We start from the raw sequence: 113,223 nt of genomic DNA on the forward strand, positions 1-113,223 counted from the left end.
TAGGGGCGGCCCCACTCGTCAAACAGGTGATGTTTCCAACCGCGTACCAGCATCACCGGGTCTGAATAGGTCAGGCTGAGGTTGCCGCCGAAATGCGCGCGGCGGTCGTCCAGCACCTGCGCTTTGTCGGTCGGCTGATAGCAGACGTGGTCGTCCGGCAGGTTCAGAAGCGCTGCCGGGTTGGGGCAGATCGCACGCCACATGTACATCTCGTCCGGGTCGCCAACGCCGGGCCAGTCGGCCTCGATCCCGTCGGTGGTGAGGGCCAGTTGGAAATGCACATGCGGGGCCCATCCACCATTCTGGTTGGCATCTCCCAGCTGGCAGAAGGCAGCACCTTTTTCGATCACATCGCCGGGTTTCAGGCGGTCCATGAACTCGGGATTCAGATGGCCGTAGAGGGTATAGAACGCATCGCCCTCGGGTGTTTCATGCGACAGGATGATCACCCCGCCATAGTCCAAATGTCCGGTGCGGTTTTCGGCAATAAAGACGGTGCCGTCACAAGGCGCATGAAGCAGCGTGCCGGCGGGCGCGAAGGCATCTACGGCCAAATGCACGGTGCGCCGGTCGCTGGCTTTCCACGGGCCTTTGCGAAAGGCGGGTTCAGCATAGATCAGGCGGGGCTCGTGATAGTAGCCCAGCCAGATGCGCCCGTTGTCTTCGAACTCTTCCCCCACGCGGGCAGCTTCGGACAAGGGCATGTGAAAGGGGTTCTGCGGCCATGTGCTGTGCTCGACAGACAAAGATCCCAAGGGCGCATCGCTCAGGTCTTCACCCATCACCGGCGCGAAATTCCCGCGTTCCTGATCCAACCATGCCATGGCCCTGTGGGCCCCATCCACGACGGGCAACCCGCAGGCCGCGCGCAGGCGGGCGGACAGAAGGCCGGGGTGCAGGTCGTGGGTCTCAAGGAACCGCCATGCAGGGGCTTGGCTGATCGTGACATAGGGGTCGTCCGGGTTGTCCGCAGCCATCAGGGTCGAGTTGACGACGCTGACCGCCAGACGCGTGCGTAGCAGGGGCCAAATCAGGTCGATCTCGGAGGCGGTCAGCGGATACGCGGCGTGATAGCCAGACACGAATGCGGCCAATGCAGCTTCGGGATTCGAGTGGTCTAGCACAAGATAGGCTGCCGCCACCGCCACATCGCAAATCCGGGGTGCGGCGCACATATCGCCGAAGTCGATTAGGCCCGAGAGAGAGCGGTTAAGAAGCCCTCCGTCCACGAGAATGTTATAGTCGTTGGCGTCATTATGAATGGCCTGTTTCGGCAGGCTGTCGAGAACGTGTTTGACGGTCTCGAATTCGGCATGGATGGTTTCAAGAAGCGCCCGGCGATCTGGCTGCGTGACGCAGGGCAGCTCGTCCCTGATCCATCCGGCTTGCATCAAATCCCACTTGAAATCCCGCTGAAGCGCGTCGTGCTGGAAATCCTGAAGCGCCTTGGCGGTCTGGCCCAAAGCCTCGCCGATCTGGTGGATCAACGCGTCGGTTTTGGGCGCGGCTTTGGCATAGCACTGGCCCGGCAGACGTTCGATCAGCCAGACCAGACGCTGTGCGCCTGACTCGTCGGCAAGATGCAGAAAACGCGCGCCCTTCGAAGTCGCGATGATGCGTGGAATCAACGCGTTGGGGGCCTTGTCCTGAATGTGATCCATCGCCTTGATTTGCAGGTCAACCAGCCAGTCTTCGCAACCCGGTCGCATCGCCTTCAGGACATATCCGTCACCCGTATCGGTCTCGGCCAGAAAGTTCAAATCATACTCGCCGTCCAACCGGCGAAGCTGGGCGTCGATGCCCCAATGCGTCAACAGAACGTGTTTCCAGTGGTCCATGTGCTGTCCTTTTCAAAGGGGCGGATTCGGCCCGGGCAAGTTGCGGCGATTGTTGCGCATTTTTGGATCCAATTTGCAACCAATTGGCAGAGTTTGATCAAAAAACCTACGAACTGTTTTGGGGGTTGCATCGCGAAAACTCCTGTGGCCTACATAGCTGACCGGCGGTCATTAAGGTGCGTCAGGTTGACGTTACGTGAGTTGCCACCAGTCAAAGGACCAACGCGATGAAGCTTACAGTGAACGGTGTTGCCCATGATGTGGATGTCGAAGAGGACATGCCGCTTTTGTGGGTTCTGAGGGACGAGTTGAAACTGGATGGCCCGAAATACGGCTGCGGTGTCGCGGCCTGCGGGGCGTGTACGGTGCATGTTGGTGGCGTGGCCGTGCGGTCGTGCCAAACTCTGGTCGGCGATGTGGATGGGCCGGTGACCACGATTGAGGGTCTGGGCAACCCAGATGAAATGCACGCGGTGCAGGCGGCTTGGTTGAAACATCAAGTGGCGCAATGCGGCTATTGCCAAGGCGGACAGATGATGCAGGCTGCGGATTTGCTGTCCAACAATCCCAACCCGACCGACGAAGACATTGACGATGCGATGTCCGGAAACTTGTGCCGCTGTGGCACCTATCCCCGTATTCGCGACGCGGTGAAATCCGCCGCTAAAAATCTGCAAGTGAGCTAAGACATGGGACGTATCGGAACAATCGCACGACGCAGTTTTCTTGTCGGCTCGGCGGCCCTTCTGGGTGGCGTGGCCTTTGGGTATTACATGTACAAACAACCCGTGGACAATCCGTTGGACGACGATCTGGCGCAGGGTGAAGCGGCGCTGACACCCTATGTGCTGATCAACGCGGATGGGGTCACGCTGATTACGCCGCGTGCAGACATGGGGCAGGGGGCCTATTCGGTTCAGGCGGCCCTAATCGCCGAGGAACTAGATATCGAGCTGGACCAGATCAACGTTGATCCCGGCCCGCCCTCGGCGGCCTATTGGAACACGGCCATTGCGGATGAGGGCGTACCCTTCCCCTCGACCGACCGAGGTATGGCGGCCGAAACCATGCGCGGCTTCATGGGCGCGGTCATCAAGCTGATGGGCATGCAGATCACAGGTGGCTCGACCACCGTGCCAGATGGGTTTGAAAAGCTGCGTGTGGCGGGGGCCGTCGCGCGTGAGACCTTAAAGGCGGCAGCGGCAGAGATGTCGAACCTTACTATCACGCAATTGAAAACAGAACGCGGCGCGGTGGTTTTGCCCGATGGCAAGCGCATTCCATACGAAGCGCTGGCAGCGAAAGCGGCCGAGATCGAACCCGTGACAGACGTGGCCCCGCGCCCTTCGACCCAGTGGCGTTTGGTGGGCAAGCCCATGCAGCGCGTAGACATGGTGTCGAAATCAACCGGCACGCAGAGCTATGGCATCGACATGCGGATGGAGGGCATGGTCCATGCCGCTGTTCGCGTGAACCCCCGGAAGGGTGGCGAGGTGATCTCGTTCGATGCGACTGACGCCGAGGTCATGCGCGGGGTGCAGAAGGTGATCCCGGTGGCGGGTGGCGTGGGAGCCATTGCCGACAACACCTGGCGCGCGTTTCAGGCCGTTGATGCGATTGAAGTCGAGTGGGGCGCGGCCCCGTACCCTGCCGAGCAATCGGAGCACTGGCAGGTGTTGGCCGACACAATCGACGCGGGCGACGCAGATGCAACGCCCCGCGATGACGGAGACGTGGACGGCCTTGCGACAACGGTCGAGGTCGAATTCCGCGCGCCTTATCTGGCCCACGCACCGCTGGAACCGATGAACGCCACCGTTCTGGTCACCGACGACCGCGTTGACGTCTGGACCGGAAACCAGATCCCCCGCATGACACAATCCAGCGTTGCCAAGATGACGGGCGTCGATGTGGATGACGTGCATGTCCACATCCTGATGATGGGCGGCAGTTTCGGGCACCGTCTTGAAGACGAGGTGGTGAAACGCGCGACCGAACTGGCAATGGCCATGAAGGGCACGCCGGTCAAACTGACCTATAAGCGCGAGGAAGATACGCTTCAGGACTTCACCCGTCCGCTGGCGCTGATGCGCGGACGCGGGGCTGTGGCGGATGGCAAAGTCACGGCGATGGAGATCAAGGTCGCCTCGCCTTCGATCATGGACAGCCAGATGGTGGAACGGCAGGGCTTCCCGGTGCCGGGCCCCGACACCACGATCACGCAGGCCCTGTGGGATCAGCCCTATGCGATCCCGAATTACCGCGTGACGGGATACCGCGCGCCGAAGCTTGGCCCGGTCAGCTCGTGGCGCTCGGTCGGGGCGTCACAGAACGGGTTCTTCCATGAGAACTTCCTGAACACGCTGATCCACGCCGCCGGTGCCGACCCGGTCGAGGAACGCTTGCGCCTGATGACAGACGACCCGTCGCGCAAGACCTTGGAAGCCGTGGCCGAGATGTCCGGCTGGGGTGGCGAACTTGCCGCGAATAAAGCCCGCGGCGTGGCCTTCTGCCTGTCCTTCGGCACGCCATGTGCACAGATCATCGAGATCACGAATGGTGAGGACGGTATCAAGCTGGACAAGGTCTGGGTCGCTGCCGAAGTGGGCAAAGTCGTGGACCCGGTGAACTTCGAGAACCTCGTCGCAGGCGGCGTGATCTGGGGCCTTGGCCACGCGATCAATAGCCAGATCACCTATGCCGACGGCAGGACCGAGCAAGAGAACTTCTGGGATTTCGAAGGGCTGCGGAACTATCAAACGCCCGAGATCATCGTGCGCGGGCTGGAGAACCGGGACTACGTGACCGGCGTTGGTGAGCCCCCCGTGCCGCCAGCCGCACCAGCGCTGGCCGAGGCGATATTTAGGGCGACGGGCGAGCGGCCCACGGAGATGCCGTTTGGCGAGAGGTTTGGGTTTGTTTGAGTAAGTTCGGGCTCTGGTTTTGGAGTAATCACCCTTTAGCTCTATTCATGGTGGAGTTAAGGTGGTTCAATACCAATAATCCAAAGTACCAAAATGAATTATACATTCTATGTCGATGAGAGCGGTCAAGCTGGAATCAAGAAAATTAGGACCAAAGGATCTGGCGGGGCGTCACCCTATTTGACACTTGGTGGGGTACTGGTGCCCGAGAGTGAAAAGGACAACTTGACAGAACTCGTTCTTTCGCTTGCGAAGGAGTTCGGTAAGCCTAGTCTCCATTGTAGTAAGCTGAACCACAACCAAATCGTGCGCTTCTCAAAATAGCTCGCACAGGCGCGTGTGAAATTGTTTGGCGTCATTTCTCTCAAGGCAACTTTGGGAGGCTACGCTAAGGAGATCAATCACAGCGACAAGGCGTTCTACAACAAGAATGCCCAGTACTTGCTTGAACGATTAGCTCACTTCTTAGAGTTGAAAGGTATTGAAGATAAATCAGTTTCCATAATTTTCGAAGAAGGGAATTTTGATTATCAAAAACTGAAAGCGCTGATTGGAAAGTGCGTTCGCTCACCTCAGAAAGCTGCGACAAAGCGGCTTCAGGGCCGCATTAACCCCTCTTCAATTAAGGCGGTCCCTAAGGATGATGACCCTCTCTTACAGTTGGCGGATTTGGCGGCACATGCTTTGTATCGACTAGTCGATGACTCGCCTTCAACCTACGGCGTGCAAGAAGTGCGTTATGTTAGTGAGCTTCGCAGCAAGTTCTTCTCTGACCCTGATACTGGGCTGGTTTGTGGGGCCGGCATTTTTCCGGTTCACAGATTGACGCAGATAAAGGCAGAAAAAGTGGTTGAGACGTTCTTGTCCGAACTCTCGTCTACGTAGCTCTACCTCTTCTTCCCACGCCCAGCCCGCTGTCCCGGCTTCCCAGCCGTTGACCGCCCCTTCGCCTTCTGCGCGGCCTCGCCAGCTGCCTCAATCGCGGATTGCCGCGCTAGTGGATCGTCGGCGACGGCCAGTTCCACAGCCTCCAACCGATGTACCTCGTCACGCAGGCGGGCGGCTTCTTCGAACTCGAGGTTCTCGGCCGCTTTGCGCATCTCGGCTTTCAGGACTTCCAGATGGGCCAGAAGGTTGTCGCCGACCATGGGTTTGTCGATGGTCGCCGTGACGCGGGACATGTCGGTGTCGCCGTCGTAAAGCCCAGCCAGAACGTCATCGACATTCTTTTTCACCGTCTCGGGCGTGATGCCGTGTTCGACGTTATAGGCATGTTGTTTCTCACGCCGCCGTTCGGTTTCCTTCAGTGCCCGCTCCATCGAGCCGGTGATGCGGTCGGCATACATGATGACGCGGCCCTCGGCGTTCCGTGCGGCGCGGCCGATGGTTTGGATCAGCGAGGTTTCCGAGCGCAAGAAGCCTTCCTTATCCGCGTCCAGAATGGCGACCAGCCCGCATTCCGGGATGTCCAAGCCTTCGCGCAATAGGTTGATGCCGACAAGCACGTCGAACGCGCCAAGGCGCAGGTCGCGCAGAATCTCGATCCGTTCGATCGTGTCGATATCCGAGTGCATATAGCGCACGCGGATGCCCTGTTCGTGCAGGTATTCGGTCAAATCCTCGGCCATGCGTTTGGTCAGCGTCGTGACCAGCGTGCGCATGTTGTTGGCGGCGACTTTGCGGACCTCGTCCAACAGATCGTCGACCTGCATCTCAACGGGCCGAATTTCGACCTCGGGATCCAGAAGCCCGGTGGGGCGGATGACCTGTTCAGCGAAGACACCGCCGGTCTGTTCCAACTCCCAATTCGAGGGCGTGGCGGACACGAAGACCGATTGCGGGCGCATGGCGTCCCATTCCTCGAACTTCAGGGGGCGGTTGTCCATGCAGCTGGGCAGGCGGAACCCGTGTTCGGCCAGTGTGAATTTACGCCGATAGTCGCCGCGATACATGCCGCCGATTTGGGGCACCGAGACATGGCTTTCATCGGCAAATACAATCGCGTTGTCTGGGATGTATTCAAACAGGGTGGGGGGCGGTTCGCCCGGTGCGCGGCCGGTCAGATAGCGCGAGTAGTTTTCGATGCCGTTGCAGAACCCGGCGGCTTCCAGCATTTCCAAATCGAACTTGGTGCGTTGCTCAAGGCGCTGGGCTTCCAGCAGTTTACCCTCGTCTTCGAACTGCTTCAGACGCAAGGCAAGCTCTTGCTTGATGCTTTGAATGGCCTGTTTCAGGGTCGGGGTGGGCGTCACGTAGTGCGAGTTCGCGTAGATGCGTACCTTCTCTAAGGTGTCGGTCTTGGCGCCGGTCAGCGTGTCGAACTCGGTGATGCTTTCAAGTTCCTCGCCAAAGAAAGAGAACCGCCAGCCGCGGTCTTCAAGGTGGCTGGGCCAGACCTCGAGGCTATCGCCACGCACGCGGAACGATCCGCGCTGAAACGCGTTGTCATTGCGCTTGTACTGCTGGGCGACCAGATCGCGCATCATCGCGCGCTGGTCGTATTCCTCGCCCACGGTGATGTCTTGGGTCATGGCCGTGTAGGTCTCGGGCGAGCCGATGCCATAGATACAGGACACAGAGGCCACGATGATCACGTCATCGCGCTCCAGAAGTGCCCGCGTGGCCGAGTGGCGCATCCGGTCGATCTGTTCGTTGATCTGGCTTTCCTTCTCGATGAAGGTGTCCGAGCGCGCGACATAGGCTTCGGGTTGGTAGTAGTCATAGTAGCTGACGAAATACTCGACCGAGTTTTCAGGGAAGAACCCCTTCATCTCGCCATACAGCTGGGCGGCGAGGGTTTTGTTCGGTGCAAGGATAATCGCAGGGCGCTGGGTTTCCTCGATGATCTTGGCCATCGTGAAGGTTTTACCGGTGCCAGTCGCGCCCAGCAGCACCTGATCCCGCTCGCCATTTTCAATGCCGCTTTTCAGTTCGGCAATCGCCGTGGGCTGATCGCCCGCCGGCTTAAACGGCGTGTGCATCACGAACCGTTTGCCGCCTTCCAGCTTGGGGCGGGCGACAGGGGCCATTGTCGGGTTGGTCAGCGGGCTGTGTGGGGTCTGGTCATGGGGCATGCGAATCTCTCCGTTCCCCAAGAATGGTCACTTTTTGTTCTTCTTCAAGGGGTGCCTGGCGCCAGATTAACAAGAATCTCCCCATAATTGGTGAGTTGCCGTGTTGACCTTTTTTTTAGAGGTTAGGGATATACCCGAAATGTGTCCAAAAACACATTCAAAATACACAATCAATGAGAGTATCTCTTGATTGTGTTTGGGTACATGCGGAAAACCCAAAAAATAGGATAACTAGTTGTAAATAAATGATGAATCATCATCATTATTTCAGCAATAATGCAATTGGAGGTGTATTTTTTCCTTGCCGTACCCCCTTCTCTGCGATAGCGTCAAGAGGCAAGCAGCAGAACGGACTGCCGGTGTCGGCGAAACACCCACCCCACCCCTCGCTCCCTCGTCGACTACCGGCAGTCTCCCTGCTTCTCCTCCACTGCCACACTCACGGACATCTATCGGAATGAGATCCTTGCAGAGTGTACGTTCAGCTGCTGCACCCCCCTGATTCCGCCTTGAATTGCCGGGCCGCATGACGGATAACCGTCCTAGTTTTGGAAGGAGATACCGAATGCGTGCTCGTATCTATCAGCCCGCCCGCAATGCAATGTCGTCGGGCATGGGAAAGACCAAGGTTTGGGTTTTGGAATATGCAGCCGATGCGGCGCGTGAACTTGACCCCCTGATGGGATGGACCGGATCGTCGGACACGCAAAGTCAGGTACGCCTGAAATTTCAAAGCAAAGAGGCCGCGCTGGACTATGCCAAGGAACACGGCATCGAGGCGACGGTGACTGAACCGCATAAGCGCAAACCGAATATCCGCCTGGGCGGATACGGCGAGAACTTTGCCACCAACCGTCGCGGTCCTTGGACGCACTAAAACGCGCCAGATGATCCTAAGAAACCCCGCCACGCTGCGGGGTTTTGTCTTTTCCAGACTAGAGATTCAGGAAGCTGCGCGCCGCCGCTTCGAATTCGCGCGGTTTTTCCGCGTGAAGCCAGTGGCCTGCGCCGGGGATCTTGGCCTGTTTGGCAACAGGGAACAGCGCTTTGATCGTGGGGCGGTGTTCGGGTAGGACATAGTCCGAGTTTGCCCCCGCCAGAAACAGCGCAGGTCCATCAAAAGAACCCGAAACATCCGGGAAGCCGACAATCTTGGCCATCTCGGTTTGCAGGATATCCAGATTAAGCCGCCACTTCCGGTCTTTCACGTTCAGGGACTGCAACAGAAACGCCCGGACGGAAGCGTCATCCAGCACTTGCGCCAGCTGGCGATCCGCATCTCCGCGCGTTTTCACAAGGTCCAGATTGATCACGCGCATCGCTTCGATCATGGACTGCTGGCTGTGGCTGTAGGCGATGGGGGCGATATCCGCGACCAGAAGCTTGTTCACCAGCGCCGCGTCCTGCAGCGCCAGAATCATCGAGGCTTTCCCGCCCATCGAATGCCCGATCACGTCGGCCTCTCCACCAATATGACGGATCACCTGCGCAAGGTCGTCCGCCATGTCGTGATAGCTTTGCGTGTCATACCACGGGCTTTCGCCATGATTGCGCATATCTACGGACACCACGCGCCGTTCATTTGACAGGCGTTTGGCAATGACGTTCCAATTGCGCCCCGAGCCAAAAAGCCCGTGCACGATCAGGATTGGCGGGCGGGAGGTGTCGTCCCCGAATGTCTGCATCGTAAGCATACGTTCTGATAGCCTGACGGGCGCTTGGATTGAACCCGGAATTGACGATAGGCCGGTTTGGGCTTCCGAATACCCCTTGGTTGAAGCTATGGTTGTGACAGTGGCGACCGGAAATATCGAGGATTAAGTTGGATATCGTGGCGCGTACAGATCGGCTGGCCCAACTGCTTGAAGAGCGGCTGGACGTTCGCGGCAAGGGGTTTGACGCGAAGCTGCGCAGGGCAGGGCGCCTTCTGCCGCGCCATTTGCGCATGAAAGGGCAAATGCTGGTCGATGCCACCACCCGCGCCGATCATCCCCGACTACTGCGCCAGTTGGACGAAGCCGCGCTGGATTTGGCGGCGGCGGATTTGGAACGCTATCTGCTGAGCATCGACCCGTGGGAGCGCCGCAAGGGGATTGCGGTCAATCTGAGTGCAGGGCTGATGTTCAACCTTCTGGTTTTGGTATCTCTGGTTGTCGGCTTTTTGATGTGGCGCGGATTTCTGTGACATCGCAATAAAAAACGCCCCCGTTTCCGGGGGCGCTTGATCAGTTCAACTCTGTTCCCTGTGAGATTACAGGTTCGGGTACAGCGGGAAACGGGCGCAGAGCGCGGCCACTTTTTCGCGCACCGAAGCTTCCACTTCGGCGTTGCTGTCCGGGCCGTTGGCGGCCAGACCGTCTACGACTTCGATGATCAGGTCAGCGATCTCGCGGAACTCGGCTTCGCCGAAGCCACGGGTGGTGCCGGCAGGCGTACCCAGACGGATGCCCGAGGTCACGGTGGGCTTTTCCGGGTCAAACGGGATGCCGTTCTTGTTGGTGGTGATGTGGGCACGGCCCAGGGCGGCGTCCACGATGTTGCCGGTCACGCCTTTGGGGCGCAGGTCCACCAGCAGAACGTGGGTGTCGGTGCCGCCGGTGACGATATCCAGACCACCTTTGATCAGCTGATCGGCCAAGGCCACGGCGTTTGCACGCACGGCTTTCTGGTAGGCTTTGAACTCGGGGCGCAGCGCTTCTCCGAAGGCAGCTGCCTTACCGGCGATCACGTGCATCAGAGGACCACCTTGGATGCCCGGGAAGATGGCCGAGTTCACCTTTTTCGCGATATCCGCGTCGTTGGTGACGATCATACCACCGCGCGGACCGCGCAGGGTCTTGTGGGTGGTGGTGGTGGCCACGTGGGCGTGTGGGAACGGCGAGGGATGCTCGCCAGCTGCGATCAGGCCTGCGATGTGGGCCATGTCGACCATCAGGTAAGCGCCAACCGAATCTGCGATCTCGCGGAAGCGGGCAAAGTCAATCTGACGCGGGATGGCCGAGCCACCAGCGATGATCAGGGCGGGCTTGTGCTCGGTCGCCAGTTCTTGGATCTGGTCATAGTCGATGCGGCTGTCTTCGCGCTTCACACCATAGTGGATCGCATTGAACCACTTGCCCGACTGGTTCGGACGGGCGCCGTGGGTCAGGTGACCACCAGCCGACAGGTCCATACCCAGAATGGTGTCGCCGGGCTTGATCAGCGCTTGGAACACACCTTGGTTCGCCTGCGAACCCGAGTTCGGCTGAACGTTGGCAAACTCACAGCCGAACAATTCCTTGGCGCGGTCGATGGCCAGGTTTTCGGCCACGTCTACGTATTGGCAACCGCCGTAGTAACGACGTCCGGGATAACCTTCAGCGTATTTGTTGGTCAGAACCGAGCCCTGAGCCTCCATCACGGCGGCGGAAACGATGTTCTCCGATGCAATCAGCTCGATCTCGTCGCGCTGACGGCCCAGTTCATTGGTGATCGAGCCCCACAGCTCGGGGTCGCGAGTCGCGAGGGATTCGGTAAAGAAACCTTGGTCACGGGTGGCAGTCATGCGCGTTTTCCTTCAATTAAGGTCCGATTTCTCGATTTCCTATCGGAAACATTACCCGTCGCAAAGACCAGAAAGCGACGCGGCGACGGAAAGACGCGGCATTATCTGGTGATTTGTGGAAACATGTGATTGTTTCGGAAACGAAGACCGCCAATCGGGACATTTAGCATGAGTCGAAAAATCGCGTTCCTTGCCAGTGATACGACCATCGCGCAGGCAGCACTTGACGAACTGGTGTCGCGCTATGGGAATGTCGCCGAGGATCAGGCCGACATTATTGTCGCACTTGGCGGCGACGGGTTCATGCTGCACACGCTCCACAATACGCAGCATCTTCCGGCGCCCGTTTATGGCATGAACTGCGGCACTGTTGGTTTCTTGATGAACGAATACGCGCCTGATGGGCTGATCGACCGTCTGATTGTCGCGGAAGAAGAGGTGATCAACCCGCTGTCGATGCGCGCGGAAAGCGCCGACGGCCAGGTGCACGAGGCGCTGGCGATCAATGAGGTCAGCCTGCTGCGTGCCGGCCCCCAAGCCGCGAAGCTTCAGATCAGCGTCGATGGGCGTGTGCGTTTGGATGAACTGGTCTGCGATGGGGCGCTTCTGTGTACGCCCGCTGGATCAACCGCCTATAACTATTCCGCCCACGGGCCGATTCTGCCAATTGGGTCGGACGTGCTGGCGCTGACAGCCATGGCAGCGTTCCGCCCGCGCCGCTGGCGTGGGGCGCTTCTGCCGAAAAATGCCGTGGTGCGCTTTGATGTGCTGCAGCCCGACAAACGCCCCGTGATGGCCGATGCGGACAGCCGGTCCGTGCCGAACGTCGTCTCGGTTGAAATCCGGTCCTGCGGGGATATCGCACATCGGATCTTGTTTGATCCCGGACATGGGCTTGAGGAACGCCTGATCCGCGAACAGTTCGTCTAATAAAAAAACGCCCCCGAAATCGGGGGCGTTTCTTTTTATCAGGCCTGACTTAGTAGCCGAGCGAGGCCAGCGCGTCCTTGATTTCGTCCAGAATGGCCGGATCGTCGATGGTTGCAGGCATCTTGTATTCCTTGCCGTCCGCAATCGACACCATAGTCGCGCGCAGGATCTTGCCCGAGCGCGTCTTGGGCAGGCGATCCACGACAACGCACAGCTTGAAGGCAGCAACCGGGCCGATTTTCTCGCGCACCAGCTTGACGCATTCGGCGGTGATCTCTTCATCCGGGCGATCAGTGCCAGCGTTCAGGCAGACCATGCCAAGCGGCAGCTGGCCTTTCAGCTGGTCGGTCACGCCGATCACGGCACATTCGGCCACGTCAGGGTGCGAGGCCAGAACCTCTTCCATCGCGCCGGTCGACAGGCGGTGGCCTGCCACGTTGATCACGTCATCGGTGCGCGCCATGATGTAGACATAGCCGTCTTCATCAATGTAACCCGCGTCGCCAGTTTCGTAATAGCCGGGGAAGGTGTTCAGATAGCTTTTCTTAAAGCGCTCTTCCGCGTTCCAAAGGGTCGGCAGCGTGCCCGGGGGCAGGGGAAGCTTGATGGCAATCGCGCCCAGCTCGCCAGCCGGCATCGGGTGTCCGCCTTCGTCAAGGATCTGCACGTCAAAGCCGGGCATCGGAACCGAGGGCGAGCCCAGTTTGATCGGCAGTTCTTCGATACCAATCGGGTTGGCGGCAATGGCGAAGCCGGTTTCGGTCTGCCACCAATGGTCCACGACGGGCACCTTCAGCTGATCCTGCGCCCAGACGATGGTGTCGGGATCGGCGCGTTCGCCAGCCAGATAAACCTGCTTCAGGCAGCTCAGGTCGTATTTCTTCACGAACTCGCCTTTGGGATCTTCGCGCTTCACGGCGCGGAAGGCAGTGGGGGCAGTGAAGAAGGACTTCACGTTGTGCTCGCTGATCACACGCCAGAAGGTGCCGGCGTCGGGCGTGCCCACGGGTTTACCTTCAAAGACGATGGTCGTGTTGCCGTGTACCAGCGGACCATAGGTAATGTACGAGTGGCCAACGACCCAACCCACGTCGGATGCAGCCCAGAACACATCGCCGGGATCGACGTTATACAGGTTCTTCATGGTCCAGTTCAGGGCCACAAGATGTCCGCCGGTGTGGCGGATGACGCCCTTCGGCTGACCCGTGGTGCCCGAAGTGTACAGGATATAGGCAGGGTGGTTGCCCTCGACCGGTACACAGGCTGCAGGGGCGGCGTTGGCTTCCATCTCGGCCCAATCGAAATCACGACCGTCGATCAGCTCGGCAGGATGCTCTTCACGCTGGAAGATCAGGGTGAAGTCGGGCTTGTGCTCGGCCAGATCAATGGCGCCATCCAGCAGCGGCTTATAGGCAACCACGCGACCGGGCTCTAGCCCGCAGGACGCAGCAATAATGGCTTTGGGCTTGGCATCGTTGATGCGCACGGCCAGTTCGTTCGAGGCAAAACCGCCAAACACGACCGAGTGCACCGCGCCAATACGGGTGACAGCCAGCATGGCGATCAGGGCTTCGGTGACCATCGGCATATAGATGATGACGCGGTCGCCTTTGGTGACACCTTTTTCGACCAGAGCACCGGCGACTTTCTCGACCCGCGATTTCAGTTCGGCATAAGTGGTTTTCGACTGACGGCCGGTGATCGGGCTGTCATAGATGATGGCTACCTGATCAGCGCGCCCATTTTCAACGTGGCGGTCTACTGCGTTGTAGCAGGTGTTGACCATCCCGTCCGAGAACCACTCATAAATCGGGGCGTTTCCGTCAAAGAGCGCCTTGGTGGGGGCCTTGTCCCAGCTGATGGCTTGGGCTGCGTCCATCCAGAACTGTTCTGGGTTCGCTTGCCACGCCGCGTAAACGTCTTTGTATGCCATAGTGCACATCCTCCAGTTTCCCTTGTAGAATGTGTTACGCCCCTACGACCTATCCGGGCAAGAACCGTGTTGAACGTAGCGTCACAATATCGCGGAAAATTTGCAGGGTGGTGGAAAATCGCCTGCAAATTTTTGCAAACCCCTGTCTTTTTAGGGGTCTGAGTTTGAAAAAGGCAAGATTTGCAAAATTGCAAACCTCGCCTTGCAAAGTTTTCGCAGGGAATCGTTTAGCCGTAATGTGCTACCGGTGTCCCGGCGATGGCCGACATGTTCAAAAGTCCGCGTGCGGTGATTGAGGGCGTTACGATATGGGCACGGTTGCCCATGCCCATCAGGATCGGGCCAACCTCAAGCCCGCCACCTTTCACTTTCAGCGTGTTGCGTACCGCACTGGCTGCATCCGCGTTGGCAAAGACCAATACGTTCGCTGGGCCATCAAAACGGGCGGCTGGGAACAGGCGGCGACGCACCTCGGGATCAAGGGCCGCGTCCACGTGCATTTCGCCTTCATAGGCAAAGTCGCGCGGGGCAGCGTCGAGGATGCTAAGTGCACCACGCGCACGCGCGCCGCTGTCTCCGCCGTGATTGCCGAATTGCGAATACGAACACACTGCGATTTTCGGCTCGACACCAAATCGGCGCACATGTCGCGCTGCGGCGCAAACGGTTTCGGCGATCTGTTCGGCGCTGGGCGTGTTGTGCACATGGGTGTCAGCAATGAACAGCGGACCGTCCTGCAGGATCATCAGGCTCAGCGCACCGACGGGGTGCAGTTCGTTATTGCCCAAGATTTGCTGGATATAATTCAGGTGCCACAAATACTGTCCGAACGTACCCGCAATCAAGCTGTCTGCATGACCCAGATGCACCATGATGCCACCGATAGCGGTGGTGTTCGTGCGCATGATCGCCTTGGCCAGATCAGGCGTCACGCCCTTGCGGGCCATCAGCTCGTGATAAGCGCCCCAATACTCGCGATACCGTTTGTCGCGCTCGGGGTTTACGACCTCGAAATCGCGTCCCGGAATTATGGATAGGCCAGCACGTTCAGCGCGGCGGGCGATCACGTCCGGGCGGCCAATCAGGATCGGCGCGTCGGTGGTTTCCTCGATCATCGCGTTGGCGGCGCGCAACACGCGCTCGTCCTCGCCCTCGGCAAAGACGATGCGGCGTTCCGCGGTGGCGGCGGCTTCGAAAACCGGGCGCATGATCAGCGCAGATTTGAAGACCGAGCCATCCAGTTTCGCCTTATAGGCATCCAGATCCTCGACCGGGCGCGTGGCCACGCCACTGTCCATCGCGGCCTTGGCAACGGCGCTGGCGACAACGCCCATAAGGCGTGGGTCGAATGGTTTGGGAATCAGATAGTCTTCGCCAAAGGTCAGCTGTTCGCCCTTATAGGCCGCGGCGGCTTCAGCCGATGTCGTAGCACGGGCAAGGGCCGCGATCCCTTCGATGCAACCCAGCTGCATGGCGTCGTTGATCTCGGTTGCGCCAACATCCAAAGCCCCCCGGAAGATGAAGGGGAAGCAGAGTACGTTGTTGACCTGGTTGGGGAAATCCGAGCGGCCGGTGGCGATGATCGCATTCGGAGCAACCTTGCGCACCTCGTCCGGCATGATTTCCGGCGTAGGGTTGGCAAGGGCGAAAACGATCGGGCGGTCGGCCATCTTGGCCACCATTTCGGGCTTCAGAACGCCGGGACCGGACAGGCCAAGGAACAGGTCCGCGCCTGCAATCACATCATCCAGGCTTGCTGGGCTGCCGCCCTGCGCGTACGCGGCCTTCTGGGGTGTCATCTCTTTCACGCGACCTTCATAGACGAGGCCTTCGATATCGCAGAGCCAGACGTTCTCGCGCTTGACGCCGAGCTTCAGAAGCATGTTCAGGCAGGCAATGCCTGCTGCCCCGCCACCGGTCGAGACGACCTTGATATCCTCGAAGGATTTCCCTGTCACCTTCAGCGCATTGGTGGCTGCGGCCCCCACCACGATGGCGGTTCCGTGCTGATCGTCGTGAAAGACTGGAATGTTCATCCGCTCGCGACAAATTTGTTCAACGATGAAACAATCGGGTGCTTTAATGTCTTCTAAGTTGATCGCGCCAAAGCTTGGCTCCATCGCACAGACGATGTCGGCCAGCTTTTCCGGATCAGATTCGTTCAGCTCGATATCGAAGCAATCGATGTTGGCGAACTTCTTAAAGAGAACCGCCTTGCCTTCCATCACGGGCTTCGAGGCCAACGCCCCGATATTGCCCAACCCCAATACGGCGGACCCGTTCGAGACCACAGCAACCAGATTGCCGCGCGCCGTATAACGACTTGCTACGGAAGGATCTTTTGCGATCTCGACGCAGGCTTCAGCCACGCCTGGTGAGTAAGCAAGGCTTAGGTCGCGCCCGTTCGCCATCGGCTTGGTTGCGCGGATTTCAAGCTTTCCGGGCTGTGGAAATTCGTGATAATCCAGCGCGCGTTTGCGCAGATAGCTGTCTTCGGACATCGAGGCCTCCCAAGGTTTAGTGTGGATAGTTTAACTTTAAACTACCTTCCCTTCGACACTCCGATACACCAGTGACGCAAGGGCAATCAAGTCTGCATTGCGTAGATTAGCATGGCAATCCCTTGCGACCAGCCCCTTGATGCACGGATTGCGCTTGCATCCGAGAATGTGGAGGTTCAGGGTTGCTGGATAGATTTTTTTGCAGGAGCGGATCATGTCGCTGTTGGAAGCTGCCAAGGCCGTGCGCGAAAATGCGCATGCCCCATATTCGAACTTCAAGGTCGGCGCTGCCCTACGCACAAGCGCGGGCGTGGTGCATGTCGGATGCAATGTCGAGAATATCGCCTATCCGGAAGGAACCTGTGCAGAAGCGGGCGCAATTGCTGCCATGTGTGCAGCGGGAGAGCGCGAGATCGCTGAAGCTTTGGTGATCGCGGACGCGCCTTTGCCGGTGACGCCATGCGGTGGGTGTCGTCAGAAACTGGCCGAGTTCTCGGGGCCGGATGTGAAAATCACCATGATGACCACGGGCGGCGAAAGCCTGACCATGACCATGGCTGAACTTCTACCCGGTGCCTTTGGTGCCGCGCATATGGAGAACACATGACCCGCGCCTTTCTGATTGTGCTGGACAGCGTCGGCTGCGGCGGTGCCCTCGACGCGCATAAGTTCTTCAACGACAAGACCGTGCCGGACACGGGTGCCAACACCTTGGCCCATATCGCGCAAGCCTGCGCCGAAGGACGCGCAGAAGAGGGGCGCTCGGGACCGCTTTCCTTGCCAAATCTGGATGCTCTGGGGTTGGGGGCGGCGGTTCGTCTGGCCTCGGGCGACGACACTCCTGGACTTGAGGCCACACCCTCTGGGCTGTGGGGCGCAGCGCAGGAGGTGTCGCCGGGCAAGGATACCCCCACCGGGCATTGGGAAATTGCGGGCGTACCGCTGCCGTGGGACTGGGGCTATTTCCCGGACGCCATACCAACCTTCCCTGCAAACCTGACCGCCGCCATCTGTGAAGCAGCGGATGTAGACGGCATTCTGGGCGACAAACATGCGTCGGGTACGGCGGTGCTGGATGAACTAGGGGCCGAGCACATCCGCACGGGGCGCCCAATCGTCTATACTTCGGTCGATAGTGTCGTTCAGATCGCGGCACATGAAGAGCATTTCGGTCTGGAGCGTCTCTATGCGCTGTGTCAGGCGGTTGCGCCAATGGTGCATGACATGCGCGTCGGCCGTGTCATCGCGCGCCCCTTTGTGGGATCGGAAGCCGAAGGGTTCACCCGCACCACCAACCGTCGCGACTATGCGATGACCCCGCCAAAGCCGACCCTGTGTGACTGGGTGACGGATGCGGGCGGAAAGGTACATGCCATTGGAAAGATCGGCGATATCTTTGCTCATCGCGGGATCACCTCTGTTCATAAAGGGGCGGATGCGGACCTGATGGAGCATCTGGTGACCTCGTTCGACAATGCGCAGGACGGCGATCTGGTTTTCGCTAATTTCGTCGAGTTTGACGCGATCTATGGTCACCGTCGCGATATCTCGGGCTATGCGCGTGCACTGGAATGGTTCGACACTCAGGTGCCCCGTCTGATGGACATGATGCGCGACGGAGATCTGGTTCTGTTCACCGCGGATCACGGCAACGATCCTAGCTGGGTCGGCACTGATCACACCCGTGAACGCGTGCCAGTCGTTGCCGCTGGGTTTGGCACGCGCGAAATTGGGCTTGTCGGGTTTTCGGATATTGGTGCATCGGTCGCGGCCCATCTTGGGCTGGACACGCGCGGGGCAGGAGGGTCGTTTCTATGAGTTTCAATGAACTGAAAAAGGTCGAACTGCACCTGCATATCGAGGGTGCAGCGCCGCCCGCGTTTATCCGGTCCCTTGCAAAGGAAAAGTCCGTCGATCTGTCGGGGATCTTCACCGAAGATGGCGGCTATGCCTATCGCGATTTCGGGCATTTCCTTGAAGTATACGAGGCCGCGACCTCGGTCTTGACGGGCCCCGAGGAGTTCCACCGCCTGACCAAGGCCGTCTTGGAAGCCTGTGCCGAAAAGGGCGTGGTCTATGCCGAAACCTTCCTGTCTCCGGATTTCTGCGGTGGGCGGGATGTGGTGGCGTGGAAGGATTACCTTGCCGCCATTCAAGACGCCGCCGACGAGGCAGAACGCGACATGGGCATCACCCTGCGCGGGATTGCCACCTGCATCCGCCATTTCGGCCCGGAATTCGCCCGCGAAACCGCGCTTTGTGCTCAGGAAACGGCCGGTGGTTTTCTGACGGGCTTTGGAATGGGCGGGGACGAAAAATCTGGCAGTCAGGGCGACTTTGCCTATGCCTATGACATGGCACGCGAGGCGGGGTTGCGTCTGACCACCCATGCGGGCGAGTGGAATGGACCCGAGGAGGTGCGCGCCGCTCTGGATGACCTGAAAGTTGAACGCATTGGTCACGGCGTGCGTGCGATCGAGGATCTGGCGCTGGTGGATCGGTTGGCCGAAGACGGTGTAACGCTTGAAGTCTGCCCCGGTTCGAACGTGTTTCTGGGCGTGTATTCAAATCTTTCCGCCCATCCCATCGCAAAGCTGCGCGAACGCGGGGTGAATGTCACCGTATCGACCGACGACCCTCCGTTCTTCCGGACGGATATGAACAAGGAATACGAAGACCTATCGCGTCAGTTCGGCTGGACGGAAGAGGACTTTCGCGACCTGAACGTGGTTGCCATTGACGCGGCTTTCTGCGACGAGGCGACCCGCACCCGCATCCGCAAAGAATTGGAGACGCAAGATGTATGATCACCTGACCATTGTTGATCACCCCCTGATTCAGCACAAGCTGACCTTGATGCGGGATGAAGCCACGCCCACCAGCCTGTTCCGCCAACTTCTGCGCGAGATCAGCCAGCTTCTTGCATACGAGATCACGCGCGAACTGCCGATGACGACGAAAACCATCACCACGCCGATGCAAGAGATGGACGCGCCGACCCTGGCGGGCCGCAAGCTGGCGCTGGTGTCGATCCTGCGCGCTGGTAACGGTCTTCTGGACGGTGTGCTGGAGCTGATCCCCTCGGCGCGCGTGGGCTTTGTTGGCCTGTACCGTGATGAGGAAACGCTGGAGCCGGTCGAATATTACTTCAAGGTGCCCGAGCATATGGACGAGCGTCTGGTGATCGCAGTGGACCCGATGCTGGCCACGGGCAACAGCTCGGTTGCGGCGATTGATATGCTGAAAAAATCGGGTGCGAAGAACATTCGCTTCCTGTGCCTGTTGGCCGCCCCGGAAGGTGTTGCGCGCATGAAAGAGGCACACCCCGATGTGCCGATCATCACGGCCTCGCTGGATGAGAAGCTGAACGAAAAGGGCTATATCGTGCCGGGTCTGGGTGACGCGGGCGACCGGATGTTCGGCACCAAGTAAAACACGCGGCGATCGCTGTGTACCGGACGCCCGTCTTGCAATCAGACGGGCGTTTTTTTATTCGCCGCAGACGCCCTGCAATCTGACCCAATCGTCATCGGATAGAAGGGGCTGGGCGCTGCCTTCGGGTACCGGATCTGCCTCGATCAGCTCGAGCGTTGTTTCGCCTGTCAGGTCCAAAGCATAGGCATAGGGCGTTGCACTGACGCCTTGTGCATTGAAGCGCTCAAGAAGCGCTGTGGCTGGCACCTCGGATTGCGGCGTGGTCAGAAGATCTTCTGCATATTGATCTATCGCTTCCGCGGGTAGGTGCCCGGTCGTCAAAAGCTGCACCGTTCCGCGCAGGCCAACATGGTCCAGAAGCGGCAATATCGGATCTGTGCTATCGCGACGCAGTTCCTCGGCCATCAGGAACCCCACCAGTACGTCTGGATGTTCGAAATCTTCAATTAGGGCGCGGTTCAGAAGTGTGATATTTCCCGGCAAATGCTGGGTTGTCTGCACGGCGCCGGACAGCACGACAACGCGCAGGTCTGAATTGCCGGTCGTTGTTCGGGCCAGCCGGGTCAACACCGCACGTCCCTCGCGCCCACGGCATTCCTGCCCGGTGATGCGTCCGATCCGGGTCAAGATCTGCTGCCCAATCGCGGCGCGTGTGGGTTCGGGCACAACCGAGACCGTATAGCTGCGCAGCGCACCGGGCAGCCAGAAGACCGCGAGCAGCAGCAATGAAGCCAGCACACCGGCCGTCACCCAGTGCCGCAGCCGACCGGGATGGGGACGACGACGCTCGATCAGTTTGCGCACCTTTTCAAGCGCGCGGATCATGTCTTCGTCTTCGGTCTCCAGCTCTTCGGTGGCATCATGGCCGGGACGGAAAATCGCGGGACGCTCGCCGGGATTGACGCGCTGGATCGCGGGTAGGGACCAGTGGTTCAGAACGTTCTCGCGCATGTCCGAGATCGTCAGCGTCGCATTCCCAAGAGACAACAGGACATCCACCCTTTGCGCCCCTTCTTCGGGACGCCAAAGGGCCGTGGCCTCAAGCCGGTCATATTTGGTCAGGGCCGTCATAATGGGACGGGGCTTTCTGCTCGTTTTTGATTGCGCACAGAATAGCGCCAACCGTCCGGCCCGGCAATCGGAACCGCCTTAGTCGCCCGAGCGCGCCCAATCGCGAAGCTGGAACTTTTGGATTTTTCCCGTCGAGGTTTTGGGAAGCTCACAGAACTCAATCCGCTTTGGCGTCTTGAACCCGGCCAGACGTTCGCGGGCGAAGGCGATCAGGTCCGCCTCACTGACATCGCTACCATCCTTCAGCTCGACATAAGCGCAGGGGATTTCGCCCCATTTGTCATCGGGCTTGGCGACCACGGCACACAGACTGACCGCAGGGTGGTGCATCAACACGCCCTCGACCTCGACCGAACTGACGTTCTCGCCGCCCGAAATGATGATGTCTTTCGAGCGGTCGGTGATCTTGATGTACCCGTCCGGCGTCTGATAGGCGACGTCGCCCGAGTGGAAATAGCCACCCTGAAACGCCTCGGCCGTGGCCTCGGGGTTCTTCAGATAACCTTTCATGACCGAGTTGCCGCGGATCATGATCTCGCCCGTGGTTTCGCCATCCATCGGCACTTGGGCCATGGTCTCGTCCAGAACGGTGATGTCTTCCATTTGCGGGAAGGCGACGCCGGTGCGCGCCTTGATCGCGGCGCGCTCTACTTGCGGAAGATCGTCCCATTCGGGACCGTTCCACAGGCATTCGGTCACGTGACCGTAGGTTTCGGTCAGGCCGTAGACCTGCGTGACGTTGAAGCCCAAGGGCTCGATTGCGGCCAAGGTCGCGGCTGCGGGCGGGGCGCCTGCGGTAAATACCTCGACCACGTGATCGAAGCTGCGGCGGTCGGCGTCAGGGGCGTTGACCATCATGTTCAGCACGATCGGTGCACCGCCAAAATGGGTCACACCCTCATCCGCGATGGCATCATAGATCGCCTTCGCCGTGATCGTGCGACAACACACAACGGTCCCGCCCAGCACCGGCATCATCCAAGTGTGGTTCCAGTTGTTGCAGTGAAACAGGGGAACGATGGTCAGGTAACGCGGATACAGCTGCATGTTCCAGCTGATCGGCGTGCCCATCGTCATCAGATAGGCGCCGCGGTGGTGATAGACCACACCTTTGGGCCGCCCGGTGGTGCCCGAGGTATAGTTCAGCGCAAGGCTTTCCCATTCGTCCTGAGGCATGATCCAGTCGAAATTCGGATCTCCGCTCTCCAACAGATCCTCGTATTCAAGATAGCGACCGGTTGCCGGGAAACCCGCGTCGGGCGCGGCGACCTCAATGATTTCGGGGGCACTGCCGTCCATCTGTTCAAGCGCGGCTTCTGCCAAGGGCACCAGCTCGCTATCGACCAGCACAGCCTTGGCTGCACCATGCCCGAAAATGTAGGCGACCGTATCCACATCCAGCCGCGTATTGATCGTGTTCAGGATGGCGCCACAGGCCGGGATGCCAAAGCTGGCTTCGACATGGGCCAAAGTGTTGTGCAAAAGCGTGCCGACGACGTCACCGGGTCGTATCCCACGCGCGGCAAGCGCCGAGGCCAAACGGCTGACCCGTCCATGATAGTCGCGATAGGTCAGGCGGCGATTGCCATCAATCACGGCCTCGCGGTTGGGAAATACCTTTGCGGCACGCTGAAGATGTGAAAGCGGGGTCAACGGCACAAAGTTTGCCGCACATTTATCCAACCCGCGTTCGTCTGCCATCCAACCCATTCTCACTCCTCCCAAAGCGATGTGTTTTCTTAACCTGTGTCGTTTTCCGAGTGGACCCCAGTGTTGCCCCATGGTCAATGGCTCTGAGAGGCTTTTCGAGTAAGGAAAACGACATGGCGACGGACAGACCCTTGGCGGCGGCAGGATTCATCTTTGCCGCAATGTTCTTTCTGGGGTTCTTCGACAACCTTGTGCGCCAAATCGCACCTGAACTCGGGTTATGGCAATTCCATTTGATGCGGACCGTGATGGCCTTTGGGTTGTTCGCGTTGATGTCCCTGTCTGATCGCGTCCGGTTGCGCCCAATTCGGGCCTGGGCGGTGATGGTGCGCGGAGGTCTGGCCGCCCTTGCGATGCTGTTTTACTTTGGCGGGCTGGGTTTTTTGCCAGTAGGGCAGGTGGCTTCGGGGCTGTTTACCGCACCCATCTGGGTGATGCTGATATCGGCCCTGTTCTTTGGAAAACCCATCGGATTCACGCGGATGGGGGCCGCGCTGGTGGGCTTCGTCGGAGTGGTGATCGTGCTGGACCCGTTCAGTGAAGGCATCCGCCCTGCGGTCGTCGTGCCAATGGCGGCGGGGTTCTTCTATGCGCTGGGCGCCATTGCGACGCGCCAATGGTGCGAGGGGGAATCAGCCCTGTCCATGCTGGCGGCGTTCTTCCTGTGCTTGGGCGTGTTTGGTGCGATTGGCACGGTTATTATGACGGTCTGGCCGCACGAGGTGCCATCGGGCGCGGATGGGTTCATCCTGCGCGGCGTCGTCTGGCCAAGCGGCTGGGCGCTGTTCATCACCTTCTTGCAGGCATTCGGGTCTATTCTTGGGGTTGGGCTGTTATTCCGCGGCTATCAACTGGGCGATCCGGCGCAGGTGGCGATCTATGAGTATTCGCTTCTGGGGTTCGCCGCAGCGTGGAGCTTTGTCTTGTATGGCGACCGATTGGGGTCGAGCGCGGTGTTGGGTATGGTGTTGATCGTGGTGTCGGGCGTCGTCATCACGCTGCGGTCGCGCAAAAGCTAACTGGACAGTTTTCAAAAGAAACGGCCCGGAAAATCCGGGCCGTTTGGTGTTTAAAGGTCTGGATCAGGCTGCGTCTTGGGCGCTGTCGAAGCGGCCATAGAAGGTCTGGCCTTTGTCCGCCAGATCCCGCAGCAGGGCTGGCGTGGTGAAGCGTGCACCGTGGGCCTCGGTCAGGTCATCGCAGATCCGGGCGGCATTGCCTGCGCCGATCATGTCCAGCCAGCTGAACGGACCGCCCGACCACGGGGCAAAGCCCCATGCCAGGATCGCGCCGACGTCGCCTTCGCGGATGTCTTCCAGCACGCCTTCTTCCAACGCACGGACGGCTTCCAGAACCTGGCTCATCATCAGGCGATGCTTCACCTCGGTCAGGTCGGGCTGATCATCTGCCAGCGGGAACTTGTCGCCAAGTCCTTCCCACAAACCGGTGCGTTTGCCCTTCTCGTCGTAGTCATAGAAGCCCGCGTTCGACTTGCGGCCCATGCGGCCTTCGTCGGCCATCCAGAAAATGATTTCGTCGACGGCGTCATCCGGATAATCCGCGCCCATCGCCGCTTTGGTGGCCTTGGCGATTTTTACACCCAACTCGATCGAGGTCTCATCCACCAGTTGCAGCGGTCCAACAGGGAAGCCCAGCAGACGTGCGGCCCCTTCGACCAGCGCGGGCGACACGCCCTCACCAACCATGCGCATCCCTTCGTTGATGTAAGGAATGATGCAGCGGTTGCAGTAGAAGAAGCGCGCGTCGTTCACCACGATCGGCGTCTTGCGGATCTGGCGCACATAGTCGAGCGCTTTGGCCACGGCACGGCCACCGGTTTCTTTGCCCTTGATGATCTCGACCAGCATCATGCGTTCAACAGGGCTGAAGAAGTGGATGCCGATGAACTGATCAGGGCGTTTGGATGCCTTGGCCAGCTCGGTGATCGGCAGGGTCGAGGTGTTGGTGGCATAGATGCAATCAGGGCCAACCACGGCCTCGACCTTCTTGGTCATCTCGGCCTTCACGCCCACGTCTTCAAAGACCGCTTCGATAATCAGGTCAGCACCCTTCAGTGCTTCCAGATCGGTCGTCGCGGTGATCGCTGACAGAACGGCCTCTTTCTTCTCGGGCGTGGCTTTCTTGCGGGCGATGCCCTTGTCCAAGTAGCCCTCGGAGTACGCCTTGCCGCGATCGGCAGCCTCTTGCGTCTGGTCGATCAGAACGACTTCCATGCCAGCCATGGCGGAGACCAGCGCGATGCCGGCGCCCATCATGCCTGCGCCCAGAACGCCGACCTTCTTGACCGACTGGTCATCGACGTCTTTCGGACGCACCGCACCTTTTTCCAAGGCTTGCTTGTTGATGAAGAGCGACCGGATCATAGCCGAGGACGACGGGTTCATCAGCACGTTCACGAACCAGCGGCATTCCACACGCAGCGCGTCGTCGAACGGCACCATTGCGCCTTCATAGACAGCCGCCAGCAAGGCTTTCGCCGCCGGATAAACGCCATTGGTCTTGCCATGGATCATCGCAGCCGCGCCCACGAAGGTCTGGAAACCCGCCGGGTGGTACGGTGCACCGCCGGGCATTTTATAGCCCTTGGCATCCCACGGTTTCACGATGTCCGCGTCGGTGGCGTTCAGAACCCATTCTTTCGCGCGGGCTTGTAGTTCATCCGCGGGAACAACCTCGTCAATCAGGCCAGTGGCCTTGGCTTTGGCCGGGGCCACAGTCTTGCCTTCCAGCAGGAACGGAGCCGCCGCCATCGCGCCCATCTTGCGCACAAGGCGGGTGGTGCCGCCTGCGCCGGGGAAGATGCCGACCATGATTTCCGGCAGGCCGATCTTGGCCTTGGGGTTGTCCGCCGCGATGATGTGGTGACAGGCCAGTGGGATTTCCAGACCGATGCCAAGCGCGATGCCGGGCAGGGCGGCGACAATCGGTTTGCCGCCTTTGTTGGTCTTGGGGTCCATGCCCGCGCGCTCGATCTTACGAAGCGCGCCGTGCATCGTCATAATGCCGTCAAACAGACCTTTCGCCGGGTTGTCGCCCGCGTCGGATTTCATCTGAGCGATCACGTTCAGGTCCATTCCCCCCGCGAAGTCTTTCTTCGCCGAGGTGATGATCGCACCCTTCACATTGTCATCGGACAAAACGGTGTCGACATGCGCATTGAGTTCTTCAAGCGCCGCATAAGACAGCACGTTCATGCTTTTGCCGGGGACATCCCAAGCGATGGTAGCGACGCCATCGGCGTCCACGGAATAGTGAAAATCAGCCATGATTACGTCTCCTTACACGCGTTCCAGAATGGTGGCGGCGCCCATGCCCGAGCCGATGCAAAGCGTGGCCAGACCGGTTTCCTTGTCCGAGCGCTCCATTTCGTCGAGCAACGCGCCAAGGATCATCGCGCCGGTACCGCCCAGCGGGTGACCCATGGCAATCGCGCCGCCATTGACGTTCACCTTGTTGGTGTCGGCGTCAAAGGCTTGGATGAAGCGCAGCACGACGGATGCGAAGGCTTCGTTGACTTCGAACAGGTCGATGTCGCTGAAGTTCATCCCGGCGGCTTGCAGTACACGCTCGGTGGCAGGAACGGGGCCAGTCAGCATAATGGTCGGATCTGTGCCGACTTTCGACGTCGCTTTGATGCGCGCGCGGGGCTTCAGGCCGTGACGCTCGCCGAACTCTTTGTTGCCGATCAGGATCGCAGCCGAACCATCCGCGATACCGGACGAGTTACCAGCGTGGTGGACGTGGTTGATCTTTTCCAGATGCGGATATTTCAGCAAGGCCACGGCATCAAAGCCCGGCATTGCCTCGCCCATCGCTTTGAACGAGGGGTTCAGGCCGCCCAGCGTCTGCATGGTGGTTTCGCGGATCATCTCGTCTTCGGCCATCACGGTCAGGCCGTTCTGATCGATAACGGGGATGATCGACTTGAAACGGCCTTCCGCACGGGCGGCGGCGGCGCGTTTCTGGCTTTCGACCGCATAGGCGTCGCAGTCATCGCGGCTGAAACCGTATTCAGTCGCAATGATGTCTGCCGAAATACCTTGCGGAACGAAATAGGCCTTCATCGCCAGATGCGGGTCGGCAGCAATCGCGCCCCCGTCCATGCCCATCGGCACGCGGCTCATGCTTTCCACACCACCCGCGATATAGGCGTCACCCGCCCCACCACGCACTTGGTTGGCGGCCATGTTCACAGCTTCCAGCCCCGAGGCGCAGAAACGGTTGATCGAGACACCGGGGATGCGCTCGTCCAGATCAGAGTACAGCACGGCCGAGCGCGCCAGACAGGCACCTTGCTCACCCACCTGGGTGACGTTGCCCCAGATCACGTCCTCGACCGCATGGCCGTCCAGATTGTTGCGCTCTTTCAAAGCATTAAGCGCAACAGAAGACAGACGCACCGAGGTCACTTCGTGCAGGGTGCCGTCTTTTTTGCCCTTGCCGCGCGGGGTGCGCACGGCGTCATAAATATAGGCGTCGTTCATCATTGATCCTTTCGAAATCATGCGCGGTCGGCGGGCGATCCGGGCATCAGGTCATAGGGGTGTTTCCAGCCGGGCGTTTCGGAAATCCGGGTCAGCCAGGCGTCTATTGCGGGCCATTCGGCGCGGTCGAAGCCGAAGGGTTCGGGATAAAACAGGTAGCCGCAGCACGAGATGTCAGCGATCGTGATCCCGTCGCCAACCAGCCAGTCGCGGGTCGACAGTTCGGCCTCCAGCGTTTTGTAGGCACCTTTCAGGCGGCCTTTGTTGAAGGCAATCACCTCGGCGGGGCGTTTGTCTTCGGGCAGGAAGTTCATCAGGAAACGGGTCATGCCAGCCATCGAGGACATCTTGTGATTGTCCCAGAACTGCCAGCGCAGAATCTCGCGGCGTTCTTCGGCGCTGCGTCCCCCCAGCTTGCCGGATTTCGACGTCACATAGTCCTGAATGGCACCGGATTGCGACAAGGTTACATTGCCATCCACCATCACCGGAACTTCACCCATGGGGTTGATCTCGCGGTATTCTGGGCTGCGGGTTTCGCCACCGAAGAAGTCGACAAAGACCGGTTCCCACTCCAGCCCGGACAATTCCAGCGCCAAAGCGGCCTTATAGGCGTTTCCGCTTTCTCCGAAGCAGTAAAGTTTGATGGTCATGGCGGCCTCCCCGGCGCTTTGTTGGTGTGAACTGTGCGCCCTGCGCATGATGCTGCAGGGGGCGCACAGAAGAGTGTCAGCGGGCCAGGGTCAGAACTGATCTGCCTCCAGCGCCATCACCGTGTCCGCGCCGCTTTCGATCCGTGCAAGATGCATCGACGTGGCGGGCAGGCGGCGTGCCATATAGTAGCGCGCGGTGGTCAGCTTGGTCTCATAGAACGTCGCGTCGCCTTCTCCAGTTTCCAGAGCGTCCAATGCGGCGCGTGCCTGACGGGCCCACATGAAGCCAAGGCAGACATGGCCGAAAAGGTGCATGAAGTCATACGACCCAGCCAGCGCATGGTTCGGGTTTTTCATGCCGTTTTGCATGAAGAACATGGCCGAGGTCTGAAGGTGCTTGGAGGCGGTCTTTAGCGGTTCGATGAAGTCTTTCATCGCCTCGTCGTCGCCCTGTTCCTTGCAGTAGGACTTGATCATCTCGAAGAACGCCATGATCGGCTTGCCACCATCTGCAGCCAGCTTACGGCCCACAAGGTCCAGCGCCTGAACGCCATTGGCACCTTCATAGATCTGAGTGATCCGGGCATCGCGCGTAAATTGGCTCATCCCGTGTTCTTCAATATAGCCGTGGCCGCCATAAATCTGCTGCGCCAGAACGGTCATGTCATAGCCCTGATCGGTCAGGAAACCTTTCAGAACCGGGGTCATCAAGCTGATCAGCCCATCCGCGTCCTTGTCTTCCGAGCGATGTGCTTGGTCAATCAGTTGCGCCCCCCAAAGAAGGAATGCACGCGCACCTTCACAGAAGCTTTTCTGATCCATCAGTGAACGTCGAATGTCTGGGTGTACAATCAGCGGATCTGCGGGGCCATCGGGGTTCTTCACGCCGGTCACGTCGCGGCCTTGCAGTCGGTCCTTGGCATAGATGACGGCGTTCTGATATGCGGCTTCCGCCTGTGCCAGACCTTGCATTGCCACGCCCAGACGGGCCTCGTTCATCATGGTGAACATGGCGCGCATGCCTTTGTGCAGATCGCCCAGCAGGTACCCCGTTGCCTCGTCGTAGTTCATGACGCAGGTCGAGTTGCCGTGGATGCCCATCTTCTTCTCGATATTGCCGACCGACACGCCGTTGCGCGACCCAACCGAGCCATCGTCGTTCACGTTGAACTTTGGCACGATGAACAGCGACACGCCCTTGATGCCCTCGGGGCCGCCAGGGATTTTCGCCAACACAAGGTGAATGACGTTGTCCGACATGTCGTGATCACCGGCCGAGATGAAGATCTTCTGGCCCGAAACTTTGTACGAGCCATCGTCTTGCGGTTCAGCTTTGGTGCGCATCAGGCCCAGATCGGTGCCGCAATGCGGCTCCGTCAGGTTCATGGTGCCGGTCCATTCGCAGCTGACCATCTTGGGCAGATAGGTCGCTTTCTGTTCGTCCGTACCGTGCGCCAGAATGGCCGAGGCTGCGCCGTGGGTCAGACCTTGATACATGGTGAACGCCTGGTTGGCGGACGAAAACAGCTCGCCCACGGCAGTACCCAGAATGACGGGCATATTCTGGCCGCCGAATTCTTCCGGCATATCCAGCCCGGTCCATCCGCCTTCTTTCACCTGTTCGAACGCGTCCTTGAACCCGGTCGGGGTGTAGACGATGCCGTTCTCAAGTCGGCAGCCTTCCTGATCGCCGACGGTGTTCAAAGGGGCCAGCACCTCGCCCGCAAGTTTTCCGGCTTCTTCCAAAACCGCGCTGGTGAAGTCACGTTCCAGGTCCCCGTATCCGGGAATGTCCGATTGTTCGGCCTTCAGCACATTGTGCAGAAGAAAGGCCATGTCTTGGGTGGGCGCAGTATAGCTGGGCATGTCAGGCGTCCTTTCCGGTCAGCTGTTTTCGTCGAACGAGGCGATTTTCGCTTGGCCCCATTCCAGTTGTTCGGTCAGATCATTGATGGCTTCATCCAGTTCCTCGCGCTGACGCTTGAGGTCTTCAAGATGTCCTTCGGCCACTTCGACAGTGCGGACCAGCTGTGTTTGTTGCTGGTCGCCCATGTCATAGAGGTCCAAAAGTTGGCGGATCTCTTCCAGTGCAAAGCCAAAGCGCTTGCCGCGCAGGATGAGTTTCAGCCGCGCGCGGTCACGTTTGGTGAACAGGCGCTTCTGGCCTTCCCGGATCGGGGAAAGCAGTTCCTTAGCCTCGTAAAACCGCAGCGTCCGCGCGGTGACGTCGAACGCATCGCACATCTGGCGAATGGTCATAAGATCGTCGGTCATTCGATACTCCATACATTTCCGACACTGGCCACTGATCTGACCAGTTCCGTCTACATTATATGTTGACGTTTACGTAAATGTAACGTGACGTCGCGTCTTTTCTTGTCGTGGCGTAAAGCCTGATTTCTTTGGGGAATGGCAAAGGGCTGATTTTCAAATGAAAATCAGTTTCCCTAGGGGCAGATGTTTTTTTTGGGGTTCTGGCGTCGGGGCTGACCCAAGGGCAAAGAATGCGTGTTCGGCGCCGCCGAATCGCGGATCGAAAGTCAGCTTAGCCCGTCGGCCACATCGTCACGTAGCTTCTGAAGGTCGGATATGCTGTCGGCCAGCTCTTCATATTGCGCACGAAGCGTCGACAATTGTCGGTCCGCCAGTTCGACCCATGCGCGATTCTGCGCGTCGGTGCCCATTTCATCATAGATCAAAAGCCACTGGCGCAGCTCTTCCAGGGAAAATCCGAAACGGCGCCCGCGCAGAATCAGTGTCATCCGAGCAACTTCGCGCGGCGTATAAAAGCGCGACCGGCCTTCCTTTTCAGGGGTCAGAAGCTCGATATACTCGTAATAGCGCAGGGTACGTGGTGTGACATCGAACTTTGCGCACATTTCTTTGAATGTCAGGCGGTCGTCGGACATAGCGCTCCCCTCGGTTTCACTTCGGACTACCGTAAAGGACTGCACTGGCTGGTGCAATTCAGTAGAACCACGCGGTTGACGAGGAAATTGGTGGTCGAGGTTGGGGCCGATGTACGGCCCCAACTGGCATCAGTTCATAAAGCCCGGCGCAAGAATATAGAACGCATAGGCGATGATCACCGCAGGGATCGTTGAATAGAGCGTCGCAACAATCGCGGCTTTCGGGTTCAAAGCGATTGCCGGGAACAAGGCGTCGCCGTCGTTCGACACAGCGTTGCCCATCAGCGCTGCGAACGGAATGATTCCGTTCAGATACAGCGTCGTAACCAGAACTTGCGGCCCACAGCCAGGGATCAGGCCAATCAGAACGCCCATCAGGGGAAGAAGCGGTGCGATCGATTGGAACAGAAGCTCCAGATCCAGTCCGCCAAACTCGGCCACATAGTCATAGGCCAGATAGGCCCCAATCACCCAGACCGAGATAAAGCTGGTTTCTTCCGCCATGCGGGTCAGGGGGCTGTCCTTGGCATTCGTCATGGCCGACACTTTTGACGTCGCCCAAATGCTTAGGCCAAGGAAAGTGCCGACAAGTGCAATCCACAGGATGGGCAGGCCGAAGATGTGGCTGACCTCGATCTGTGCCAGTTGCAGGGCACCAACGTAAAGGCCGGGAATGGCAAGCAGCAGATAGGCCACGTCCTGAGGGCGGGTTCTGCCGATCAGCGGGGCAAGTTCGCAGCTGGCCAGAGTCGAGGCGCGATATTCCACCGTGTGGAAACGGTCCACGATCCAGCCTGACAGGATGCCGATGGCAAAGGACAATGGCAGTACGACGGCGGCGGCGTCTGGACGGGTGGCCAACAGAAGGAAGGCCGCATCCCCCATGGTCGCGGTCAGTGTGGCGACCACTGCGCCGAACCCTACATGGCCCGAACTATACGCCGCGACCACAACGACAGCACCGCCGCAGCCAGGGGTGGCCCCCAGCATTGCGGCCAGAGGCACCTGTGCGCCTTTGGCGTTCGACAGAACCTCGCCGATATCGAACTTGAACAGTCGCTCGGCCCCGTAGAACAGAAGTAACGTTGCGGCAACAAAAACCGAGACCTGCACATAGGCGTCGGTCATCAGTCCGCGGGTCAGCTCGCCCAGTTGGCCAGGCGCTATGGCGAGTGCAAGCATGATGGCCAACACCAGTAGGCGTTTGGGGCGTCGTACACCGAAGGGTGTGGCGATGGTTGTGGCGTCGGTCATATCGGCACTTTTAATTGAGAATAATTCTTAATTGCGAAACTAGGGGCTGGACGCGTGAATTGCAAGGGCCAATAAAAGACGTGAAAGCATAAGGATATTGCCAATGATGAAAGGCATGACGGCCGAACAGAAGGCCGAACTCGCGCGGAAGTTCACCGAAGCGATTCCGCATTGCAAGGCGCTGGGGATGGTGCTGGAAAAGCTGGAAGACGGTGAAGCGATCATGTCCATGCCCTATGACGAAAAACTCATCGGGGATCCGCGTACTGGGGTGATTCATGGGGGCGCGGTGTCGGCGCTCTTGGACACGTGCTGCGGTTCGGCTGTGATGAGCCACCCCAAAGCCCCCGCGATTACGGCGACGATTGATCTGCGCATCGATTATATGCGCCCCGCAACACCGGGTCAGAGGATCACCGCCAAGGCGACCTGCTATCACGTTACGCGTTCGGTTGCGTTTGTGCGTGCGGTGGCATTGGACGAAGACGAGGATCGTCCTGTTGCAACTGCCTCCGGCGCGTTTACCGCCGATGGCGACCCCAAACGTCGCTCGACCGAGATTTCCAATGACATCACCGATGATGTCAGCGAAGGAGGTGCCGCATGAGCTTGCCCCCGAACCACAAACGCCCCGAGCCGGTCGAGGTTGTGAAGCAACGCCGTGACGCGGCCCTGTCTGGGTTGGTCGATGGCGTGCCTTATGTGCAGTTCCTTGGCATTAGTGTCGAACGTCACGGGGACGAGTTGACTGCCATCTTGCCGTTTGACGAGAAGCTGATCGGCAACCCGATGCTGCCTGCGATCCATGGTGGCGTGACGGCTGCGTTTCTGGAAACGGCTGCGGTGATCCAGCTAAGTTGGTCAACCCTGTGGGAGGACATGGAAAGCGGCGTGTTGGACCCCTCGACGCTTGGCCCGGACAACATGCCCTATCTGCCCAAGACGATTGATTTCTCGATCGACTATCTGCGCTCGGGTCTGCCGCGCGATGCCTATGCGCGTGCGCGGGTCGTGCGGCAGGGGCGGCGCTATGCGTCGGTCCATGTGGAAGCATGGCAGGACCGGCGCGAGAAGCTTTACGCACAGGCGACCGGCCACTTCCTGATGCCCGGCTCGTGAACGGTTCCGCGCTGACCCATCGGCGCGTTTTGGCGGTGGCGGGGCCGATTGTCCTGTCCAACGTGACCGTGCCCATTCTTGGGCTGGTGGATACGGGTGTGATCGGCCAGTTGGGCGATGCCGTACCCATCGGCGCAGTCGGAATTGGCGCGGTGATCCTGTCCACATTCTTCTGGGTCTTCGGCTTCCTGCGGATGGGCACAACCGGCCTGACCGCGCAGGCCCATGGGGCGGGACGTCAGGGCGAGGTCGCCGCGATGCTGACCCGCGCCCTTTTGATTGCGGTCGCCGCAGGTGTGGCGCTAATCGCCCTGCAAGGCCCGCTGTTCTGGGCGGCCTTTCAGGTGGCCCCGGCCTCGGCCGAGGTCGAGATGCTTGCCCGCGACTATCTGGCCATCCGCATTTGGAGCGCACCCTTTGCGATCTCGGTTTACGCTTTCACCGGCTGGCTAATCGCGCTCGAGCGCGCGCGGTCTGTGTTGGTTCTGCAGGTCGTCATGAACGGTGTGAATATCGGGCTGGACCTGTGGTTCGTGCTTGGGCTGGATTGGGGCGTCGAGGGAGTTGCCATTGCCACCCTCTTGGCGGAGTTCTCGGGCGCCGCGCTGGGCCTGTGGCTGTGCCGCGACATCTTCCGCAATCCAGCATGGCGGGACCGCGCGCGGGTGCTGGACGGGCCGACGCTGAAGAATATGGCGGTGGTGAACACGGACATTTTGCTGCGCTCGCTCTTCATCATGGCGATCTTCACCAGCTTCACCTTCTATGGCTCGGGCCTGTCGGATACCGAACTTGCCGCCAATCAGGTTCTGATGCAGTTCCTGCACGTGACAGCTTACGCGATGGACGGGTTCGCCTTCGGGGCCGAGGCGTTTGTGGGCCAAGCATTGGGCGCAAGGAATCGCGTTGCCGTCAGGCGCGCGTCCGTGATGAGCAGCCTGTGGGGCGCGGGTATTTCCTGCACCTTGGCGCTGGGTTTTCTACTGGTTGGCGGCTGGGGTATCGACGTCATGACCACCGCGCAGGACGTCCGCCAAGTCGCGCGGGATTTTCTGCCCTATATGGTGCTGGCCCCGCTTTTGGGTTGGCCTGCCTGGATGCTGGACGGGATTTTCATCGGGGCCACGCGGACAGCCGACATGCGCAACATGATGATCCTGTCTGCGGCGGTCTATTTCGCGGCCGTCTATGCCCTGATGCCCGGACTTGGAAATCACGGGCTGTGGGCGGCGCTGTTGATTTCCTTCGTGGCACGCGGGGCGAGTTTGGCGCTGCGCTATCCGGCATTGGAGCGGTCCGCGGCGTAGCGCGTCAGAGGATGTCCAGCACGCTTTCCGGCGGTCGTCCGATCCGGGCCTTGCCGTCTTTCAAGACGATCGGGCGTTCGATCAGGATCGGATTGGCCAGCATCGCTGCGATCAGGTCATTCTCGGGCGTGTCGGCGGACAGGCCCAATTCCTTAAAGACTTTCTCGCCCTTGCGCATGATCTGGATCGGCGTGGCGTTCAGCGCGGCCAAGACGGCCCGTAGCTCCGCCTCACTCGGTGCGTCGTCCAAGTAACGGCGGACGGTGACGTCCTCGCCACGCTCTTCCACCAATGCCAGTGTCTGGCGCGATTTCGAGCAGCGAGGATTGTGCCAGATCTCGGTCATAGCCACGCCTCGCGTCCTGTTCCGACGGCATCGGCAACGCAGGCAAACCCGTCACGCTCCAACCGTTCATCAATCCCAAGCGCGATCTCTTCCACCAGGCTGATGCCCTTGTAAGCCAGCGAGGAATAGAGCTGCACCACCGACGCGCCCGCAAGGATCTTCTGATACGCATCCTCGGCCGAGGCGATGCCTCCGACACCGATCAACGGCATTTGCCCACCCGTCAATTGCGACAGACGCGCCAAGACACGTGTGGATTTTTCGAACAAAGGCGGGCCAGAAAGGCCTCCTGCCTCGTCTTTATGAACACTTTTCAAACCTTCGCGCGACAAGGTGGTGTTTGTGGCAATCACCGCGTCCACCTTCACTTCCTGCGCGACGCCGGCCACTTCGGCCAGCTCCTCATCCGTCAGATCAGGTGCGATTTTCAGGAAAATTGGGGTGTATTTGTCGTGATCTTTGCGTGCATCCACCACTCCCTGCAACAGCCCGCGCAGCGCATCCGCACCCTGCAGATCGCGCAGCTTTTCGGTGTTGGGCGAGCTGACGTTGACCGTAACGAAATCGACGTACGGCCCGCAGCAGTTAAAGACCTTCACATAGTCGGCCGCACGATCATCACTGTCTTTGTTGGCGCCAAGGTTCAGCCCAACCGGCACCGGACGCTGGCGCGAGCGGCGGGTCAGGCGGGCTGCTGCGGCCTCCATCCCTTCGTTGTTGAAGCCGAAGCGGTTGATGACGGCCTGATCTTCCGTCAGGCGAAACAGGCGCGGCTTGGGGTTGCCCGGTTGCGGGCGCGGGGTCACAGCACCCACTTCGACAAAACCAAAGCCCGCTTGGGTCAGCGCGTCAACCACGGTGGCGTTCTTGTCATAGCCTGCGGCCAGACCAACCGGGTTGGTCATCTCCATCCCGCAAAAGGTGGTCTTCAGCCGGTCCGAGGTCACAATCCCCGGCATCGGCACCACGCCCGCCTTCATCGCCATCAACGCCAGCGTGTGCGAGCGTTCGGGGTCGACTTTGTGCAGCGCTTTCAGCGCAAGTTTCTCGATCACGTTCATGCCAGATCCTCGGGGAATTCGTGGCCGTCGGGGCCAAGCTGGATATCGCGGCTCCACAAGGCTTCGGACAGCATCAATTCGCGGTAAAGATGCGGGAACAAGGCGCCCCCGCGCGAGGGTTCCCATTTCAGCAATGCGCCCATCGCATCGGCCTCGAACGCGACCAGAACCAGCCCGTCTTCATCAGTGAAATGCTTGGCGGCCGTTTCGCGTACCTGTGCGGCGGTCGAGAAATGGATGAATCCATCCTGCACATCAACCGGTGCGCCGGTGGTCTTTCCGGCCATCCTGAAGGCTTGCCACTCGGCAGCGCGAAGTATCTTGTAAATCTGCATGGCTCTCATGTGCCGCTTTGGCGTCAATGCGTCAAGCGGTGTTGGCATTTTGCCGTGTACGCAGTGGGCGATCACGTCATCTTCTTGTTACGTCAGCTTGCCACCTAAACACGAGAGTTTTGACAAGCTGGCCCGACTCACGCCACGCTTACGTCAAAACAACAAGATCTTAGGGAGAATTAGTCATGACCAGATTTTTAACCACGGCAGCAGCCCTTGCGCTGACGACCGGTACCGCGATGGCGGATTATTCGCTGACCGTTCTGCACACCAACGATTTTCACGCTCGATTCGAGCCGATCAGCAAATACGACAGCGGATGCTCGGCCGAGGACAACACCGAGGGCAAGTGCTTTGGCGGCTCGGCCCGTCTGCAAACCGCGATCGAGGAAGCCCGCTCGCGCACCAACAATGCGATCCTTGTGGATGGTGGTGACCAGTTCCAGGGCACGCTGTTCTATACCTATTACAAAGGCGCATTAGCCGCCGAAATGATGAACCAGATGGGCTATGACGCCATGACCGTGGGCAACCACGAGTTTGACGACGGTCCCGAAGTTCTGCGCGGCTTCATGGATGCGGTGAACTTCCCGGTGCTGATGTCGAACGCAGATGTCTCGGGCGAGCCTTTGCTGGCTGACAAGCTGGCGAAATCTACCGTGATCGAGCGTGGCGGCGAAAAGCTGGGCCTGATCGGCCTGACACCGCAGGACACGGACGAACTGGCCAGCCCCGGTGACAACATCGTCTTCACCGATCCAGTTGATGCGGTGCAGGGCGAAGTCGACAAACTGACCGAGATGGGCGTGAACAAGATCATCGTGCTCAGCCACTCTGGCTATGGGGTGGACCAGAAGGTTGCCGCAGGCACCACAGGTGTCGATATCATCGTGGGCGGCCATACCAACACGCTGCTGTCCAACACCAACGAACGTGCGGAAGGCCCGTATCCGACCATGGTTGGATCGACGGCGATTGTCTCGGCCTATGCCTACGGCAAGTTCCTGGGCGAGCTGAACGTGACTTTCGACGATGATGGCAACATCACCGAAGCAAAAGGCGAACCGCTGATCATGGACGGTGGCGTGCACGAGCATGAAGCCACCAAGGCGCGCATTGCCGAAGCCGCCGCGCCGCTGGAAGAAATCCGTCAGCGCGTGGTTGCCAATACTGCCGAGGCGATTGATGGCGAGCGTGGCTCGTGCCGCGCGATGGAATGCGCCATGGGCAACATCATTGCGGACGCGATGCTGGACCGTGTGAAGGATCAGGGCATTCAGATCGCAATTCAGAACGGCGGCGGTATCCGTGCGTCGATTGATGCGGGCGATGTCACCATGGGCGAAGTGCTGACCGTGCTTCCGTTCCAGAACACGCTGTCCACCTTCCAGGTAACTGGCGAGACAATCATCGCAGCGCTTGAAAACGGCGTTAGCCAGCACGAGGAAGGCGCAGGCCGCTTCCCTCAGGTTGCAGGCATGACCTATGCGTTTGATGTATCGAAGCCAGCGGGCGAGCGGGTGTCTGACGTCATGGTCGGCGGTGCACCGATAGATCCCGCGAAGATGTACGGCGTTGTGTCCAACAACTACGTGCGCAATGGCGGTGACGGCTATAAAATGTTCCGCGACGCGCAGAACGCCTATGACTATGGTCCCGATCTGGCGGATGTAACCGCCGAGTACATGGCCAAGATGGGTCCGGTAAAGCCGATGCTTGATGGGCGTATTATGCAAAAATAAGGGTGACTGATCCTTTGAAAGCCTCCGACGGGAAACCGCCGGGGGCTTTTTCGTTTTGCAAAGCTGCGTTAAGTTGCGTGCATGGACCATCCGCTTTTCGACCTCATCGAACAGAAAATCCGCGCTGCCGAAGAGGCTGGCGACTTCGATAACCTCGAGGGCGCGGGAAAGCCGCTGCCCAAGGTGGATGACCCCGAGAACGCTGTGTTCAATCGACTGGTGCAGGAAAGTGGGGCAGTGCCCGAATTTGTGCGTCTGTCGCGTGAGTTAAGACGGCTGCGCGAAGAGCTCGCCGAAACGGGTGATCGCACCCGCCGTCAGGACATTATGAAAGAAATGTCGATGATGGACGCGCAAATCGAACTGGCGCGCAAGGGCCGCTACTGAGCGCTCCAGCGTTGGGTCGCAGCTAAAACGCGAAGGCCAAAGCGGCGCGCAGTCTCAAGATCCTCAGACAGCAGATCCTCGTCCGCACCCAGTTGTTCGGTCACCATAAGACCCAGCCAGCTTCCGTCTCGGTTTAGGCCGGGGTGCTCAGGCTTCACCGGCGCGCCAATGTCTGTGGGGCCAACCCAGATCATTCCCATTTGCGCTGCAAAGATCGACAGGCGTTGCAGCGCGGCCAGCTTGTCCCCGGACGGGTGAATGCCCGTGGTGAAGCCCGCCGCGATCTTGTCTTTCCACAGGCTGTGTTCCCAGCGCGTATCGATCTGCTCCAGAAACAGGCTGAACCGCGCGGCGGCCGATCCCATATAGGTGGGCGCCCCAAAGATGATCGCGTCCGCCTGATCCAGCGCCCGCCAATCCGCATCGGTCAGCGTCTCCACGTTCAGCAGCCGGGCCGCGTCGCCAATCGCTTCGGCGATGGTTTCCGCGATGCGCTTTGTGTGGCCGAAGCCGGAGAAATAGGGGATGCAAATGCTGAGTGTTTTCATGCCGCCACTCTGCGGCGAAACGGCATCCACTCCAAGCGAAATCATGACTTCCCACAGCGCGTTGCCTGTGGTCATCTGATCCCGCAGAGGAGCATCACATGACCACATTCACCGGACCCGAGATTTGCAAACTGGAAGCCCATGAGGTCGTGGCCCTGCTACGCAAGGGCGAGCTGTCGTCGGAGGACCTGATTGACGCATCCGAGGCACGCTTGGCGCAGGTCGAGCCAGCCGTGAATGCGGTGCCGGTGATCTGCGCAGATCGAGCGCGGGCGTCGGCCAACGCGTTGAAGGGGGACCAAAATCACCCCGGTTGGCTGGCTGGCCTTCCCATTGGGATTAAGGATTTGACGCCAGTGGCAGGCGTGCGGTCGACTTTCGGGACAAAGGCGCTGGCAGACAACATCCCCAAAGACAGCGACCCGATCGTCACCCGGCTTGAGGCGCGCGGCGGTGTGGTCATGGGCAAGACCAACACGCCCGAGTTCGGGGCGGGCGGCAACACCTTCAACGACGTCTTTGGGGCGACGCTAAACCCGTGGAACACCCAGATGAACGCAGGCGGCTCGTCGGGTGGGGCAGCGGTATCGCTGGCTACGGGGTCGCTCTGGTTGAGCCACGGCTCGGATCATGGGGGAAGCCTACGCACGCCTGCGGCCTATTGCGGAATTGTGGGCCTGCGTCCCAGCATGGGGCTTTGCGCGTCGGCCTCTGTCACCGGGTTCATCGGCGAGGGCGTACAGGGGCCGATGGCGCGGTCTGTCACGGATTGCGCGCTGTTTCTAGACGCGATGGCCGGGTTTGAGCCGCGCGCACCGCTGTCTTTCCCCGCGCCGGACACGCCCTATCAAGAGGCGGTCAAACGCGCCGACACCAAGCTGCGCATCGGGTTTGCGCCTGATCTGGGGGGATATGCACCGGTCGACGCGGATATGGCCCGCTATCTGGCCCGCGCTATGGCGGCGATCGAGGGGGCAGGGGCTACGGTCGACGAAGCCTGTCCCGACCTGACTGATCTTGAACGCACTTATCATGTGATCCGCGGCGGCATGTGGGCGGCGAACTTCATCAAGGCCCCGAAAGGCCTGACCCAACATTTCAAGCCGACACTGGCCGAGAACCTGTCCTTCGGCCTGTCCTTGACCGCCGAGGATATCGCCAAGGCGCAGCTGTCCCGCTCGCTCATCTATGACAACATGCGGGCCTTCTTGGAACGCTATGACGTGCTTGCCTGCCCGGTGGTCGGCAACATGCCCCATGTCCAGACTAAGGAATGGGTCAGCGAAGTCGGCGGGCAAACCTTGACCGGCTATATGGATTGGCTGCGGTTTACATTCCTTGCGACCGTCGCCGGAATGCCGGCGATCTCGGTTCCTGTGGGTCTGTCGGATGACGGAATGCCGGTTGGGCTTCAGCTGATCGGCCCCCCGCGTGGCGAGGCCAAGCTGCTGGCCGCCGCCCGTGCGGTCGAAATGGTGTTGGGTGGGCCACTTGGCCCGATTGACCCGGTCACCTCCAAAAGCTAAGCCCAAGGCGATTTCAGGAGAGCCGACATGTACGACCAGAACCACCTTGCCCACGCCATTTCCAATGCCTCGGACGGGCGCCACGACGCGACCTTCCTGACGGATGGGCGCACGGGCAAAGTGACCAGCTATGGGGATTTCTGGGCCAATGCTGAACGCATGGCGGCCGCGCTGGTGGCGCTGGGCGTCGCGCCGGGGGATCGTGTGGCCGTGCAGGCCCCGAAAGAACCGGCGATGCTTGAGCTTTACGTGGGCACGGTGTTGGCGGGCGGTGTGTTCCTGCCGCTGAACACGGCCTACACGCCGGATGAAGTGGCGTATTTCCTGGGCGATGCCGCCCCGCGCGTGTTCGTCTGTGAGCCGGGCAAGCTGGAGGCGCTGACGCCCGTGGCAGAAGACGCGCAGGTGGCGCATGTGCTGACGCTTGGCGCGGGTGAGACGGGAACTCTTGTCCCTGCACGTGACGCGCAGAAGCCGGGGCTCAAAGCAGTAGCGCGTGACGCACTGGACCTTGCCGCGATCCTCTATACCTCTGGCACCACCGGGCGATCCAAGGGTGCAATGCTGACCCACAGGGCGCTGGCGTCGAACAGCGAAACCCTGCGCGACTACTGGCGTTTCACGGACAAAGATGTGCTGATCCACGCGCTGCCGATTTTCCATACCCATGGGCTGTTTGTGGCGACCAATGTGACTTTGATGGCAGGCGGCGCGGCGGTCTTCCTGCCGGGCTTCGATGCCGGGGCCATCATCGACGCCATGCCGAATGCCACCGCGCTGATGGGCGTGCCGACCTTCTATACACGCTTGTTGAAAGACGACCGTTTGGCTGAAGCTTCCAAGGGGATGCGGCTGTTCGTGTCCGGATCCGCGCCGCTTCTGGCCGAGACCCATGACCGCTGGCGCGAGGTGACGGGCCACGCGATCCTTGAGCGCTATGGCATGACCGAGACCAACATGAACACGTCTAACCCCTATGACGGCGAGCGTCGCGCGGGCACGGTGGGCTTCCCGCTGCCGGGGGTCGAGGTGAAGGTGTGTGATCCGGTGTCCGGCGAGACACTGCCCGATGGCGAAATTGGCGTGCTCGAGGTGCGCGGCGACAACGTCTTTGCGGGCTATTGGCAGATGCCGGAAAAGACCGCCGAAGAGCTGCGGGAAGATGGTTGGTTCATCACCGGTGATTTGGCGATGATCGACCCGGATGGCTATGTGACCATTGTCGGGCGTGGCAAGGACCTGATCATCACCGGCGGTTTCAATGTCTATCCGAAAGAGATCGAGGGCGTGATCGACGATCTGCCTGGCGTGTTGGAAAGCGCTGTCATCGGCGTCCCGCATGAAGATTTCGGCGAGGCGGTCGTGGCCGTTGTGGTGGCGCAGGATGGTGACGCTCTGGATGAAGATACCGTGAAAGCGGGGGTGGCCGAGAGCCTTGCCAAGTTCAAGCAGCCCAAGCGGGTGGTTGTGGTGGATGAGCTTCCGCGCAACACGATGGGCAAGGTGCAGAAGAACGTGATGCGCGACACCTATGCGGGTCTGTTGAAGGGGTAGGGCGTTCGGTGGCTCACTTCGTGAGCCTGTCAGGGGCTCTGCCCCCGCATGATTTTCCTGCGGAAATTCATGCACCCCCGAGATACTTCTGGCAAGAAAATGAGTGGGTCAGCGTGGAGGCGGGCCGTCTTTCAGGCGGTAGCCCACGAAGGCGGCGTGCAGATAGCTGCGTCGAATTGCCGGGAACGGAAAGCGGGGTAGCGGGCGTGTGTGCACAGGGAGTTCTGTTATACGGCCAAGCGCCATATCTGCGAGCCGTGCGCCGGTCCATGTGCCCATAGCGACGCCATTGCCGTGAAAATTCAGACCTGCCCATGCGGTCGTGCTGTTTCCAATTGGTCCGGCATAGGGCAGCAGATCTTGCGAGAGGCTGATGAGGCCCGACCAGAAATACGGGGTCTCGACATCGCGCCACGCCGGGAACATGGCGGCGAGGTGTTGTTTCATCCGCGCGCGCATCGCGGCTTGGCCTTCCGCGCTGGCGCCTACATTTCCCCGAGCGCCGAACAGGAACCGTCCGTCTGGCAGCAACCGAAAATAGTGCAGAAGGTTGCGGCTGTCATAGGCCATCAGGTCCGTGCTCCAGCCCTGTGCCGCGATCTCGTCTTGGGTGAGTTTGCGGGTCACAAGGATGTTGGACTGCACCGGCAGATAGCGCCCGGTCAGCCAATCGGGTACGCCGTCCGAGGAATAGCCGTTGGTGGCGATGATCAGCTTCTTTGCGGTGATCCGGGTCGTGGGGGTCGTCAGGATGTGGTGGGTGTCTGCGTGGTCTATATGCGTGACCGGGCTGTTGGCCGACAGCGTTGCCCCGGCCGCTTGGGCGGCGCGGGCCAAACCAGTGACATAGAGCCCGGGATTGAGGGCAAAGCCCAAGGGCAGGACCAATCCGCCGTGAAACGCGCCATTCATTCCGCGGGATTTCAGATATTCCGTCGGGATCAGTTCAGCAGGGTGGCCCAGCTCGGCCCATTCGCATTGCTCGGCGCGCAGTGCTGCCATCGCGCGGGGCGTGTGGGCGAGAACAAGTTCGCCATCTGAATGGGTTTCGGCGTCGATCTTGTGGCGATCGAGCAACCCGGCGACCAAATCGACCGCCGCTTTCTGGGCCGAGAAATAAGCGTGCGTGGCGTCCTTGCCAAAGCGTTTTCGAATGCCACTCAGTCCAAGCTTATCGCCGCCGATCGTGCAAAACCCGCCATTGCGGCCAGACGCGCCCCAGCCGGGGGTCTTGGCGTCCAATACAAGCACCTCGGCTCCGGCTTGGGCAAGGTGAAGGGCTGCAGAAAGCCCGGTGAAGCCGCCGCCAATGACCGCGACTTCAACCTTATGATCGCCTTCGAGCGCGGGCCAATCGCCTTCGGGACGCGGCCAGATGCATTCTGCCCGCGCGGCGTCGGAATAGGCGTAGTCCTCGTAGATGCGGCGGGGAGCTTTGGGGGGCATCAGAGGCGTCCGAGGTAGGTGCGATACTCCACATGGGTGATTTCATGGGTCAGTTGCGCGATTTCGTCCCGGCGCATGGCGGCATAAACATCCACATAACGCTGACCGAAGATTTCGACTGCTACGTCCGAGGCCGCGAACCGCTCGACCGTCTGGAACCAGTCGGCCGACAGGGTTTCTGCCGGTTCAGCACCCGCATCGTCCAAAGGTAAGGGCAGGGCGGGTTTGGTGTTCAGCCCGTGCAGCATGCCGCCGAGGATCGCGGTGATTGCCAGATAGGGATTCACGTCGGCGCCAGCAATCCGGTGTTCCAGACGCGCGCCCGGGCCTTTGGTTTCCGGTAAGCGTACACCGGCGGCGCGGTTGTCGAAGCCCCAATCAGGGGCCGAGGGCGCGAAGCTTAGCGGTTTGAAGCGACGGTAGGAGTTCATATGCGGGGCAAAGACGGCCTGCAGGTCGCGCATCGTGTCGAGCGTCCCGCCCACCGCATGTTTCAGCGCGTCCGAGGGTCCATCCGTGCCATCGTCAAACACGTTCTTCCCGTCGCGGTCCACAACCGAGGCATGCACGTGCATTCCGTTGCCGGGGAAGTCGGCATAGGGTTTGGCCATGAAAGTGGCTTCCATCCCATGCGTCCGGGCCACCCCACGCACAAGACGTTTGAACAGCAGTGCCGTGTCCGCAGCCCACATCACGTCATCGGTATGGTGGAAGTTGATCTCGAACTGGCCGGGGCCGTATTCGGCGATCAACGTGTCTGTGGCCAGTCCCTGAAGCTCGGACGCCTTCAGAATGTCGTCCAGAATGTCCTGCGTGCGTTCCAGCACCTCAAGGTCATAGTTCTGCGCATCCGGGCTGCGATCGGGCGGGGTCGGAGCTGCGTCTTGCTCGGTGCGGGGTTTGAACAGGTAGAACTCAAGCTCAGTCGCCAGAACCGGGTGCAGACCCGCTGCGTGCAGCTTGTCGACCATGCGCACAAGCTGCTGGCGCGAGGACAGGTCCGAAATCTCGCCGGTGTCGGGGTCAATCATTTCGACCTGCACCTGCGCGACGTTGCCTTTGGCCCATGGCACCGGTTTCAGCGATCCTGCAACGGGGACGATGCGCCCGTCGGGGTCGCCGACGATGATGCCCAGCCCGGTGGCTTCGACCTCTTCCCCCATGATGTTGGGCGCGTAGGTCGATAGCGGCAGACGCACGCCGCCGTCGGTCAGCTTCTTTTCGTCGTCGCCGGGCAGCCATTTGCCCCGCAGCACCGCGTTGGCGTCGCACAGCATCAGCTCGACCCGGTCAGGGCGTCCATGGGTTTTGCAATAGGTTGCGTATTCTTCCAGAAAGTCGCTCACTGGATGGCCTCCTGTTCGTCCTTCGCGCGTTTCACGATGGCCCGTTTCGAGGTTAGGGATGCCCCAATCACGCCGACCGCCACAAGGGTAATCATGATCGTGGACAGGGCGTTGATCTCGGGGCTGACGCCCAGACGGACCGCCGAGAAGATCTTGATCGGCAGCGTGGTCGAGCTGGGGCCCGAGGTGAAGCTGGCGATGACAAGGTCATCCAGCGATAGGGTGAAGGCCAGAAGCCAGCCCGAGATCACAGCAGGTGCGATGATCGGCAGGGTGACAAGGCGGAAGGCCTCGAACCCGGTGCAGCCCAGATCCAATGCGGCCTCTTCCAGCGACTGGTCGAAGGTCACAAGACGGGATGACACCACCACCGAGACATAACACATCGAGAAGGTCGTGTGCGCCAGAACGATGGTCAGCACGCCGCGGTCCAGCCCGATGGCGATAAACAGAAGCAGCAGTGACAGACCGGTGATGACTTCGGGCATCACCAGCGGCGCATAGATCATGCCGCTGAACAGGGTGCGCCCGTGAAAGCGACCTGCGCGGACCATGACATAGGCCGCCATCGTGCCCAGCACTGTCGCCACGGATGAGGACATCACCGCGACCTTCAGCGTGACCCAGGCCGCGTCAAGGAAGGCTTCGTTGCGGAACAGCTCGCCATACCATTTGGTCGAGAAGCCCGCCCAGACGGTCACCAGCTTGCCGCCGTTGAACGAATAGACGATCAGGATCAGCATCGGGATATAGAGGAAGGCAAACCCAAGGGTCAGCGATACGGTATTGAACCAGCTTAAACGTCTCATTTGCCAGCCTCTCTTTGTTTTTCCTCGTTGCGCTGGAACAGCACAATGGGAACGATCAGGATCAGAAGAAGCACGACAGCCACAGCCGAGGCGACCGGCCAGTCACGGTTCGAGAAGAACTCTTCCCACAGAACCTTACCGATCATCAGCGTTTTCGATCCGCCCAGAAGCGACGGGATCACGAATTCGCCCATGGCGGGGATGAAGACCAGGAAACTGCCAGCAATGATGCCCTGTTTGGCAAGTGGCAACGTCACCAGCCAGAAGGCGGTCAGGCGCGAGCAGCCAAGGTCTTCGGCGGCTTCCAACAGGCTTTCGTCCAGACGTTCCAGCGCCGAATAGATCGGCAGCACCATGAAAGGCAGATAGGTATAGACGATGCCGATATAGACGGCGGTGTTGGTGTTCAGGATGGTCAACGGTTCGCTGATAATGCCGAGGCTCATCAGAAGCTGGTTCAGCAGACCTTCCTGGCTTAGGATCGCTTTCCACGCATAGACGCGGATCAGGAACGAGGTCCAAAAGGGCAGGATGATCAGCATCATCAGGGTGGGGCGCCATTCATCCGGCGCGCGGCTCATGCCATAGGCGATGGGAAAGCCCACCAGAAGCGCAAGGATGGTCGAGAACGTCGCGATCTTCAGGCTGGACAGATAAGCTTTCCAATACAGGTCATCCGTCGTCAACCACGTGAAGTTTTCCATGTCCAGCCCGGACAGCCATGCCGTGAACCCGGCCCAGCCTTGGGACAGGTCCAGCGTGGGGGTGTAGGGCGGGATGGCCAGCGCCGTGTCCGACAGGCTGATTTTCAGCACGATCAGGAACGGCACCAGAAACAGGGCCAGAAGCCACAGATAGGGGACAGAGATCAGGCCAAAGCGTTTCATGACGTCAGCACCACACCTGCGGTATCGGTGAAGGATAGCCACACGTCTTGATCCCACGTAATAGCCCGGCGGGCGATGCGGCGGGTGTTGGCAGCCTGCGCCTTGATATGCTGGCCCGTGGGCGTCTCGATCACATAGGTGGACATGTTGCCCAGATAGGCGATGTCCAACACCTTGCCGTGAATGATGTTGGTCATCTCAGCGGGACGCTCGGTTGCGATGTTCACCTTCTCGGGGCGGATCGCCAGAGTGGCGCGGGTGCCCGCCGGAATTTCGTCATGTGCGATGCCGATCAGATTCTGCTGACCCTCGGCCCAGCTGATCGTCGCATGGTCATCGCCGGATGTGGTGACGCTGCCCTCGATCAGGTTCACGTCGCCGATGAAGTCAGCCACATAGACCGACCCGGGTTCTTCATAGATTTTCGCAGGCGTGTCGACCTGAATGATCTTGCCGTGATCCATCACCGCGATGCGCGAGGCCACGGTCATCGCCTCTTCCTGATCGTGGGTCACGATCACGAAGGTGGTGCCGGTCTGCTCTTGAATGTCCATCAGTTCAAATTGCGTATCCTGACGCAGCTTTTTGTCCAGCGCGCCCAGCGGTTCATCCAACAACAGAAGCTTCGGTGCCTTCGCCAAGGACCGCGCCAGCGCCACACGCTGCCGCTGCCCGCCCGAGATCTGGTGCGGTTTGCGGTTGGCAAATTTACCCAATTGCACAAGGTTCAGCATCTCGTCGACTCGTGCGGCAATCTGGTCCTTCGGAAGCTTGTCGCGCTTCAGGCCAAAAGCGATGTTTTCGGCGACCGACAAATGCGGGAACAGCGCATAGCTTTGGAACATCATGTTCACCGCGCGCTTGTTCGGCGGGATCGGTCCCACGTCCTGACCGTCGATCAGAATGGTGCCCTCGGTCTGGGTTTCGAACCCGCCCAGCATCCGCATCATCGTTGTCTTGCCGCAACCCGACGGTCCCAGCAGCGCAAAGAACTCGCGTTCGTAAATGTCGATGGTCAGGTTGTCGATCGCGGTAAAATCACCAAAGCGCTTGGTGACATTCTGGAAGCGGATCAACGGGGTGGCCTGGGAGTCTTTCCAGGGGGCAAACTCGGCAGGTGCCGTGGCAAGTGCGGCTTCAGACATGATGAACCTCGGGGGAATAAGGAAACTCCCCCCGGATGCGAGCATACCGGAGGGAGCGGGAGAGTGGGCTTAGGTGCCCGACTTGATTTTGGTCCACAGGCGCGTCACGACACGCTGGACTTTCGCCGGATAAGGCGTGGTGGTGTACAGCGTACCCAGCGCTTCCTCGGTCGGATAGATCGCCGGATCGCCGATCACGTCCTCTTCCAGATGTGCTTGCGACGCTTCGTTGCCGTTGGCGTAGTAGACGTAGTTCGACGCCGCTGCCATGTTGTGCTCGTCCATGATGAAGTTCAGGAACGTGTGCGCGGCTTCCGGGTTCGGTGCATCCGCCGGGATCGCCATCTGGTCGAACCACATCAGCGAGCCTTCCTTGAAAGCGTTATAGGCAATTTCGACACCATTATCTGCTTCAGCGGCACGGTCACGTGCCTGCAGAACGTCACCCGACCAGCCCACGGCCACACAGATGTCGCCATTGGCCAGCGCGTTGATGTATTCCGAGCTGTGGAATTTCTGCACATAGGGTGCGATGGCGGACAGGACCGGCTCGGCCTTGGCGATCACGTCCGGGTCGTGGCTGTCGGGGTTTTCACCCAGATAGGCCAGCGCGGCCGGGATGATTTCAGCTGGCGCGTCCAGAATATGTACACCGCAAGCGGCCAGTTTTTCCATGTTGGCGGGGTCCATGATCAGCGCAAGGCTGTCGATCGGAGCATCGTCGCCCAGCACTTCTTTGACCTTGCCGACGTTTACACCAGCACCGGTGGTGCCCCACATGTAGTTGATCGAGTACGCGTTGCCGGGGTCATAGGCGGCGGTGCGCTCGGCAATTACGTCCCACATGTTGCCGTGGTTGGGCAGTTTGCCCAGGTCCAGCGGCTGGAATGCGCCTGCAACGATCTGGCGCTGCAGGAAGGTGCCCGAGGGAACCACAACGTCATAGCCCGACCCACCGGCCAGCATTTTGGTTTCCAGAACCTCGTTCGAATCGAACACGTCATAGATCAGGTCGATGCCGGTTTCTTCTTCGAACTTTGTCAGAAGTTCTTCGTCGATATAGTCCGACCAGTTATAGACGCGCACTTCGTCGGCGGTGGCGGCGGTTGCCCCCATCACAAAGGCTGCGCTCAGCAGTAGCCAGGATTTCTTCATACACTCTCTCCCTGTTTGGGGCATGGCGCCCGTTTGCGACATTTGATCAAAAAAATGCGATTCACGCAATATGGTAAAATTACGGAAGTCATAGTAGGTTGCTTTCAAAGGGTATCTTCGACGCCGTAATAGGCAAAATATTTGTAACAACGGGGGCAAACTTGTCAGAACGCCAAGCCAAACTGCCAGATCACCAGCGGGTTTACCGCAAATTGCGGGAAATGATTCTGTTCGGAGAACTGGCGCCCGGCCAGCCTGTGACCATTCAGGGACTGGTCTCAACATTGGATGTGGGCATGACCCCTGTGCGCGAAGCAATCCGACGGCTGACCTCGGAAGGGGCGTTGGAGTTCAAGGGAAACCGTCGTGTTTCGGTGCCGCAGCCCGACATGACGCAATGGAATGATATCGCCTATGCTCGCTTGTCGGTCGAGCCCGAGTTGGCCCGTAAAGCCACAGAAAACATTAGCGAAGAGGACTTTGCGCGCCTGGTTTCTTATGACGATCAGCTGAATGCAGCGATCGATAAAGGCGATGTGCGCGGTTATCTGGAACACAACTATCGCTTCCATGCCTATCTCTATGACTTGGCTGGGTCCGAGGTCCTGTCATCCATCGCCAATATGTTGTGGCTTAGGGCTGGCCCGTCCTTGCGCGTGGTGCTGGGCCGCTATGGCACGGCCAACCTTCCCGACAAGCACGCCGAAGCCATGGCCGCGATGCGAGCCGGTGATGGCGAGGGGGTCGCGGCTGCCATCCATGAAGACATCGAGCAGGGAATCGCTCAGGTCCGCGAGACGCTTTTGTCGGCCTGAATTTGATCAGATCGCAGGTCATGCGTTGACAGCCTAATTTTTGATCATATTGTGAACTCAGCTTTTGGCACGATCCAGAGGGTGGGTGATTCTCCTGTCCTTGGGCGTGACCCGACCACGTTTTCTAGGAGATCCAGGATGAACAAGATCACCAACCATCTGCCCACCGCCGAGCTTCAGGCCATCGATGCGGCTCACCATATGCACCCCTTCACCAATGACGGTGAACTGGGCCAGAAAGGCGCGCGGGTGATTACCTCGGCCAATGGTGTGTTTCTGAAAGACAGCGAAGGCGAAGAGATTCTGGACGCCATGGCCGGCCTGTGGTGTGTAAACATCGGCTATGGCAACGATAACATGGCCGACGTCGCAGCCCGCCAGATGCGCGAGCTGCCGTACTATAACACGTTCTTCCAGACGACCCATGTGCCCGCCATCGCGCTGGCCCAGAAGCTGGCCGAACTGGCGCCGGGCGATCTGAATCATGTGTTTTATGCCAATGGCGGCTCGGACGCGAACGACACCAACATCCGCATGGTCCGCACCTATTGGGCCGAGAAGGGCCAGCCGGAACGCGACGTGATCATCTCGCGCTGGAATGCCTATCATGGGTCCACCATTGGTGGCACCTCGCTTGGCGGTATGAAGGGCATGCACGGTCAAGGCAGCTTGCCGATCCCCGGCATCGAGTTCATCGACCAGCCGCATTGGTACGCAGAAGGTGGCGACACCGACCCCGAGGCATTTGGTCTTGAGTGTGCCCAGCAGCTGGAAGCGAAAATCAAGGAAATCGGACCCGAGAAAGTGGCTGCTTTCATTGGCGAGCCGGTGCAGGGCGCGGGCGGCGTGATTGTCGCGCCTGACGGCTACTGGGCTGAAATTCAACGGATTTGCAAGAAGTACGATATCCTTCTGATCGTCGACGAGGTCATCACCGGCTTTGGCCGTACCGGTAATTGGTTCGGGTCCCAAACGCTTGACATTACGCCGGACATCATGACCGTCGCGAAGGGTCTCAGCTCGGGTTATGCACCGATCGGCGCGTCGCTTGTCTCGGATAAGGTCGCTGAAGTTCTGGCCGGGACCGAATTCAACCACGGTTACACCTATTCGGGTCACCCGGTGGCCTGTGCTGTCGCGCTGGAAAACCTGCGCATCATGGAAGAGGAAGGCATCGTCGAGCATGTGCGCGACGTCGCGGCCCCCTATCTGGCCAAGAAATGGCACGAGCTGGCGGATCACCCCATGGTGGGCGAGACCAAGATCGTTGGCCTGATGGCCTCGCTTGCTTTGACGCCGGACAAGGCCACCCGCGCGCCTTTCGCCTCGGATGCCGGTACCGTGGGGTACATCACCCGCGAGCGCAGCTTCGCCAACAACCTGATCATGCGCCATGTGGGCGACCGGATGATCATCGCGCCCCCGCTGGTCATCACCACGGACGAGATCGATATTCTGATTGCCCGCGCCCGCAAGGCGTTGGATGAAGCCTATGAGATCGTGAAAGAAAAAGACCTGTTGGTCGCTGGGTAAGCCAGTTTCTGGGGCGGGCCACGGGTCCGCCCCTTTCGATGATTGACACCCCCAGCAAGATCCGAGGGATCCATGGACCTGCTCACCGCAAATGACCGCCACGGGGAGTATCCCCAATCTTGGTATGCCGCTACGGCCGATGCGCCCGGCCCGTTTCCAGCTGCACAGGGCGACGTGTCGTGTGATGTCTGTGTGATTGGCGGCGGATTTACCGGTTTATCAGCAGCCCTACATCTGGCCGAGCGCGGCTATGACGTCGTGCTTCTGGAAGCGCAGCGCGTGGGTTTCGGCGCCTCGGGCCGCAATGGCGGTCAGGTCGGCATGGGGCAGCGTCTGGATCAGGACGAGCTGGAGAAGATGGTGGGCAAAGACGACGCCCGCAAGCTGTGGGACATGGCATCGGAAAGCGTGCAGCTGGTCCGTGACATGGTCGCCAAACACGCACCCGACGCGGGGTTCACCGACGGCATCATCCACGCCATGCACCGCGCACGCTATGTGCCCGAGGATCACGCCTATGTGCGCAAGCTGAACGAGGAGTACGGCTATGACCTGATCCGCACCGTGGATCGCGAGGAAATGCGCGAGTTGTGCGGCTCGCCTGCCTATCACGGCGGATCTCTGGACATGGGGGCAGGGCACACGCACCCGCTGCGTTTGGCTTTTGGTATGGCGCGGGCTGCGGTCGCTGCTGGCGCACGGATTTTTGAAACCAGCCGCGTGACCAATGTCAGCGAAGGTGCGAGTGTGACGGTCAGTACGGATGCGGCCAATATCCGTGCCAGCCATCTGGTCTGGGCCTGCAATGGCTATCTTGGCAACACGCAGTCCCATGTCGCCGCGCGGGTCATGCCGATCAACAACTATATTCTGGCGACCGAACCGCTGAGCGATGATTTCGCCAAGTCGCTAATCCGCGACGGGCATGCCGTGGCAGACAGCAAGTTCGTGATTAACTATTTCCGCCTGTCGGATGATAACCGGATGCTGTTCGGCGGTGCGGAAAGCTATGGCTACAAGTTCCCGAAGGATATCGTGAAGCTGGTGTCAAAGCCGATGCTGGAAATTTATCCGCAGCTGAAAGACTCCAAGATCGACTATGCGTGGGGTGGCACGCTGGGAATTACCATGAACCGGATGCCGCATTTCGCGCGGCTGCAAGGGAATGTGCTGTCGGCGTCTGGCTATTCCGGGCACGGCGTGGCGATGGCGACGCTGGGCGGCAAAATGGTGGCCGAGGCGATTTCGGGCCAAGCCGAGCGGTTCGATCTGATGGCGCAGGTGCCGACCCATCGCTTCCCTGGCGGCGTGGCGCTGCGCTGGCCGCTTTTGGTTGCGGCGATGCTGTGGTTCAGTTTGCGGGACAAGCTTTAAGCGCGCTTTAAGCGTTTATCCCTTCGGGCCGCCCACATCGCTGGGGGCAACCGCCACGGTTTTCACAATGGCATAGAGTGCGGTTCCGACGCTCAGGTCCAACGCGGCCAGCGACCGCTTGGTGATCCGCGCCAGAACCCGGCCCGCTGAGGTATCCAGCGACAGGATCGCACCGGGACCGGCCCCTTCCTGCACTTCATGCACTACGCCGGGCAGGCAGTTCAGGGCCGAGATGCCTTCAGGCCGACCGCGCGACAGGATGACGTCTTGCGCGGCGATGCGTACCCGCACCGGCGTGCCGGGGTCGCGCGCGATGCGTGGCAGGAACAGCGGGATGCCGCCTGCGTTCAACTCGGTCAGCCCGTCGTTGTGATGCGCGGCCACGCGGGCCTCTATCACAGCCCCGACAGAGCGCACATCGCCTGGGCTGAAGCTGGGATCACCGAGAACCTCAATTGCGTTGCCCTGTCGGACCACACGCCCGTTTTCCAGCGCCACAACAGTGGTGGCCAGCCGCGCAACCTCGGTGGTTGAGTGGGTGACATACAGAATGGGCACCTCGCCCTCGTCGCGCAGGCGCTCGAAATAGGGCAGGATCTCTTCCTTGCGGGGATCGTCCAACGCGGCCAGAGGCTCGTCGGCGAGGATCAGTTGCGGGCGAGACAACAAGGCCCGCCCAATGGCGACGCGTTGTTTTTCACCGCCGGACAAACGCGGAGTGCGGCGGTCCAGAAGGTGTCCGATGCCCAGCATCTCGACCACGCGGTCGAAGCGCGCGGTGTCCGCAGGCTGGCGGGTGACACGGCGGGCATAGTCCAGATTGCGGCGCACGGTCAGATGCGGAAACAGGCGGGCGTCCTGAAAGACATAGCCGATGCGGCGTTCATGCGCGGACAGGCAGATGCCCTGCGCGCTGTCCAGAAGCACATGATCCCCCACCGTGATCCGCCCGGAGACATCGCGGGTAAGGCCAGCCACCGCGTCAACCACACTGGTCTTGCCCGATCCCGACGCGCCAAACAGCACGGTCAGCCCCGCCGGCGCAGAGACATCCACATCCAGATCAAAGCCGGGACGCTTGGCGCGCAGGGTGATGGAAAGGGCGGGCTGGGTCATGCGTCCTCCATCCGTTTGGCGATGCGGCGGGCCAGCACTTCGGACGCCACAAGCGCCCCCATGGCGATGATGATCGAGATCACGACCAATCGCAGTGCGGCACTCTCGCCCCCTGGCACTTGTAGGAAGCTGTAGATGGCGGACGGGACTGTACGTGTTTCGCCGGGGATGTTCGAGACGAAGGTGATCGTCGCCCCGAATTCGCCCATTGCTTTGGCAAAACCAAGGATCGCGCCCGCGATGATACCGGGCAGGGCGAGGGGCAGGGTGATGGTGGCAAAGACCGACCAGCGGCCCGCGCCCAACGTGGCGGCGGCGGCTTCCAGCTTGGGGTCGACGGCCTCGATCGACAGCCGAATAGCGCGCACCATCAAAGGAAAGCCCATGATTGCTGCCGCCAGCGCTGCGCCCGTCCAGCGGAAGGCCAGCGGCAAGCCAAGCTTGGTCAGGAGCGCCCCAACGGGCGCGGTGCCGCCGAAGGTCAGTAGCAGAAGGTAACCGGTCACGACAGGCGGCAGGATCAGCGGTAGGTGAACCAGTCCGTTCACCACCTGCTTGCCCGGAAACTCTTTGCGGGCAAGCAGATGCGCAACCCAGATGGCCACGGGCAGGGACAGGGCCGTTGCCCAGCCAGCGACCTTCAAGGACAGCGCGACGGCCTGCCATTCTTCGGGGCCAAGCCAGCTCATTCCGGCACCTCGGGCAAGGGAAGGAAGCCGTGGCCTTGCAGGATGGATTGCCCCGCGGTTCCGGTCAGATAGTCCAAAAAGGCCGTTGCGGTGGCCACGTCGCCGGATGCGATTGCCGCCGCTGGATAGGTGATCTGCGGATGTGTCTTAGCAGGGAACGGCGCGACAAGGCGCACTCTCGGCTCGGCCTGTGCATCCGTCGCATAGACAACGCCCAACCGCGCCTCGCCCAGTGCGACCAGAGCCAAAGCGGCGCGGACGTTGTCGGTCTGCACCACATGGGATTTCGCCGCATCCCATAGCCCCAGATGGGTCAGAGCCGCCTTGCCGTATTGTCCGGCAGGGATCGCATCGACCAGCGCCATCGACAAACGCCCTCCGTCCAAAGCCGCCGCGAATTCTTCGGGCGTTTCTGGTAGGCTCGTCGGAGCTTCTTGTTCTGCAGGCGCGATCAGCACCAGTACATTCCCGGCAAAGTCCCGGCGCGAGCCGTCAGCTAACAACTCGGCAGCCTCGACTGCATCCATCCAATCCGCATTCGCAGACAGAAACACGTCCGCAGGTGCGCCCAGGGTGATCTGTCGCGCCAGAACCGATGACCCCGCGAAGGACAGCGCGACCTCGTGCCCAGTGTCGCTTTCGAAGGCCGCAGCCACCTCGTCCAGCGCGCCGCCTAAGCTTGCGGCGGCGAAAACGGTGATCCGATCGGCCAGCACAGGCATCGTTGACGCCCCCAGAAACAGGGCGGCGAGGGTATATCGACGGGTGTACAAAAACATCTCGGATCGAGATAACGGGATGGGCGGCCCGTCAGCAAGGGGTTTTGCGGTCGCAGCGGTCAGGCGAAGTGGATGTCCACGCTGCCAAACGGCCCGAAATCCGCGTGAATACCGGTGCCCGAGGGGCATTCGACGGGGCGGATGAAGCTGCCCGACAGAATTATCTGCCCCGGTTCAATGCTTTGCCCATATTGCGCCATGCGGCGTGCCAGCCAGACGACGCTTTCCACCGGATCATTCAGAACCCCTGCACCCAGCCCGGTTTCCTCGACCTCGCCATTGCGCGAGGTGATGGCGCCGACCCAGCGAAGGTCAAAGGCGTCGACCGCATGGCGTACGGTGCCAAGTACGATCCCGGCGTTGGCTGCATTGTCGCTGATCGTGTCAAAGACGGTGCGAGTTGCACCGGTCTCTGGGTCGACGCGCTGAATGCGGGTGTCCAGGATCTCGATCGAGGGCGCGACATAGTCGGTCGCGGCGATCACGTCCTCGCGGGTGACATCATCGCCCCCGATGGCGTCTTTCATCACGAACGCAATCTCGGCCTCGATCCGGGGTTGGATGAACCGGCCCGCAGGTACCGTCGCATCATTCTCAAACAGCATGTCGTCAAACAGGATGCCGCTGTCCGGAATGTCGATGTTCAGCGCATATTGCATCGCTTTCGAGGTCAGCCCGATCTTCCAGCCGATCACCTTACGCCCCGCGCCCAGCTTGGCGCGGTAGATCGCGTTCTGCACCTGATAGGCATCGTCCATTCCCATTTCCGGGTGGCGCTTGGTCAACAGTCCGATCTGGTCGCGGGTCTGCTCAGCGGCGAGCAAATCGGCGGCGGCGCGGGCGTGATCTTCTGGCGTCATACGACTTCGTCCTCGATCGTATTCGACAGCGTGCCAATCCCGTCGACCGACACTTCGACCACATCGCCGGGCACAAGATACTTGGGCGGATCAAACCGCGCGCCTGCGCCCGTGGGGGTGCCGGTGACGATCACATCACCGGGCTGCAGCGTCATGAAGGTCGAGATATAGGCGATTTCCTCGCGGATCGGGAACATCATGCGATTGAGGGTATCGTCTTGGCGTAGCTCTCCGTTCACGTGGGTCTGAATGCGTGCGTCATCCAGTTGGGTGGCGTCAGTGAAGGGCACCAGCCACGGGCCAATCGCGCCGGAGCGGTCCCAGTTCTTGCCTTGGGTGACGTTGAATTTGGCATGACGCACCCAGTCACGGATCGTACCTTCATTGCACAGGGTTAGCGCCGCGATGTGGTCATAGGCGTCCTCCGCCGCAATCCTGCGGCCCGCTTTGCCAATCACGATGGCAACCTCGCCCTCGTAATCCAACGTGTGGTTCTCTGGCGGACGGATCAGCGGGCGATTGTGGCCCGTGAACCCGCTGGCGAAGCGCGGGAACAGCGACATATATTTCGGCTGTGCGCTGCCGTCTTTGTATTCGGCGTTCCGATCCGGGAAATTAACGCCCACGCAGAGGATGCGGCGGGTGTCGGGCATGACCATCTCGAACGTATAGTCCGTGTGGGTAACGTCGCGACCCTTGGCAGCAGAGGCCAGCGCGTCAAATTGCCCGGCGGCAATAACCTCGTAGAGGCTTGCGTGATCGGGGAAGGCGTCGTTCAGCGCAACCGCGCCCTCATCCGTGATCGCGCCAAAAAAGGTCTCGCCATTGGCCGTGTAGGTTGCAAAACGCATGAAATTCATTCCTTGCCTGCGCGTTGTTCTCCGTTTTCGTGCACGAAAACGGCGCGGAAATTTCAAAATTTCCGATCTGTGGGTTCAGACCGAGAAGCTGATATTGGCTTGTCCGGTGCCGGAGCTGCCAAAGTAAGGCGTGTAGATGTCGATCTTTCCCTCGTAGTCTTTCCAGCCCAATGCGCCGAACAGAAGCGCGGTGTCGTTCATCGCGCATTCACCGGTGCACTTGACCGCATAGTCGGGCAACAGGTCGAGGAACTCGGCCCATTTGCCGTTTTCCCAAAGCTCAAGAACGCGCAGGTCCATCTGGCGGTTGAATTCGCCATTCACCGAGTTCAGCCCGTCAACCGAGCGCTCGTTGGGTGTGAAATCATGGCTAAGCGAGCCTGAGGCGAAGATCGCCACCTTGCGGTCCGACCGCTTGATCCCTTCGGCAATGGCCGCGCCCCAACGGCGGTTTTCCTCGATGGACGAAAACTGGTTTACGGCAATGGGCAGTACGCGGGCGTTTACGCCTTTGTTGATGAAGTGCATCGGCAGAAGCGTCCCGTATTCCATGCCCAAATCGGGCTGCGCATGGCCCAACGCGCGCTCGCCGCGTTCCTCAAGCACGCTCAGGATGCTCTGTGCCAGCTCGCTGTCGCCTTGATAGTCAAACTCCATATCCGCCAGCATGTGCGGCAGTTCGTGACTGATGAAGCGGCCCTTGTGGTGGGGCTTGGCGTTCAGGTGGAAGCCCTGATTGGTGATCCAATGGGTGTCGAACACGATGAACGTATCGACGCCCCGGTCAATCGCATCCTGCCTCAGTTTGGCATAGCCATCGACAGCCGACTGCCGGATACCTTTGTACTGCGGCATAGTTTCGGACATCCAGATACTTGGCACATGGGTGATTTTCGCAGCTTGAACGATCTGTCCCATTGGGTCTCCTCCTGTGGTCTGGGTGGGATTGAGGGGCCAGCCCCTCAAACTCCCCGAGATATTTATGACAAGAAAATGAGAAGGCTTATGCGCCTAGCCGCATGATCTTGTGTTGGCCGGTGGCAAATCCTATGTGCTTTTGCTCCATATAGAATTCGAACGACCAGTCGCCGCCGTCGCGCCCGATACCCGAGGCTTTCACACCGCCAAACGGGGTCGGCAGGTGACGCACGTTTTCCGAGTTCACCCAGATCATGCCCGCTTCCAGCCTGTCTGTGAAGCGCAGTGCGCGGGTCAGGTCGTTGGTCCAAACATAGCCCGTCAGGCCGTATTCAGTATCATTGGCAATCGACAGCGCCTCGTCTTCCGTCGAGAAGGGGATCGAGGTCAGAACCGGGCCAAAGATTTCTTCGCGCGCGATGCGCATCTGGTTGGTTGCGTTGGTGAACAGTGTCGGGCGCACGAAATAGCCTTCGTCGCCAACTTTCACGCCACCTGCGGCCACAGTCGCACCGTCTTCCTTGGCGATGTCGAAATAGGACGTCACTTTGTTGTAGTGTTCCTTGGTCACCAGTGGGCCGATTTCGGTCGCGGGATCCAGCGGATGGCCAACCTTGATGTTGTTCACGCGCAGGGCGAGCTTGGCCTCGAACTCTTCCTTGATCGTGTCCTGTACCAACAGGCGCGACGAGGAGGTGCAGCGCTCGCCGTTGATCGAGTAGATCATGAAGATCACCGCATCCAGTGCGCGATCCAGATCGGCATCGTCAAAGACGATCACGGGGTTTTTTCCGCCCAGTTCCAGATGGTTACGCTTGTGTGTGTCGGCGCCCTGTTTCACAATCAGGCTGCCGGTGCGGCTTTCGCCGACAAAGGCAATCGCCTTGATTTTTGGATGTTCACACAATGCCTTACCAGCGTCGGGCCCGAAGCCGTTCACGGTGTTCAACACCCCCTTGGGCAGGCCGGCCTCTTCCGCGATCTCGACCAGCAGGCGGGCGGTCAGGGGGCTGTCTTCGGCGGGTTTATGCACCACAGTGCAGCCCGCGGCCAGGGCCGGGGCGATCTTCCACGTGGACAGCATGAAAGGTGTGTTCCACGGGGTGATGACGCCCACCGGGCCGATCGGCGTGCGGCTGGTGACGTTCATCAGCGTGGGCGATTTCAGGTGCTGCCCGTCGCGGGCCTGAATGACCTGATCAGCGAAATATCGGAAGTTCTCGGCCCCGCGCAGGGCGGCTTTCGACATGAAACGCAGGGTTTGGCCGGTGTCCCAGCATTCGCATAGCGAGATCTCTTCAGCGCGCGCTTCGATGGCGTCGGCGACGTTCAGAAGGATACGGCGACGCTCTGTCGCGGGCATGTCGCGCCAGACTGCAAAGGCCTCATGAGCAGCGTTGGCCGCGGCGTCTATGTCATCTGCCGTACCGTGGGCCACATCGCAGATCACCGACTTGTCCACCGGGCTGGTTGTCTGGAACACGCCCGCTGCGCCGTCCCGATCTTCGCCCGCGATCCGGTTTTTGATCCCGCTCGCACGGAACCGCTCAAGATAGCCCGCGAGTTTCGAAAGATTGCTGTCCAGATCCGACATGTCGCCCTCATACGTTCAGTAATTAATTGCGATGTTAACTAATAGCGCGCGCCCTGTCAAATAGTTGCTTTGTTCATTTCCTGCCGCTTGCTATAACACCCTCATGACCACGAAAAATTCGACCCACTCCGGCTTTCCCAGCACCTCGCGTTCGCTGCCGATCTCGCTTCTTCGGGCGCGCGAGGTGGTGATGCAGCCGATTCGCGATATGCTGGGCGAGCTTGGCTTAACCGAACAGAAATGGCGCATCCTGCGTACGCTAGACGAACTGGGCGAGGTCGAACAAAGCACCATCGCGAAAGAGGCCTGCCTGCTTCTTCCCAGCCTGACGCGGATCCTGCGCGGGATGGAGGCTGATGGCCTGATATCGCGCCAGTCGGACGCCAAGGATAAGCGCCGTACGCTGGTCACGATCACCGACAAGGGGCGTGCCATCGTGCGCGATAACCTGCATCTGGCCAACGACATCGCCGCCCGGATTGAGGCGCATATGGGCGAAGACGAGGTGAAGCAGCTTCTGGACCTTCTGGAAAAGTTGCAATCTGCCAAGCTGTGATTCGCACTTCTGGCGCATAAAGGCTTGCAAACGCCGCCTTTCGTCCGCAGGTGTACCCCGCAGAAGGGTATCACCGTTTCGCAGCGGAGGCTTAGCAGGTGGACATCAGATTTGATCATGGACCGGATGGGGGTGCTGGGCTGTTCACGGCCCCGCAGGATCAGATCGTGGCGTGGTCGCTGGACGATGTGCCTGATGCGCTGGACCGTTTGGATCAGGCGCAGAAAAGCGGGGCATGGCTGGCGGGATTTGCAAGCTACGAGCTGGGCTATGCGCTGGAACCGCGTCTTGAGCCCCTGCTGAAACCCAACCGACGCCTGCCGCTTCTGATGTTCGGCCCTTATGACGGACCCACCCCCGCGCCTGCGCTTCAGGCAGGCGATGCTGCGCGGTCCGGTTTGACGCCTGACTGGGATGCCGACACCTATGCGCGCGGATTTCAGGCGGTGCATGATTATATCTGCGCGGGCGATACCTATCAGGTCAATCTAACTTTCCCGATCCGAGGTAGGGCGCAAGGCGACGTGCAAGCGCTCTATCATGCGCTGACGCGCTTGCAGCCGGTGCAATATGGCGCGCTGGTGCAGGCCGAGGGCCTTCCCGCCATCCTGTCCCGCTCGCCCGAGCTGTTCTTTCGCACGGATGCTGCCGGAATGATCGAGACCCGTCCAATGAAAGGCACCCAGCCGCGCAGCTCGGACCCTGTCGAAGACGCCGCCCGCGCGGTATTTTTGAAATCGGACGAGAAAAATCAGGCCGAGAACCTGATGATCGTCGACCTTCTGCGCAACGACATCTCGCGCATCTGCGAAGCGGGCAGCGTTCATGTGCCCGAGCTGTTCACCGTCGAAAGCTACGAGACGGTGCACCAGATGGTGTCGCTGATCCGCGGCCAGATGGAGCCGGGGACGCGCTTGTCCGACATCCTGCGTGCGCTCTTCCCCTGCGGGTCAATCACCGGTGCGCCCAAGCTGCGCGCGATGGAAATCATCGCCGAGCTGGAACCCAACCCGCGTGACATCTATTGCGGTTCGATCGGCTGGATGGCCCCCGATGGACGATCCGAATTCAACGTCGCAATCCGCACGCTCTTGCTGGATGGGCAGGAGGCAACCCTGAACGTGGGCGGGGGGCTGGTCTATGACAGCACCGCAGCGTCGGAATATGAAGAGGCGCTGTGGAAGGCGCGGTTTGCGTCGCGGTTGCAGCGAGGTTAAATACACCTTTAAGGTGTTTCTTTGTTAAGGCAATTACCAACGTGTTTATTGATTTTATCGCTTCTCTGGCAATGATTGCCTACGTCATCGCAATCATTTGGCTCATCGTCTGGCTGTTTAAGACGGTCGGTGAAATGGCAAGGCGGCGAGGCCACAATCCATGGCCATGGTGGCTGCTTTCTCTAGCTTGGTCACCGTTCGCAGTGATGCTGATCTTGTGGGTGTTTTTCGATGTAGAAGTGAAGAGCTAACATCTAGCATCTGAGGGAAAATGGTGGGCGACCTTGGAATCGAACCAAGCGTGAGTCGCCTCGAGGGAGTTACAGTCCCCTGCCACACCTTGCGGCCTGTCGCCCACTTTTTCCTGCGCTATCTGCGCTGAACGTGGGGCTAGGTATCGCGGGCAGCTTGCCGCGTCAATACGAAAAATCACCCAAATGCACTTGTCCTTCAGAAAGCCATGGCGCATTGTCCGGGCCTTGAAAAACTTCCAGCGGATCGCGTGATGAAAAAGCCAAAATGGGTCGTCAAAAAAGAAAAAGACAAGCGTCAGGCGGCGTCTGAAACCGTGTGGCTTTTCGGGCTGCATGCGGTGCGCGATGCGCTGATGAACCCGGACCGCGAGCGGTTGCGGTTGATTGTGACGAAAAACGCGGGCGACAAACTGGCGGACGCGATCGAGGCTTCCGGAATGACGCCTGAAATGGCAGACCCGCGCAGTTTTCCGGCGCCGATTGATCCTAATTCTGTTCACCAGGGCGCGGCACTGGAAGTGAAGCCCCTGAACTGGGGCGACTTCGCCAGTCGCGTGATTGGTGGTGAGGGTAAGATGCCCGTGGTCGTCATGCTCGATCGTGTAACAGACCCGCATAATGTTGGCGCGATCCTGCGCTCGGCCGAGGTGTTCGGGGCAAGTGCCGTGATCGGGACGAAACACGGATCCGCGCCTGAGACAGGCGCACTGGCCAAGACCGCTTCGGGCGCGTTGGAGCGTCAGCCCTATCTGCGCGTGCGCAATCTGGCTGAATCAATGGAAGAGCTGCGCAAAATGGGTTTTGTGGTTCTTGGCTTGGATGGCGAGGCGACCGAGACCATTGAAGAGGCATTGGCCGCCCGTCCGGATCGGCCTGTCGCGTTGGTCATGGGGGCCGAAGGGCCGGGGCTGCGCGAAAAGACCAAGGCGACCTGTGACGCGCTGGTGAAAATCCCGTTTGCGCGCGACTTTGGCTCGCTCAATGTGTCAAACGCGGCAGCCGTTGCGCTTTACGCCACGCGCCTCACGCGGTGATCACCTTGTTGTGGGTGGGGCTGTAATATTCACCGGGGCAGCGCAGATTAGGGACAACCGAAAAAGGAGGTCCCAATGTCGAAACTGTCCCTGTCCCGCCGTCATGTTCTGTCCGGTCTGATTGCTTTGCCCATGGGGGCGACGCTTCTGACGCGGCCGGCTTTTGCCGCCAACCCACCCGTCTATGCCGAAGATGGCATCGCTTGGGATGGGCATGACCCCGTGGCCTATTTCACCAAGGGTGCTCCGACGCCGGGCGTTGCCGAGCTCTCGTTGGACTACGAAGGTGCCACGGTGCTGTTTTCCAGCGCGGAAACTCGCGACATGTTCGCGACCGATCCCGCCAAATACGCCCCGCAATTCGGTGGCTACTGCGCCTATGCGGCCAGCAAAGGCTATATCGCGCCCACCGTGCCCGAGGCTTGGACCGTTTTTGACGACAAGCTTTACCTGAATTTCAGCTTGCGCGCGCGCGAGCTGTGGTTACAGGACATCCCCGGCAATATCGCCAAAGGCAACGCGAATTGGCCGGGTATTCTTGAGGGCTGATGTCTGACGGGTGGATCACAAGTGTTTTACCACCCCTTCCAATTCCACCTAGCCACCATATCTGACTAACAGAGGCCAGGCCGTGGAACGCCTGAAACCTCATTCACTGTCCCTCGTTCCACCAACTGCGCCCGAGGCATACTCCCCTCGGGCGCTTTTTCCATTGTGGGCTTGGAATGGTCGTGCGTGGTGCTTAGTTGGGGCATATGACCCAGACAGATATCGATACCCGCCTGCGCAACATCCTGACCTCGACTCGCGTGATCGGCCTTGTCGGCCTGTCGCACAAGCCCAAACGCGCGTCGTACCGCGTTGCTCGCTTTTTGACAGAGAAAGGCTATCGCGTGATTGGCGTGAACCCCGGACTGGCCGGGCAAGAGATGTTTGGTGAGACCGTGGTGGCGTCGATTGCAGATCTGCCGGAAGAGACCGACATGATCGACCTTTTCCGCCGGTCCGAGGCGATTGAACCACTTGTGGACGAGGCGCTGGCGCATCTGCCGAATCTGCGCACTGTCTGGATGCAGTTGGAGATTTTCAACGCGCCCGCGCGAGCCAAGGCCGAAGCTCGCGGGATTGAAGTGGTCGAGGATCGCTGTCCGGCGATTGAATACCCGCGACTGATTGGGGCGGAAGCGTTGGCAGGATAGGCTTTCGGTGGCTCACGTTGTGAGCCTGAGGGGCGCTGCCCCTCGCGGTGGGACCGCTCACCCCGGGATATTTAAAGCAAGAAAAAGATATGCTTAGGGTTTGCGGGCCGCTTTTTCCGCAATGCCCGAGGTGCCTTCGCGGCGCTCAAGCTCGGCGAGGACGTCCTCCAGTGCCACGTCGCGGGCGGCGAGCATGACGAGCAGGTGATAGAGCACGTCGGCGGCCTCGGCGGTCAGGTTCTCGCGGTCGTTCTTGGCAGCGGCGATGATGGCCTCGATGGCTTCTTCCCCGAACTTCTCGGCGCATTTTTCCGGGCCTTTGGCCAGAAGCTTGGCGGTCCAGCTGCTGTCTGGATCTGCGGATTTGCGCTCTTCAATGGTGGCTGCCAGTTGGGTCAGGATGCTCATGTCAGCCTCATCGGGATGCCCGCGGCGGCCATGTGTTCCTTGGCCTCGCGGATGGTGTAGTCGCCAAAGTGGAAAATGGATGCGGCCAGCACGGCGCTTGCGCCGCCTTCGGTCACGCCTTCGACAAGGTGGTCCAGATTGCCAACCCCGCCCGAGGCGATCACGGGCACATGCACCGCGTCAGAAATGGCGCGGGTAAGCGGCAGGTTGAAACCTGCGCGGGTGCCGTCGCGGTCCATCGAGGTCAGCAGGATCTCGCCCGCGCCCTTGGCTTCCATTAGCTTGGCGAACGCGACTGCATCAATCGGGGTGCCGTCTGCATCCAGTGCAGGTTTGCGCCCGCCATGGGTGAAGATGCCCCATTTGTTGGGCTTTCCATCCGCATCATGGCCAATGGTCTTGGCGTCGATGGCGACCACGATGCACTGGCTACCAAAACGATCTGCGGCACGTGCGATCACGTCCGGGTCGGCCACGGCGGCCGAGTTGAAGCTGACCTTGTCCGCGCCTGCCAGCAGCAGGTCGCGCACGTCTTCCGGGCTGCGCACACCTCCGCCGATGGTCAGCGGCATGAAGCACTGTTCGGCTGTGCGGGTGGCCAAATCATACATGGTGCCGCGGTTTTCGTGGGTCGCCTTGATATCGAGGAAGCAGAGTTCATCGGCACCGGCGGCGTCATAGGCGCGCGCCTGTTCCACCGGGTCGCCTGCGTCGATCAGATCGACGAAGTTGACGCCTTTCACCGTGCGGCCCTCGGCCACGTCGAGACAGGGGATGATGCGAGTTTTCAGCATAAGTTACTATTAACCCTTCTTTCGCTGATACGAAATCAGATGAAATACCGCCACAATAAGTAGGGCAACCAGAAGTACGAGAGCAATTGGAAGTGTGATCAGCATAAACCAGCCAGATACAAATCCGGCATATAACACGCCCCCAAAATCGAATCCCAGGAAGACGCAGGGGTTCTCGAAGCCTTCATGTAACGTACAGCCGCGCCAGTCAGCAAATGACGACGAGAGGATCACACCAAGGACTGGTATGAGGCAGAGGATAAGAGTTCCTCCAAGCCAAATATACAGCCCTTTAAATCCCATCAGCCTTTCAAAACCCCCAACGCCTCTTTCAAATCAATTGCACCGTCATAAAGCGCGCGGCCCGAGATGGCGCCGTCCAGGGACGCGCCGCAGGATTTCAGCGCGCGCAGGTCGTCCAACGAGCTGACGCCGCCTGATGCGATGACGGGGATCGAGACTGCGCGGGCCAGATCGGCCGTCGCCTCGGTATTCGGGCCTTGCATCGCACCGTCGCGGTTGATGTCGGTATAGATGATGGCGCAGACGCCCGCGTCCTCGAACGACTTGGCAAGGTCGGTGACCATGACGTCGGTTTCCTCGGCCCAGCCTTTGGTGGCGACGCGGCCGTCACGGGCGTCGATGCCAACGGCGACCTTGCCGGGGAAAGCGCGGGCGGCTTCGCGGACCAGATCGGGGTTTTCGACGGCGACGGTGCCAAGGATCACGCGGGACAGACCTTTTTCGATCCAGCCTTCGATGGTGGCCATGTCACGGATGCCGCCACCCAGCTGGGCGGGGACGTCGATGGCGCCCAAGATGGCTTCGACCGCAGCGCCGTTCACCGGCTCGCCCGCGAAGGCGCCGTTCAGGTCGACAAGGTGAATCCACTCGCAACCTGCGTCCTGAAACGCCCGCGCCTGAGCTGCCGGGTTGTCGTTGAACACGGTGGCTTCTTCCATCTCGCCGCGCAGCAGGCGTACGCATTGGCCGTCTTTCAGGTCGATGGCAGGATAGAGGATCATGGCAGGCGCTCCGTTAAACTGTCGTTTGCGCTGCTTTTTGCACGGACTAGGGGGAAAGCCAAGCGCGACCTCCCGCCACGTCATACTTGCCACAGCGCCAGTCCGCGCGTCAGGATATCCGCAAAATAGGGAGGTAACTATGAAACGAGTGATTGCAGCAGCGGCGTTGGCGGTTGGATTAGCAGGGCCAGCGATGGCTGAACCGGTGCTGGGTGTGTGGAAAACGCAGGTGGACGATGGTGCTTATGCACATGTCACCTTCTCGCAATGCGGGGCCGCTTTGTGTGGTGTGATTTCCAAAGCCTTTGATGCAAGCGGAGAGATCAGTACGCCCAATATTGGGAAGCAATTGGTTTGGGATATGCAAGCCAATGGCAACGGCAAGTATTCGGGTGGCAAAATCTGGCAGCCGTCGACGGACAAGGTTTATAAGTCGAAGATGACGCTTTCAGGATCGACGTTGAAAGTCGCGGGCTGTTTTGGGCCGATCTGCAAAAAGCAGACATGGTCGCGTGTGCAGTAACGCGCTGACGATTTTCGTAGCCAGTACTTGATAAGCAAAGGGCGCCCAGTTTGGCGCCCTTTTCGTTTATGGTGTCCATGTCAGGAAGTTGGCGATCATCCGAAGCCCTGCGGCCTGGCTTTTCTCTGGGTGGAACTGCATGCCGATCAGGTTGTCGCGCCCGACAATGGCGGTGATGTCGCCAGCATAATCACAATGGGCCAGACGTTCAGCGGCGTTATCCACGACGAAGTGATATGAGTGCACGAAATAGGCGTGATCGCCGGTCGTCACACCATCAAGGACCGGGTGATCGCTATCGATCACCAGATCGTTCCAGCCCATATGCGGCACTTTCAGCGCCGGGTCCGCGGGCGTGATTTTCCGCACGTGGCCCTTGATCCAATCAAACCCGTCCGTGTCCTGATATTCGTGACTAACCGTGGCCAGCATCTGCATACCGACGCAGATCCCCATAAAGGGGCGGCCCTGACGGATCACAGCCTCTTCCAGCGCTTCATAGATGCCGCGATGATCGGACAGCTGTTGGCGACACGCCGGGAAAGCCCCGTCGCCGGGCAGAACGATCCGGTCAGCGCGGGCGACATCCTCGGGCTTGGTTGATACGATTACGTCGCCCGCATTTGTCTCGGCCGCCATGCGCTGAAACGCTTTTTCGGCCGAGTGCAGGTTGCCGCTGTCATAGTCGATGATCACGGTCAGCATATCAGTCTCCGGGTCGGGTGGGCTCTACAGCGCACCCTTGGTCGAGGGGATGGCGTCCGCTTTGCGCGGATCGGTTTCGACGGCCACGCGAAGGGCGCGTGCCACAGCCTTGAACGCTGCTTCGGCAACGTGGTGCGCATTGAAGCCGTGGATCTGGTCTATGTGCAGCGTGATGCCGCCGTGGGTCGCCAGAGCTTGGAAGAACTCGCGCACCAGTTCGGTGTCGAAGTTGCCGATCTTGGGGGCGGCGAACTCGACATTCCAGATCAGGAACGGGCGGGCGGACAGATCCAGCGCCGCACGTACCTGCGCGTCATCCATTGGCAGGTGACATTCGCCATAGCGTCGGATGCCCTTCTTGTCGCCAAGCGCTTCAACCAGCGCCTGCCCAATGGCAATCCCAGTGTCTTCGACTGTGTGGTGGTCGTCGATATGCAGATCCCCTTCGGCGCGGATCGTCATGTCGATCAGCGAGTGGCGCGACAGCTGATCCAGCATGTGATCAAAGAAGCCCACACCGGTCTGGTTGTCATACTGACCGGTCCCGTCGAGGTTCAGCTCGACCGAGATTGCGGTTTCAGCGGTTTTGCGAGTGATCGTAGCGCGCCGCATGGCATGTCCTTTTATTACCTGCGCCCCTTATAGGGGGGCGAGGCGGCGGCGAAAAGACAGCAAACGGAACGAAAAGGGGCGCTGTGGTCTGCACGCCCCAAATCCGGTCTGTGCTACGGACGGGAATCCCGTCCGCGCGTGTTTATGCCGCCTGAGACATCACGAACTCGCGCGGGCAGATTTCCATCAGGAAGTTCAGGTCTTCGCGGGACATATAGGTCAGGAATCCGCGAATCACCGTATTCAACTCGCGCGTGTGTAATTCCAGTGCGCCGGGCTCGCAGTGCATGTATCCCTCGCGTTCGGCAAGGCCGCGGAAGGCGTGATGCTGGGCCATGAAACCGAACACATGATCGGGTGACCAGCGCAGAAGGCTCGTAGCCAAAGCGAATCGCGCCAGAATGCCCGGAAGCCCCGTGCCGCGATAGCGGTCGCTGCTTTCGACCCAAAGGTCTCCGTGATAGCAAATCCGACCCGTGATCCGCTTCGCACCGGGGCCTGGGCGATACAAGCTGCGGCTCATGTCCAGAGTGTATCCAGGTGGTGCAAACATTTGAAAATTCTCGCTAAGATAGTCTGACAGGTAGGTGTTGGACATATCAATCATGCGCATCGCCTGCGAGTGCATCATCTTGCCCTCGCGGTCCCAGCCCGCGATCCAGAAACCGGTGTCCTCGGTCAGCTTCTGGACTTCGGGATCGAACGCCAATCCCAGCGGAAGATTGGTCCGGTGTTCGGCAATGTAGCTTGCGTAAAGATCGAAATCTGTACCAATTTCGATCATCACTCCTTTGTCTGCAATGATGTCCAGCATACGCGTGATGTATTGCGCGCCGGCGAAAGTGTCGTGAATGGTCATCTGAACCTCGTATCTTATGGTTATGACCAAGTTTCGCGCGTTCACCATGATTTGTCGAATGAACGCGTCACTGTTGAAAACTGTCAACATTGTGGCGCGAAATAGACACAGCGTTTGAAGCGTAGGTATCAGAAAGGTGGTTTTACATCCATTGCCAGCTCTGGCGGCATCGCCAGACGCATGTCGTCTGGCAGGTCGAGGATCTGGACGTTCAGTGTACGGTCAATCAGCGTCGCCAGCGCCAAGTCTCCGTCCGCATATCGGCAGGCCATCACCAAGCGGTGATACGAGATTGGTGTCGGTGTATCTTCTGGCCCATAGGGCATGTGGGTATGAATATGATCAAGTCTGACGCTGCGTGTACTGGCCACATCGTGGAAGGATTGCGTCAGTAGATAGCTGTAGCCTTTGTCGGTGGGCAGATTGACTGCGCTACGGCCAACAGCGGATCTGTATTTTTCCCACCCAAACCAGGTTGCGAAGGACGATTTCTCTCCGACTTCAGTACAAATCCAATCTCCGTTCTGCTGGTTGTATCTGAACACCATCAAATATGGACGCAAGTTGGCGAAACTTGGGCTTTCCAGCTCGCCTTCGGACTGGGCCCAGCAGTGAAATCCGAACTTCAAAAGTTCAGATGAATTGTCCCAAAGTGCAGTCAGCGGATGCTGTTGCAGGAAGTAGGGGATCTTCCCCTCCTGCAGGGCTAGGTAGTGCAGGCCGAGAACGTGCCTGCTTTCGCTGTTCAACCACGCTTCACCGCGCGCCAGTAGTTCCTCAGCCTCTTTAAGGGCGTTCTCTCCGGTCTGGGTCAGCTTGTACTGCCGGTTGTCGAACGAGAACAGCGGATTGCCCATGTATTCTTCGAGATGCGCGATGTGCCGGCGGACCGTTTGACGCGTGCTTCCAAGGTTCTTGACCGTCTTGGACAGGTTCAAAGTTTGCGCCAATGAGGCGAAAGACCTCAGCATCTCGTAGAGCAGTGCAGGTGCATCGCGATGGGTCATCTCTGCTCCCTTGGCTGTAAACGCATTGTGCACGCAGGTGAAACACTTCACCCTGCCTGCCAAATGGATGATCGCAAAGCCCTTATAAAAAAAGGCCCTAACTGGGCTTGGTAACATAAATCATCCATCATGCAATCAAAAATGTTACATGAATGTTTATCCCTCACCAATTGGGTTTCATATCGTTTGGTGCCATTCTCCCTTAGCGGGAAACAATTATGTGGTGAAAAATATGGTACATCCGGTAGATGTTCATGTGGGAAAGAAAATTCGCGAAGTGCGCCTGCTGCGGGGCATGACGCAAGTTAACGTAGCTGAGAAACTGGGCCTGTCGTTCCAGCAGCTGCAAAAGTACGAAACCGGCTATAACCGGGTATCGGCCAGCAAGATGTTCGAGATCGCTCAGCTTCTTGATGTTGAACCAGCTTACTTCTTCGAAGGACTGCCGCGTGCGGGTGTCCCTGAGCGCGCAGCACTGGATGAGCGGACCGCCAAGGCGGCTCAGGCTCTGTCCTCGATTACGGATGAAAAGATCCGTGCGCAGATCCAGTCGATGATTCACGAACTTGCCGGGCGCCAATCTTTAAGCGCCTGAACCCACACCGTCCTTTGAGGGGAAGGATGAACTGGGGAAAAGGGGATGCGCCATGCGCGTCCCCTTACTTTTTGGCACACGCTAGATTTGACGCGTGCGCGAAGCACGCATGAGCAGACGCATCAAGCGTTGCGTCTATCCAACAATTTTGGGATCTGGTCCATTTGGAGCGGGCGAGGCGATTCGAACGCCCGACCCTAACCTTGGCAAGGTTATGCTCTACCCCTGAGCTACGCCCGCTTCCTATGGCAGTGTCTGGTGGGTGACCAGACTGGGTTCCGATTGGAGCGGGCGAGGCGATTCGAACGCCCGACCCTAACCTTGGCAAGGTTATGCTCTACCCCTGAGCTACGCCCGCTTCCTTCGGTGAGGCGTGGAATAAGAAATACGGGCGCGGGCTGCAAGGGGAAAAGCACGATTTCCCCGGTTTTTTTTGACTGTGGACTGGGATCAGCCGAGGGGCATCTCAGCACACACAAAGAATTGACCTAAAAATCGCCTGATTCTTACTTATATTAGAATTGTGAATGAGTGTGGGGCTCAGAATCATCCAGGGGAGGGTGGGTTTTGGAATTAAGTGCTTGCAACTATCAAAAAGTGGTCACCGAGCGTGAGCGCCATGAAGCGCTGTCGCTGAAACAGTGTGAATGCTGTGGTGTGACGTCTGTAGAACTTGCTGCCCGTGGCGAAAGCCTTGAGGTGTGTGGAGACGAATATATGGCCCGATTGGGGGGCGGTGGGCGCGTCCTGACGCCCGTCGCCTTGTGCCCAACCTGTCACGAGGCCAATCACCGGGACGCGCACAACCATCACAATCATTGCCAGATCAAGGCACGGCAAAGTCGCGAAAGTGCATTCTAGGCGGATGCTAGGTTTTAGGGCGCTGAGCCACGGAACGAAAAACGGCCGCCCGATGGGCGGCCGTTTTCATATTCTTAATGGTGTCTGCTATTCCAGCTCGATCAGCAGGTCTTTCGCGTCGATCTGACCGCCTGCCTGAACGTGCAGGGCGGTGACCACTGCGTCGCGTTCGGCGTGGATGCCAGTTTCCATTTTCATGGCCTCGATGGTCAGAAGCAGATCGCCTTCTTTCACCTGCTGCCCTGAAGCCACGGCGACCGAGGCGACGACGCCCGGCATCGGGGCACCTATGTGGTTGTGATTGCCATCCTCGGCCTTCGGGCGGGCCTGGGTCGACGACTTCACCAGACGGTTCGGCACGCGGATTGTGCGCGGCTGTCCGTTCAGTTCGAAGAAGACCTTCACTTCGCCGTTCTCGTCGGTTTCACCCAAAGCTTGCAGGCGGATTTCCAGCGTTTTGCCCGGATCAATCTCGACCGAGACCTCTTCCCCGGGCTCCATGCCGTAGAAGAAGGTCTTGGTCGGCAGGGTGCGCACCGGGCCGTACTGGCGGTGGCGGCCCATGTAGTCCAGGAAGACCTTGGGATACATCAAGTAGCCGTTCAGATCCTCGTCATCGACTTTGAAGCCTTCCAGCTCTTTCGACAGCTCGGCGCGTTTGGCCTCAAGGTCGACTGGTTCCAGATGCTTGCCGGGGCGTTCCACATTTGGTTTCTCGTCCTTCAGCACCTTCTTGATGATGCCTTCGGGGAAGCCACCGGGCGGTTGGCCCAGATTGCCGCGCATCATGTCGACCACCGAATCCGGGAAGGCCACGTCGGTTTTGGGATCTTCGACTTCGTCACGGGTCAGGCCCTGGCTGACCATCATCAGCGCCATGTCGCCCACAACCTTTGACGACGGCGTTACCTTCACGATGTCGCCAAACATCTGGTTCACGTCGGCATAGCTTTGCGCCACGTCCGGCCATTTTTCTTCCAGTCCAAGCGAACGCGCCTGCGCCTTCAGGTTGGTGAACTGCCCGCCGGGCATTTCGTGCAGGTAAACCTCGGAAGCAGGCGCTTCGAGCCCACTCTCAAAGGCAGCATACTGGTGGCGCACGCCTTCCCAATAGTTCGAGATCTCGCGGATCGCACCAATGTCCAGACCCGTGTCGCGATCGGTATTGCGAAGCGCCTCGACCACCGAGCCCAAACAGGCTTGCGATGTCCCACCCGAGAACGCGTCCATGGCCGCATCAACAGCATCCACACCCGCATCGGACGCGGCCAGAATGGTCGCACCTGCAATGCCCGAGGTGTCGTGCGTATGGAAATGGATTGGCAGCCCGACCTCTTCCTTCAGCGCTTTGATCAGTACGCGTGCAGCAGCGGGTTTCAGCAGTCCGGCCATGTCTTTCAGGCCCAGAACGTGGGCGCCAGCGGCCTCGAGTTCCTTGGCCATGCCGACGTAGTATTTCAGGTCATATTTCGAACGATCCGGGTTCAGGATGTCGCCGGTATAGCAGACTGTGCCTTCGCAGACCTTGCCCGCGTCGACGACAGCGTCCATCGCGACACGCATGTTTTCCACCCAGTTGAGCGAATCGAACACGCGGAACACATCAACGCCGGAAACCGCCGCCTGACGCACGAACTCTTGCACCACATTATCCGGATAGTTGGTGTAGCCCACCCCGTTCGAGGCCCGCAGCAGCATTTGCGTCATCACATTTGGCAACGCGTTGCGCAGGTCACGCAGGCGCTGCCACGGGCATTCCTGCAAGAAGCGGTACGCCACATCGAAGGTTGCACCGCCCCAGCATTCAACACTGAACAGGCTGGGCAGGTTCGCCGCATAGGCGGGCGCCACCTTGATCATATCGATGGAGCGCATCCGGGTTGCCAAAAGCGACTGGTGCCCGTCCCGCATCGTGGTGTCGGTGATCAGAAGATGCTTCTGCGCCTTCATCCAATCTGCGACGGCCTGCGGGCCTTCGGCCTCAAGCAGGGTGCGGGTGCCAGCAGCCGGATCTGCGCGCAGGGCAGGGGGCCTTGGTGTTTTCAGATCTGCGTGCGGGGCGGGGCGATCAGCCGTTTCCGGATGCCCGTTCACAGTGATATCCGCGATGTAGGTCAGAACCTTGGTGCCCCGGTCACGACGTTTCGAGAACTTGAACAGCTCGGGCGTCTCGTCGATGAACTTGGTGGTGTACTGATTGTTCAGGAAGGTCGGGTGCTTTAGCAGGTTCTCGACGAACGCAATGTTGGTCGACACACCACGGACACGGAACTCGCGCAGGGCGCGGTCCATACGGGCAATCGCCTTCTCAGGCGTTTGGGCCCAGGCCGTCACCTTGGTCAGCAGCGAATCGTAGTAGCGTGTGATGACGCCGCCCGCGTAAGCTGTGCCGCCATCCAGACGGATGCCCATACCGGTGGCCGAGCGATAGGCCGTGATGCGGCCGTAATCCGGGATGAAGTTGTTCTGCGGGTCTTCCGTGGTCACGCGGGTCTGCAACGCGTGGCCGTTCAGGCGGATGTCGTACTGGCTGGCCTTACCGGTGGCCTCGGCCAGCGACTTGCCCTCGGCAATCAGGATCTGCGCCTGCACGATGTCGATGCCGGTGACTTCCTCGGTGACGGTGTGCTCGACCTGCACGCGGGGGTTTACCTCGATGAAGTAGAACTTGCCTGATTCCATATCCATCAGAAACTCGACCGTGCCCGCGCATTCATAGTTCACGTGGTTACAGATCTTGCGGCCAAGTTCGCAGAGTTCCTCGCGCTGGGCTTCCGACAGATACGGTGCGGGCGCGCGTTCAACAACTTTTTGATTGCGGCGCTGGACCGAGCAATCACGTTCGTAAAGGTGATAGATGTTGCCGTGGCTGTCGCCCAGGATCTGCACCTCGACGTGACGGGCGCGGGTGATCATCTTTTCCAGATAGCCTTCGCCGTTGCCAAAGGCCGCTTCGGCTTCGCGGCGGCCTTCCAAGACTTTCTCTTCAACTTCGTCTTCACTGAAGATCGGGCGCATACCGCGCCCACCGCCGCCCCACGAGGCTTTCAGCATCAAGGGATACCCGACCTCTGCGGCCTCTTTCTTGATCGCAGCCATGTCATCGCCCAACACCTCAGTCGCGGGAATGACGGGCACGCCCGCTTCAATGGCAACCTTGCGGGCCGAGGCCTTGTCGCCAAGTGCGCGCATGGTTTCGGCCTTGGGGCCGATGAAGGTAATGCCGTTGGCAGCACAGGCGTCCACGAAATCCGGGTTCTCGGACAGAAGGCCATAACCGGGGTGGATCGCGTCCGCGCCGCATTCTTTGGCAACCCGGATGATCTCGTCAATCGACAGGTAGGCGGCCACAGGGCCCATGCCTTCGCCGATCCGGTAGGCCTCGTCCGCTTTGAAACGGTGCAGACCCAGCTTGTCTTCTTCGGCATAGACCGCAACGGTCTTCTTGCCCATCTCGTTGGCCGCCCGCATCACGCGGATTGCAATCTCGCCGCGGTTAGCGATCAGGATTTTCTGAAAGTCGCGCATCAGTGTTCCCCTTGTCCCGTACGTGGAATTGCAGGAGTCGTAGGGCGTGCCGCATTGCAGCGCAATAGTTTTTGTAACGATTGGGTAAGGTTTAGCGCTAAATTGGTAAAATAATATTACCAAAGGTCACAATTAGCTACGAAGACTTCGTAAGAAGCCCACCTGCTTGGCGTGTGATGCGCCCTTCCAGCTCAAGATTTACCAGCTCGGGCAAAATCTGTTGCGAGCCCAGACCGTGTGACTGGCCAATGTCCCGGATCAACTGATCCTCGGCCAACGGGCACGATCCCAGTCTGGACAGGATCTGACCGTGTAGTTTGGCGGTTTCCGCCAATGTCCTTTTGTCACGAGTTCCGGACTGTTCTGCGGTAGCGGAAGCGTCATTTGCGTGCGATTTCGCGTCAGACGGCGTGACAGTTGTTGCGGGGCCGATGGCCTCAATGACGTCTGCCGCGTTGCGGACCAATGCCGCGCCATCGCGGATTAGCATGTTACAGCCATAGGCGCGGGCATCGAACGGGTGCCCCGGAACCGCTAATACATCCCGCCCCTGATCCAGCGCGTTGCGTGCGGTCAGTAGCGACCCGGATTTCGCGGCGGCCTCGACCACCACTACAGCGCGTGCCAGTCCCGAGATCAGCCTGTTGCGGCGCGGAAAGTGCCGCGCTTGTGGCGTCACACCGGGTGGCATTTCCGAGATACGTAGCCCGTCGTGGGCGATATCTTCGGCCAGATCGGTGTTTTCTTTCGGATAGATCACGTCCACGCCGCCTGCCATGACCGCGATGGTTTTGCCAGATTTCAGCGCCGCTTCGTGGGCCACCGTGTCGATTCCGCGCGCGAGGCCCGAAATGACGGTGAACCCAGCCTCGCCCAATTCCGTTGCCAGTTTGCGGGCCATGCGCGTCCCGATCGATGATGCATTGCGCGCACCAATCAGCGCGACGACGGGGCTGTGCAACAGGGCCTCGTCGCCCATCGCCCAGAAAAATGGGGGCGGGTCTGATATCTCGGATAACAGCGCTGGATAGGCATCGCTGCCCCAGCAGATCATCTTAGCGCCCGCCATTTGTGCCCGGCGATATTCGTCTTCGGCCACTTTTTCAGGGCAGGGGGCATAGTCCTTCACACCCGCGGCCTTTGCGACCTCGGGCAGCGCGTCCAGAGCGGCCTCGGCCGAGCCATGTTCGCCCAGAAGCCTGAAAAAGGTCGACACCCCGACGCGACGCGAACGCAAAAGACGGATCCACGAGACGGCCTCATCCTCTGTCCTGGGTGAGGGAATGGGGTGAAGAGGTTGGAAAAGGTCCTTGGTCATGCGTGATTCCGTCTTTTGCCGGATCAGCATGCAGGGAAATTGGTTAACGGCGGGTGAATCGCCTTAGAATAAGGTGTCCACCCGCGTTTAGTCTGGGAAAAGGCCAGTTAAGCTGCCGAGCCCCCAACCGTCAGCCCACCGATCAACAGCGACGGCTGCCCCACGCCCACGGGTACAGACTGCCCTGCCTTGCCGCAGGTGCCGACACCCGGATCAAGCGCCATGTCATTGCCGATTGCGCGGATTTGCTTCATCGCTTGCGGGCCGTCGCCGATCAGGGTGGCGCCTTTCACCGGCGCGCCGACCTTGCCACCTTCGACGCGGTAGGCCTCGGTGCAGCTGAACACGAACTTGCCGTTGGTGATGTCCACCTGACCGCCGCCGAAACCGACGGCATAGATGCCGTCTTTCAGCTCGCCCAATACCTCTTCCGGAGTGGCGGTACCACCTTCCATAATGGTGTTGGTCATGCGCGGCATGGGCGCGTGTGCATAGCTTTGGCGCCGACCGTTACCGGTGGCGGGTACGCCCATCAAGCGTGCATTCTGGCGGTCCTGCATATAGCCGACCAGCACGCCGTCTTCGATCAGGGTGGTCCGGCCTGAGGGCGTGCCTTCGTCGTCCACGCTGATCGATCCGCGGCGGTCAGGTAGGGTTCCGTCATCAACGACCGTCACGCCTTTGGCCGCCACCTGTTGGCCCACAAGGCCCGAGAAGGCCGAGGTGCCTTTGCGGTTAAAATCACCTTCCAGCCCATGGCCCACGGCCTCGTGCAGCAGGATGCCCGGCCAGCCATTGCCCAGAACCACATCCATCATCCCCGCCGGCGCAGGCACCGCGTCGAGGTTCACCAAGGCAATACGCAACGCCTCGCGCGCGGTGCTTTGCCAGTGTTGCGGGTCCATCAAACCAGTTAGTCCCGCACGTCCACCACCACCCGAAGAGCCGCTTTCTCGCCGCCCATCTTTTTCTACGATGACCGACACATTCAGGCGTGTCATGGGGCGCGTGTCCGACACCAACTGGCCATCGGGGCGCAGGATGTGCACCTCTTGCAGGCTGGCCGCGATGGTCGCCGAGACTTGCACCACCCGTGAATCGAGGTCGCGGGTAAACGCATCAATCTCGCGCAGGGTTTCGACCTTCAGGCCAAAGCCCGCATCTGCCATCGGGTCAGCATCTGTATAGAGCTTTCGGTTGGTGCGGGCAGGGGCATCGGACCATGTGCCGCCGCCATCGCCCACGGCCAAAGCCACGGTCGAGGCCGCACGTTTCAACGCCGCCTCGCTGATCTCGGTCGAATGGGCGTAGCCGGTGGTTTCGCCGTTCACAGCGCGCAAGCCAAAGCCCTCGGACGCATCATAGCTGGCATTGCGCAGGCGTCCGTCATCGAAGACCAGCGCCTCGGACCGCATCCGCTCGAGAAAAAGCTCGCCATCATCAGCACCATGGGTGGTTTGGGCCAGAATCTTCTGTGCCTCATCCTGAGCGATCAGGGTCTCGAACGGGCGAAAGGGGGAGGTGTCGGTCATGAGGGGCCTTTAGTTTGCGCTAAACGCGACGTTGTTCGTTAACTTGCGAAGGTTTTTCCTTGTTCCCAGCTTTCTAATATGGTTTCACACCAATGAGAAACAAGGGATTCCCGTGCCCGTGCGCGGGAGAGGCATGAGCGCGCTGCAGCCTGAACCGGAAATCACCGGTGCCGGGCCGCGCCGCACAGGGAAGAGAAAGACGATTATGATGCGTTTCAGCAGCCTTTTCGCCACTGCAACAGCAATGATGACGGCGGGTGTCGCCACAGCTCAGGAAAATCTTGAGGTGATCGGTAAACCGGTACAAGGCGGCACAGGCTTCCAGCCAGCCGTGACCAGCGTTGCCGAAGCGGCCCAAGGGCTTGATGCAATGATCAATGTGATCATCTTCGGGATTACGATCTTCGTAACTGCTTTGCTGGCCTACGTTATCGTGCGCCACAACCGTCGCGCCAATCCCGAGCCCGCGACCTTCTCGCACCACACGCCAATTGAAATCGCATGGACCCTGATCCCCGTCGTGATCTTGGTCTTCATCGGGGCCTTCTCGCTGCCGGTTCTGTTTCAGCAGCAGGTCATTCCCAAGGGTGACGTTGTGATCAAGGTCACTGGTTATCAGTGGTACTGGGGCTATGAGTATCCCGAGCACGAATTCGGTTTCGACAGCTTCCTGCTGGATAAATCGGCCCTGGAAGAGCACGGCTATGACAAGAGCGACTACCTGCTGGCCACCGACACCGCTGTCGTCGTGCCCACCGGCAAAAAAGTCGTGATGCAGGTAACTGCCGCTGACGTGATTCACTCGTGGACCATCCCGGCCTTCGGTGTGAAGCAGGATGCTGTTCCCGGTCGTCTGGCCGAGCTGTGGTTCGAAGTCGAGCCCGGCAAGGAAGGCATCTATTTCGGCCAGTGTTCAGAGCTGTGCGGCAAAGACCACGCCTATATGCCGATCACTGTGAAAGCCGTGACCGAAGCTGAATACGAAGCTTGGCTGAAAGGCGCGATCGAAGAATACGCAGGCGACGTGACCACGATGCCCGCAATTCAGGTTGCCTCGGCCAACTGATCAGACGGAAGGGGGCAACCCCTTCCCACAGGCCGCCCTTCCGGGGGCGGTTTCTTGCAAATATGACCCTAGCCAGAGCGCCAAAACACAATGACTGACGCCAGCATCCAATCCACCAAGACCGATACCGGCGAAGCCGGATTTGGCGACTATTTCGCGCTGTTGAAGCCGCGCGTCATGTCGCTGGTGGTGTTTACCGCCCTTGTTGGACTGCTGGTCGCGCCGGTTGGCGTTAACCCGGTGGTCGGCCTGGCCTCGATCCTGTTCATCGCCGTGGGCGGAGGTGCCTCGGGCGCCCTGAACATGTGGTGGGACGCTGACATCGACCGCAAGATGAAGCGCACCCTGACCCGTCCGATCCCGTCGGGCAAGGTCGAGGAAGGCGAGGCATTTGCCATCGGCATCACCCTGTCGGTCATGGCCGTCGTGATGCTGGGACTGGCTGCCAACCTGATGGCTGCAGCACTGTTGGCCTTCACCATCTTTTTCTATGTCGTGATCTACACGATGTGGCTGAAGCGCTGGACCCCGCAGAACATCGTGATCGGTGGCGCGGCGGGCGCGTTCCCTCCGATGATCGGCTGGGCAGTTGCCACGGGTGGGATCTCGATCGAAAGCGTTCTGATGTTCGCTTTGACCTTCGCGTGGACACCGCCCCATTTCTGGGCGCTGGCCCTGTTCACCAAAGGTGATTATGCCAATGCAGGCGTGCCGATGCTGACCGTGACACACGGTCGAAAAACCACCCGCAACCATATCCTTGGTTACACATTTGCACTGGCCGCTGTTGCCATCGCGCTGGGCCTGACTTCGGTAGGTGGCCCCACTTATATGGTGATCGCGCTGGTTCTGAACGCCATGTTCATCAAAGGTGCGTGGGACGTGTTCCGCCGCACCGACGCGGACAGCGAAGCTGACAGCCACAAGGCCGAACGCGGTCTGTTCAAACTGTCGCTGGCGTATTTGTTCCTGCACTATGGTGCGCTGCTGGTTGAGGCCTCGCTGAAACCCTTCGGACTGGGGGGCTGGGGCTGATGGCGATCAAGGCAGAACATGAAATGCACAAGCGCCGGTTCAGCCGCAATGTCGGCCTGGGCATTGTGTTGGTGGGCTTTGTTGCCCTTGTCTATGGCCTGACCGTGGCCAAAGTGAGCGAGCTTTATCAGCCGGAAGCTTCGTCGGAGGCCAACCAATGAGCCTTTCGCAGCACCAGATGACGGCAGCCAAGATGGTCGGCGTTGTGGTCCTGATGGGATCGCTTAGTTGGGCCTCGGTTCCGTTCTATGACTGGTTCTGCCGGGTTACAGGCTTTGGCGGCGTCACCGGCGTGGCCGAGAAAGCATCCGATGTGGTGCTGGACCGCAAGGTGCTGGTCCGCTTTGACGCCTCGAAAGAGCGCGGCATGCCGTGGGAGTTCAAGCCCGTCCAGCGCGAAATGGAGATCCGTCTGGGTGAAACTGGTCTTGCTTTCTACGAGGCCTACAACCCGACGGACCGCCCGGTGGCCGGCACCGCCAGCTACAACGTGGCGCCCTTCGCCGCGGGGGGCTTTTTCACCAAGATTGACTGCTTCTGCTTCGAACAGCAGGTGCTGCAACCCGGAGAACGCGTGACCATGCCGGTCACCTTCTACGTGGACCCCGAAATTATCGCGGACGATGAAGGCAAATACGTGAATGCGATCACGTTGTCCTACACGTTCCACGAAACCGAATTGCCGGAAGAGGTCGCTTCGCTTGAAGCACCCCAGACGGTTGTGCAAAACTGACGCCAGAAGAACAGGGACTAGACGCTTATGGCACACGCAAAAAATCACGATTTTCACATTCTGCCGCCCTCGGTAAACCCCTTCTTGGGTGCCGTGGCCGGCTTCGTCATGCTGTTTGGCGCTGTCCAGTGGATGGCCAATGGAACACCTTGGTTGTTCTTCGCCGGTCTGGCTGGCGTTCTCTATGTCATGTTCGCCTGGTGGTCGGACGTTGTGCATGAAGGTCAAACCGGTGACCACACCTCGGTTGTCAAAATCGGCCTGCGCTATGGCGTGATCCTGTTCATCATGTCCGAAGTCATGTTCTTCGTTGCGTGGTTCTGGAGCTTCTTCAAGCACGCCATGTACCCGATGACCGAGGGTTCGCCTAAGATCGACGGCGTATGGCCGCCGGTTGGCATTGAAACCTTCGACCCCTGGCACCTGCCGCTGATCAACACCCTGATCCTGCTGTTGTCGGGCTGTGCCGTAACCTGGGCACACCACGCGATTGCCCATGAAAACAACCGTAAAGATCTGGTTTGGGGTCTGGCTCTGGCCGTGATTCTGGGTGTGATCTTCACCATCTTCCAGGCGTATGAATACAGCCACGCTGCCTTTGACTTCGCTGGCAACATCTATGGCGTGAACTTCTTCATGGCCACTGGCTTCCACGGCTTCCACGTGATTGTCGGCACCATCTTCCTTTTCATCTGCCTGATGCGCGCGATCAAGGGCCACTTCACTCCGGAAAGCCACGTTGGTTTCGAGGCCGCCGCTTGGTACTGGCACTTCGTTGACGTTGTATGGCTGTTCCTGTTCGCAGCTGTTTATATCTGGGGCGGTTGAACCTGACCTGCGATTAGTCCTAATCAAGGGCGCGAGGGGAAACCCTCGCGCCTTTTCTTTTATCGGATCTCTGTTATGCGCCAAGCCATCGCCATCATCCTGTCCCTTGCCGTGCTCGCCTTGTTCATTGGGCTGGGCACGTGGCAGGTGCAGCGTTTGAAATGGAAAGAGGGTGTGCTGGCAGAAATCGACACCCGTATCGCTGCGGACCCGGTATCCCTGCCGGAGGCGCCCGACAGGGCGCGTGATACCTATCTGCCCGTCGTGGTCTCGGGCCAGTTTGGCGAAGGCACTTTGCGTGTGCTGGTATCTACTAAACAGGACGGGGCAGGGTATCGTCTGATCTCACCCTTGCTGACCGATCAGGGCGCGATCCTGATCGACCGGGGCTTCGTCCGTGTGGCGGACGAGATGCCACCCGTGCCTGAAGATCTGGTCCGGATCGAAGGCAACCTGCACTGGCCCGATGACCGTCGCAGTTCGACCCCCGACAATGACGTGGCAGGCAACACGTGGTTCGCACGTGATCTGGACCAGATGGCCGACGAACTTGGTACGCAACCGACCCTTGTGATCGTTCGCCAGATGACTCCGGCCGAGCCGCGCGTGCTGCCGCTTCCCGTCACATCCGAGGGTGTCCCTAACCGACACCTTGAATACGCAGGCACGTGGTTTTTGCTGGCGCTCACATGGTCGGTGATGACACTTGCCCTGCTATGGCGTAAGAAACGCCGAAACACCTGAAGGACTCACTTTCGATGCGCTATATCTCGACCCGCGGCGACGCACCTGTTCTCAGCTTTGAAGACGCCATGCTCACCGGCCTTGCCCGTGACGGCGGCCTTTATGTGCCGGAAACCGTGCCGACCATGTCGGAGGACGAAATCGCCGCGCTGGCTGGCCTGTCTTATGAAGAGATCGCCTTTCGCGTGATGCGCCCCTTCGTGGGCGACACCTTCACCGACGAAGAGTTCAAAGAGATTATCGCCAAGGCCTATGCTGGCTTCGGCCACGACGCCCGCGCGCCGCTGGTGCAGCTGGGCCCGAACCACTTCCTGCTCGAGCTGTTCCACGGCCCGACGCTGGCCTTCAAAGACTTCGCGATGCAGCTGATCGGTCAGCTGTTCCAAGTGGCGCTCAGCCGTCGTGGCGAGAAAGTGACCATCGTCGGCGCGACGTCGGGTGATACCGGGTCTGCCGCGATCGAAGCCTTCAAGGGTCTGGACGCGGTCGACGTGTTCATCCTGTTTCCGCATGGCCGCGTGTCCGAAGTGCAGCGCCGCCAGATGACCACGCCGTCGGAAAGCAATGTGCATGCGCTGGCTATGGATGGTGACTTTGACGATTGCCAAGCCCGCCTGAAAGACATGTTCAACGATTTTGACTTCCGCGATGGTGTGAAGCTGGCAGGCGTGAACTCGATCAACTGGGCGCGGGTTCTGGCGCAGGTGGTATACTACTTCTCGTCCGCCGTGTCGCTGGGCGCCCCGCATCGTGAAGTCAGCTTTACCGTGCCGACCGGCAACTTCGGTGACATTTTTGCGGGCTATATCGCCAAGAAGATGGGCCTGCCCATCGACCAGCTGGTGATCGCGACCAACCAGAACGACATCCTGCACCGCACGATGGAGACCGGCGCCTATACTAAGGCGGGCGTCACGCCGTCGATCAGCCCGTCGATGGATATTCAGGTGTCCTCGAATTTCGAACGCGCGCTGTTTGACGCCTATGGCCGCGACGGTGCGGCTGTGGCTGGTCAGATGGACGACCTGAAAGACGGCGGATTCGCGATCAGCCAAGGTGCGATGGAATACCTGCGTGAACAGTTCACTTCAGGCCGCGCGTCGGAAGACGAAACCATGGCGCAGATCAAAACCAGCTTCGCCACCACGGGCGAAGTCCTGTGCCCGCACTCGGCTGTTGGCGTGAAAGTCGCCAACGAGCATCTGGGCGATAGTCCGATGGTTACGCTGGCCACCGCGCATCCTGCGAAGTTCCCGGCAGCTGTGAAAGATGCCTGTGGCCAAGACGCGCCGCTGCCGCCGCGCATGGCCGACCTGTTTGACCGTGACGAGCGTGTAACCCGCGTGGCCAACGATCTGGACGCGCTGAAGACGCTGATCATGGAACGCACCGGAAAGGCCACTCCTGCATGACGGTGCGTCTGGATCGCCTGTCCAACGGCGTACGCGTCGTGACCGAGCATATGCCGGGGCTGGAAAGCGCCTCTTTGGGGGTGTGGGTCACTGCGGGCGGACGCCATGAGACGCTGGCCCAGAACGGCATCGCGCATTTCCTTGAACACATGGCCTTCAAAGGCACCCAAAAGCGCAACGCGCTTGAGATTGCCGAGGCGATCGAGGATGTGGGCGGCTATATCAACGCCTATACCTCGCGCGAGGTGACGGCCTATTACGTGCGCGTTCTGAAAGGTGACGTGGCGCTTGGGCTCGATGTGATCTCGGACATCGTGCTGAACCCGGTTTTCGACACGAGCGAGATCGAGATCGAACGCGGTGTGATCCTGCAGGAAATCGGGCAGGCGCTGGATACACCCGATGATGTGGTCTTTGACTGGCTGCAGGAAGCAGCCTTCCCGGAACAGCCCATCGGCCGCACCATCCTTGGTCCGTCCGAGCGGGTGAAAGCCTTTGGGCGTGACGACCTGTCTGGCTTTGTCTGTCAACATTACGGCCCGGAACAGCTGATCCTGTCAGCGGCCGGCGCGGTGGACCACGACGAAATCCTGCGCCTTGCCGAAGCTGCTTTCGGAACGCTCGCTCCGCGCCCAGTGTTGATACCTGATGCAGCGCGCTGGACCTCTGGCGCGCGGGTCGAGGTGAACAACACGCTTGAACAGGTGCATTTCACGCTGGGGTTCGAAGCGCCCTCGTACCGCGACGACGGTTTCTATGCGGCACAGCTTTTCAGTTCTGCCTTGGGCGGCGGCATGTCCTCGCGCCTGTTTCAGGAAGTGCGTGAGAAACGCGGGCTGTGCTATTCTATCTTCTCTCAGGTTGGATCCTATGACGACACCGGCATGATGACCGTCTATGCGGGGACCTCGGGCGACGACATTGCCGCCCTGTCGGGCCTCTGCATCGACGAGATGAAGCGCGCCGCGTCCGACATGTCAGATCGTGAACTGGAACGCGCCCGCACGCAGATGAAAGCTGGGCTTCTGATGGGGCTGGAAAGCCCGTCCGCCCGTGCCGAGCGTATGGCGCGTCTGGTTGGGATCTGGGGACATGTACCGACGCTGGCCGACACGATCGAAAAGATTGACGCTGTTACCATGCAAGACCTACGCGATTTCGGTGCGTCCCTGTCGGATAGCGCCATGGCGATGGCGGTCTATGGTCCGGCAGCCAAGGCCGAGCCGTTGGAGGCTCTGATAGAAAGGCGCGCTGCCTGATGTTCGCGCGGCCCAAGAAGGTTCGGATTGAAACCGAACGCATGACCCTGCGCCCGCCCTTGCATGGTGACTATCGCGCATGGGCAGCGCTTCGGGTTGCAAGCCGCGACTTCCTGACACCGTGGGAGCCCACATGGGCCGCGGATCACCTGACCCGTAAAAGTTTCACGAATCGCGTTTATTGGGCCAATCGTTCGGTATCTAGCGGCACTGCGCTTCCACTTTTCATGTTTCGACGTCAGGACGGCGCCCTGCTGGGCGCGCTGACGCTGGACAATATCCGTCGTGGTCCATCGCAAGCTGGCACCACCGGATATTGGGTCGGCGAACGCTTTGCGCGCCAAGGCTATATGCGCGAAGGGCTTGAGGCGCTGGTGCATTACGCGTTCAACGAGCTGGATCTGTCGCGGCTGGAAGCGGGCTGTCTGCCAGAAAACGCCGCCTCGCGCGGGGTGCTGGAAAAGGTCGGCTATAAATACGAAGGCGTGGCGCAAAGCTACCTTCAGATCAACGGGCGCTGGCGCAATCACGTGCTCTATGCCAACCTCAGATCGGACCGGCGCGGGCGCACGCAAGTGGGTTAAGCCGCGCTTGGTAATCTGTCTGAGAACCACAAGAAGGGGCGTGACGTGAGATCTGTCGATGTAGCGATCGAAGCGCAATTGCGCGCGACCCTACCGGAGGCCGCATTCCGTCCCCTGACACCCGCCTATCTGGAAGAGCCGCGCGGGATGTTCCACGGCGCGGGCGGGGTGCTTCTGGCCCCCGGATCTGTGGACGAGGTGTCCACCATCCTGCGCATCTGCAACGATGCCCGCGTGCCCGTCGTGCCCTATGGCGGCGGCACGGGGCTGGTCGGTGGGCAGGTGATGCAAGACGCCCGCTCGGTGATCCTAAGCCTTGAACGCATGACCCGCATCCGCGCCGTCCACCCGACCGAGAACGTTCTGGTCGCCGAGGCTGGGGCCATCTTGGCGGATGTCCAGTCTGCGGCTGAAGATGCAGATCGCCTGTTCCCGCTATCGCTCGCCTCGGAGGGGTCGTGTCGCATTGGCGGATGCCTGTCGACCAATGCGGGCGGAGTGAACGTGCTGCGCTATGGCACCGCGCGCGAGCTGTGTCTGGGGATCGAAGCCGTGCTGCCTGACGGCACCATCCATCACGGGCTAAAGCGGCTACGCAAGGACAACACCGGCTATGACCTGCGCGCACTTCTGTGCGGGGCCGAGGGCACGCTGGGCGTGATCACCGCCGCCAGCCTGCGCTTGTTTGCGCGTCCCGCGCGCACCTCGACCGCGCTTCTCTGCGTGTGTGACCCATCCGCTGCTTTGGACCTTCTGGCGCTGGCGCAATCTCAGTTGGGGCAGGGGATCAGCGCATTTGAGTTGATCAAGGGCACCGGGCTGGAATTTCTCGCCGAGGCCCAGATGGGGGGACCTCAGCCCTTTTCCGAGACGCCCGCATGGTCCGTGCTGATCGACCTTGGCCTCGGCCCAACCGATGACCCAGAGGCCGCGCTTCTAACGCTCTTTGAGGCGGCCCAAGAGGCAGGCTTGGTGTCCGACGGCGTCGTCGCGCAATCCCAATCCCAACGCGCTGCCCTGTGGAAGCTGCGCGAGGAAATTCCCCTAGCGAACAAAGCCGTTGGCGCGATCAGCTCGCATGACATTTCGCTGCCGCTGTCCGATATCCCGGAATTCCTGACGCGCGCGGACGACGCCCTCGCCGCCCTCGGCCCGTATCGCGTAAACGCCTTCGGGCATCTGGGCGACGGAAACTTACACTACAACGTCTTCCCGCCAGCGGGCGAAGACAAAGCCGCCTATCTTCCCCAGCGCGACGCCATTCGCAGCATCGTCTATGATCTGGTGGACGACTACGACGGCTCGTTCAGCGCAGAGCACGGGGTGGGGCGCCTGAAAACGGACGAGCTTGCCCGCTATTCAGATCCCGCCCGCCTTGCCGCCATGCGTGCGATCAAACAAGCGCTGGACCCCAACGAGATCATGAACCCCGGCGTGATCTTTCCAGCCAAATGAGACCTTCACCCCTCCTCTTGCCAGAAATATCTTGGGGGAGCGTCGAAGACGCGGGGGCAAAGCCCCCTCAGGCTCACATCGTGAGCCACCAGCCGCAATGAAAACGCCCCGCCGGGTAAGCGGGGCGTCGCACACTATTCACGTGCTCAAGCAGCGCCCGGGCTCCGACCGGGCAGGGACAGCATTAGAGCTTAATGGTTAATCGAGGGTTCACAGCCCTTCGAATTCGCACAAAACATCGACGCCCATACCAAGCTCTTCCAGTTTTTTGCGCCCGCCCAGTTCCGGCAAGTCGACGATGAAGGAACAGCCCACGATCTCGCCGCCCAAGCGTTCGATCAATTTGATCCCGGCCTCGGCCGTGCCGCCAGTGGCCAGCAAATCGTCGACAAGCAGAACCTTCTCGCCCGGCTGAATGGCATCGTCATGGATCTCCATCACGGCCTCGCCATATTCCAGTGTATAGCTCTCGGATAGGGTGGCGCCGGGCAGCTTGCCCTTCTTGCGGATCGGCACAAACCCCAGCGTCAGCTGGTGCGCAATCGCGCCGCCCAGAATAAAGCCGCGCGCCTCAAGTCCGACGACCTTGTCGATCTGCATGCCCGCATAGGGGTGCAGCATCTGGTCCACCGCCATGCGAAACCCGCGCGGATCGGCGAACAGGGTGGTCACATCGCGAAACAGGATCCCTTCATGCGGGAAGTCCACGATGGTGCGGATATAGTCTTTGACGGATTTCATGTTTTCCCCTCGGTGATCAGACGCATAGTGGCCTCAAGCGGCCCGCGTCTGAACTTATGCGACAACAGCCAACTGAACAACGCGGCAAATGCGCAATAGGCGATCGAGATCCAGAAAATCTGCATCGGATGCAGCGAACCGTCCAGCCAAACCAAAGCCTCGAGTGTGCCCATGCCGATCAGGATATGCGCGACATAGTGTGTTAGTGTTTGACGCCCAGCCACGATCATCGCGTCGCAAAGGCGGCGGATCAGGGGCAGCGCCAGCAACACCGGCGTGATCAGCAACACAGCGCCCAGAACTGCGGCGGTCGTGGCCCCGCCCGCCAGCATATATAGCGGCCCCGCTGGAACCGGCTCGGTGCTCATCAACGCGCCAATTTCGGGGTCGCTGATCAGGGTGGCGCTGGCCTTCTGAGCTGCTACTGCCACCAGTGCGCCGCCCAGCACCATTCCGGTCTGCACGGTCCAACGTCCCAGCGACAGGCGCCCCAACCACATGCCCCACAGTAGAAACGCCGCCCAAGGAAAGACCGGATGCCAGCCGTTGTACAGGGAATGACGCAAGAAGCCCTCGATGGTCCAGAAATCGGCATAGCTAAGCGTGGTCCAGTTCCAACCTCGGTCGAAATCCAGCACCAGCTGCGCCACAAAACCCGCAAGAATAAAACCGGCGACACCCAGCAACAGGCTGTTGTCTGACCTGCGCATGAGCGCCATCGAAACGACGAAATAGAGCGCATAGAAATGCAGGATGTCGGCGTCGAAAATCAGCATATTCAACATGCCGACGACAAACAGGAAGATGGCGCGGCGCAGTGTTAGATGCCATGCAGGCTTCCCAAGGCTGGCACCGACACCTGCCAGCACGACAAACAAGGCGGCTGCGCGGCCTTCTAAGGTGTCGGTGATCAGCGATCCGACATCCGATCCCCCGCTGACCTCTGCAGCCAATCGGAAGTTCACCAGAACCATGCCGGCAAATGCCAAGTATCGGGCAAGATCGGCGCCGTGTAGACGACTCACAATACTCGCCCTGCCACCGCGTCCAGCTTGGCCAGAAGTGCAAGGTCACGCTTTTCCGGGGCGGTCATGATGGCCATGTCCAGCGCGCGGTCGCAGCCATGCGGGCAGGGGGTACGCTCTGCGCCCAGAAGCGCAGGCAGCCCCGCAACCATTCGTTTGGCCTTGTCGCCATTACCCGTCAGCGTGGCGATCACTTGCGCCACGTCGACCTCGTCATGGTCCGGATGCCAGCAATCGAAATCCGTCACCATCGCGACCGAGGCGTAACAGAGCTCGGCCTCGCGGGCGAGCTTTGCCTCGGGCATGTTGGTCATGCCGATCACATGCGCCCCCCATTGGTCGCGATACATCCGGCTTTCCGCCAGCGTCGAGAACTGAGGCCCCTCCATCGCCAGATACGTCCCGCCCTCGTGTACGGTGACACCGGCCGCGCGGGCAGCGTCAGCACAGGCAGCGGACAGTCGCGGGCAGGTAGGATGGGCAAAGCCCACGTGCGCAACACAGCCCGAGCCAAAGAAGCTTTTCGATCGCGCGAAGGTCCGGTCAATGAATTGATCTACAATGACAAAATCACCCGGAGCCATCTCTTCTCGGAACGACCCACAGGCCGACACGCTTATCACGTCCGTGACGCCCAGCCGCTTCAGCGCGTCGATGTTGGCGCGATAGGGCACGTCCGAGGGGCTATGCACGTGCCCCCGCCCGTGGCGCGGCAGAAAGGACATGGTGACGCCGTCCAGCTGACCGGTCAGGATCTGGTCGGACGGTGCACCCCACGGGCTGTCGACATCCACCCAACGCGCGTTTTCCAGCCCGTCCATCTGATAGATGCCCGACCCACCGATGATCCCGATATGTGTGTCCATGCCTGCCTCCTATTCTGCTTTGGCCGCAGCCTATCGCGCGCGTTGCTGCCATGCCATGCAATTGTTGCTGGACCGTAAGTCATCTGAGGCATTGCCCGAAGCGGCCGAAGCCGTTAGACAGCCCCATCGCGAACAATCCCCAGAACGAGGTAATCCCCGTGGCCCGAGCCCTGCTGGCAAGCTTTGCCAATCGTATCGAACGCCCTGATCTACGCTTGTCGCCGAATGACGAGCTGACGCCGTCCCGCATCAAGACCGAGCTTCTGTCGGGGCTGACCGTCGCCCTAGCCCTGGTGCCCGAGGCCGTGGCCTTCGCTTTTGTCGCAGGTGTGCACCCGCTTGTGGGTCTCTATGCAGCTTTTATGGTCGGTCTGATTACCGCTGTGATCGGTGGACGTCCCGGCATGATTTCGGGTGCAACCGGTGCGCTGGCCGTTGTGATGGTGGCTTTGGTCGCCGAGCACGGAGTCGAGTATCTGTTCGCGACCGTTGTTCTTATGGGTCTTTTGCAGGTCTTTGCCGGTGTCATGCACTGGGGCAAGTTCATCAGATTGGTGCCGCACCCAGTCATGCTAGGCTTTGTGAACGGCCTGGCGATCGTTATTTTCCTGGCCCAGATGACCCAGTTCAAAGAGCCGGGCAATACCGACGCGTGGCTGTCTGGCATGTCGCTTTACATGATGTTGGGCCTTGTGGGCCTGACCATGCTGATCATCTGGGGCCTGCCAAAGCTGACCTCGATCATCCCTGCGCCGCTGGCCGGGATCGGTGTCGTGGCAGGGCTTGTGATTGCCTTTGGGATTGATGTGCCGACCGTTGGCGACATGGCCTCGATCAAGGGCGGACTGCCCAGCTTCCACAATCCGTTTGGCACGGGTGAGGGGCTGTATGGTACTGCGCTGGCGCCATTCACGCTGGAAACGCTTTGGATCATCCTGCCTTACGCCGTGATCCTGGCCGCGATTGGCCTAATTGAAAGCCTGTTGACCCTGAACCTTGTGGGCGAAATGACCGGTCAACGTGGTGGTGCTTCGCAGGAATGTATCGCGCAAGGCACCTCGAATGTGATCACCGGATTCTTCGGCGGCATGGGTGGTTGTGCCATGATCGGGCAGTCGATGATCAACGTGCGCTCGGGCGGCCGGACGCGCATCGCCGGGATCGCCGCTGCGATTTTCCTACTGCTCTTCATCGTTGTGGCGTCGAGTTGGATCGAGATGATCCCGTTGGCGGCCCTTGTCGGCGTCATGTTCATGGTGGTGATTGGTACGTTCGCCTGGAACTCGTTGAAGATCCTGCGCCGCGTACCGCGCACGGATGCGTTCGTCATCCTGTTGGTGACTGCTGTGACTGTCTATGAAGACCTTGCCGTCGCCGTTGTGGTGGGCGTGATCGTGTCGGCGCTGGCCTATGCTTGGAACGCCGCCGCCCGTATCCACGCGGTGACCCGTGAAGAAGACGGGGGCAAGGTCTATGACGTGGAAGGCCCGCTGTTCTTTGGCTCGGCCGATGGCTTTATCGAGCTGTTTGACGTCAAGAATGATCCTGACCTTGTCGTGATCGAATTTGCCCGTTCGCGCGTGGTGGACCAATCGGCCCTGCAGGCGATCGAGGCGGTGGCACTGAAATACGAAGCACTGGGCAAGAAAGTTCAACTGCGTCACCTGAGCCGCGATTGTCACGACTTGCTGACCAAGGCCGGCCACTTGGTGGTCGATAGCGACGATGATCCCGATTACGAGGTCGCCGTGGATTATTCGGTCAAGACCGGCATCCTTGGTGGACACTAATGAATAAAGGCGCCTTCGGGCGCCTTTATGATGTTGGACGTACCGGCGTCACTCTTCGGGGCGTTTCAGGGTGAACCTGTCGCGCACGACGGAATAATCGCGATACCCCAGCCGGGCTAAGGGGCGCGCGCGGGTGATGTCGAACATCCCGTCGACGATGCAGTCATCCCGCATATGGATCCCAGTCACCTCGCCGAAACAGACGTAATTGGCTTCGCCCGGCAGCTGCGTGATCTGCGTCAGCTTGCATTCAAGTGCGGCAGGGGCGGCGGGTAGGCGAGCGGCATCAATTGTCTCGCACGCCACCTGTTCCAATCCTGCTTCATCGATCTCGTTCACGTCGCGCCCGAAGCTGGCGGCGCTGATATTCATCGCGTCTGTCAGGTCCTCTGACACCATATGCACGCAAAACACGCCCGTTTGGCGAATGTTGTCCAGTGTATCTTTGCCCATTTGCCGATCCGCCTTGCCCGAAGTCGTGGCGAACATCACTTGCGGCGGATCGTAGGCGACCCCATTGAAGAAGGAATAGGGGGCAAGGTTATCGCGACCGTCGGCATCTCTTGTGGTGATCCACGCAATCGGGCGCGGGACGATCAAGGCGTTGAACGGATTATGGGGCAGCCCGTGCCCGTTTTCGGGTTGATAGAACACTGGCTTATCCCTTCCGTTTCATAGCCTTGCCGTGATAGCAGGAACGTAAAGAGAAGCCAAAGGCAACACGAGGGCGGGCAGCTGTATCATCTGTCTCAGGAAACGCAGGAAGATTGGTGGGAGGTCGAAGCCCTTTACGACCTGTGCTTTGCGCCAGGGCGCGAGGCGCTGTCATCCTATCGTCTGCGCGATGATGTGCCGCCTATTCCAGAGCTGACCATGGTTGCGCGTGACGCGGACGGTGTTCTGGCCGGGGCGATCCGCTACTGGCCCATCGCCATTGTCGGAGAGCACACGCACAAAGCGCTTCTACTGGGGCCGGTGGCCGTGCACCCGACCCGTCAGGGCGAAGGGCTGGGCGGTCATCTGATCCGTCAAAGCCTTGGCCGCGCGGCCGAACTGGGTTGGGATCGTGTGATGCTGGTTGGGGATGCGCCTTACTATCAGCGGTTCGGATTTACGCGATTAGAGGGGGTGGTCATGCCGCCGCCCACCAACCCTGACCGGGTTCTCGCCTATGATCAGGACTGTAGGGCGTGGCGTGGTGTGGCGGGTGATGTTCGCAGGTTTGACGACGCCTAGCACTCTGCAGGATAAACCTTAGCGAAAGGTCGGTTGGTTCCGACGCACCGATGTGAATACACAGAATGTTGCGGGTCGGGCTTGCGCACCGATGGTTTGCCGCGTCATGCGTTCCAGCCTTTGTTGCCAATACGGGGACTTACGGTTCTGCAAAAGCGGATGCCATACCCGCTGGGTACGTGTGCCGCGCGACCGATCCAGTTTCCACTGACGTGATGGAGCAGGGAGCTTGGGTGCTGTGAGGGTCAGGACACCCATCCCGATGACTGCAAAACCCGCAAAAACTGCATAGGCCATGAAGGCCGCAACTGGACCAAACCCCTGCGAGAACGCCGTTACGGCAGCGATTGAGCCGGTGAATACACCGGTGACGAGTACACGAAACAGCATGGGCCTCTCCTTTTGCGGGTCGGTCGGGGCAATGCGCCGGACGCCAACCGCAGCTTGGTCTTCCAATATGCGTGCGGTTCGGCAGTTCCCGGTCATCGGGATGTCAAAACGCTCGCGTCGCTGTTCCACGATTGTTCTAATTGTCTGAAGATTTTCCTAACCGGGCGTGAGGCAAGTCGAAACGAACTGTTTCTCACACCGCGTTTTCTGCGAGCCATGCCTTGACAGTTTGTCGAACGGATTGTTCCCCAGACAGGCGGGTGGTGTCGATCACTTCCCGCAAATCATCCAGATTAGTGCGCCTTATCAAGCTTTTGACTGGACCGATCGAGGCTGGTCGCATCGACAGGTGCCGCATCCCAAGCGCCGCAAAGCACACTGCTTCCAGTGGCCGGCCTGCATCCTCGCCGCAGAAGCTCAAGGGCGTACGCGCCGCGTCGCAGCGGGTCACAATCTCTTCAATCAGGTTCAGGAAAGACACGTTCAGCGTGTCGTACCGCCGCCGCACCCGTTCATTTTCCCGATCTGCCGCATAAAAGAACTGCTTCAGATCATTGCCGCCGATTGAGATGAAGTCGGCCATCTCGAAGAACTGCTGCGGGGCAAACACCATCGACGGCGTCTCCAGCATCGCGCCGATCTCGACCTTCTCGGGTAGAATATGACCCAGCGCGCGCTCGCGCTCGATCTCGGCCAGCAGCATTTCGCGGGCGTCGCGGAACTCGTCCAGCTGTGCGATGAACGGAAACATGACGGTCAGGCAACGCCCCGCGGCGGCGCGGATAAGCGCCTGCAGTTGCATTCGCATGACGCCCGGCTTGTCCAGCCCAACGCGGATCGCGCGCCACCCCAAAGCCGGGTTCGGCTCGTCCAGCGGGTTCATATAGGGCAGCACTTTGTCCGACCCGATATCGAGCGTGCGGAAGGTGACGCGCTTGCCTTTGGCTGCGTCCATAACACGGGCATATGTCGCTGCCAGATCACCCCGACGCGGCACCCGGTCCACGGTCAGGAACTGCAACTCTGTACGGAACAGGCCCACGCCATAGGCCCCCGAGCTTTCCAGCGAGGGCAGGTCGGCCATCAGGCCTGCATTCATATGCAGTTTAACCTCGGTCCCGCACAGGCCCATCGCGGGCTTGTCGCGCAGGCTTTGGTAGCGTTCCTGCTTCGTGGCCTCCATCGCCATCTTGTCGCGGAACGCCGAGATAATCGTGTCCTCGGGGCGCAGGTGGACCACACCGTTTTCACCATCCACAAGGATGTGGTCGCCGTTCAGGGCCTCGGTCGCGATGTGGCCCGCCTGAATGATCAGCGGGATTGCAAAGGCGCGCGCCACGATAGCTGCGTGACTGGCGACCGAGCCTTCTTCCAGCACGATCCCCTTCAGGCCCCGCCCGTATTCCAAGAGCTCGCCTGGCCCAATATTTGTGGCGATCAGGATCGGGTTTGCCGGCATCTCGGCCCCGGTATCCTTGCCCTGTCCGGTCAGGATCCGCAGCAGGCGGTTCGACAGATCGTCCAGATCATGCAGCCGTTCACGCAGGTAAGCATCCGGTACTTGGCTCATTCGGGCGCGCGCGGCGGATTGCTCTTTCTCGACCGCCGCTTCGGCAGATAGCCCGCGCGAAATATCTTCGGCCATACGCCGCATCCAGCCCTTGGAGTTGGCAAACATCCGATAGGCTTCCAGAACCTGCATTTGTTCCTTGTCGGTTGTCTGCGCGTTTTCCAGCATCTCGTCCACAGACACGCGCAGCGTATCAACGGCATCTTGCATGCGCTTTAATTCGACATCGGGATCATCCGCCACCGGGTTGGTCACAACGACACGCGGTTCATGCAGCCAAACGTGCCCCTCGGCCGCGCCTTCCTGGCCGATGCTGCCCTTGAAGGTGACAGGCCGCTGGTGAAGCGCGCCCATGGCCTCGCCTTCGCCGACGAAGGCGCCCAGCTCGGTCATTTCGGCCAGCACCATGGCGACCACTTCAATGCCGTAAATTTCGTCAGCCGAGAAGACACGGGCCTCTTTCGACTGAATAACCAGCACGCCCAGTTTTTCGCCCAGACGCTGAATGGGCACGCCCAGGAAGCTCGAGTAAATCTCTTCCCCCGTTTCCGGCATGTACCGGAACCCACGTGCGGACGGGGCATCCTCGGTATTCACCACCTGGCCCGAGCGCGCCACGCGCCCTACAAGCCCTTCGCCCACACGCAGACGTGTCTGGTGCACGGCTTCGGCCTTCAGGCCTTCAGTTGCACAAAGCTCAAGCGTCTCGGCGTCCCGGAACAGATAGATCGAGCACACCTCGACCCCAAGGCTTTCAGCAATCAACGAGGTAATACGGTCCAGCCGTTCCTGCCCCTCGGACGCTGCCGCAAGGGTCTCGCGCAGGCTGACCAAAAGCTTGCGGCTGTCGCTTGTCTGGCTTTCTGCCATCTTACCAATCCCTGTTTGCCACGGCGTCTTGGCAGTCTCGGAGACCGAGGCGCGCGCCGTTTGATCAAGCCTTATCCTAGCGGCTCGCTGCCACCTATGCCAGAAACTCGTTACGTTCACATCAGCAAAAATCTGCGCGTTTTGACCTGCGTGTGAATTTGCCTGCAATTTGCGCTGTCCGGCCACTGATTGTGCGGAACAGAAACGCGCCGGGTTGTCGATTTGTGGGACGATGCGTTGGGGGCATATTGCGATACGTAAATTTCAGTCTTTTTGCACGAAGGCGGGTTTTGACTGCGCGGATTGCGTCTTAGGTTTAAGATCAACGAATAATGAACCCGTGTATTGCGAAAGGACCTTTCCATGGCACCCCGACAGACCAATGGGCGCGGCATGCGCTATGACAGCATTCTGGATACGGTGGGCGACACGCCTGTTATCCGCATAAATCGTATCGCGCCCGAGGGCGTGAACATCTTTGTGAAGATGGAGGCCTTCAACCCGGCCGGATCCGTCAAGGACCGCCTTGCGCTGAACATCATCGAAGCCGCCGAAGCCAGCGGCGCATTGAAGCCCGGCCAGACGGTGGTTGAAGCCACATCCGGCAATACCGGCATCGGTCTTGCCATGGTCTGCGCCGCCAAGGGCTATCCGTTGGTGGTGACCATGGCCGAAAGCTTCTCGGTCGAGCGGCGCAAGCTGATGCGTTTCTTTGGCGCGAAAGTGGTGCTGACGCCCAAGGAATTGAAGGGCTTTGGCATGTATTCTAAAGCCAAAGAACTGGCTGAAGAGAACGGCTGGTTCCTTGCCAGCCAGTTTGAAACCGACGCCAACGCCGACATCCACGAAAACACCACTGCGCGCGAGATCCTTGCCGATTTCGATGGCGAGCGTTTGGACTATCTGGTCACCGGCTATGGCACAGGCGGCACCGTGACGGGCATCGGGCGTGTCCTGAAGAAAGAACGCCCCGACACCAAGATCATCCTGACCGAACCCGCCAACGCCGCGATTGTCGCGTCCGGTTACGTGAACACCCGCAACGAGCAAAACCAGCCCACCGAGGGCCATCCGGATTTCAACCCGCACCCCATTCAGGGCTGGACCCCGGACTTCATCCCCCATGTCTTGCAAGAGGCGCTGGACAACGGGCTGTATGACGAGCTGACCTCGGTCCCCGGCCCGGACGGCATTAAATGGTCGCAACGTCTGGCTGCCGAGGAAGGCATCTTCGTCGGCATCTCGGCCGGGGCCACCTTCGCCACCGCGATCGAGACCGCGAAATCCGCTCCTGAGGGAGCCAACATCCTGGTCATGCTGCCCGACACCGGCGAACGCTACCTCTCGACCCCGCTCTTTGAGGGCGTCGAAGAGGTGATGAGTGACGAGGAACTCAACATCTCACGCTCGACGCCTTATGGGCAGATGTAAGCGTAGAGCGGTGAACGAAGAACAGCCCGCCGGATTGGTGGGCTGTTTTTGTTTGTGCGCGAGGGGCGCGCCTGAGCCTGCTATCAGTTGACATCCGAAACCGATATTCGCTCCCAGAACTCAGACAGCCTCGACTTGTAGAACTCGTCTTGAATGAGCGTAAGGCATTCTCCGAAACGCGCCGCAGCAGCATCCTTGCCATGAGTGATCCACTCGATAGCTACAAGCCGTTCGGCATAGCCTATCCCGTTGGAAATATCCACTTCGATACCTGCAATAATCGCCTGTGTTTCGCATAGCTCCAGAAGCTGTGTTTCCGGAATGGCTGTCACGTCTTCCAGAATCTGCGAAATGACCGACGCTTTGCTTTCGTTACTTCCGATTGTGTACCGGTAACCCTGATTGAGCATGCGCGCCGATGTGAAAGATGACGCGAATCCTTGTTTCAATCCGAACCCGACGGCAACAAGTTTTTCGACCTCTTGCCAATAACAGTTCGCATAGATGTCAACCATCAGGGGGCCGAGATTGATCTTAGAGGAGCCAACGCTCAGACATAGAAACTTGCCCTCGCCCAGCTCTTTTACAGCCAAGTTCTTTCTACGCTTGGTGAACCCAAGTTCCGAGAAGGATTGCGTGATCTCAGTGATTGTCGAATTCTGCCAGCTCAATTCACACCCCATTCTTAACAACGCACGATTCTAGAAGTCGCGGCATCAATAGTGTGTGGTCAGGTCATCGGGCCAGAGGTTGTCTCCTTTGGGTGGATTTCTAGTTCAGGTATGTGGCTGGAATGTCATTCGTAGCTAGTCTCGAAACCACAAGAAACGGATTGGCCTTCGCGGCAGATCCCGCCATCCCTATGGGGCAACACCAAAGGACCCCGCCCAATGCCCCAACCCACACTCCAAATGGACCGCACTGCATGGATCATGCTGATCGCTCTGGCCGCCGTCTGGGGCGGGTCGTTTTTCTTTGCCGAGCTTGCGCTGGGCGAGGTGCCGCCGCTAACCATCACGCTACATCGGGTGGTCTGGACCATTCCCATTCTGGCCATGATCGTGGCGATGAAGCGCATCCCTATCCCGCGCAGCCCGCGCGTCTGGCTGGGCTATCTGGGCATGGGCGCGCTCAACAACGCGATCCCGTTTTCGCTGATTTTCTGGGGGCAGACGCAGATCGAAAGCGGCCTTGCCTCGATCCTGAACGGCACAACGGCGATGTTCGGCGCGGTGGTCGCGGGCGTGCTGCTGGCCGACGAACCCCTCACCGCTCGCAAGATTGGCGGGGCGGTTCTGGGCCTGATCGGTGTCGGCGTCATCATGGGCCCCGAGGCCGTGTCGGGCTTCAACCCCGCCAACCTCGCCCAGCTGGCAATCATGGGTGCGGCACTGTCCTATGCGTTTGCCAGCGTCTGGGGCCGGGTCATGCTGGCAGGCCAGCCCCCTTTGATGAACGCGCTGGGCATGGTGACGGCGAGCACGTTGATCATGGCGCCTGTGGTCTGGATGGTGGATGGCCCGCCGTCACTCAGCCTGTCTGTCACCTCATGGGGTGCGCTCTTGGGCCTCGCTGCCCTCTCCACCGCGCTGGCCTATGTGCTGTACTTCGCGATCCTCGCACGGGCAGGGGCCGCAAACCTGATGCTCGTCACCCTTCTGATCCCGCCCTTCGCCATCACCCTTGGCGCACTGTTTCTTGGCGAACGCATCGGCCCCGAAGCATGGGTGGGCTTCGCCATCATCGCGGTCGGGTTCGCGGTGAATGATGGGCGGGTATTTGGAAGGCGTCAATTCGGCTGAAAGGCCGACTGATAATCTACGCCGTTATCAAGGGCGCGCATCTTTTCAACCGCCACCGCGCGCATACTCTCGTCTTCAAATGCAACCACATGGGGCATCTCAGCGATGTCCGCGACGCGGCCCAGCGAAAGATACTCGGTCATCAAGAGGTGTTGTTCTTGTAGGAACGCTTCAGCGGCAGCTTTGAGTTCGGGTATGATGTCAGCAATAGGTCGACCAGGGCCATCGAAGAACGCTGCAACATTTTCGGGTGACTTCTGTTCAATCGGCTGCGTCATTTCCAGAAGGTCGCGCCCCTCATCACTTCTTGCATATTCCGCAATGGCCTTTATTTCGCGCGCGTTAAGATGTTTTAAATATTGGTCCTCAATCCAAATGCGCGACCTTGCTTCATAGCGTTCCTTGAAGTCGTCGAACAGCAGCGTCTGAAACTGTTGCTGATCAATGACGCGCGCGCCGACTTTTTTCATGTCAGAGGCTATGCGCGCGGCAACTTGAGATTCCAGTTCGGCGCTCTTCGCCATGAGATCGCTGTTTCCCAAATGAACGTCGACAAGAAACGCAATATCATGATCGTGGGATGTTTTTGGGTCGTGAATGACGTCGCGAGCAAAGATCAAGCCTGCCAAAATCACAGCGACAATTACGGGAAATACCAAATAGATTCTTATGCCAGACCAGTAGCCATTAGGCGATAAGGGCGCAAGGTTTCGCGCAGAAGTGGCGCGGATCAAGCACGAATCTGATCCGCCTGCGCCCGCGCACTTTCCGTCCCCGCGCCGCAAATCGCAGGCGCCTTCCCGATCAGCGCGTCGTTTCGCAGTGCCTCGACCATGAACAGCGCAAAGTCGATCCGGCGGGTCTTGTTCGAGGCCAGCACAGGGTCCTGCACATGTTCGGACCAGACGGGGAGCCCTTGGCTCTTGCCTTCCTCAAGGTCCGATCCACGCACCACGGTCCACTTGGTGTCTGATTTGAAAATCAGATCGCAAGCCAGAACTTGGTCGTCGATCTCGACAAAGCGCAGCCACCGGGTAAGCTTCGTCGCCACCGCAAGCAGCGTGCGGAAGGTCCACGAATACTGATCCTTCCCGTCCAACGTGATGTGCCACCCGCAGGAAAAGATCAGACGTGCGTCTGGTTTGGCGAAATCCATCACGGCTTGAGCGGTGCCTGACGAATATTGCTGCACGCCCCACGGCGCCAGCACGGTCAGTACGCCCTCGCAACCCATTACGGCCTGCCGGATCACCGCGCGGTCATTGGTCTTGCCGGGGAAAAGTGTGATGCGATCCCCATGTTCGGCCATGATGGCGTCCAGTTTGCCCACGCTCTTTTCCCGGCACACGCCATTCACGTGATAGCCGCGATCCAGCGCTTGTTTCAGCATGTATTGTCCCAGCTTGCCCGAGATCCCGACGATGCAGATGCGTTTCATATTATGCCCTAACCTTACACTGTAAGTTAACTTGCAGCTTGATATAAGCTTACAGTGTAAGTAAATCAAGAGAGGGCAGTAGAAAGGGCGCAAGTGGTTCGGAAATCAAAGAAAACGTCAAAGCTGACGCGAGACGCGATCTTGGCTGCGGCCGTGAAATTAGCGGACGAGGCCGGATCCGATTCGCTGTCCATGCGCAAACTGGCCGCCGCGCTGGGGGTCGAGGCGATGTCGCTCTACAACCACTTCGCGGGCAAGGATGCGCTTCTGATGGGCATGGCCGATTGGGCCATCGCGCAGATCCCGCTGCCCAATCCGGACGGGCCGTGGCAAGACGAACTCCGCGCCCGCGCCCACAACGCTCGGGCCGTATTCAAGCGCCATCCGTGGACGATCCAGCTGTTGGTGTCGCTGCCCAATACCGGCCCCAACGTGCTGGCCTATGTCGAGGCGACGCTGGCCGTGATGATCAACGCAGGCTTTGACCTGATCGACGCGGATCACGCCTGGAACCTGATGGACAGCCACATCTATGGCTTCACGCTGCAGGAGCTAAACTTCCCCTTCGCGCCCGAAGACTACGCCGAAGTCACCCAAGCGCACCTGCACCTGATCCCCGCCGAGACCTACCCCAACCTGCGCGCCATGGCCGAAAAAGTCGCCGCCCGCGAATATGACGGGTTGCACAACTTCGCTAAGGGAGTGGAGCTGATTATTGCGGGGTTGGAGGGGGAGGGGAAGTAAGCGAAGTGTTCAAAGCTGTTTCGCGCTCTACTGCGGTGGTCAGCTTTGCGGGACAGACCTGTCATCGGTCATGCTGAATCAAACGTTAGGTTTGAACGCTCACTAGATTTTGCGTTGAATGGGCAGCGCCTGCACGCTTGTTTTGAACTAAGCGCGGCGTTGGTTGTGATGAGGGATCGACGAAAATGTCGACCGGACTCCTGTGGATCGCGGTCACGTGGGATCAGCGGATCCTCGGCTGACACGTGCTCGTGCAACTAAGAAAGCCGTACACTCTGGGCGTTTTGGATGGCTTCTCCGGGAGGGGGATTTCTGCTTTGACATTGCAACTAAAACGGATAATTCTTGGTATTCATTGGACATAAATGAGGTTGCTATTATGCGAAGTTACTTGCGAGGTTTTGCTCTGTTTTCCATGTTTGTGATGTCACAGCCAGCTTACAGCCAAGGTTTCTTTTCAGGGTTTTTCGAACCAAGCTTCAGCCAGACACACAAAGACGCTTGCATAGACGCTTTGAGAAACGAACTTGCATATCAATCTGACTATCAGGGCATCGGAACAAATAGCGGATTCTTACGCCCAGACGTATTTGAGGCGTCCTTTGTTTCTTCCGACGAACGCGATGGTGGCTTCATCTACTTTTTCAACCTACGCGTTGAAGGGATATGGCACCTAGCAATCGAGGATGATCCATTCAATCGCAATCGATACCTGCAGTCAAAAAGAATTGTTGATGCATATCGTGTTGTCAGTTTGGGAGTACTGAGCTCGGATCAAGCCGAACCTGACTCATTCTTGGAAATCTATGACCGCCAGCATATCGAGTTCCGCGGGAAGGCTTATTGTAGATTTTACAGCGAAGACAGTAAAACGCCGAACTCACAATATGTTCAGCCTGGAGCTTGGTAGAACGGAAACTTTGTTGCGTTACACCGCATCGATCAGCCTAGGCCGAGGCAGCAATTCCAAAAAAACGGCCCCGCATCTCTGCGAGGCCGTTCCAATTTCCAACCCTAAGGGCCGTATCTCTTACGCTTTCTCCAGCTCGAACGCGTCATGCAGCGCCTGCACGGCCAGCTCCATGTATTTGCGGTCGATCAGGACCGAGATCTTGATCTCGGAGGTGGTGATAACCTTGATGTTGATGCCTTCGTTGGACAACACTTGGAACATCTTGGCTGCAATACCGGCCTGCGAGCGCATGCCGATGCCCACGATCGAGACCTTGGCCACATCCTGATCTGCCACGATGTCGTGGAAGTTGATGTTGCCGGCCTCTTTGGCATCCGTCATGGCCTTCTGCGCGCGCGCGACCTGATCAACAGGGCACGAGAAGGTCATGTCGGTGCGACCTTCTTCCGAGATGTTCTGCACGATCATGTCCACGTTCACGCCGGCGTCTGCCAGCGGGGTGAAGATTGCCGATGCGATGCCGGGGCGGTCTGCCACCGAGATCAGAGTCATTTTCGCTTCGTCGCGGCTGTATGCGACGCCAGAAACTACATTGCTTTCCACGATATCCTCCTCGTCGCAGACCAGCGTGCCTGCTTCCGGGTCATATTCTTCAAAACTGCTCAGAACCCGCAGTTTCACCTTATAGCGCATTGCCAGCTCGACCGAGCGGGTTTGCAGAACCTTGGCGCCCAGCGACGCCAGTTCCAGCATTTCTTCGAACGCGATCTTGTCCAGCTTGCGCGCCTTGTCCGAGATGCGCGGGTCGGTCGTATAGACGCCGTCCACGTCGGTATAGATGTCGCAACGCTCGGCCCCGAAGGCAGCGGCGAAAGCCACAGCGGTGGTGTCCGATCCGCCACGACCCAGCGTGGTGACCCGGCCATCATCCGCGATGCCCTGGAAGCCCGCCACAACGGCGACGCGCATGCCTTCGCCGAACTTGGCCATGATGTTGTCGGTCGGGATCTCTTCAATCCGCGCGGCCGAGTGTACGCCGGTGGTTTTTACCGGCACCTGCCAGCCCTGCCAGCTGCGTGCGGGCACGTCCATTTCCTGCAGGCGCAGCGCCATCAGACCTGCGGTCACTTGCTCGCCCGAGCTGACCACCGCGTCATATTCGCGTGCATCATACAGATGTGAGGTTTCGTTGACCCAGCCGACCAGCTCGTTGGTCTTGCCCGACATGGCCGAGACGATGACGATCACGTCATAGCCATTGGCCACCTCACGCGCGACCCGCTTCGAGGCCCGGTGGATCCGATCCAGATTGGCGACCGATGTGCCGCCGAATTTCATCACCAGAATAGGCATGCTGCCCCATCCCTTCCTTTACGTCCGGCTTCTCTTACGCAGGAGGGCGCGAAAGGGCAAGTGTGGATGGGGCGACATGTTGGCCCTTTGACCCCGGGTGGTGATTGTTGGCTACAGATCAAATACCGTGATCCACTCGCCATCCAGAGTGCGGCATCCATGGTTCCGGACAAGATGGCGGGCAACGGCGCGCATATGCGCGGCGCCATAGACAATCCCGATGGTCTGTTTCGCATCACCCAGTTTGGCAATCTGATCGTCGATGACGCTGATCAAATGTTGATCACGATGCTCCAGTAAAATGTTGTCTAGTTCTTGGGTATCGTCGTCTTTCAAAAGGTCATCGCGGCTTTCCAGCATTTGGCTGTTGATCTGGCGCGCCATAAGACGGCGAGTTCCAAAGAACCGCAGGTAAAGCCCGAAAAAATATGCAGCCACAGGAAAAACAAACCGGTTGAAGAAGGATAGGTCTTCCCAGCTTTCATCAAAATGCGCGCCCTCAATATCCGCAAGGACCAGCCGCTCTTTGACGTGATCAAGTGCCATCTCGTGTTGTGCGACCAGTCCCAGTCGCGGATTTCGCGTCAGCTGCAAATAGGCTTGGGCCAGCCTTTTGCTGAACTTGCTACTGACACCCTCGCATAGAATGATATCGCACTGCGACAATCGCTTTGACACCTCGGCATAGAACGAAGGTTGCGCCACATGGATCATTGGAAAGAGCATAACGCGAAAGCCCATTTGCGGGCTCTCGAGGGTCCAGACGGCGCTGCGCACCCCCAGCACGGATCGTTCAATGAACTGCATTCTGTCCTCAGCGCCGGCTCAATCCTTCTTCGCGTACTTAATAAACGGTGTCCGCGTGGCGACTTGATCGTAGAGCATCCGGCCCTTGTAGTTGAACTCTTGCGTCAGCCAGTAGGTGCCTGAACAGCCCTCGTCCTTGGCAATTGTGTGCACCGCTTCGATCAGCTTACGGCCCACGCCACCCCCGCGCAGGCTCGGATCGACATAGAGGTCCATCAGGTAGCAGGTGTTCTCGACGCTCCACATGGAGCGGTGAAACAGGAAGTGGGTCAGGCCGACTAGGACGCCGTCCCGCTCCGCCACCAGCCCTTGAAACTCGCCGGGGCCACCCGACAGCATCCGGGCGAACGAGCTGTCATAGACCGCGTCGTCCAGTTTGGTTTCGTAGAACTCCAGATAGGCCGTCCAAAGCGCGCGCCAGGCGGGTTTGTCGTCGGCACGGATGGGGCGGATGGTGATCTCAGCGGGCATGGTGTCGTCCTGAATAGGGGTGCGTTGGCAACAGCCTAGCCGATTGCCCCCCGATCTCAAGGCGCCTTAGTTCACCTTCCGCGTCGGTGTGAAGGGCAGGGGCATCACCGGCACGCCATCCTCTATCAGCTCTTTTGCGTCTTCCAGCTTGGTCTCGCCATAGATCGCGCGTTCAGGCGCTTCGCCCAGATGCATGGCGCGGGCTTCTTTGGCGAAATCCTCGCCGACGTAATCGCTTTCGGCTTCGACCTTGGCACGCAATTTGGCGATTTCGGCTTCGATCTCGGCCCGAACTTCAGGCGGAGGGGCCACGTGTGGAGCAGGGGCTGTCGGAGCAGGCGCAGGGGATGTCCCGGCTGGGGCGGGCTTCGCCACAGCGTTGCGCGCCGGGCGCACCTTCGGGGCCATCAAGGACTTTTCCACGTTGGTTGACCCGCAATCAGGGCATGCAACATGACCGGCCGCCGTCAACGCATCAAAGGCGTTGGCGTTCTGGAACCAGCTTTCAAACCGGTGGTCCTTATCGCATTTCAGGGCATAACGGATCATGGGGCGCGTGCGTCCAAGTGGTGTCGTCTTTAAGTTATATGAAACTCGGCAGGGACTTGTGCAAGCCCCCGGCGGCAGCAGCTGACAATCAGCGTAGGACTTTGGGGTCGAAATCCTTGATGATCTGGCGCAGTTCCGGCTCGCTCACCATTTGCGCCGCTTTTTTGCGGCTGACCCATTTGCGGCGGCGTTCGCCCTTTTCCCGATAGGCTTTCAGTTGCTTCTTCACCTTCAGCGGAAATACCGCCACAACGCAGGGCAGCCGTTCACCGGCGAAGCCCTTGTCGTAAGCGTAGAACCCCAAGACCTGATGATAGAGCTGCCCTTCGACACCGGCCTCTTCAGTGGCTTCTGTCGCGGCCGCCCCGGCGGGGGTTTCCCCGTCCATCGGCCAGCCCTTGGGGATGATCCATCGCCCTGTCCCGCGCGAGGTAATCAACAGGAACTCGACCTTGCCATCATGAATACGGAAGGGCAGCGCGCCGAACTGTGTGCGCACGGACCTTTTATCTGAAAGTGACAGCCGGATTGGCTTTTGTTTGCCCTTCGCAATCGTCAACTTTTTGCTGCCTTTGTTCCTCATGGCTCCGGTCATCTTACCCGGTTTTTGTTGCTCTTAATTGAAGATAGCCAGTTTCAGGGCGAAATAAAGCGAAATTGGCTGATTTGGTGTGTGATGGATCGGACGCCCCTAAATCGGGTGCGTTTCCGACGGATTGGTCGTAAAAGCGCCCCGAGCATCAGTTGGGGCGCTTCAAAAGTTGTGTGAAAATCGCTTAGTCGCGGGTGCCAGCAAACCGCTCTTGCCATTCTTCGCGCTGCTCGTCGGCGATCTTGGCGAAAAGGTTTTCCGGCACGGTGAAGGCATGGCCCGCTTTCAGTGTGTCCAGCGCCTCGGCCACGTCGCCCGGCCAGTCCATATCGGTATTCATCGCGGCGCGCAGCGTTTCGGATGCATCTGGGATGAACGGGGCCGACAGAACCGCGTAAAGGCGGATCAGGTTCAGGGCCAGACGGATTTGTGCGGCGGCCTGATCGGGGTCGGTCTTGAAGGTCGCCCACGGCGCGGCGGCTTGCAGGTATTCGTTGCCCGCCACCCAGATGCCACGCAGTTCCTGCGCGGCTTTGCGCACGTCCATGGCCTCCATGTGGCCCTCATAGGCGCGCACTTTGGTTGTCAGATCGGCGATCAGGGCGGCCTCGGCTTCGCCATATGCGCCGCCTTCGGGCACGGCCTCCGAGAATTTGGAGCGGCAGAACTTGGTGACGCGGCTGACAAAGTTGCCCAGCACGTCGGCAAGGTCTTTGTTCACGCTGACTTGGAAGTTTTCCCACGTGAATTCAGAGTCCGAGTTTTCCGGCGCGTGGCTCAGAAGCCACCAGCGCCAGTAGTCGGCCGGCAGGATCGACAGGGCCTGATCCATGAAGACGCCACGGCCTTTCGAGGTCGAGAACTGGCCGCCATCATAGTTCAGATAGTTGAACGACTTGATGTAGTCGACCAGCTTCCACGGCTCTTGCGAGCCCATGATCGTCGCCGGGAAGGACAGGGTGTGGAACGGGACGTTGTCTTTGCCCATGAACTGCACGTAACGCACGTCGTCGGCCCCCTTGTCGGTGCGCCACCAGCGCTCCCAGAACTCGGGGCCTTCACCTTTTTCATCCGCCAACTCGGCGGTGGCGGCGATGTATTCGATGGGCGCGTCGAACCAAACATAGAAAACCTTGCCTTCCATGCCGGGCCAGTCCTCGTCGCCCTTTTTGACCGGCACTCCCCAGTCCAAATCGCGCGTGATGCCGCGATCCTGAAGCCCGTCGCCATCATGCAGCCATTTCTTCGCAATCGAGGTCGTCAGGACCGGCCAATCGGATTTCTGGTCAATCCACGCGTCCAGTTTGTCCTTCAGCGCCGACTGCTTCAAATACAGGTGCTTGGTTTCGCGCACTTCCAGATCGGTCGATCCGGAAATGGCCGAACGTGGGTTGATCAGGTCGGTCGGGTCCAGTTGCTTGGTGCAGTTTTCGCACTGGTCTCCGCGCGCGCCGTCATAGCCGCAGTTGGGGCATTCACCTTCGATATAGCGGTCGGGCAGGAAGCGGCCGTCGGCGTTGGAATAGACCTGCTTTTCGCTGACTTCTTCGATGAATCCGTTTTCCGCCAGCTTGCCCGCGAAATGCTGGGTCAGCTTGTGGTTCTGCGGAGAGGACGAGCGTCCAAAATTATCGAACGACAGACGGAAGCCTTTCGCGATCTCGGCCTGAACCTCGTGCATCTCGGCGCAGAACTCGGCCACGGGCTTGCCTGCTTTCGCGGCAGCCAGCTCGGCCGGGGTGCCGTGTTCGTCGGTCGCGCAGATGAACATGACCTCGCGGCCCCGGCAGCGGTTGTAGCGGGCGTAAAGGTCAGCTGGCAGCTGCGAACCAACTAGGTTTCCAAGGTGCTTGATCCCGTTGATATACGGGATTGCCGAAGTGATGAGGACGCGGTTCATGTGAGCTCCCAAAACGTGTTTGGGGCCGTATACGACATGCCCCGTCCCATGACCAGAGGGTCACGCCCCTTAGCCCCGATCCCGAAGCTTGCCAAACAACCGCCCCATCGAAAACGTGGTGCGCGGGGTATAGGTATAGGGCGTGCGCTGATCCAAAGTCGGGCGGCGATGCATCCGGGCCACACCGAAGCCGATCAGCACCACATGGCCTACAGCGATCATCGCAAACAGGGCAGGCGGACCATAGCTTTCGATCAGGTTCGATGCGAGCAGCGGCGAGGCGATGGCCCCAACCGCATAGTAGAACATCAAGGCGGCCGATAGCTCGACCCGTTCTTCGCTGGATGCAAAGTCATTGGCGTGTGCCGCCGCGACCGAAAAGATGGGGAAGGTGGTGAAGCCGAAAAGCCCCGCGGCAAGGAAAACGCCCCTGATGCCGGAATCTGCAGCCAGCACCGTGATCATGCAGCTGGCGATGGCGGCCACTGACAGCCAGATCAGCACCCAACGCCGGTCGTACCGGTCCGCCAGCCAGCCAGCCGGCAGCTGCGCCAACGCGCCCCCCAACACGAACGCTGCCAAAAACCATGCCAGTTGGCTGGTCTCTAACCCAACCTCGTTGCCATAGATCGGGCCGACCATGCGAAAGGCCGAGGTGGTGATGCCCGAGGTGATCACCGCCGCCACTGCAAGAGGGGAGCGGACCCAGGCCAGCGCTGGGCGCAAGCGCGGGGTCTCGGGCATTTGGGGCTGGCGTGCGCGGGTCAGGGCCAAAGGTAAGATCGCTGCGCAGCAGAACATCGCCAGAATGTTGTAACTTACGTAATGCGCGGGCTCCAAAACCGCGATCATTAGCTGGGCGCCGAGAGATCCGCCCAGTTCGACGATGCGATACCCGCCCATCACGCGGCCGCGCGTGTCATTGGTGACGCGCGCGTTGAGCCAGCTTTCGATCACCGTATAGCTGCCCGCCACGCATAACCCGGTCGCCATCCGCATCACCGCCCATGCATAGGGATCGATCCACATCATATGTGCCAATAGGCCAATGGCCCCAAGTGCCGCAAATCCGGCATAAGCGCGTGCGTGTCCAACGGCCCCCATCAGGCGCGGTGCCCACCAGCACCCCACGAAGAAGCCGACAAAATGTGCGGACCCCAGAAGGCCGACTTCAGCCCGCGTGAAGCCCAGCGTCAGGCCTGATACCGCGTCCAGAGGCGCTGCCCCACCAGAGCTTAGCTGCAAAAGCACGATGGATAGTAGCAATGGGGTAAAGCTTAGAAACAATCGCATAAGGCACCTCGGGTGATCTCAACTTGCCAGCTTTGACGCACGTCTCCGTCCTGTCCGCGACCTCTTGCCCCTTTGGCTGTCGTTTTTCGCTGTTTCGCTTGCGAGGCGTCGGGGGGGCTGGTAAGCGGAGGAAACCTGATGGAAACAATAGGATTTGCGTCAGAAGGTGGGAAGGCACGGAAGATGGACATGACACCCCAAAGCACGGCGCGGCTGGAAGTGCGCGGGTTAAAGCGCAACTTTGGCGGGTTGGACGTGGTGCGCGATGTGTCGTTGTCGCTTCAGGCCGGGCAGGTCACCGGGCTTTTGGGGCCGTCCGGCTGCGGCAAGTCCACCACGTTGCGGATCATTGCGGGTGTTGATCGCCAAACCGAAGGCGAGGTCTGGATCGACGGCCAGATGGTTGCCGGCCCCGGCGTGTTTGCCCCGCCCGAGAAACGGCATATCGGGCTGATGTTTCAGGATTTTGCTCTGTTTCCGCATCTGTCTGTCGGCGACAACGTTGCCTTCGGCCTGACCGGCACGCGGACCGAAAAACGCCAACGTGTCCACATTCTTCTCGAGAAGGTCGGGCTGCGCAACTTCGTCGACAAGTTCCCGCACGAACTGTCGGGCGGAGAGCAACAGCGGGTCGCCCTGGCCCGTGCACTTGCGCCCAAACCATCGATCATGCTGATGGACGAGCCGTTCTCGGGGCTCGACAACCGTCTGCGTGATGGCATCCGTGACGAAGCACTAAGCATCCTGAAAGAGGAAGGCGCCGCCGTCCTTCTGGTCACGCATGAGCCGGAAGAGGCGATGCGCATGGCAGATGAGATCGCCCTGATGCGTGCAGGTCAAATCGTGCAACGTGGCGCGCCCTACAATATTTATAACGCCCCGGTCGATTTGCAGGCCGCTGCGTTCTTCTCGGATGTCAACGTGATCTCGGGAACCGTAGACGGTGCGCTGACGCAAACCGCGTTCGGTCAATTTCTGGCCCCCGGCGTGCCGGATGGATCCACGGTGGACATTGTGATCCGCCCGCAGCACCTGAAGATCGACTTTGATCGTGGCGGCATCGGCCCCAGCCCCACGCCCGACCATGGCGTCTGGGCACGCGGCTTGGTGAAACGGGCGCGCTTTATCGGCAAGGAAAGCCTTGTGGAATTTCAAATGGAGCGGGATGGCAGCATCCTGACCGCCTCTGTCCCATCGGTGTTCCTGCCTAAACCGGATACGCCCCTGTGGATCGCCATCCGCCGCGACCGCTGCTTTGTGTTCCCGCGCCGCTGACGTGGCAGAATCGGTGCGCACCCAGTGGACGAATTTGGCCACCAAGTGCCGACTTATCTGACAGCTTGCTGACAACACGTGTCAGATATCGCGAAAACCCAACCGATTTCGCAGTTTTTTCCCTTTGGGGCTTTGAACTTCCCGCGCGAGGCAATAAATGTTCTAGCGATATATCTACGAAAGCCGCGAAAGGCTTTCGGACTAGGGAGAATAACATGCTCAACAATATCGGCCTTCCGGGCCTTCTGCTGATTGCCGTCGTCGTGCTGGTTCTGTTCGGCCGCGGCAAAATCTCGTCGCTGATGGGCGAAGTTGGCAAAGGCATCACTGCGTTCAAACGTGGCGTAGATGATGGCAAGAAGGAAATCGAAGACGAAGCCGCTTCTGTTGCCAAGGACGTGACCCCCGAGACCGAAAAAGACAAGGCGTAAGCCGCCTAAGGAAAGGCGCAGCCTATGTTCGATATCGGGTTTACCGAGCTTCTGGTCATCGGCGTTGTGGCCTTGATCGTGGTGGGTCCAAAGGACCTGCCCGGCATGTTCCGCACGCTTGGCCGCTTTACTGCACGTGCCCGCCAGATGGGGCGCGAGTTTACGCAGGCGATGAACGACGCGGCGGATGAAAGCGGGATCAAGGACGTCTCGTCGACGCTGAAATCGGCCACCTCGCCCAAGTCGATGGGACTGGATGCGCTGAACAAGGCCGCTGAAGGGTTCGAGAAATGGGACCCCTCAAAGGCATTGCGCGACCAGAAAGAGGCAGACGCCGCGATAAAGGCCAAAGAGGCCGAGGAGCGCGCGAAGCTTGCGGAAGATACGGCAAAAGTTGCCGAGAAAATCAGCGCAGCAAGCACTAAACCTACCGCCAAGGCAAAGGACGATCCGGCTGAAAAGCCTGCAACCAAGTCCAAAACGGCCAAGAAACCCGCCGCGAAAAAGCCAGCTGCAAAGAAGGCACCGGCCAAGGAAACGGCATCCAAGAAGCCGGTGGTCAAGAAACCCGCAGCCAAGAAACCGGCTGCAAAGAAACCGGCGGCCAAGCCCAAATCCACGGACACATCTGACGCATGAGCGACACTGACGAGATCGAAGACAGCTCGGCCCCGCTGATCGAGCATCTGGCCGAGCTGCGCACGCGGCTTATCCATTCCGCCGTCGCTTTCATCATCGGTATGGTGATCTGCTTTACGGTCTGGAACCCGATTTTCAACTTCCTGACCGAACCCCTGTGTTCGACCATGGCCGACCGCGGTCAGGACGATTGCGGGCTGATCCTGATCAAGCTGCAAGAAGGTTTCTTCGTTGCGGTTTCGATTTCGCTGTTTGGCGGTCTGGTTCTGTCCTTCCCCTATATCAGCTACCAGCTGTGGCGCTTCGTGGCACCGGGCCTTTATAAGAACGAGAAGAACGCGTTTCTGCCATTCATGTTTGCCTCGCCGGTCATGTTCCTGCTGGGCGCAAGTTTCGCCTTCTACGTGGTCATGCCACTGGCCTTTGATTTCTTCCTAGGCTTCCAGCAAACCGGCAACGTCGCTGAAACTGGGGTCGAGGCGTCAATCGATTTCCAAGGTTCTGTGCAGGAATACCTGCGCCTGTCGATCAAGTTCATCGTGGCCTTTGGCCTGTGCTTCCAGCTACCTGTGCTTCTGACGCTGATGGGTAAGGCTGGTCTGGTGTCGTCTCAGGGGTTGGCCGATGTGCGTAAATACGCCGTCGTGGGCATTCTGGTGCTGGCCGCATTGGTCACGCCGCCCGATGTCATCACCCAGATCATCCTGTTTGTTGTGGTCTATGGTCTCTATGAAATCTCGATCCAGCTGGTGAAGCGGGTTGAGAAAAAGCGCGAGGCCGATCTGCGTGCTCAAGGTTTGTGGTTCGACGATGACGACGAAGAAACCGAAGACGAGCTGATGGCCGAGTTCGACGAGGACGAGGATGGCGATGGGGACGACGACCCCGATGGTGGTCCGGATGATGATCCCGAGGATGATCCGGGCATGGTTGAAACCGGTCGCTGATCCCACTTAGGTCACAAGACGCCAAAGCGCGCCCCGTCGGGCGCGCTTTTTTCATTTGAGGGATGGCTTAGACCTTTAAAACCTACCCCATCCGCGCTTTAAAGGTTCTAGATTTTCGACCGGTAGAAGGACCATCCCCATGGCGGATCAGGACATGATGAAACGCATTGCCGAGGCTTTGGAGCGCATGTCACCCGCACCGTTCGCCGCCCCAGATTTCGACAGTGCGGATGCTTTCGTTTGGCATGTCTCGCCCGACCGTTTGGAACCCGTTCAGAAAGTCTCGCGCGTGGCGTTGGAGCTGCTAGTTGGCGTGAACCGCTCGCGCGATACGCTTTTGGAAAACACCTTGCAGTTTGCCGATGGCCTGCCCGCCAACAACGCGCTGCTTTGGGGCGCGCGGGGTATGGGGAAGTCGTCCTTGGTCAAGGCTGTCCATGCCGAGGTTCTGAGCCGCGGGAAACCTCTGAAGATCGTGGAGTTGCAGCGCGAAGACCTGCCGTCCGTGTCGCGTCTTCTGAACCTTTTACGTGGCTCGCAGTATCGCTTCCTGCTGTTCTGTGATGACCTCTCGTTCAGCCACGACGACCAGCATTACAAGTCGCTGAAAGCCGTGTTGGATGGCGGGATCGAAGGGCGTCCGGACAACGTGGTCTTCTATGCCACGTCGAACCGCCGTCACCTGATGCCGCGCGACATGATCGAGAACGAACGCCAGTCCGCGATCAACCCGTCCGAGGCTGTTGAAGAAAAGGTCTCGCTCTCGGATCGTTTCGGCCTGTGGCTAGGCTTCCACCCCTGTGATCAGGACGAATACCTGGCGATGATCCGCGGCTACTGCGCTGCCTATGGTGTCGAGATCGACGACGACACCCTGTGGGCCGAGGCGATTGAATGGCAAGCCACGCGCGGGGCGCGCTCGGGTCGTGTGGCGTGGCAATACTTCACCGATCTTGCCGGTCGCAAGGGTGTGACGCTGGGCTAAGTCTGTCCAATCAAGAGACTTCTTAACCCTTCGTGGCATGCTAAGCTTCGGTATCCAAAACCGAGGCTGATATGAAACGCATTGCCATTTTCTGTGACGGAACCTGGAACCGGTCCGACGCCCAAAACCCAACCCATGTGTTGCGCATCGCCCAAGCGATCCGCCCAACCGCGCGCGACGGCGTCACGCAGGTCGTGCACTATTTGCCAGGCGTGGGCAGCGGGCAGGGCGTAACGAAGGTCTCTAGATTCATGGACAAGGTGCTTGGCGGTGCGCTGGGCTGGGGCTTGGATGATCGCATTCTGGAAGCCTACCGCGCGCTTCTGTTCACTTATGAACCCGGAGACCAGATCTATATCTTCGGGTTCTCGCGCGGGGCGTACACTGCACGCTCGCTCGCGGGGATGATCCGCACGGCGGGTATTCTGCCATCCAACCGGACCGATATGATCCCCGAGGCGATGCGGAGGTACCGCGCGCGCGAGGGGCA

108 protein-coding genes, 3 tRNA genes and 1 pseudogene (2 of these 112 cut by a window edge) are annotated in these 113,223 nt (G+C 59.7%); 51 read left to right on the forward strand and 61 right to left on the reverse strand.

Annotation, left to right across the window (positions count from 1 at the left end):
* Positions 1-1,838: the 5' portion of an aminotransferase class III-fold pyridoxal phosphate-dependent enzyme gene (locus MWU53_RS00765; RefSeq protein ID WP_247089320.1), read on the reverse strand. Its footprint begins 1,162 nt before the window's first position; the window shows 1,838 of its 3,000 coding nt (coding positions 1-1,838); the start codon lies at positions 1,836-1,838; the stop codon falls past the left edge of the window.
* Between the two features lie 227 nt (positions 1,839-2,065).
* Here MWU53_RS00765 and MWU53_RS00770 point away from each other — a divergent pair, with 227 nt between their 5' ends.
* From MWU53_RS00770 to MWU53_RS00780, 3 genes and pseudogenes are all read left to right on the forward strand, one after another.
* Positions 2,066-2,524 carry a (2Fe-2S)-binding protein gene (locus MWU53_RS00770; protein WP_247089322.1) on the forward strand — a complete coding sequence of 153 codons (459 nt, stop codon included), beginning with the start codon at positions 2,066-2,068 and terminating at the stop codon, positions 2,522-2,524.
* A 3-nt stretch (positions 2,525-2,527) separates the two neighbouring features.
* Positions 2,528-4,762: a molybdopterin cofactor-binding domain-containing protein gene (locus MWU53_RS00775; protein WP_247089324.1), complete on the forward strand. Its 2,235-nt coding sequence runs from the start codon at positions 2,528-2,530 to the stop codon at positions 4,760-4,762.
* Between the two features lie 93 nt (positions 4,763-4,855).
* Positions 4,856-5,647 (forward strand): annotated as a pseudogene (locus MWU53_RS00780) (DUF3800 domain-containing protein).
* 2 nt (positions 5,648-5,649) lie between these two features.
* Here MWU53_RS00780 and uvrB read toward each other — a convergent pair.
* Positions 5,650-7,836, reverse strand: coding sequence for an excinuclease ABC subunit UvrB (uvrB, locus tag MWU53_RS00785; RefSeq protein ID WP_247089327.1), 2,187 nt, complete (start codon positions 7,834-7,836; stop codon positions 5,650-5,652).
* 565 nt (positions 7,837-8,401) lie between these two features.
* On the opposite strand from uvrB, the gene MWU53_RS00790 reads away from it, so the two are divergent.
* Positions 8,402-8,713: an ETC complex I subunit gene (locus MWU53_RS00790; RefSeq protein ID WP_247089329.1), complete on the forward strand. Its 312-nt coding sequence runs from the start codon at positions 8,402-8,404 to the stop codon at positions 8,711-8,713.
* 58 nt (positions 8,714-8,771) lie between these two features.
* On the opposite strand, the gene MWU53_RS00795 is transcribed toward MWU53_RS00790, so the two are convergent.
* A complete protein-coding gene (locus MWU53_RS00795) occupies positions 8,772-9,530 on the reverse strand; it encodes an alpha/beta fold hydrolase (RefSeq protein WP_247089331.1) in 759 nt (252 codons plus the stop codon).
* A gap of 137 nt (positions 9,531-9,667) precedes the next feature.
* On the opposite strand from MWU53_RS00795, the gene MWU53_RS00800 reads away from it, so the two are divergent.
* Positions 9,668-10,021, forward strand: a complete 354-nt coding sequence (locus MWU53_RS00800; protein ID WP_247089333.1) for a hypothetical protein — start codon at positions 9,668-9,670, stop codon at positions 10,019-10,021.
* A gap of 66 nt (positions 10,022-10,087) precedes the next feature.
* Here MWU53_RS00800 and glyA read toward each other — a convergent pair whose 3' ends face one another.
* On the reverse strand, positions 10,088-11,380 hold the full coding sequence (gene glyA, locus MWU53_RS00805) for a serine hydroxymethyltransferase (RefSeq protein ID WP_247089342.1): 1,293 nt from the start codon (positions 11,378-11,380) through the stop codon (positions 10,088-10,090).
* Between the two features lie 168 nt (positions 11,381-11,548).
* On the opposite strand from glyA, the gene MWU53_RS00810 reads away from it, so the two are divergent.
* Positions 11,549-12,310 (forward strand): NAD kinase, encoded by a 762-nt coding sequence (locus MWU53_RS00810; RefSeq protein ID WP_247089344.1) that lies wholly within the window; start codon positions 11,549-11,551, stop codon positions 12,308-12,310.
* 49 nt (positions 12,311-12,359) lie between these two features.
* On the opposite strand, the gene MWU53_RS00815 is transcribed toward MWU53_RS00810, so the two are convergent.
* A complete protein-coding gene (locus MWU53_RS00815; protein ID WP_247089346.1) occupies positions 12,360-14,243 on the reverse strand; it encodes a propionyl-CoA synthetase in 1,884 nt (627 codons plus the stop codon).
* 227 nt (positions 14,244-14,470) lie between these two features.
* Positions 14,471-16,744, reverse strand: coding sequence for an NADP-dependent malic enzyme (locus tag MWU53_RS00820; protein ID WP_247089348.1), 2,274 nt, complete (start codon positions 16,742-16,744; stop codon positions 14,471-14,473).
* Between the two features lie 214 nt (positions 16,745-16,958).
* On the opposite strand from MWU53_RS00820, the gene cdd reads away from it, so the two are divergent.
* Genes cdd through upp form a run of 4 tightly spaced genes read left to right on the forward strand, consistent with a single transcriptional unit; the run spans position 16,959 to position 20,176 of the window.
* Positions 16,959-17,351, forward strand: a complete 393-nt coding sequence (gene cdd / locus MWU53_RS00825; RefSeq protein WP_247089350.1) for a cytidine deaminase — start codon at positions 16,959-16,961, stop codon at positions 17,349-17,351.
* Positions 17,348-18,562, forward strand: coding sequence for a phosphopentomutase (locus MWU53_RS00830; protein WP_247089352.1), 1,215 nt, complete (start codon positions 17,348-17,350; stop codon positions 18,560-18,562). Before cdd ends, MWU53_RS00830 begins: the two co-directional genes overlap by 4 nt.
* Positions 18,559-19,551: an adenosine deaminase gene (locus MWU53_RS00835; protein ID WP_247089354.1), complete on the forward strand. Its 993-nt coding sequence runs from the start codon at positions 18,559-18,561 to the stop codon at positions 19,549-19,551. The genes MWU53_RS00830 and MWU53_RS00835 overlap by 4 nt, the downstream gene beginning before the upstream one ends.
* Entirely contained in the window at positions 19,544-20,176 is a 633-nt protein-coding gene (gene upp, locus MWU53_RS00840) for a uracil phosphoribosyltransferase (RefSeq protein ID WP_247089357.1), read from the forward strand. The genes MWU53_RS00835 and upp overlap by 8 nt, the downstream gene beginning before the upstream one ends.
* 57 nt (positions 20,177-20,233) lie before the next feature.
* Here the strand turns inward: upp and MWU53_RS00845 are convergent, their stop codons facing one another.
* Both MWU53_RS00845 and MWU53_RS00850 read right to left on the reverse strand, forming a co-directional pair.
* Positions 20,234-21,250 carry a hypothetical protein gene (locus MWU53_RS00845; protein ID WP_247089359.1) on the reverse strand — a complete coding sequence of 339 codons (1,017 nt, stop codon included), beginning with the start codon at positions 21,248-21,250 and terminating at the stop codon, positions 20,234-20,236.
* A gap of 78 nt (positions 21,251-21,328) precedes the next feature.
* Positions 21,329-22,960, reverse strand: a complete 1,632-nt coding sequence (locus tag MWU53_RS00850; protein ID WP_247089361.1) for a long-chain-fatty-acid--CoA ligase — start codon at positions 22,958-22,960, stop codon at positions 21,329-21,331.
* Between the two features lie 113 nt (positions 22,961-23,073).
* Between MWU53_RS00850 and MWU53_RS00855 the strand changes: the two genes are divergently transcribed.
* On the forward strand, positions 23,074-23,979 hold the full coding sequence (locus MWU53_RS00855) for a DMT family transporter (protein ID WP_247089363.1): 906 nt from the start codon (positions 23,074-23,076) through the stop codon (positions 23,977-23,979).
* 63 nt (positions 23,980-24,042) lie between these two features.
* On the opposite strand, the gene MWU53_RS00860 is transcribed toward MWU53_RS00855, so the two are convergent.
* The 7 genes from MWU53_RS00860 to MWU53_RS00890 all read right to left on the reverse strand — a co-directional run bounded on the left by MWU53_RS00860 (position 24,043) and on the right by MWU53_RS00890 (position 32,281).
* A complete protein-coding gene (locus MWU53_RS00860; RefSeq protein WP_247089365.1) occupies positions 24,043-26,247 on the reverse strand; it encodes a 3-hydroxyacyl-CoA dehydrogenase NAD-binding domain-containing protein in 2,205 nt (734 codons plus the stop codon).
* 12 nt (positions 26,248-26,259) lie between these two features.
* The gene (locus tag MWU53_RS00865) at positions 26,260-27,465 is read right to left on the reverse strand and encodes an acetyl-CoA C-acetyltransferase (RefSeq protein ID WP_247089367.1); all 1,206 of its coding nucleotides are present in this window, start codon (positions 27,463-27,465) and stop codon (positions 26,260-26,262) included.
* Positions 27,466-27,482: 17 nt separating this feature from the next.
* Positions 27,483-28,118 (reverse strand): glutathione S-transferase family protein, encoded by a 636-nt coding sequence (locus tag MWU53_RS00870; RefSeq protein ID WP_247089369.1) that lies wholly within the window; start codon positions 28,116-28,118, stop codon positions 27,483-27,485.
* Between the two features lie 90 nt (positions 28,119-28,208).
* Positions 28,209-29,984 (reverse strand): acyl-CoA dehydrogenase C-terminal domain-containing protein, encoded by a 1,776-nt coding sequence (locus MWU53_RS00875; protein ID WP_247089371.1) that lies wholly within the window; start codon positions 29,982-29,984, stop codon positions 28,209-28,211.
* Positions 29,985-30,002: 18 nt separating this feature from the next.
* The gene (locus tag MWU53_RS00880) at positions 30,003-30,392 is read right to left on the reverse strand and encodes a MerR family DNA-binding transcriptional regulator (protein ID WP_247089388.1); all 390 of its coding nucleotides are present in this window, start codon (positions 30,390-30,392) and stop codon (positions 30,003-30,005) included.
* Between the two features lie 266 nt (positions 30,393-30,658).
* Positions 30,659-31,027, reverse strand: a complete 369-nt coding sequence (locus MWU53_RS00885; protein WP_247089390.1) for a MerR family DNA-binding transcriptional regulator — start codon at positions 31,025-31,027, stop codon at positions 30,659-30,661.
* A 129-nt stretch (positions 31,028-31,156) separates the two neighbouring features.
* Complete coding sequence (locus MWU53_RS00890; RefSeq protein WP_247089392.1) at positions 31,157-32,281, reverse strand: putative manganese transporter; 1,125 nt, start codon at positions 32,279-32,281, stop codon at positions 31,157-31,159.
* 103 nt (positions 32,282-32,384) lie between these two features.
* Here MWU53_RS00890 and MWU53_RS00895 point away from each other — a divergent pair, with 103 nt between their 5' ends.
* The 3 genes from MWU53_RS00895 to MWU53_RS00905 are packed head-to-tail and all read left to right on the forward strand — an operon-like array spanning position 32,385 to position 34,707.
* The gene (locus tag MWU53_RS00895; RefSeq protein WP_247089394.1) at positions 32,385-32,888 is read left to right on the forward strand and encodes a PaaI family thioesterase; all 504 of its coding nucleotides are present in this window, start codon (positions 32,385-32,387) and stop codon (positions 32,886-32,888) included.
* Positions 32,885-33,400: a PaaI family thioesterase gene (locus MWU53_RS00900; protein ID WP_133486017.1), complete on the forward strand. Its 516-nt coding sequence runs from the start codon at positions 32,885-32,887 to the stop codon at positions 33,398-33,400. Before MWU53_RS00895 ends, MWU53_RS00900 begins: the two co-directional genes overlap by 4 nt.
* Positions 33,397-34,707 carry an MATE family efflux transporter gene (locus MWU53_RS00905; protein ID WP_247089396.1) on the forward strand — a complete coding sequence of 437 codons (1,311 nt, stop codon included), beginning with the start codon at positions 33,397-33,399 and terminating at the stop codon, positions 34,705-34,707. Before MWU53_RS00900 ends, MWU53_RS00905 begins: the two co-directional genes overlap by 4 nt.
* Before the next feature lie 4 nt (positions 34,708-34,711).
* Here the strand turns inward: MWU53_RS00905 and arsC are convergent, their stop codons facing one another.
* Genes arsC through MWU53_RS00920 form a run of 3 tightly spaced genes read right to left on the reverse strand, consistent with a single transcriptional unit; the run spans position 34,712 to position 36,449 of the window.
* Positions 34,712-35,053 carry an arsenate reductase (glutaredoxin) gene (gene arsC / locus MWU53_RS00910; RefSeq protein WP_247089398.1) on the reverse strand — a complete coding sequence of 114 codons (342 nt, stop codon included), beginning with the start codon at positions 35,051-35,053 and terminating at the stop codon, positions 34,712-34,714.
* A complete protein-coding gene (locus MWU53_RS00915) occupies positions 35,050-36,114 on the reverse strand; it encodes a quinone-dependent dihydroorotate dehydrogenase (protein WP_247089401.1) in 1,065 nt (354 codons plus the stop codon). Before MWU53_RS00915 ends, arsC begins: the two co-directional genes overlap by 4 nt.
* Positions 36,111-36,449, reverse strand: coding sequence for a DUF952 domain-containing protein (locus MWU53_RS00920; protein ID WP_247089403.1), 339 nt, complete (start codon positions 36,447-36,449; stop codon positions 36,111-36,113). Before MWU53_RS00920 ends, MWU53_RS00915 begins: the two co-directional genes overlap by 4 nt.
* A gap of 185 nt (positions 36,450-36,634) precedes the next feature.
* Between MWU53_RS00920 and MWU53_RS00925 the strand changes: the two genes are divergently transcribed.
* Positions 36,635-38,191, forward strand: coding sequence for a bifunctional metallophosphatase/5'-nucleotidase (locus tag MWU53_RS00925; protein WP_247089405.1), 1,557 nt, complete (start codon positions 36,635-36,637; stop codon positions 38,189-38,191).
* Positions 38,192-38,272: 81 nt separating this feature from the next.
* Entirely contained in the window at positions 38,273-38,578 is a 306-nt protein-coding gene (locus MWU53_RS00930) for a DUF1992 domain-containing protein (protein WP_247089407.1), read from the forward strand.
* Here MWU53_RS00930 and MWU53_RS00935 read toward each other — a convergent pair.
* On the reverse strand, positions 38,572-39,201 hold the full coding sequence (locus tag MWU53_RS00935) for a flavodoxin family protein (protein WP_247089409.1): 630 nt from the start codon (positions 39,199-39,201) through the stop codon (positions 38,572-38,574). The two genes, MWU53_RS00930 and MWU53_RS00935, sit on opposite strands and share 7 nt — an antisense overlap.
* A 23-nt stretch (positions 39,202-39,224) precedes the next feature.
* Here MWU53_RS00935 and MWU53_RS00940 point away from each other — a divergent pair, with 23 nt between their 5' ends.
* Both MWU53_RS00940 and MWU53_RS00945 read left to right on the forward strand, forming a co-directional pair.
* Positions 39,225-40,652, forward strand: a complete 1,428-nt coding sequence (locus MWU53_RS00940; protein ID WP_247089412.1) for an amidase — start codon at positions 39,225-39,227, stop codon at positions 40,650-40,652.
* A 27-nt stretch (positions 40,653-40,679) separates the two neighbouring features.
* Positions 40,680-42,206, forward strand: a complete 1,527-nt coding sequence (locus tag MWU53_RS00945) for a malonyl-CoA synthase (RefSeq protein WP_247089414.1) — start codon at positions 40,680-40,682, stop codon at positions 42,204-42,206.
* Positions 42,207-42,314: 108 nt separating this feature from the next.
* Here MWU53_RS00945 and MWU53_RS00950 read toward each other — a convergent pair whose 3' ends face one another.
* From MWU53_RS00950 to MWU53_RS00975, 6 genes are all read right to left on the reverse strand, one after another.
* A complete protein-coding gene (locus MWU53_RS00950) occupies positions 42,315-43,652 on the reverse strand; it encodes an FAD-binding oxidoreductase (RefSeq protein WP_247089416.1) in 1,338 nt (445 codons plus the stop codon).
* Positions 43,652-44,998: a glutamine synthetase family protein gene (locus MWU53_RS00955; protein ID WP_247089424.1), complete on the reverse strand. Its 1,347-nt coding sequence runs from the start codon at positions 44,996-44,998 to the stop codon at positions 43,652-43,654. The genes MWU53_RS00950 and MWU53_RS00955 overlap by 1 nt, the downstream gene beginning before the upstream one ends.
* Entirely contained in the window at positions 44,995-45,807 is an 813-nt protein-coding gene (locus MWU53_RS00960) for an ABC transporter permease subunit (RefSeq protein WP_247089426.1), read from the reverse strand. The genes MWU53_RS00955 and MWU53_RS00960 overlap by 4 nt, the downstream gene beginning before the upstream one ends.
* Entirely contained in the window at positions 45,804-46,694 is an 891-nt protein-coding gene (locus MWU53_RS00965; RefSeq protein ID WP_247089428.1) for an ABC transporter permease subunit, read from the reverse strand. The genes MWU53_RS00960 and MWU53_RS00965 overlap by 4 nt, the downstream gene beginning before the upstream one ends.
* Positions 46,691-47,839 carry an ABC transporter ATP-binding protein gene (locus tag MWU53_RS00970; RefSeq protein ID WP_247089430.1) on the reverse strand — a complete coding sequence of 383 codons (1,149 nt, stop codon included), beginning with the start codon at positions 47,837-47,839 and terminating at the stop codon, positions 46,691-46,693. Before MWU53_RS00970 ends, MWU53_RS00965 begins: the two co-directional genes overlap by 4 nt.
* 69 nt (positions 47,840-47,908) lie before the next feature.
* Positions 47,909-48,994: a polyamine ABC transporter substrate-binding protein gene (locus MWU53_RS00975; protein WP_247089432.1), complete on the reverse strand. Its 1,086-nt coding sequence runs from the start codon at positions 48,992-48,994 to the stop codon at positions 47,909-47,911.
* A gap of 161 nt (positions 48,995-49,155) precedes the next feature.
* Between MWU53_RS00975 and MWU53_RS00980 the strand changes: the two genes are divergently transcribed.
* The 3 genes from MWU53_RS00980 to MWU53_RS00990 all read left to right on the forward strand — a co-directional run bounded on the left by MWU53_RS00980 (position 49,156) and on the right by MWU53_RS00990 (position 52,716).
* Complete coding sequence (locus MWU53_RS00980; RefSeq protein ID WP_247089434.1) at positions 49,156-49,809, forward strand: GntR family transcriptional regulator; 654 nt, start codon at positions 49,156-49,158, stop codon at positions 49,807-49,809.
* 138 nt (positions 49,810-49,947) lie between these two features.
* Positions 49,948-51,342 (forward strand): aspartate aminotransferase family protein, encoded by a 1,395-nt coding sequence (locus MWU53_RS00985; protein ID WP_247089436.1) that lies wholly within the window; start codon positions 49,948-49,950, stop codon positions 51,340-51,342.
* Between the two features lie 72 nt (positions 51,343-51,414).
* Positions 51,415-52,716, forward strand: coding sequence for an FAD-binding oxidoreductase (locus MWU53_RS00990; RefSeq protein ID WP_247089438.1), 1,302 nt, complete (start codon positions 51,415-51,417; stop codon positions 52,714-52,716).
* Between the two features lie 15 nt (positions 52,717-52,731).
* On the opposite strand, the gene modC is transcribed toward MWU53_RS00990, so the two are convergent.
* From modC to hpaE, 7 genes are all read right to left on the reverse strand, one after another.
* Positions 52,732-53,832 carry a molybdenum ABC transporter ATP-binding protein gene (gene modC / locus MWU53_RS00995; protein ID WP_247089440.1) on the reverse strand — a complete coding sequence of 367 codons (1,101 nt, stop codon included), beginning with the start codon at positions 53,830-53,832 and terminating at the stop codon, positions 52,732-52,734.
* The gene (modB, locus tag MWU53_RS01000) at positions 53,829-54,521 is read right to left on the reverse strand and encodes a molybdate ABC transporter permease subunit (protein WP_247089442.1); all 693 of its coding nucleotides are present in this window, start codon (positions 54,519-54,521) and stop codon (positions 53,829-53,831) included. The genes modC and modB overlap by 4 nt, the downstream gene beginning before the upstream one ends.
* On the reverse strand, positions 54,518-55,300 hold the full coding sequence (gene modA / locus MWU53_RS01005; RefSeq protein WP_247089444.1) for a molybdate ABC transporter substrate-binding protein: 783 nt from the start codon (positions 55,298-55,300) through the stop codon (positions 54,518-54,520). The genes modB and modA overlap by 4 nt, the downstream gene beginning before the upstream one ends.
* A 59-nt stretch (positions 55,301-55,359) precedes the next feature.
* A complete protein-coding gene (gene hpaH / locus MWU53_RS01010) occupies positions 55,360-56,160 on the reverse strand; it encodes a 2-oxo-hept-4-ene-1,7-dioate hydratase (RefSeq protein ID WP_247089446.1) in 801 nt (266 codons plus the stop codon).
* Entirely contained in the window at positions 56,157-57,011 is an 855-nt protein-coding gene (locus tag MWU53_RS01015; protein ID WP_247089448.1) for a fumarylacetoacetate hydrolase family protein, read from the reverse strand. Before MWU53_RS01015 ends, hpaH begins: the two co-directional genes overlap by 4 nt.
* An 84-nt stretch (positions 57,012-57,095) precedes the next feature.
* A complete protein-coding gene (hpaD, locus tag MWU53_RS01020) occupies positions 57,096-57,938 on the reverse strand; it encodes a 3,4-dihydroxyphenylacetate 2,3-dioxygenase (RefSeq protein ID WP_247089450.1) in 843 nt (280 codons plus the stop codon).
* Between the two features lie 85 nt (positions 57,939-58,023).
* Entirely contained in the window at positions 58,024-59,532 is a 1,509-nt protein-coding gene (gene hpaE, locus MWU53_RS01025) for a 5-carboxymethyl-2-hydroxymuconate semialdehyde dehydrogenase (protein WP_247089452.1), read from the reverse strand.
* Between the two features lie 103 nt (positions 59,533-59,635).
* Between hpaE and hpaR the strand changes: the two genes are divergently transcribed.
* The 3 genes from hpaR to MWU53_RS01040 all read left to right on the forward strand — a co-directional run bounded on the left by hpaR (position 59,636) and on the right by MWU53_RS01040 (position 61,556).
* Positions 59,636-60,088: a homoprotocatechuate degradation operon regulator HpaR gene (hpaR, locus tag MWU53_RS01030; protein WP_247089461.1), complete on the forward strand. Its 453-nt coding sequence runs from the start codon at positions 59,636-59,638 to the stop codon at positions 60,086-60,088.
* Between the two features lie 98 nt (positions 60,089-60,186).
* Positions 60,187-61,305 (forward strand): aminodeoxychorismate synthase component I, encoded by a 1,119-nt coding sequence (locus MWU53_RS01035; protein WP_348647016.1) that lies wholly within the window; start codon positions 60,187-60,189, stop codon positions 61,303-61,305.
* Positions 61,306-61,346: 41 nt separating this feature from the next.
* The gene (locus MWU53_RS01040; protein ID WP_247089464.1) at positions 61,347-61,556 is read left to right on the forward strand and encodes a hypothetical protein; all 210 of its coding nucleotides are present in this window, start codon (positions 61,347-61,349) and stop codon (positions 61,554-61,556) included.
* Positions 61,557-61,577: 21 nt separating this feature from the next.
* Here the strand turns inward: MWU53_RS01040 and MWU53_RS01045 are convergent.
* Positions 61,578-61,661 (reverse strand) — tRNA-Tyr (locus tag MWU53_RS01045).
* A 149-nt stretch (positions 61,662-61,810) separates the two neighbouring features.
* Between MWU53_RS01045 and rlmB the strand changes: the two genes are divergently transcribed.
* From rlmB to MWU53_RS01060, 3 genes are all read left to right on the forward strand, one after another.
* Positions 61,811-62,593 (forward strand): 23S rRNA (guanosine(2251)-2'-O)-methyltransferase RlmB, encoded by a 783-nt coding sequence (gene rlmB, locus MWU53_RS01050; RefSeq protein WP_247089466.1) that lies wholly within the window; start codon positions 61,811-61,813, stop codon positions 62,591-62,593.
* A 75-nt stretch (positions 62,594-62,668) separates the two neighbouring features.
* Positions 62,669-63,142, forward strand: coding sequence for a YHS domain-containing (seleno)protein (locus MWU53_RS01055; RefSeq protein ID WP_247089468.1), 474 nt, complete (start codon positions 62,669-62,671; stop codon positions 63,140-63,142).
* Positions 63,143-63,348: 206 nt separating this feature from the next.
* Positions 63,349-63,792 (forward strand): CoA-binding protein, encoded by a 444-nt coding sequence (locus MWU53_RS01060; protein WP_247089471.1) that lies wholly within the window; start codon positions 63,349-63,351, stop codon positions 63,790-63,792.
* Between the two features lie 93 nt (positions 63,793-63,885).
* Here the strand turns inward: MWU53_RS01060 and MWU53_RS01065 are convergent, their stop codons facing one another.
* From MWU53_RS01065 to hisA, 3 genes are all read right to left on the reverse strand, one after another.
* Positions 63,886-64,200 (reverse strand): phosphoribosyl-ATP diphosphatase, encoded by a 315-nt coding sequence (locus tag MWU53_RS01065; protein WP_247089473.1) that lies wholly within the window; start codon positions 64,198-64,200, stop codon positions 63,886-63,888.
* Positions 64,197-64,994 (reverse strand): imidazole glycerol phosphate synthase subunit HisF, encoded by a 798-nt coding sequence (hisF, locus tag MWU53_RS01070; RefSeq protein ID WP_247089485.1) that lies wholly within the window; start codon positions 64,992-64,994, stop codon positions 64,197-64,199. The genes MWU53_RS01065 and hisF overlap by 4 nt, the downstream gene beginning before the upstream one ends.
* 302 nt (positions 64,995-65,296) lie before the next feature.
* On the reverse strand, positions 65,297-66,019 hold the full coding sequence (hisA, locus tag MWU53_RS01075; RefSeq protein WP_247089487.1) for a 1-(5-phosphoribosyl)-5-[(5-phosphoribosylamino)methylideneamino]imidazole-4-carboxamide isomerase: 723 nt from the start codon (positions 66,017-66,019) through the stop codon (positions 65,297-65,299).
* Between the two features lie 139 nt (positions 66,020-66,158).
* On the opposite strand from hisA, the gene MWU53_RS01080 reads away from it, so the two are divergent.
* Complete coding sequence (locus MWU53_RS01080; protein ID WP_247089489.1) at positions 66,159-66,542, forward strand: DUF2147 domain-containing protein; 384 nt, start codon at positions 66,159-66,161, stop codon at positions 66,540-66,542.
* 66 nt (positions 66,543-66,608) lie between these two features.
* Here the strand turns inward: MWU53_RS01080 and hisH are convergent, their stop codons facing one another.
* The 4 genes from hisH to MWU53_RS01100 all read right to left on the reverse strand — a co-directional run bounded on the left by hisH (position 66,609) and on the right by MWU53_RS01100 (position 69,725).
* Entirely contained in the window at positions 66,609-67,247 is a 639-nt protein-coding gene (gene hisH / locus MWU53_RS01085) for an imidazole glycerol phosphate synthase subunit HisH (RefSeq protein ID WP_247089500.1), read from the reverse strand.
* Positions 67,248-67,271: 24 nt separating this feature from the next.
* Positions 67,272-67,859 (reverse strand): imidazoleglycerol-phosphate dehydratase HisB, encoded by a 588-nt coding sequence (hisB, locus tag MWU53_RS01090; RefSeq protein WP_247089502.1) that lies wholly within the window; start codon positions 67,857-67,859, stop codon positions 67,272-67,274.
* 142 nt (positions 67,860-68,001) lie between these two features.
* On the reverse strand, positions 68,002-68,718 hold the full coding sequence (locus tag MWU53_RS01095) for a hypothetical protein (protein ID WP_247089504.1): 717 nt from the start codon (positions 68,716-68,718) through the stop codon (positions 68,002-68,004).
* A 128-nt stretch (positions 68,719-68,846) separates the two neighbouring features.
* Positions 68,847-69,725, reverse strand: coding sequence for a LysR family transcriptional regulator (locus MWU53_RS01100; RefSeq protein ID WP_247089506.1), 879 nt, complete (start codon positions 69,723-69,725; stop codon positions 68,847-68,849).
* 232 nt (positions 69,726-69,957) lie between these two features.
* Between MWU53_RS01100 and MWU53_RS01105 the strand changes: the two genes are divergently transcribed.
* Positions 69,958-70,320 (forward strand): helix-turn-helix transcriptional regulator, encoded by a 363-nt coding sequence (locus tag MWU53_RS01105; protein WP_247089508.1) that lies wholly within the window; start codon positions 69,958-69,960, stop codon positions 70,318-70,320.
* Positions 70,321-70,485: 165 nt separating this feature from the next.
* Here MWU53_RS01105 and MWU53_RS01110 read toward each other — a convergent pair.
* From MWU53_RS01110 to tldD, 5 genes are all read right to left on the reverse strand, one after another.
* Positions 70,486-70,560 (reverse strand) — tRNA-Gly (locus tag MWU53_RS01110).
* A 43-nt stretch (positions 70,561-70,603) separates the two neighbouring features.
* Positions 70,604-70,678 (reverse strand) — tRNA-Gly (locus tag MWU53_RS01115).
* 590 nt (positions 70,679-71,268) lie between these two features.
* A complete protein-coding gene (locus tag MWU53_RS01120) occupies positions 71,269-74,709 on the reverse strand; it encodes a pyruvate carboxylase (RefSeq protein ID WP_247089510.1) in 3,441 nt (1,146 codons plus the stop codon).
* Positions 74,710-74,845: 136 nt separating this feature from the next.
* Positions 74,846-76,027, reverse strand: a complete 1,182-nt coding sequence (gene dprA, locus MWU53_RS01125; protein WP_247089512.1) for a DNA-processing protein DprA — start codon at positions 76,025-76,027, stop codon at positions 74,846-74,848.
* A 107-nt stretch (positions 76,028-76,134) separates the two neighbouring features.
* Complete coding sequence (gene tldD / locus MWU53_RS01130) at positions 76,135-77,559, reverse strand: metalloprotease TldD (protein WP_247089514.1); 1,425 nt, start codon at positions 77,557-77,559, stop codon at positions 76,135-76,137.
* A gap of 208 nt (positions 77,560-77,767) precedes the next feature.
* Between tldD and coxB the strand changes: the two genes are divergently transcribed.
* From coxB to MWU53_RS01180, 10 genes are all read left to right on the forward strand, one after another.
* A complete protein-coding gene (gene coxB / locus MWU53_RS01135) occupies positions 77,768-78,625 on the forward strand; it encodes a cytochrome c oxidase subunit II (protein WP_247089516.1) in 858 nt (285 codons plus the stop codon).
* 90 nt (positions 78,626-78,715) lie between these two features.
* On the forward strand, positions 78,716-79,660 hold the full coding sequence (cyoE, locus tag MWU53_RS01140) for a heme o synthase (protein WP_247089518.1): 945 nt from the start codon (positions 78,716-78,718) through the stop codon (positions 79,658-79,660).
* Positions 79,660-79,821, forward strand: coding sequence for a hypothetical protein (locus MWU53_RS01145; RefSeq protein WP_247089520.1), 162 nt, complete (start codon positions 79,660-79,662; stop codon positions 79,819-79,821). The genes cyoE and MWU53_RS01145 overlap by 1 nt, the downstream gene beginning before the upstream one ends.
* Complete coding sequence (locus MWU53_RS01150) at positions 79,818-80,393, forward strand: cytochrome c oxidase assembly protein (protein WP_247089522.1); 576 nt, start codon at positions 79,818-79,820, stop codon at positions 80,391-80,393. Before MWU53_RS01145 ends, MWU53_RS01150 begins: the two co-directional genes overlap by 4 nt.
* A gap of 27 nt (positions 80,394-80,420) precedes the next feature.
* On the forward strand, positions 80,421-81,221 hold the full coding sequence (locus MWU53_RS01155) for a cytochrome c oxidase subunit 3 (protein ID WP_247089524.1): 801 nt from the start codon (positions 80,421-80,423) through the stop codon (positions 81,219-81,221).
* A 75-nt stretch (positions 81,222-81,296) separates the two neighbouring features.
* A complete protein-coding gene (locus tag MWU53_RS01160) occupies positions 81,297-81,965 on the forward strand; it encodes an SURF1 family protein (RefSeq protein WP_247089526.1) in 669 nt (222 codons plus the stop codon).
* A 14-nt stretch (positions 81,966-81,979) separates the two neighbouring features.
* Positions 81,980-83,377 carry a threonine synthase gene (thrC, locus tag MWU53_RS01165; protein WP_247089528.1) on the forward strand — a complete coding sequence of 466 codons (1,398 nt, stop codon included), beginning with the start codon at positions 81,980-81,982 and terminating at the stop codon, positions 83,375-83,377.
* A complete protein-coding gene (locus tag MWU53_RS01170) occupies positions 83,374-84,636 on the forward strand; it encodes a pitrilysin family protein (protein ID WP_247089531.1) in 1,263 nt (420 codons plus the stop codon). Before thrC ends, MWU53_RS01170 begins: the two co-directional genes overlap by 4 nt.
* Entirely contained in the window at positions 84,636-85,220 is a 585-nt protein-coding gene (locus MWU53_RS01175; RefSeq protein ID WP_247089533.1) for a GNAT family protein, read from the forward strand. The genes MWU53_RS01170 and MWU53_RS01175 overlap by 1 nt, the downstream gene beginning before the upstream one ends.
* A gap of 45 nt (positions 85,221-85,265) precedes the next feature.
* A complete protein-coding gene (locus MWU53_RS01180; protein WP_247089535.1) occupies positions 85,266-86,675 on the forward strand; it encodes an FAD-binding oxidoreductase in 1,410 nt (469 codons plus the stop codon).
* Between the two features lie 210 nt (positions 86,676-86,885).
* Here MWU53_RS01180 and MWU53_RS01185 read toward each other — a convergent pair whose 3' ends face one another.
* From MWU53_RS01185 to MWU53_RS01195, 3 genes are read right to left on the reverse strand one after another with little or no spacing between them, the layout of a single operon-like run.
* Positions 86,886-87,416, reverse strand: a complete 531-nt coding sequence (locus MWU53_RS01185) for an adenine phosphoribosyltransferase (protein ID WP_247089537.1) — start codon at positions 87,414-87,416, stop codon at positions 86,886-86,888.
* On the reverse strand, positions 87,413-88,441 hold the full coding sequence (locus MWU53_RS15975; protein WP_247089539.1) for a heparan-alpha-glucosaminide N-acetyltransferase domain-containing protein: 1,029 nt from the start codon (positions 88,439-88,441) through the stop codon (positions 87,413-87,415). The genes MWU53_RS01185 and MWU53_RS15975 overlap by 4 nt, the downstream gene beginning before the upstream one ends.
* The gene (locus MWU53_RS01195) at positions 88,438-89,307 is read right to left on the reverse strand and encodes an S-methyl-5'-thioadenosine phosphorylase (protein ID WP_247089541.1); all 870 of its coding nucleotides are present in this window, start codon (positions 89,305-89,307) and stop codon (positions 88,438-88,440) included. The genes MWU53_RS15975 and MWU53_RS01195 overlap by 4 nt, the downstream gene beginning before the upstream one ends.
* Before the next feature lie 158 nt (positions 89,308-89,465).
* Between MWU53_RS01195 and MWU53_RS01200 the strand changes: the two genes are divergently transcribed.
* On the forward strand, positions 89,466-91,097 hold the full coding sequence (locus tag MWU53_RS01200) for a SulP family inorganic anion transporter (RefSeq protein ID WP_247089543.1): 1,632 nt from the start codon (positions 89,466-89,468) through the stop codon (positions 91,095-91,097).
* A 48-nt stretch (positions 91,098-91,145) separates the two neighbouring features.
* Here the strand turns inward: MWU53_RS01200 and MWU53_RS01205 are convergent, their stop codons facing one another.
* A complete protein-coding gene (locus tag MWU53_RS01205; protein WP_247089545.1) occupies positions 91,146-91,751 on the reverse strand; it encodes a flavin reductase family protein in 606 nt (201 codons plus the stop codon).
* 81 nt (positions 91,752-91,832) lie between these two features.
* On the opposite strand from MWU53_RS01205, the gene MWU53_RS01210 reads away from it, so the two are divergent.
* Entirely contained in the window at positions 91,833-92,333 is a 501-nt protein-coding gene (locus MWU53_RS01210) for an N-acetyltransferase (RefSeq protein WP_247090496.1), read from the forward strand.
* Positions 92,334-92,351: 18 nt separating this feature from the next.
* On the opposite strand, the gene MWU53_RS01215 is transcribed toward MWU53_RS01210, so the two are convergent.
* Both MWU53_RS01215 and ptsP read right to left on the reverse strand, forming a co-directional pair.
* Positions 92,352-92,723 (reverse strand): hypothetical protein, encoded by a 372-nt coding sequence (locus MWU53_RS01215; RefSeq protein ID WP_247089547.1) that lies wholly within the window; start codon positions 92,721-92,723, stop codon positions 92,352-92,354.
* Between the two features lie 193 nt (positions 92,724-92,916).
* Entirely contained in the window at positions 92,917-95,163 is a 2,247-nt protein-coding gene (ptsP, locus tag MWU53_RS01220; protein WP_247089549.1) for a phosphoenolpyruvate--protein phosphotransferase, read from the reverse strand.
* A gap of 363 nt (positions 95,164-95,526) precedes the next feature.
* Here ptsP and cysK point away from each other — a divergent pair, with 363 nt between their 5' ends.
* Complete coding sequence (gene cysK / locus MWU53_RS01225; RefSeq protein ID WP_247089559.1) at positions 95,527-96,594, forward strand: cysteine synthase A; 1,068 nt, start codon at positions 95,527-95,529, stop codon at positions 96,592-96,594.
* Between the two features lie 83 nt (positions 96,595-96,677).
* Here cysK and MWU53_RS01230 read toward each other — a convergent pair whose 3' ends face one another.
* Positions 96,678-97,265: a hypothetical protein gene (locus MWU53_RS01230; protein ID WP_247089561.1), complete on the reverse strand. Its 588-nt coding sequence runs from the start codon at positions 97,263-97,265 to the stop codon at positions 96,678-96,680.
* Between the two features lie 219 nt (positions 97,266-97,484).
* Here MWU53_RS01230 and MWU53_RS01235 point away from each other — a divergent pair, with 219 nt between their 5' ends.
* Positions 97,485-98,396, forward strand: coding sequence for a DMT family transporter (locus MWU53_RS01235; protein ID WP_247089563.1), 912 nt, complete (start codon positions 97,485-97,487; stop codon positions 98,394-98,396).
* Here the strand turns inward: MWU53_RS01235 and MWU53_RS01240 are convergent.
* Positions 98,384-99,055 carry a hypothetical protein gene (locus tag MWU53_RS01240; RefSeq protein WP_247089565.1) on the reverse strand — a complete coding sequence of 224 codons (672 nt, stop codon included), beginning with the start codon at positions 99,053-99,055 and terminating at the stop codon, positions 98,384-98,386. The two genes, MWU53_RS01235 and MWU53_RS01240, sit on opposite strands and share 13 nt — an antisense overlap.
* 71 nt (positions 99,056-99,126) lie before the next feature.
* Entirely contained in the window at positions 99,127-99,834 is a 708-nt protein-coding gene (locus MWU53_RS01245; RefSeq protein WP_247089567.1) for an NAD(P)H-binding protein, read from the reverse strand.
* A 93-nt stretch (positions 99,835-99,927) separates the two neighbouring features.
* On the opposite strand from MWU53_RS01245, the gene MWU53_RS01250 reads away from it, so the two are divergent.
* Together MWU53_RS01250 and MWU53_RS01255 are read left to right on the forward strand one after the other, a co-directional pair.
* Positions 99,928-100,578, forward strand: coding sequence for a TetR/AcrR family transcriptional regulator (locus MWU53_RS01250; protein WP_247089569.1), 651 nt, complete (start codon positions 99,928-99,930; stop codon positions 100,576-100,578).
* A gap of 379 nt (positions 100,579-100,957) precedes the next feature.
* Positions 100,958-101,488 (forward strand): hypothetical protein, encoded by a 531-nt coding sequence (locus tag MWU53_RS01255; protein ID WP_247089571.1) that lies wholly within the window; start codon positions 100,958-100,960, stop codon positions 101,486-101,488.
* A 120-nt stretch (positions 101,489-101,608) separates the two neighbouring features.
* Here the strand turns inward: MWU53_RS01255 and MWU53_RS01260 are convergent, their stop codons facing one another.
* The 7 genes from MWU53_RS01260 to MWU53_RS01290 form a co-directional block, all read right to left on the reverse strand.
* A complete protein-coding gene (locus tag MWU53_RS01260; protein ID WP_247089573.1) occupies positions 101,609-102,844 on the reverse strand; it encodes an aspartate kinase in 1,236 nt (411 codons plus the stop codon).
* A gap of 111 nt (positions 102,845-102,955) precedes the next feature.
* Positions 102,956-103,651 carry a hypothetical protein gene (locus MWU53_RS01265; protein WP_247089575.1) on the reverse strand — a complete coding sequence of 232 codons (696 nt, stop codon included), beginning with the start codon at positions 103,649-103,651 and terminating at the stop codon, positions 102,956-102,958.
* A gap of 18 nt (positions 103,652-103,669) precedes the next feature.
* Positions 103,670-104,122, reverse strand: a complete 453-nt coding sequence (locus tag MWU53_RS01270; RefSeq protein WP_247089577.1) for a GNAT family N-acetyltransferase — start codon at positions 104,120-104,122, stop codon at positions 103,670-103,672.
* A gap of 66 nt (positions 104,123-104,188) precedes the next feature.
* Positions 104,189-104,671: a DUF1178 family protein gene (locus MWU53_RS01275; RefSeq protein WP_247089580.1), complete on the reverse strand. Its 483-nt coding sequence runs from the start codon at positions 104,669-104,671 to the stop codon at positions 104,189-104,191.
* 88 nt (positions 104,672-104,759) lie between these two features.
* Positions 104,760-105,170: an NUDIX hydrolase gene (locus MWU53_RS01280; protein ID WP_247089582.1), complete on the reverse strand. Its 411-nt coding sequence runs from the start codon at positions 105,168-105,170 to the stop codon at positions 104,760-104,762.
* Between the two features lie 277 nt (positions 105,171-105,447).
* A complete protein-coding gene (metG, locus tag MWU53_RS01285) occupies positions 105,448-107,163 on the reverse strand; it encodes a methionine--tRNA ligase (RefSeq protein WP_247089584.1) in 1,716 nt (571 codons plus the stop codon).
* Positions 107,164-107,232: 69 nt separating this feature from the next.
* A complete protein-coding gene (locus MWU53_RS01290; protein ID WP_247089586.1) occupies positions 107,233-108,456 on the reverse strand; it encodes an MFS transporter in 1,224 nt (407 codons plus the stop codon).
* A 189-nt stretch (positions 108,457-108,645) separates the two neighbouring features.
* On the opposite strand from MWU53_RS01290, the gene MWU53_RS01295 reads away from it, so the two are divergent.
* The 6 genes from MWU53_RS01295 to MWU53_RS01320 form a co-directional block, all read left to right on the forward strand.
* The gene (locus MWU53_RS01295) at positions 108,646-109,731 is read left to right on the forward strand and encodes an ABC transporter ATP-binding protein (RefSeq protein ID WP_247089588.1); all 1,086 of its coding nucleotides are present in this window, start codon (positions 108,646-108,648) and stop codon (positions 109,729-109,731) included.
* Positions 109,732-109,946: 215 nt separating this feature from the next.
* Positions 109,947-110,162 (forward strand): twin-arginine translocase TatA/TatE family subunit, encoded by a 216-nt coding sequence (locus MWU53_RS01300; RefSeq protein WP_247089590.1) that lies wholly within the window; start codon positions 109,947-109,949, stop codon positions 110,160-110,162.
* 24 nt (positions 110,163-110,186) lie between these two features.
* The gene (gene tatB, locus MWU53_RS01305; protein WP_247089592.1) at positions 110,187-110,801 is read left to right on the forward strand and encodes a Sec-independent protein translocase protein TatB; all 615 of its coding nucleotides are present in this window, start codon (positions 110,187-110,189) and stop codon (positions 110,799-110,801) included.
* Positions 110,798-111,748, forward strand: a complete 951-nt coding sequence (gene tatC, locus MWU53_RS01310) for a twin-arginine translocase subunit TatC (protein ID WP_247089594.1) — start codon at positions 110,798-110,800, stop codon at positions 111,746-111,748. The genes tatB and tatC overlap by 4 nt, the downstream gene beginning before the upstream one ends.
* Positions 111,749-111,887: 139 nt before the next feature.
* Positions 111,888-112,733 (forward strand): ATP-binding protein, encoded by an 846-nt coding sequence (locus MWU53_RS01315; RefSeq protein ID WP_247089597.1) that lies wholly within the window; start codon positions 111,888-111,890, stop codon positions 112,731-112,733.
* Between the two features lie 71 nt (positions 112,734-112,804).
* Positions 112,805-113,223: the 5' portion of a DUF2235 domain-containing protein gene (locus MWU53_RS01320; RefSeq protein WP_247089599.1), read on the forward strand. 727 nt of this gene lie beyond the right edge of the window; the window shows 419 of its 1,146 coding nt (coding positions 1-419); it begins with the start codon at positions 112,805-112,807; its stop codon lies off the right edge, out of view.

This window comes from Aliiroseovarius sp. S1123, from assembly GCF_023015885.1.
Lineage (GTDB): Bacteria > Pseudomonadota > Alphaproteobacteria > Rhodobacterales > Rhodobacteraceae > Aliiroseovarius.

Excerpts from the sequence above, each read along its gene's own strand:
- MWU53_RS01060 (WP_247089471.1), top strand. The coding sequence starts at position 63,349 with ATGACCCAGACAGATATCGATACCCGCCTGCGCAACATCCTGACCTCG.
- arsC (WP_247089398.1), bottom strand. The coding sequence starts at position 35,053 with ATGACCGAGATCTGGCACAATCCTCGCTGCTCGAAATCGCGCCAGACA.
- MWU53_RS01120 (WP_247089510.1), bottom strand. The coding sequence starts at position 74,709 with ATGCGCGACTTTCAGAAAATCCTGATCGCTAACCGCGGCGAGATTGCA.
- MWU53_RS00850 (WP_247089361.1), bottom strand. The coding sequence starts at position 22,960 with ATGGGTTGGATGGCAGACGAACGCGGGTTGGATAAATGTGCGGCAAAC.
- uvrB (WP_247089327.1), bottom strand. The coding sequence starts at position 7,836 with ATGCCCCATGACCAGACCCCACACAGCCCGCTGACCAACCCGACAATG.
- MWU53_RS01065 (WP_247089473.1), bottom strand. The coding sequence starts at position 64,200 with ATGAGCATCCTGACCCAACTGGCAGCCACCATTGAAGAGCGCAAATCC.
- MWU53_RS01095 (WP_247089504.1), bottom strand. The coding sequence starts at position 68,718 with ATGACCATTCACGACACTTTCGCCGGCGCGCAATACATCACGCGTATG.
- MWU53_RS00915 (WP_247089401.1), bottom strand. The coding sequence starts at position 36,114 with ATGAACGTGATCGAGAAACTTGCGCTGAAAGCGCTGCACAAAGTCGAC.
- MWU53_RS01080 (WP_247089489.1), top strand. The coding sequence starts at position 66,159 with ATGAAACGAGTGATTGCAGCAGCGGCGTTGGCGGTTGGATTAGCAGGG.
- MWU53_RS00830 (WP_247089352.1), top strand. The coding sequence starts at position 17,348 with ATGACCCGCGCCTTTCTGATTGTGCTGGACAGCGTCGGCTGCGGCGGT.
- hisB (WP_247089502.1), bottom strand. The coding sequence starts at position 67,859 with ATGCGGCGCGCTACGATCACTCGCAAAACCGCTGAAACCGCAATCTCG.
- cdd (WP_247089350.1), top strand. The coding sequence starts at position 16,959 with ATGTCGCTGTTGGAAGCTGCCAAGGCCGTGCGCGAAAATGCGCATGCC.
- MWU53_RS00775 (WP_247089324.1), top strand. The coding sequence starts at position 2,528 with ATGGGACGTATCGGAACAATCGCACGACGCAGTTTTCTTGTCGGCTCG.
- MWU53_RS00865 (WP_247089367.1), bottom strand. The coding sequence starts at position 27,465 with ATGAACGACGCCTATATTTATGACGCCGTGCGCACCCCGCGCGGCAAG.
- MWU53_RS00870 (WP_247089369.1), bottom strand. The coding sequence starts at position 28,118 with ATGACCATCAAACTTTACTGCTTCGGAGAAAGCGGAAACGCCTATAAG.
- thrC (WP_247089528.1), top strand. The coding sequence starts at position 81,980 with ATGCGCTATATCTCGACCCGCGGCGACGCACCTGTTCTCAGCTTTGAA.
- MWU53_RS00875 (WP_247089371.1), bottom strand. The coding sequence starts at position 29,984 with ATGCCCAGCTATACTGCGCCCACCCAAGACATGGCCTTTCTTCTGCAC.
- MWU53_RS00975 (WP_247089432.1), bottom strand. The coding sequence starts at position 48,994 with ATGAAGAAATCCTGGCTACTGCTGAGCGCAGCCTTTGTGATGGGGGCA.
- MWU53_RS01100 (WP_247089506.1), bottom strand. The coding sequence starts at position 69,725 with ATGACCCATCGCGATGCACCTGCACTGCTCTACGAGATGCTGAGGTCT.
- upp (WP_247089357.1), top strand. The coding sequence starts at position 19,544 with ATGTATGATCACCTGACCATTGTTGATCACCCCCTGATTCAGCACAAG.
- MWU53_RS01160 (WP_247089526.1), top strand. The coding sequence starts at position 81,297 with ATGCGCCAAGCCATCGCCATCATCCTGTCCCTTGCCGTGCTCGCCTTG.
- MWU53_RS00885 (WP_247089390.1), bottom strand. The coding sequence starts at position 31,027 with ATGTCCGACGACCGCCTGACATTCAAAGAAATGTGCGCAAAGTTCGAT.
- MWU53_RS00880 (WP_247089388.1), bottom strand. The coding sequence starts at position 30,392 with ATGACCGACGATCTTATGACCATTCGCCAGATGTGCGATGCGTTCGAC.
- hpaD (WP_247089450.1), bottom strand. The coding sequence starts at position 57,938 with ATGGGACAGATCGTTCAAGCTGCGAAAATCACCCATGTGCCAAGTATC.
- cyoE (WP_247089518.1), top strand. The coding sequence starts at position 78,716 with ATGACTGACGCCAGCATCCAATCCACCAAGACCGATACCGGCGAAGCC.
- hisF (WP_247089485.1), bottom strand. The coding sequence starts at position 64,994 with ATGCTGAAAACTCGCATCATCCCCTGTCTCGACGTGGCCGAGGGCCGC.
- MWU53_RS00920 (WP_247089403.1), bottom strand. The coding sequence starts at position 36,449 with ATGCAGATTTACAAGATACTTCGCGCTGCCGAGTGGCAAGCCTTCAGG.
- MWU53_RS00820 (WP_247089348.1), bottom strand. The coding sequence starts at position 16,744 with ATGTCCGAAGACAGCTATCTGCGCAAACGCGCGCTGGATTATCACGAA.
- dprA (WP_247089512.1), bottom strand. The coding sequence starts at position 76,027 with ATGACCAAGGACCTTTTCCAACCTCTTCACCCCATTCCCTCACCCAGG.
- MWU53_RS00970 (WP_247089430.1), bottom strand. The coding sequence starts at position 47,839 with ATGTCTGAAGCCGCACTTGCCACGGCACCTGCCGAGTTTGCCCCCTGG.
- MWU53_RS01245 (WP_247089567.1), bottom strand. The coding sequence starts at position 99,834 with ATGAAACGCATCTGCATCGTCGGGATCTCGGGCAAGCTGGGACAATAC.
- MWU53_RS00940 (WP_247089412.1), top strand. The coding sequence starts at position 39,225 with ATGACCACATTCACCGGACCCGAGATTTGCAAACTGGAAGCCCATGAG.
- MWU53_RS01155 (WP_247089524.1), top strand. The coding sequence starts at position 80,421 with ATGGCACACGCAAAAAATCACGATTTTCACATTCTGCCGCCCTCGGTA.
- tldD (WP_247089514.1), bottom strand. The coding sequence starts at position 77,559 with ATGACCGACACCTCCCCCTTTCGCCCGTTCGAGACCCTGATCGCTCAG.
- MWU53_RS00950 (WP_247089416.1), bottom strand. The coding sequence starts at position 43,652 with ATGCCCCCCAAAGCTCCCCGCCGCATCTACGAGGACTACGCCTATTCC.
- MWU53_RS01290 (WP_247089586.1), bottom strand. The coding sequence starts at position 108,456 with ATGCGATTGTTTCTAAGCTTTACCCCATTGCTACTATCCATCGTGCTT.
- MWU53_RS00855 (WP_247089363.1), top strand. The coding sequence starts at position 23,074 with ATGGCGACGGACAGACCCTTGGCGGCGGCAGGATTCATCTTTGCCGCA.
- MWU53_RS00900 (WP_133486017.1), top strand. The coding sequence starts at position 32,885 with ATGAGCTTGCCCCCGAACCACAAACGCCCCGAGCCGGTCGAGGTTGTG.
- MWU53_RS01275 (WP_247089580.1), bottom strand. The coding sequence starts at position 104,671 with ATGATCCGTTATGCCCTGAAATGCGATAAGGACCACCGGTTTGAAAGC.
- coxB (WP_247089516.1), top strand. The coding sequence starts at position 77,768 with ATGCGTTTCAGCAGCCTTTTCGCCACTGCAACAGCAATGATGACGGCG.
- tatC (WP_247089594.1), top strand. The coding sequence starts at position 110,798 with ATGAGCGACACTGACGAGATCGAAGACAGCTCGGCCCCGCTGATCGAG.
- MWU53_RS01170 (WP_247089531.1), top strand. The coding sequence starts at position 83,374 with ATGACGGTGCGTCTGGATCGCCTGTCCAACGGCGTACGCGTCGTGACC.
- MWU53_RS00990 (WP_247089438.1), top strand. The coding sequence starts at position 51,415 with ATGGACCTGCTCACCGCAAATGACCGCCACGGGGAGTATCCCCAATCT.
- cysK (WP_247089559.1), top strand. The coding sequence starts at position 95,527 with ATGGCACCCCGACAGACCAATGGGCGCGGCATGCGCTATGACAGCATT.
- hpaE (WP_247089452.1), bottom strand. The coding sequence starts at position 59,532 with ATGTCGGATCTGGACAGCAATCTTTCGAAACTCGCGGGCTATCTTGAG.
- MWU53_RS00895 (WP_247089394.1), top strand. The coding sequence starts at position 32,385 with ATGATGAAAGGCATGACGGCCGAACAGAAGGCCGAACTCGCGCGGAAG.
- hisH (WP_247089500.1), bottom strand. The coding sequence starts at position 67,247 with ATGCTGACCGTGATCATCGACTATGACAGCGGCAACCTGCACTCGGCC.
- MWU53_RS00945 (WP_247089414.1), top strand. The coding sequence starts at position 40,680 with ATGTACGACCAGAACCACCTTGCCCACGCCATTTCCAATGCCTCGGAC.
- MWU53_RS00890 (WP_247089392.1), bottom strand. The coding sequence starts at position 32,281 with ATGACCGACGCCACAACCATCGCCACACCCTTCGGTGTACGACGCCCC.
- ptsP (WP_247089549.1), bottom strand. The coding sequence starts at position 95,163 with ATGGCAGAAAGCCAGACAAGCGACAGCCGCAAGCTTTTGGTCAGCCTG.
- hpaR (WP_247089461.1), top strand. The coding sequence starts at position 59,636 with ATGACCACGAAAAATTCGACCCACTCCGGCTTTCCCAGCACCTCGCGT.
- MWU53_RS01255 (WP_247089571.1), top strand. The coding sequence starts at position 100,958 with ATGCGAAGTTACTTGCGAGGTTTTGCTCTGTTTTCCATGTTTGTGATG.
- modA (WP_247089444.1), bottom strand. The coding sequence starts at position 55,300 with ATGTTTTTGTACACCCGTCGATATACCCTCGCCGCCCTGTTTCTGGGG.
- metG (WP_247089584.1), bottom strand. The coding sequence starts at position 107,163 with ATGAACCGCGTCCTCATCACTTCGGCAATCCCGTATATCAACGGGATC.
- MWU53_RS01235 (WP_247089563.1), top strand. The coding sequence starts at position 97,485 with ATGCCCCAACCCACACTCCAAATGGACCGCACTGCATGGATCATGCTG.
- MWU53_RS01215 (WP_247089547.1), bottom strand. The coding sequence starts at position 92,723 with ATGCTGTTTCGTGTACTCGTCACCGGTGTATTCACCGGCTCAATCGCT.
- MWU53_RS00810 (WP_247089344.1), top strand. The coding sequence starts at position 11,549 with ATGAGTCGAAAAATCGCGTTCCTTGCCAGTGATACGACCATCGCGCAG.
- MWU53_RS01185 (WP_247089537.1), bottom strand. The coding sequence starts at position 87,416 with ATGAAATCCGTCAAAGACTATATCCGCACCATCGTGGACTTCCCGCAT.
- MWU53_RS01270 (WP_247089577.1), bottom strand. The coding sequence starts at position 104,122 with ATGCCCGCTGAGATCACCATCCGCCCCATCCGTGCCGACGACAAACCC.
- MWU53_RS00860 (WP_247089365.1), bottom strand. The coding sequence starts at position 26,247 with ATGGCTGATTTTCACTATTCCGTGGACGCCGATGGCGTCGCTACCATC.
- MWU53_RS00815 (WP_247089346.1), bottom strand. The coding sequence starts at position 14,243 with ATGGCATACAAAGACGTTTACGCGGCGTGGCAAGCGAACCCAGAACAG.
- MWU53_RS01195 (WP_247089541.1), bottom strand. The coding sequence starts at position 89,307 with ATGGACACACATATCGGGATCATCGGTGGGTCGGGCATCTATCAGATG.
- hpaH (WP_247089446.1), bottom strand. The coding sequence starts at position 56,160 with ATGACGCCAGAAGATCACGCCCGCGCCGCCGCCGATTTGCTCGCCGCT.
- MWU53_RS01175 (WP_247089533.1), top strand. The coding sequence starts at position 84,636 with ATGTTCGCGCGGCCCAAGAAGGTTCGGATTGAAACCGAACGCATGACC.
- MWU53_RS01150 (WP_247089522.1), top strand. The coding sequence starts at position 79,818 with ATGAGCCTTTCGCAGCACCAGATGACGGCAGCCAAGATGGTCGGCGTT.
- MWU53_RS00925 (WP_247089405.1), top strand. The coding sequence starts at position 36,635 with ATGACCAGATTTTTAACCACGGCAGCAGCCCTTGCGCTGACGACCGGT.
- hisA (WP_247089487.1), bottom strand. The coding sequence starts at position 66,019 with ATGATCCTCTATCCTGCCATCGACCTGAAAGACGGCCAATGCGTACGC.
- MWU53_RS01260 (WP_247089573.1), bottom strand. The coding sequence starts at position 102,844 with ATGCCTATTCTGGTGATGAAATTCGGCGGCACATCGGTCGCCAATCTG.
- tatB (WP_247089592.1), top strand. The coding sequence starts at position 110,187 with ATGTTCGATATCGGGTTTACCGAGCTTCTGGTCATCGGCGTTGTGGCC.
- MWU53_RS01055 (WP_247089468.1), top strand. The coding sequence starts at position 62,669 with ATGTCGAAACTGTCCCTGTCCCGCCGTCATGTTCTGTCCGGTCTGATT.
- MWU53_RS01105 (WP_247089508.1), top strand. The coding sequence starts at position 69,958 with ATGGTACATCCGGTAGATGTTCATGTGGGAAAGAAAATTCGCGAAGTG.
- MWU53_RS00790 (WP_247089329.1), top strand. The coding sequence starts at position 8,402 with ATGCGTGCTCGTATCTATCAGCCCGCCCGCAATGCAATGTCGTCGGGC.
- MWU53_RS00845 (WP_247089359.1), bottom strand. The coding sequence starts at position 21,250 with ATGACGGCCCTGACCAAATATGACCGGCTTGAGGCCACGGCCCTTTGG.
- MWU53_RS00930 (WP_247089407.1), top strand. The coding sequence starts at position 38,273 with ATGGACCATCCGCTTTTCGACCTCATCGAACAGAAAATCCGCGCTGCC.
- MWU53_RS01265 (WP_247089575.1), bottom strand. The coding sequence starts at position 103,651 with ATGCAGTTCATTGAACGATCCGTGCTGGGGGTGCGCAGCGCCGTCTGG.
- MWU53_RS01315 (WP_247089597.1), top strand. The coding sequence starts at position 111,888 with ATGGCGGATCAGGACATGATGAAACGCATTGCCGAGGCTTTGGAGCGC.
- MWU53_RS00795 (WP_247089331.1), bottom strand. The coding sequence starts at position 9,530 with ATGCTTACGATGCAGACATTCGGGGACGACACCTCCCGCCCGCCAATC.
- glyA (WP_247089342.1), bottom strand. The coding sequence starts at position 11,380 with ATGACTGCCACCCGTGACCAAGGTTTCTTTACCGAATCCCTCGCGACT.
- MWU53_RS00935 (WP_247089409.1), bottom strand. The coding sequence starts at position 39,201 with ATGACCACAGGCAACGCGCTGTGGGAAGTCATGATTTCGCTTGGAGTG.
- MWU53_RS01015 (WP_247089448.1), bottom strand. The coding sequence starts at position 57,011 with ATGCGTTTTGCAACCTACACGGCCAATGGCGAGACCTTTTTTGGCGCG.
- MWU53_RS01295 (WP_247089588.1), top strand. The coding sequence starts at position 108,646 with ATGACACCCCAAAGCACGGCGCGGCTGGAAGTGCGCGGGTTAAAGCGC.
- MWU53_RS00770 (WP_247089322.1), top strand. The coding sequence starts at position 2,066 with ATGAAGCTTACAGTGAACGGTGTTGCCCATGATGTGGATGTCGAAGAG.
- MWU53_RS00960 (WP_247089426.1), bottom strand. The coding sequence starts at position 45,807 with ATGAGACGTTTAAGCTGGTTCAATACCGTATCGCTGACCCTTGGGTTT.
- modC (WP_247089440.1), bottom strand. The coding sequence starts at position 53,832 with ATGACCCAGCCCGCCCTTTCCATCACCCTGCGCGCCAAGCGTCCCGGC.
- rlmB (WP_247089466.1), top strand. The coding sequence starts at position 61,811 with ATGAAAAAGCCAAAATGGGTCGTCAAAAAAGAAAAAGACAAGCGTCAG.
- MWU53_RS00965 (WP_247089428.1), bottom strand. The coding sequence starts at position 46,694 with ATGAAACGCTTTGGCCTGATCTCTGTCCCCTATCTGTGGCTTCTGGCC.
- MWU53_RS00835 (WP_247089354.1), top strand. The coding sequence starts at position 18,559 with ATGAGTTTCAATGAACTGAAAAAGGTCGAACTGCACCTGCATATCGAG.
- MWU53_RS01145 (WP_247089520.1), top strand. The coding sequence starts at position 79,660 with ATGGCGATCAAGGCAGAACATGAAATGCACAAGCGCCGGTTCAGCCGC.
- modB (WP_247089442.1), bottom strand. The coding sequence starts at position 54,521 with ATGAGCTGGCTTGGCCCCGAAGAATGGCAGGCCGTCGCGCTGTCCTTG.
- MWU53_RS00985 (WP_247089436.1), top strand. The coding sequence starts at position 49,948 with ATGAACAAGATCACCAACCATCTGCCCACCGCCGAGCTTCAGGCCATC.
- MWU53_RS01300 (WP_247089590.1), top strand. The coding sequence starts at position 109,947 with ATGCTCAACAATATCGGCCTTCCGGGCCTTCTGCTGATTGCCGTCGTC.